The following is a 112,450-nucleotide window of genomic DNA, read 5'->3' as shown; positions in this document are numbered from 1 at the left end:
CACGGAACCCGATTCCTTCGAGATACTCCAGCCCGCGCGGAACATCGGGCGTCACCTGATTGAAGTGGTCGAGCCGAACGAGTGCGCCAGGGGTGTACAACTCGTAGTGCCACGCCAGACGCTCGACATGGTCGACCGCGTAGAAGAACTCGTAGGGGAAGCCGAGCGGATCGATCACTCGCACCGCATCGCCGATTCCGCGAACGAACCCGTCCGGGCGCCGTTCGGTGCGGCACCCCAATGCCTGGTAGTACGCCTCGGCGAGATCGACGTCGCCCGGCGTCCGGACGCGAAAGGCGAGCACGGCAGCGCCGGCGATGGGGCCGCGCCGAAGCACGAGGTTGTGGTGGATGAACTCCTCCAGCGAGCGCAGATAGATCGTGTTCTCATCCTCGTAGCTCACGACCAGACCGAGGATGTCGACGTAGAACTCTCGCGACGCCGCGAGGTCGGTGACGACGAGTTCTGCGTACGCACAACGCACGATATCGGGTGGAGTCAGTCCGGGGGCGGTCAGTGACGGCGGTGTCATGATGTCTTCCTTCGAATCGAGTCGATCAGGCCGCGCCGAAGCGCGGGGTGTGGGCGTGACCGAGCGTGATGTGCACGGCCTGTTGGTCGGTGTAGAAGTCGATCGAGCGATATCCGCCCTCGTGTCCCAGTCCCGAGGCCTTGACGCCACCGAACGGGGTCCGCAGATCGCGCACATTGTGCGAATTCAGCCACACCATCCCCGCCTCGACGCGCTGCGAGAAGGTGTGGGCCCGCTCAAGGTTGTTGGTCCAGATGTAGGCGGCGAGTCCGTAGCGGACTCCGTTGGCCAGTTCGAGCGCCTCGTCGTCGGTGTCGAATGGAGTGATCGCGACCACCGGCCCGAAGATCTCCTCCTGGAAGATCCGCGCATCCGGCTCGACGTCGGCGAACACCGTCGGCGCGACGTAATTGCCGGTCGGGAGTCCTTCCGGGCGCCCGCCGCCCGCAAGAAGCCGCCCCTCCGTCTTGCCGATCTCGACGTAGCTCATGACTTTGTCGAAGTGCTCGGGGTGCACCAGCGCGCCGACCTCGGTCGCGGGGTCATGGGGGTCGCCGACGACGATCTTGGACGCGCGCGCGGAGTACTTCTCCAGGAACTCGTCGTAGATCGGCCGTTCGACGAGGATCCGGCTCCCCGCGGTGCACCGTTCGCCATTCAGCGAGAAGACGCCGAACAGAGTGGAGTCGATCGCCGCATCGAGGTCGGCATCAGCGAAGACGACGGCAGGGCTCTTGCCGCCCAGCTCCATTGAGAGCCCCTTGAGCATCGGTGCGGCGTTGCCGAAGATGAGCTGCCCCGTCCGGCTCTCGCCGGTGAACGAGATCAGCGGGACGTCAGGATGCTTGACGAGCGCGTCCCCTGCCTCCTCGCCCAAGCCGTTGACCAGATTGAACACGCCCTGCGGGAGCCCGGCATCCTCGAAGATGCCGGCCCACAGACTGGCCGACAGCGGCGTGAACTCCGCCGGCTTCAAGACGACCGTGCAGCCGGACGCGAGAGCGGGTGCAAGCTTCCAGCTCTCGAGCATGAATGGTGTGTTCCACGGCGTGATGAGCCCGGCGACACCGATCGGCTTGCGGTTGACGTAGTTGACCTGGCTGCCGGGGACTTTGTAGGTGTCGTCGGACTGCGCAACGATCAGATCGGCGAAGAAGCGGAAGTTCTCCGCCGCCCGCTGCGCCTGTCCAAGCGCCTGCGTGATCGGCAGTCCCGTGTCGAAGGTCTCGAACTCGGCGAGGTGGGCATCCTGCGCCTCCACCGCGTCTGCGATCCGATTGAGGATGCGTGCACGCTCGCGCGGCTTCATGCGCGGCCAGGGGCCGTCGACGAATGCCCGGGTAGCGGCCGCGACCGCCGCGTCGATATCGGCCTTTTGTCCGGCCGCCGCGGTGACGTACGTCGTGTTCGACACGGGATCGAGCACCTCGAAGGTCGCTCCGTCGATGCTGTCGACGAACTGGCCGTCGATGTAGTGCTGGATGCGCTGCGGAAGTCCCGCGGGCACATAGTGCGGCGCGGCCGCAGTGGTTGCGGTGGTCATGCGATTGCTCCTAACTGAAAGCCCTCGGTGGACGTCAGGTACTCGGCGCCCTCGGACAGGTAGTGGCGGATCTTGGTGATCCCGGCCTCGGTGGGAGAGATGAGCGGCGGACGAACATGGCCGGAGCGGATGAGCCCGCGCTGCTCGAGAACCCACTTGCCCGGTGCGGGATTCGTCTCGACGAACAGCAGGTCGACCAGGGGGTGGAGCCCGTAGTGAATCGCTCGAGCACCCTCGAGATCGCCCGCCTCCCACAGTTCGTACATCTGCGCGTGCGCAGCGGGGGCGATGTTGGCGGTCGCGCTGAGGAATCCGGCGCCGCCGAGAGCCAGGAGTGGGAGGCACAGCAGCTCGATGCCCGACCACACGACCAAGTCGCGTCCACAGAGCTGGATAACACGGGAGAAGTGTTCGAAGTCCTTCGTCGTCTCCTTGATGCCGACGAAGTTGTCGACATCCCGATAGAGCCGCGCCACAGTCTCGGGGGCGATATCGACTGCCGTGCGCGAGGGAACGTTGTAGGCGATGATCGGCAGCTCGGGAAACTCGGCCGCGATCGTCTTGTACCAGACGTACAGGGCTTCCTGTGTGGGACGCGCATAGTAGGGAGTGATGATGAGCGAGGCGTCAATGCCGAGCTCAACCGCACGGGCCGTCAGCTCCATCGTCTCGTGCAACTGGGCCGTTCCCGTGCCGACCACGACGGGGACGCGATCGGCGACCGTCTGCGTTACGGTGGCGATGGCGGCGGCGCGTTCCTCGACGCTCTGCGCACCCGGCTCCCCCGTGGAACCACCGATCGAGACTCCGTGAGTACCGTTCGCCAGTTGCCACTCGACAAGGTTCGCGAGGCTCGTGTGATCGATTGCGCCTTCGGCGGTGAAGGGCGTCATGAGGGGCACGATCGAGCCACGCAGAGTCGTGGGATCGCTTCGATAACGCATGATGGTTCCTTTCGGCGGGCCAGGCCCTGTCAGTGTCGGTGTGATGCTTGGTAGGTGAGCATCGCGTCGAGAGTTCGCGTCCGATGCGCCCGGGCCGCGAGCTCGATGTCCAGAGCGTCTGCGCCGGCCTCCAGAAGATGAAGGATGTCGTCGTGCTCGCGCACCGACTCGGCGGCACGGCCAGGCACGAAGCTGAATGACGAGTCCCGGATCACCTGCAGGCGGCTCCATCCTCGGTGGACAGCATCCAGAATCTGCGGATTCGGGCAGCGCTCGAACAGAGCGGCGTGGAACTCCAGGTTGAGTTCGGTGAAGCGGTGCGGGTCGAAGTCGGTCAAGGTCGCTTTCATCGCCTCGTTGACCGACCGCGCCCGTGCGATGTCGAGGGCGCCGATGTGCGGGGCGCTCAGTGCCGTCGCGGCTCCTTCGACGATGCTGAGCGTCTGCATCGTCGAGAAGTATTCGGCCTCGTCGATGAGCGCCACCTGCGCACCGATGTTCCGCTCGAACGTCACGAGGCCCTCGGATTCGAGCAGTCGGATCGCCTCACGCACCGGAACCACACTGACATCAAGCTGCCGCGCGATCGCACCCAGCACGAGACGATAGCCCGAGACGTAGGTGCCATCGGCGATTCGCGCCTTGATCCACTGGTACGCCAGCTGCGACTTGCTGAGCGTCCCGTCTGCAACCGTGGGTGTCAGTTCTGCCATTCGCTGTACCGTGCCTTCCATTCGGCGTTCATCGGATAGAGCCCCTTCACGGATGCGCCGCTGTCGACCTGCTCGGCGATGAACCGCTCCTCGCGCTCCTGCTCGATCGCATCGGCGACCACCTCGCGGACGAGCGCGGGTGGGATGACCAGCACCCCGTCATCGTCACCGACGATGACATCGCCCGGCTGCACCGCGGCCCCGCCACAGGCGATCGTGACGTCCGTCTCCCAGGGAACGTGACGGCGGCCCAGCACAGCGGGGTGAGGTCCCGCCGAGTAAGAGGGGATACCGAGTGCGGCGACGGTGGCGAAGTCGCGTATCCCGCCGTCGCTGACCACGCCCGCCGCTCCAAGCCGCTCGGCACGAAGGGCGAGGATGTCGCCGACCGTGCCGGTCACCGTCTCCCCACGCGCCTCGATCACGAGCACCTCGCCGGGCCGGAGGGAGTCGAACGCTCGCTTCTGTGCGTTGAATCCACCGCCATGCGTGGCGAAGAGGTCGGGGCGGAAGGGCACGAACCGCAGGGTGCGAGCCAGACCGACGAGTCGAACGCCCGGCTGGTTGGTGCGCACGCCGTCGATCGACACCTCGTCGTACCCGCGCTTGCGCAGCTGAGCGCTCAGGGTCGCTGTCGCTACGCTGTTCAGGTCCGCTCGCAGGGCGTCATCGATCGCGAACACCGGCGCCAGGCCGGCCGCGAGTCGGCTCCCCCACGCCTCCTCTCGCTGCACGTCATCCACCTGGGGCGGCGCACTTAATGCAGCAATCGGCTCCGAGCCCTGAACGACGGGCGTGATCAGGCGCCCGGTCGACGGCGCCCCGGGCGCGGTGGGGGCATCGACCTCGACCTCGACCGTGTCGCCGGGGACGACGACGCTCGAGCCCGCCGGCGTACCGGTCAGAATCACGTCGCCCGGCTCGAGCGTGATGAGTTGCGAGAGATCCGCGACGAGGTGGGCGAACGGGAACACCAGGTCTGCGGTCGTGTCTTCCTGCACGAGCCGACCATTCACCCAGGTGCGGATGCGAAGCGCCGCCGGGTCGACCTCGGCCGCCGGGATACTCCTCGGACCGATCGGGCTGAAGCCGTCCGCCCCTTTCGCGCGCAGGTTCGATCCCTTGTCGGCGAGCCGCAGGTCGTACACGCCGAAGTCGTTGGCGGCCGTGATGGACTCGACTGCCTGCCACGCCTGCTCGGGTGTGACGCGACGCGTGGAGCGCCCGATGACGAGTGCGATCTCCCCTTCGAAGGCGAGGAGTTCGGTCCCCGCGGGACGCTCGATCGGCGACCCCGACTCTGCAACGGAGCTGGACGGCTTGAGGAAGTAGGAGGGATAGGCGGGAACGCGGCCGCGCTGCGCGATGCGCGACGGATAGTTGAGATGCACGGCGATGATCTTGCCGGGCCGGCGGCCGTGTGCTGTATCCATGACGTCCTCGTCTTGTTGACTGTATGTGAAAAGATATACGATCTAAGCGGATCAACAAAGTCTCTCTATAATTCGGGACACAGAGTCGATCGCCCATGGCTCGCCAATTCCGTTATTACAAGGTGGTAATACGTGAACCTCACCGTCGCACGAGACCCCAACAGCCGGGTCCGCTCGTCCGTGTCGCACAGCTTTCGCGAGTACCGACAAGCGGTCACCGAGTCCTTCGTCCCGCTCGAGGTCTCTCGAGTCGGAAGCGAGCCCTTCTGGGGACGCTTGCGCACCGTCGACGTCGACACGGCCCACGTCAGCGAGGTCACCGCCTCGCAGCACCTGGTCGAACGAACCTCGACACTGGCAACGGGCGACAAGCCCGCCTACTACAAAGCCAGCCTGCAGGTCTCGGGAACGGGCCTGCTGATCCAGGACGGTCGCGAAGCACTCCTGCAACCTGGCGATCTGGCGATCTACGACACGGGGCGCCCGTACTCGCTCGTGTTCGAGAACGACATGCGAATGCTCGTGCTGATGTTCCCTCGTGAGCAGCTCGGGCTCCCCCCGGAGGCGATCGCGCAGCTCACCGCTCACCGCCTGTCGAGTGAAGACGGGCTCGGGGGGATGATCATCCCCTTCTTGCAGAACGTGGCGCAGAACCTCGACCGGGTCGGTGGAGTCACCGGTCCCCGCCTCGTCCACTCGGCAATCGATCTGATCACGACGATGTTCGCCAACGAGCTCGACCTCGATGCGGACCCCGGTGACAGCCACCAGCTGCTCATGCAGCAGATTCGTCGCTACATCGACGCGAACCTCGGGATGCCGGATCTCGCACCAGCGCAGATCGCCGCCGCGCACTTCATCTCGACGCGCCACCTCCACGGCCTGTTCCGCCAGAAGGGTACGACGGTGTCGACCTGGATCCGGGAGCAGCGGCTCGAAAAGTGTCGGCGCGACCTGATCGATCCCCTCAACGCCCACCTGTCGGTGGGCACGATCGCGGCCCGGTGGGGCTTCGTCGAAGCAGCTCACTTCTCGAGAGTGTTCAAGGCTGCCTACGACTCCGCCCCGACCGAGCTGCGCGCGCGGATGTTCGCCGCGCGACCACCGTCGGAGTGACGCGACCGCCGGATCACACCGGTTCTTGGTGCTCACCGTAGTTCGAATAGCCGAAGGGAATGATGAGCGCTCCACCGGGGCTGTTTGCGATGGTCCCGTCGCCTTCGAGCCCGATGAACTTGCCCGTCGAACGACCGGCGGCGTAGTCGAAAACGAAGACGGTGCCGACGGGGATGATCGCCTCTCGCCAGGTGAACAGGTACACCCCGTCATCCAGCTTGTAGGTGGTCGCGAGTTCGGTGGCGGCGTGCCCACGCTGCTCACCGACGAGATTGTGCCAGGTGAACCGTCGCGAGCTCAGATAGATGTGCTCGTACAGGTGGTGCGGGCTGTAACGGAACAGGGTGCGCCGCCCGATGAGGTCGCGCGTCGGCGCGGGGGCGTCGCTGAGCTCCGCCGATGTCCCCTCGATGATGCCGCCATGGAAGGTCTGCATCACTCGAGTCTCGACGTCGGCACCCTCATCCTCGATGCGGGAGTGCACAACCAGCGCCCACCCTTTCTCCGGGTGGAGCGGCACGGTGATGGTCTCGACTCTCCGCTCCGCGATCGTCAGATCCACCCAATAGCCGCCGCCGTCGAGCGGTACCTCCTCGTATGCATCCCGTCCTGAACCCCGCCAAGCGAACCCGTCCGCGGTCCAGCTGACGACGTCCTCATCGACGAAGTCCAGTGTGAGCGTGCCGCCGTCGGTGGTTCGGATGACGAACACCCGCCCCACAAGATCGTGAGTTCGCGGTCGCCGGTTGGTGTCGATCCCCGCCGCAAAGTCGTCCATGTTGAGCCACTTCTCGGACTCTTCGGTGAGGATTTCGGATTCGCTTGACTGAGACATCGGTGTCCCGTCCTTTCTGTTCAGTTGAGGAAGAATTCGGCGGCCTTCTCGCCGATCATGATGGTGGGTGCGTTCGTGTTTCCCGAGGTCACTCTCGGCATGATCGACGCGTCGGCCACCATGAGGCCCGTGACGCCGTAGACCCGAAGACGGGGGTCGACGACCGCCAGCTCATCGACGCCCATCTTGCAGGTGCCGACCTGGTGGTGATACGTGATCACCGTGCGCCGGACGTAGTCGCGCAGCGACGCGTCGTCATCGACTTCGGGGCCGGGGTAGATCTCTCGCGCGCCCCATCCCTCCGCGAGCGCGGGTGCCGTACCGATCGCGCGAACCTGACGAACACTCGCTTCGAGAGCGAGCAGATCTGCCTCCTCGGCCAAGGCGTTGAGGTCGATGAGTACGCCGGCGCGCGGCTCGGGCCCGGCCAGAGTGAGACGGCCTCGGCTGGCCGGCGTGATGATGCCCCCCATCAGCGTGAAGCCCCAGGCGGGCCCCTCCATCCAGTCCTCATACATCGGAACACTGAAGTGGATCGGTTGGGTGTCGGGCACTTCGAGCTCGGGAGCGCTGCGCCAGAAGAGGTGACTCTGAGTGATTCCCGTCCCCGGGATGGGGGGCTCGATCTCGCGGTCGGTCGAGAAGATCACTGGTGAGAGCAGGTGATCGTGCAGATTCTCGCCCACCCCTGGGAGATCCGCCACAACGTCGATGCCGAGCCGCGCGAGCTCCGTCGCCGGACCGATGCCGCTCCGGAGAAGGACTCTCGGAGAGTCGATCGCTCCGGCCGTCAGCACCACCTGATCGGCTTCGATCTTGATCACCTCGCCGGCCCGCTCGTACTCGACTCCGATGACGCGTGTCCCGTCGAGCAGTAGCCGGTGAACCCACGCTCCGGTCACCACCGTGAACAGCGGCGAGTCGAGAATCGGTGCCGCATAGGCACGCCAGGTGCTCAGCCGCTCACCGTCACGAATCGTCAGCTGCTGGCGGGCGACTCCGTCCAGTTCTTCACCGTTGTAGTCGGGGTTCTCCGGAATGCCGGATTCGACGGCCGCGTCGATGATGGACTGCTGGATCGGGTTGAGTGGGTAGTCGACCGTGACGTCCAGCAGACCTCCTGTCCCCCGCAAGTCCGATGGCGGGCCGTCGTAGTTCTCGATCTTCTTGAAGACCGGGAGGACGTCCTTCCAGCCCCAGCCCGTATTACCCAGGGACTCCCAGTGGTCGTAATCCTGCGGGGCGCACCGCACATAGATCATGGCGTTCAGGGAATGGGAACCGCCGAGTACCCTGCCGCGCGGCAGATGGAGGCGACGATCAGCGGCATGCCGCTGAGGAACGGTGAAATAGTCCCAGTCGTCGGAACTGTGCCAGATCTCGCCGAGTCGGGCGGGGTCCTGGATGACGGGGTTCTCGTCCGAACCTCCCGCCTCGAGCAACAGCACCCGTTTGCCCGCATCCACGAGCCGGCGTGCGATGACCGAACCCGCCGATCCAGCTCCGACGACGATGACCTCTGGACGCTCATCCATGTGCGTCTCCTCTCTGATGACAGCTCCGACGCTCTCACATCGCGCCCGCCGCATACCACGAGCGCGAGCGTTTGTTCGCTCTGCATCAATGGCCGTTCATCGCGCGACAAGGGGTCGCAGCCGACACGCGGGGATGCTGGGTTCAACCGGGGAGTGGCCCGGCGATCCGCTGCCGTGAAGGAGCACCGATGACGACTGATGCACCCGCGCTCGGAGCGCGCCAAGTGGTGTTTCCCACGGCGGGATCGATGGACCTCCGCTCGACCGAGGTGCCGGAGCCCGGAGCATCCGATTTCGTGATGCGGGTGCGACGAGTGGGGATCTGCGCCACCGACCTCCACCTCTTCGACGGTCACATCGGAGATCCGTTCCCCCTGGTCCCCGGCCATGAGTTCGTCGGCGACGTCGCCAGGATCGGTGCCGATGCCGCCGCTGCCCGTGGTCTCGAGGTCGGCGACAGGATCGCCGTCGAGATGCTTCTGCCCTGCGGTCAGTGCTCGCGCTGTCGGGAAGGTCGATACAACATCTGCGAACGAGACGATCCGGCGCTGGGGCCGGCCGCCGCGCGGGAGTACGGCGTGAACATCTCGAGGAGCGTCGAGCCCGGGCTGTGGGGCGGATACGCCGACTATCTCTGGGTGCCCGCGGAGGCGATCGTGCACCGTCTCCCCGCGGACCTCCCCTGGGACGTCGCCGCATTGGTGGAGCCGCTCGCCGTCGCATTTCGCGCGGTGCACCGCGGTCGTGTCGCCCCCGGTGACACGGTCGTCGTGATCGGACCTGGCCCGGTGGGATTGTTGATGGCCGCCGCGGCGAAGCTCTCCGGCGCCGCACGCGTCGTGATGGTCGGGACTCGGCCAAGCCGTCTGGCCCTCTCGACACGCTTCGGTGCCGACACCACCATCGACTCACAGGCGACCACGGATGTGGCCTCCGCGGTGGTCGCCGCCCTCGGCTCCCTCGCGGACGTCGTCATCGAAGCTGCCGGAGTCCCGAGCGCTCAAACGCAGGCGGCCACTCTGGTGAGGCGTGGTGGGCGAGTCGTGCTCGCGGGTGCGTGCGGCTGGACCGCCGACGTCACCTTCGGGTCGGACCGCGACCTGTTGACCAGAGAGATCGACGTACTTCCGTCATTCCTCTCGGCCGGTGGGTACGAGCCATCGATCGAGGCGCTGTCCACGGGCGCGTTCCCGTTCGATGAGCTCATCACCCACCGCTTCGAGCTCGAAGAGGTGCAGTCGGCCTTCGATCTCGTGCGCCACAAAAAGGACGGCGTCGTCAAAGCCGTGCTCGTCCTTTCCGACTGACCTTCCCACATCACACGACAGGAGCAGAACGTGAGCAAGAACCGAGACGCCATTGAGGCGCACTACGCCGCTGGGGACGCGGGGGACCTCGCCGGCATGCTGGCATGCTTCTCCGACGACATCGTCTGGACCGAGGCCGCGGGCTTCCCCCTGGCCGGCACCTACGTCGGGCCCGCGGCGGTGGCCGAGAAGGTGTTCGGCGCGCTGCAACGCGATTGGGACGGTTACGGCGTCGCCATCGATGAGTTGATCGATGCGGGCGACACCGTGGTCGGACTGGGCACCTATTCGGGTACGTACAAGGCGACGGGAAAGCCCTTCCAGGCACGCGTCGCCCACGTCTGGCGGCTCGTGGACGGTAAGGCGGTGCGCTTCGAGCAGATCACCGACACGGCCGAGGTCCTGGCCGCGATGTCCTGACGCAGCACATCAGCCACCTCACCGAGAGGTTGCGATGTACTTCTCTTCGAGGTATTCGAGGATTCCGTCGGTTCCGCCCTCACGGCCGAGGCCGGATTGCTTCACTCCCCCGAACGGTGCCGCCGGATCGCTGATGACTCCGCGGTTGATACCGACCATTCCGGCGTCGATCCGCGCCGCCGATCGCATCGCGTCGCCTTCAGGGCCGAAGACGTAGGCGATCAGCCCGAACTCGGTGTCGTTGGCCATCCGGATCGCCTCGTCGACCTCGTCGTACTCGATCACCGTGGCGACGGGCCCGAAGATCTCCGTGCGGGTGATGGTCGATCCGTGCGTCACGCCGGTGAGAAGTGTGGGCGGATAGAACGCGCCGGCCCCGACCGGCGTCTCACCGCCGAGAGAGATCGTCGCACCCTCCGCGACCGCCGTGTCGACGAGCGCCGCAACCTTGTCCCGCTCCTTCAGGGAGACGAGCGCGCCGATATCGTTGCCGCGATCCAGCCCCGAGCCGATTGCGAAACTGTCCAAAGCGCTCCGGAAGCGCTCGACGAACTCGTCGTGCAGTGAACGATGGACATAGAGACGATTGGCCGACGTGCACGCCGAGCCACCGTTGCGCATCTTCGCGGCGAGCGCTCCGCTGACGGCCTCCTCGAGGTCCGCGCCGGGAAGCACGAGCAGCGGCGCATTCCCCCCGAGTTCCATCGACGAGCTGATGATGGAGCCGGCCGCATTGGCCAGGAGGACCCGTCCGACCTCGGTGGAACCGGTGAAGGACAGCTTGCGAATTGCACCGTGGTCCAGCATGGCCCTCACGGCCGGTCCGGTCGGGACGGGTGTGACCAGGTTGACGACGCCCGCCGGCAGTCCCGAGCGACGCAGCGCCTCCACGATATAGGCCGCGGTGAGCGGTGTCTCCGATGCCGGCTTGAGGATCGCCGTGCATCCAGCGGCCAATGCGGGGGCCAGCTTGCGCGTCGCCATTGCGGCCGGAAAGTTCCAAGGGGTGATCAGGAGCGACACTCCGATTGGCCGCCGCGTGACAATGATGTTCTTGTCGCCACCGGGAGACGTGCGGTAGTCACCGGGAATACGGACCGCCTCTTCGGCGAACCACCGGAAGAACTCCGTGGCGTACCCCGCTTCGGCGATGGCGTCGCCCCAGGACTTGCCATTCTCGCGCACGATGACCTCCGCGAGCTGATCCCTCTCGGTGGTGAGGATCTCGAACGCCGTGCGGAGGATCTCGCCCCGCTCCCGCGGCGCGGTCGCCGCCCAGTCCGACGCGGCGGCATCCGCTGCAGCGACCGCGTCGAGACAGTCCCCCTCGGTGGCGATCGCGAACTGCGCGACGACAGTTCCATCAGCGGGGTCGACGACGTCGAATCTGTCGCCGGATTGACCCGGTCGCCATTCGCCGCCGATGAAGAGGTCGGATTTGATCGTGAGGTGGTGATTCATGACGCCCTTGTCTGCTCAGAGTATCTGAAATAATATACGATTGTAGGCAGCCTGCACCATGGGCAGATACGGCCTCACCGGTTGGAGCGGTCCAAGAGAGACGCTGCAGCACGAACGGCGTTGACCACTTCGCCCTCCTCCGCGGTGATGTAGAGCACCGCGACCGCGGCGCGCACCGCACCACGAACGGGCGCAGCAACGGCCGACACCCCCGGGATCACCTCTCCGTGCGAGAGTGCGAATCCATCGCGACGCGCGATCGCGACCTCGGGCTGTTCGGGCTCAGCGATGCCCATCGACGTTCGTTCACTGCTGGTCAGAAGGGATTGAATGGCGACCCCCGGGGCGCCCACGAAAATCGAGTGACGGGATCCCGGCCGCTGCGCAATGGATGCGATCACGTGACGTGGTTCGACGGTGACCAGGGTCACGCACTCGGTTCGGTCCAACACCACGAGAAAGGCCGTCATCGAGAGCTCGTCGGCAAGCGACTGCAACACAGCAGGTGCGGCCGATTGGAGATCGGGCGCGACGCTGCGGGCGAGGGTCGCCAGATGCGGCCCCGGGAGGTATCGCCCGGACGAGTCGCGGAGTACCAAGGCCGCGGTCTCCAAGGTGCGAACAAGGCGATAGGCGATCGAGCGATGGACCTCCAAGCCCGCCGCGATCTCGGCGATCGTCAGCGGCCGGCCCGCGTCGGCGAGGAGGTCGAGGATCTTGAGACCCCGGGCAAGGGTTTGGGCTTGCGAATCCACGGGCTCCGCCCTATTGTCTGATCGCTATTCGAATAACAAGTTCGATAATAGAACATACTACACGACGGAGTGTGAGTCGATATGCAGTTCCACCACAACGGGTACGTATCGGGCGATCCGACGATCCAGCGGCCCGCCGGCGTCGGGGTCGACCGCCGTGATGAGTTGCCCGATGAGATGGACGTGCTGGTCGTCGGCACTGGTCCGGCCGGGATGATCACCGCGGCCCAGTTGTCGCAATTCTCCGGGGTGTCGACGCGCATCATCGATCGGCGCGACGGCCGCCTCGAGATCGGACAAGCAGACGGCATACAGGCCCGGAGCGTTGAGACCTTCCAGGCCTTCGGGTTCGCCGACCGCATCATCGCGGAGGCCTATCGCATCACCGAAATGGCGTTCTGGAAGCCGGACCCGACCAACCCCTCGCACATCGTGCGCACCGCCCGGGCGGCGGACGATGAGACCGGTGTCAGCGAGTTTCCGCACCTCCTCGTCAACCAGGCCCGGGTTCTCGACTACTTCGCCGAAGTGATGGCCCACTCCCCGACCCGCATGCAACCCGACTACGGATGGGACTTCCTCGATCTCGAGGTCACCGAGCAGGGCGAGTACCCGGTACGCGTAACCCTGCAGCGCACCGCCGGCCCCGACGAGGGCACGACCCGGGTCGTGCGTGCCAAGTACGTCGTCGGTGGCGACGGGGCGCGGAGCAAGGTGCGCGCCGCCATCGGCTGCTCGCTCGATGGCGACCAGGCGAATCACGCCTGGGGGGTGATGGACGTCTTGGCCAATACGGACTTCCCCGACATCCGCACCAAATGCGCGATCCAGTCGACGTCAGGGAGCATTCTGCTCATCCCGCGCGAGGGCGGGCACCTGTTCCGTATGTACGTCGACCTGGGCGAGGTCGAGGCGGGTCACGAAAAGGAGGTGCGCGCGACGTCCATCTCCCAGATCATCGCGAACGCCAACGCGATCCTGAACCCGTTTCGTCTGGACGTGAAAGACGTCGCCTGGCACAGCGTCTACGAGGTGGGCCACCGGCTCACGTCTCGATTCGATGATGTGCTGCCCGAGGATGCAGGCACGCGGAATCCGCGGGTCTTCATCGCGGGCGATGCCTGCCATACACACAGCGCCAAAGCGGGACAGGGCATGAACGTCTCGATGCAGGACGGCTTCAATCTGGGCTGGAAGCTCGGCCACGTGCTCGAGGGCCGCAGCCCCGCAGCCCTTCTGCGCACCTACTCGGCCGAACGCCAGGTGATCGCGAAGAATCTCATCGACTTCGACAGGGAATGGTCATCCCTCATGGCTGCGAAGCCGGAAGACCTGGCCGATCCGACCGAGCTCGAGGACTTCTACGTTCGCACCGCCGAGTTTCCGGCGGGATTCATGACCGAATACGCCCCGTCGATGGTGGTCGCGGAGGCCCACCATCAGGCCCTAGCCGCCGGTTACCCGATAGGCAAGCGCTTCAAGTCAGCCCGGGTTCGCCGGGTGTGTGACGGCAACGATCTGCATCTCGGTCATCTCGCCGCGGCCGATGGGAGGTGGCGCATCTACGCCTTCGCACCCGCGGGCGGCAACGCCGACCCTCGGCTCGCGGCATTCTCGGAGTGGATGCTGACGTCGGCAGGGTCTCCCCTGGCCGACACCCCGGATGGCGCGGACGCGAACTCGTGGTTCGACGTCAAGGTGATCTACCAGCAGCTGCACACTGAGGTCGTAATCGGCGAGGTTCCCGAGGTGTTCCGGCCGCGAGTGGGCATCTTCGGCCTCATCGACCTGGAGAACGCCTTCGGCATCGATCCCGGCAATGACATCTTCGACGCGCGAGCAATCGACCGCGATGGGGTCGTCATCGTCGTGCGCCCTGACCAGTACGTGGCCGCCGTCGTGCCGCTGGCAGCGACCCACGAGCTTGAATCCTTCTTCGCCCCGCTCCGCAGTCCTCAGGGAGCCGCCGCAACGTCGCGCTGACGCCGCCGCAGCGCACACAGAAGGCCGGGCCCGCAGATCGCGAGCCCGGCCTTCTGTGTGGTCAGCCGATCGCGACCTTCGTCGCGGCGAGCGTCGCCGCCACCGCATCGTAGGGAAGGACGTATCCGCCTCTCGCCGCAGCGAACATCGCCTGGGCGACCTGCGTCACGTAATTGCGGGAGGTGCCATATCGCTGTTCGAGCTCCTGCGGGGTATAGAAGTGGTGGTACCCCGACACCAGGCACGGGAAGGCCGTGCCATTGAAGGCGCTCTGGTCAGCGGTGGGAGCGACGAACTGGGACAGGCGGACACCGCCCTCGATCATCCCATTGGCGTCGCGCACGAACTGCCCGTTGGCATCACGCGTGAACAGGATGGTTGGTGGGGCGGGCTTGCCGAACTCGATCCACTTCTTCACCGAGTCCAGCGCCGCGCTCACCACGAGACCATTCGGGACCGTGCTGAAAGGCGGGAGGACGGCACACGACGGTTCAACCCACTGGGTGAAGGATTCCGGTTGACCGTTCGGCCCGATGAGGCTCTTGTCACGGTTGAACATGGCGTCGACGTACTGCGCCGCATACAGAGAACCGTGCGTCGAGCCGGCAACTTCCCAGGCGCGGGTGTAGGTGGAGGTCGGGAAGGTCGGTGCGAGGCCCGAGAGCCCCTCAGAGTTCACACTCACCTCGGGAACCGCCAGGTCGGTCCGCTCCGCGCCGGCGCGATCCCACGCGACGAACCCGTCGAAGACATTGGCCAGAGGCTGGATCGTGTTGTAGTAGGTGCTGATGCGGAAGGCGGACTGCGACTGCCCGGTCGCGATGACATCGCGAACCTTCAGCCCGGGGAGCAGCGGGTTTCTTCCCGGGTTCGCCTTCAGTGCGGCGGCGACCTGCGAGAACACGTCCCACGAGAGCGGGTCTCCCGAGCAGGCGATAGGCCCACAGTTGTCGATGTTGCCGCCGGTCTGCGGATCGACGTTGCTGGCCGCAAGCGACAGGCTCCCGTACCGTGCCGAACTCCAGGTCTTCAGCCGGTTCACTCCGACGTTCTGGGCCGACACGACAGCGTAGGCATACCCCTGCCGGAGGAGGTCATCGTGGGCCTCCGCGAACACGAAGTCTGCATCGACGCCGATCGTCACGTTGGTCCACTCCACGATGAGAGTCCCGTTGAAGTGGCCGGGCTTGGGAGTCCTCACGAGAACACGCGTGCGGTACGGCCAGTTACCATCGATCACCGACGCAGTCTGCAGCGCACCGGCGACAGCACCGCGATAGCGATTCGCCTTCCCGTCGGCGTAATACTCTCGCTCCGTGTACCCGTAGTGGGCGAGATCGACGGCAGCCGCGCCCAGCGCGGTCGTGCCGGGAACGTTCACCGCGGTGAGCGTCGCCGCGGGCGAACTCGCCGTGGACGACGCGCGAGACGTGCGCGGGCTTGCCGCGCTGGCGGACTCGATGGCTACCGAGGACAGCATCGTCCCCACGAGAGCTGCAGCGAGGACGGCCGCCGTGGCCGCGCGGTGACCTCCCGCAACTCTGTTGATTATTCTCTTTTCCATTCCCTTACTCTCCGTGTGTCGTTGACGACCGGAGCCGGCTCGCGAGCGCGAGCGGGCCAGTAACGCGTTCAGGGTAGGAGCACGGAGACCGGGTGTTGTTGACGTTGGCTGACCACTCTTTGTCGATCAGTGCTCGGGCGATTCTCCGTCATGATCACCACGGCGCGACTGGGATGGGTGAGCGTCGCAGGCGAGCGCGCCGGTGCGGTAGAGCGCACGGCGAAGCACGATCTCACCGCGCGTCGCCGCGACTCCGACAACCCGGCCGGTGAACCCCCCGGCGACCTCCGTCGACAGGTAGCGGCCATCGAAGGTGCCGAATCGATGCTCGCCGCCGTCTAAGGCCACACCGAGCTCCACATCATCCGGACCATCCTGTGCGGCAGCGACCGACTTGATGGACACGGTCACCCCGCTCGTGGGAAGCGAAACCGTGGAGCCGACACGCTGGCGCAATGGACCGATCTGCAGTAGCGCGCTCGCTGTCCCGCGCGAAATGTCAACGGAGTACCAATGCTGGTCGTCGAGTCGGACGACGACTCGTGCGTCACCGTCGGCGAGCTCGAGTTCCGCTTCGAATGACCATTCATGGTCCATGGCTCTGACAGCGAGGAGATTGAGCCTGTCGCCGGGCGCCGGCGGTGCGGTCAGGGCGAGTCCGGTCGGCACGGACCGAGCGAAAGTCGCCGGTACGGCGCTCGGTGACACCCAGCGAGGATGCAGGACCGGCTCTTCGAACTCGTCGATGAAGGAGTTCAGTGCGGGCACTCCCCTGAGACTGGTCTCGTCGAAGACGGGCCAGCCATCGATCCAATCGACCGCCGCGAGAAAGGTTTCGCGTCCGTTGACGTGGAACTGTGGTGTGACACCGCGCGGACGGACGCCGAGATACACCGCGAACCACCGCCCGCCGGGACCCTCCACGAGATCGGCATGACCGGTGTTCTGCACGGCATGGCTCGTGCTGCGATGCGAGAAGATCGGGTTGCTCGGGTGCGACATGAACGGACCCTCGGGATTTCGCGACCGAGCGACGGACACCCCGTGCCCGCGCTCGGTTCCCCCCTCTGCGATCAGGAGGTACCACCAGCCGCCGACGTGGTAGAGATGCGGCGCTTCGGGGAAGGCCAGTCCGGTGCCGTTCCAGACTGGGCGGGGCGCCTCCAGCCGCTCGCCGCGCTCCGGATCGATTCGAGCCTGAGCGATGCCCGCCGTTCCGGGCGCGGTCGTGCAGTAGGTCACGAAGCAGTTGCCCGCGTCGTCCCACGCGATGTCGGGATCGATGCCGACCAGCCCGGGGATGTGACGGACATCAGACCAGGGTCCGGCTGGGTCCGTCGCAGAGATCAGCAGATGGCCATCCTGAGGCGACGAGACATTTGTGGTGATGAGCCAGAACCGGCCGTCGTGATGCCGAAGAGTCGGGGCGTACACGCCCTGGCTGCTGCCGACATCCGTCACTGGAAACGACTCGACGGTCGTGAGTGCATTCCCGATGAGCCCCCAGGTCACTAGATCTCTACTGTGCCGCAAGGGAACACCGGGGAAGTACTCAAAGGAGGAATTGGCAAGGTAGTAGTCGTCGCCGACACGGCAGATCGTCGGATCGGGGTGGAAGCCCGCTACGACCGGGGTGGTGGCCAGTGAGGCAGTCGCCCCCGCAATCATCAGCTCGGTCATTTGATCCCGGTCACCGCAATACCTTGGACGAAGTAGCGCTGAAGCGCCACGAACAGCAACAGGATGGGCACGATGATCAGCACCGCTCCCGCCAGCAGAACCCCGTAATTAGTGGAGTTCTGTCCCGTCGAGTACAACGAAAGAGCCACCGGCAAGGTGTACATGTCACTGCTCTGCGCGACGACCAACGGCCACAGGAAGTTGTTCCACGAGCCTAGGAAGGTCAGGATCGCCAGTGTCGCGAGCGCCGGCTTGCACAGTGGCAGCACGATCCGCGCGAAGATGCGCAGATCGCCCGCGCCATCGATACGAGCTGCCTCCAGCAAGGAGTCGGGAATCCCCGCGATGAACTGCCGCATCAAGAACACGCCCAGTGGCGTGGCCACGAACGGGAGGATCAGTGCCGGATAGGTGCTGACCAGACCCAGCTTGCTGACGACGACGAAGAGCGGCACGAAGGTGACCACACCCGGCACCATCAACGTGACGAGAACGAGTCCGAAGACGACGCGCTTGCCCGCGAATTCCAGTTTGGCGAGGGCATACCCGACCATCGAGCAGAAGACCAGATTGCCGAGGACGGTGAAGACAGCCACGACGGTGCTGTTCGTGAAGAACTTGCCGATGTTCAGGGCGCCGAACCATGCGGCGAAGTTGCCCCAGGTGGGATGCTGCGGCAGCCATCCCGCTGGATCGCGCAGCAGCTCCCCCGTCGTCTTGACGGCGCCCAAGGCCATCCATGCGAACGGCAGAAGCGTGACGACGAGTGCTATGGCAAGCACGACGTAGACAAGCCCCCGGAGATCACGTCGTGCTCGCCCCCGCGAGGGACGGCGCGGCAACGGCGGACGAACGGAGTCGACGGTCATGAACTAGTCCTTGCTTCGGAAGAATCGGAACTGCACGATGCTGAGGAGAGCGATGGCGATGAACAGGATGTAGCTCGCGGCCGACGCCGTCCCGTAATTGCCGAATCCGAACTGGTTGTAGGTGAAGTAACTGATCGAGAGGGTCGACCCGAGCGGTCCGCCCTGAGTCATGACGAACGGCTCCTCGAAGAACTGCAGGAACCCTACGGAGAGGACCACGGCCCCGAACAACAGGGTTGGCCGCAATGACGGAAGCGTGATTCGCAGGAAGCGTTGCCACCCGTTCGCGCCGTCGACCTCGGCGGCCTCGAGGATATCGGCCGGGATGGTCTGCAACCCGGCGAGGAAGATCACCATGAGAGTTCCCATGTTTCGCCACACCGCCATGACGATGAGGGCCGGCATCGCCCACACCGTGCTGTTGAGCCAGTCCGGTCCCGCGACCCCGATCAGCTTGAGCGCTCCGTTGAGAAGTCCATCGGGCTGAAGGATGAACCGCCACACGACGGCGATCGCGACGATGCTGGTAACCACCGGGGCGTAGAAGCCCACACGAAACAGAGTCCGAAAGCGCTTGATCCCGCTGTTCAGCGCGACAGCCAACGCCAATGCCACGACCATCGTCAATGGAATGCCGACGGCGACGAAGTAGGCGGTATTGGCGACCGAGCGGAGGAATTCCGGGTCACGGAGAAGCGCGACGTACTGTCCGAAGCCGACGAAGTCCACGTTGATCGGCGACGGGATATTGATCGAGCGAAAGTCGGTGAACGACATCGCCAGCGACGCCATCAGCGGAAACAGCATGAAGACGGCGAAGATCGCGAGGAAGGGAAGGGCAAAGGCGTACGCGATGGCGGTGGTTCGCCGTCGAGCCCCCGCGGGTCCGCCGCGGTGGCCGGGCCGCCGAGGCGTTCCGGCCACCGCGATGGGAGTATCGATCATCCGCTCAGTTCCCCATACCCAGGGACGTCGCCTTGGCCTGGAGAGCAGCGAGGCCGGAAGAGACCGAGGTGCTGCCCTTCACGATCTGCTCCCATGTCGCGTCGGCGGCCGCCGAGACCTGCGGCCACGTGCTGGCGGAGGGGAGCTGCTTGACGCTCTTCAATTGCTCGCCGAACGCGTGCGCGATGGGGTTGTCGGCAACAGCAGGATCATTCCACGCCGACGTCTGGGCCGGGAGATCCCCCGTTGCCGTGAACCAGGCCGTCTGCACGGCGGGGCGGTTCAGGTAGTCGATGAACTTCCAGGCGGCGTCGCTGTTCTTGGACGTCTTGAAGACGACGAGGTCGGATCCGGAGATAAGCGAGGTCGGCTTGGTGCCCGGAATGACTGCGGCCCCGATCTTGTCTTCGAATCCGGCGCCTCCGGCGGCCTTGAGCCCCCCGATCTCCCAGGGACCACTGATGAACATCGGTACGCTGCCATCGACGAAGGCAGCCTGTGTCGCACCAGCGGCGACGCTGGGGGTCCTGTCAGCGAGTCCCTTGCTGAAGAGACTGCTCACATCGGTGACGGCCGACACCATCGCGTCGCTGTTGATGGTCCACGACTTGTCGTCTGCACTCGTGACGTTCGCTCCTTGCGAGAACAGCAGGGGAAGCGCATTGATATAGGCGTTGAATCCGCTCGTCGGAAGGTTGATCGCGTATTTCGCTCCCCCCTTCTTCAGCGCCTCCGAGAGTTTGACGAACCCGTCGAATGTCGTCGGAAAGGTCGCGAACCCGGCCTTCGCCACGAGATCCTTCCGATACCAGATGACCCTCGTCTCCACGTACCAGGGAACCCCGTAATGAGTGCCACCGAGGTCGGTGGTCTGGACTGCCTCCGGGAAGATTCCCGAGGTGTCGATCGAACTCGGAGTTGGCGTGAGTGCGGTTGCGAAGCTGGGCATCCAGTCCGTTCCCAACTGTCCGATGTCGGGGGTGGTACCGCCGGCGACCGCCGTCTGATACTTGCTGAGCGCGGAGCCCCACGGAACCGGGGTCACGTTGACGGTCACGCCAGGGTTCTCCTTCTCGAAGTCCTTCGCAACGACCGCGAGCTGCTCGCCCTCAGTGCCCTGCCCCCACACGGTGACGGTACCTGTCGCCTTGCCGCTCGACAGCACAGCGGCGGGGGTGTCGCTGATCGCCGACTTCTGTTGCCCGCATCCACTGAGCAGCAGAGTACTGCCAGCCACGATCGCGACGAGAACCGGCCACTTCTTTCGGATCATCTTTGTTCCTTTTCACTGTGTGCATCATTGCATCGGATAGGGGCGTGCCGCCCGGGAGTCTCAAATCAAAATCTAAGCGCTTTGATTTTCGAATGAGTTGAATATAGCCGAGGTGCACTGACGACGCAACTAGCTCAGTCGGTGCCGCCGCACCCGCAGCTCTGCCGAATCCGAAGAGCGAGTGGCAGCCGGACGTGCCTGATGTCGGGTCGCCCCGCCAGCGCGTCGACGATCACCCCGACCGCAGCGCGCCCGATCGCGTGCATGGGCTGCTGCACTGTCGTCAACGTCGGACTCACGAGCAGCCCGGCCAGGATTCCGTCGAAAGACGCAACCTTCACGTCGCGCGGAACCGATACCCCGAGCTGCTCGAACAACCGGAGCGCAACGATCGCCTCCTGATCGGAGGCGAAGAGGAACGCGTCGGGCATTCCGAGCGTCAGCTGGCCCGAAATCGCCGCGATCGTGGTGTGTTCACGTGCCGGCCTGCTCTCCAGGGGAGGCTGCGGCGCGAGGCCAGCGTCTCGCATCGCGCCGCTATAGCCCTCATATCGCGCGGCGAACTCGGCGGTCGTCGACGTGCCGACATAACAAATGCGCTTCGCGCCATGCTGGTCGATCAGGTGCTCGGTCATCGCCCGCATGCCCGCCTCGTTCTCGACCGTGACCGTGTGCACGCCCTCGAGACGAACCTCGCCCGAGAGTTCCACGATGGGAAGGCGTCCCGCGAATCCCCGCATCATCTCCAGCGGCACGATTCCCGAAAAGGTGATGAGGCCATCCACTCGTCCCACGATGTCGGTGACTGCGTGCTCTCCTGGCAGGGTGCGCGCGCCCCCGAGCATGAGTGCATACCCCAGGCGGCGGCTCTCCGTCTCGGCCCCGTACTGAACCTCGTCGACGTAGAGCGGGAAGGTGTTGGCGCTCGTCGAGGCGGCGTCCGCGGCCACGCTGTCGGGATCCGGATCGCCCGATCCATCGACCATGTAATCGAAGGAGAAGATCCCGATCGCACCGGTCCGCCCCCGCGCCAACCCGCGGGCGTTTCCGCTCGGCACGTATCCGAGTTCGGCTGCCGCCTCGAGCACGGCGGTTGCGGTCGCCGACTTCACGCGATGAGGCTGGGAGAAGGTGAACGACACCGTGGCGATCGACACGCCCGCGCGGGCCGCCACGTCGTAGACCGTCGCGCGCTTTCGACTATTGGTGATGATTCACCCTCCGAGACCGTCGTGGCCGTAAGGCAGCCCCCGTTGCGCACACGCGGCCAGACGCGACACGTGCACGGCCGGCGGGCTTAGGGGCAGCAGAAGGGACTGCCCGGGGATGCCGAGTTGAATTATACGCACGAAACCGGCCGGGCTCGCTGGCGCCCGCGCTCGGATGGGCAGTCGGAATCCAGCACCGGCGCCGCGCCACTTCACTCGACCAACACGACGTCGCTCGTGAGCCGCGATGTGCCGTCGGGGTAGCGCTGCCGAAGGCGAACATCCAGCCCCACCGCCGGAAGCATCACGTAACCGTGCTGCTCAGTGCCGAGTGACTCCAGCTCGGAGAACTCTGCTGTGTCAAACGCTTCGTCGGTGGTCGAGAACCGCACGAACACGAAGGTGTGGCCGACGCGCGACGGTGTGAGTTCGAGCCAGCTCAGCTTCTCGTAGCTGCGCAGATTGAAATCGTAGCGGGGCAAGGGGAATGCTCGGCCCGTGCCGGAGGTGTCCTGTTGCAGTGGATGCGCAACGAACGCGGTGTAGAGTCCGTCCGCCGCCAGCTCCCAATCGTCATGCATCTCGGCATCTCTCCACGTGATGCCGATCCGCTCCGCCGACGGAGTCAAAGCGACCAATCCCGAACGAAAAGCTTCCAGACTGTCGGCGACGCTCAGGCGATAGTCATCCGGCTCGTTCATCCTGTCTGCCCACCGCTTGTGCACCCACCTGTACTCGCGGGCCCACCACCGAGCACCACGCTGCTGCCGGCGGAACCGCCTGAGGTGCGCATGGCGCGCTGATCTATCGGTTCAGGGAGCGGCCTCACGGCTGGGCGTGAGTACCAAGATAATCGCTTTCCGAATGAACGCTGTGGGCGCGCAGAAGCGCGTCACGAAGGCGCGAGGGCGCACTGCAGCCTGGGCGGATGATGTAACCCGCTCGTGGGTGCGGTCCTACATAGACGATTTACACTTATATGTGCAACACTGTGTCATCATCCCCAAGGAGCAGAGTTGACTACCGCACTTACGCTGTCGCGGCGAGAGCCCATAAGCGAAACATTGATCGTATCCCCACCAGCCCAGATCGAGGCGGACGAGATCGTTGCCCGGGCGTCGGGCTCGAAATTGGATGGCTTTCAGCTGGTCATTGATGGCCAGGAGGTTCAGCTTGGCGACAACCTTTCCCGCCTTGTTGCGCATGTGATCGAAGGGGCGGCGAACCGTGGCTCGATGACGATCCGGACGATGCCGCCCGAGGTTTCGACAACTGTGGCGGCGCACGAGTTGGGAATCTCACGGCCGACGTTGATGAAGATGATCCGTGCCGGGGAGATTCCGTCTCACCCAGTCGGCAGCCACACGCGGTTGAAGTTCGAGGATGTACTCGATGCTGCGGCTCGGTTGAACGCACAGAAAGACGAGGCCTTCTTGCGCTTGCTCCACGTTTCGGAGACATTGGGCGAGAGGTAACTCGGTACGGTAGTCGGGTGAATCCCGAGGTCGTCTTTGTCGATGCGACCGTACTATGCAGCAAAGCGACGCGCGATTGGATTCTTCACATCCGAACAGCCTCCCATCGCGGAATGTTTGTCATTGCGTGCTCGCGGGATGTGATTGTCGAGGCGTTGAACACGCTGCGCAACCAGCACCCGAAATGGCCCGGCTCGGCGACCACCCAGTTGATGGATGTGTTCATGGACGCCTTCGACATTGTCGATGACTTTGACGCCGACATTGCATATTCGGGCGCAGACCCGGATGACCGTCACGTACACGCCGCCGCAGTCGCATCTCGGGCCGGCTTTTTGGTCACCGATGATCGTGGGTTTGCCCGGATGGACAGCGACGAGCTTCCGTATGAGGTATTGACCGCGGACCAGTTCTTTGTGCTGGTTGACGATTCGGCACCGCATTTCGTGGCTGAGGCAACCCGCAACCAGCTCGCCTACTGGACGGGGTTAGGGAAGAAAGCAGAATTGGTCGGGCATCTCCGTGCGGCCGGTTGCCCGCAGTTTGCCGAACGTGTCGCCGCCCACCTCAAGGTACAAGCCGGAACGATGACTCGCCGTCAGCGTCGAAAGAGTCTCGGTAAGGGCGACAAGTAACTGGGCTCTGTTACCAACGCAGAAGTTCTGGGTAAAGTTCGTCAGCGACCGGATGAACAGTACGCTGCGTCTCGGCCAGAACCAGAAAGCGAGGCAACTGTCGGGTCGGGACCATCCAGTAGGCGTGATTGAAGAGAACGAGGCGAGCAGGACACTCTGCACTTTCTCGGATTACAGCGTGGAGCAACGACCGACGTAGGTCGCGGCACGCGCGGCAGCAATGATCATTGCGTCGGTAATTATCTGCCACCAATCAACCGCCCAATTCTCATGGACGATCCGGATGACCACGGACGTCAAGTTTCGCAAACGATGAGTACGGAGAGAATACCCGCGAATCAATGGGCGGGGTTTATGAGGAACTGAAACTGATTCAAAAAGTAGATAGCCTTTAACTAGCAATTTGTAGCGAGGGCGGGACTCGAACCCGCGACACCACGATTATGAGCCGTGTGCTCTAACCACCTGAGCTACCCCGCCGGGCGCATCCGAGTGAGGGACGCGAGAGCCCCCTGTGGGAATCGGACCCACTACCTCTTCCTTACCAAGGAAGTGCTCTACCAATGAGCTAAGGGGGCGCGAAAACCGCAGCCGCGCACAGCGCAGCGCCGTTTTGGCACCGTAAGAGACTAGCATCCGCGGAGGGGTGCTGTTGCGCCCCTTACTGGAGGCAGAACTCGTTGCCCTCGGGATCCTGCATGACCACATGGCGATCCGGGAACGGGCCCCACATCTCGTCGACCTCCCGCACCACCGTCGCGCCGAGGGCGACGATCCGATCGCGCTCGGCGACCAGCTCCTCCTCGCTCGGGCGCCGGCCGGGGGTCGCCATCACGTCGACGTGCACGCGGTTCTTGACCACCTTCGACTCCGGCACGCGCTGAAAGAAGAACCGCGGGCCGATGCCCGCCGGATCCTGAGCGACGCCGCGACTGGCGAGCTGGTCATCCGTCAGCGCGCCGTCGCGGTGGGCCGCCTCGATCGCCGGCGGAAGCTCTGCGCGCGGGTACCCGAAGACGTCGGCCCAGAAGTCGGAGAGCAGCTGCGGGTCGGCGCAGTCGATGGTGATGTTGCCGAGTTTGCCTGCCATGCGACCATGCAACACCCGACCGCCGACGACCGCTAGCCCTCCAGTTCGAGAACGGTGCCCTCGGCCGCGAACTCGGGGATGTCGATGCCGGGCAGCACCCAGGCCGCGAAGGCCGGACCTCGGCCGCGCAGCACGAGCCCGACGGCGGGGTCGAAGAGGGCATCCGCGTCGCCGACGATGAGCGTGGCGACGCCCGAGACGGCGTTGGGGGCGAGCGAGAGCTCGAAGTCGGCGCGGGCGGCCACGACCAGCACGGCCTCCTCCTCCGACTCGCGAACGAAGACGAGCACGTCGTCGCTCACGTGCAGCCAGCGGATTCCGCCGCCGTTCAGCGCCGGGTGCTCGCGCTTGAGGTGGATCAGCCTGCGGTACAGCTCGAGGGTGGGCTCGGCATCCGCCGCGTGCTCCCAGGGGATGGGCGTGCGCGAGTGCTCGCCGTCGTCGCCGACCAGCCCGAACTCGTCGCCCGCGAAGACCACCGGGATGCCCGGCATCGTCATCGAGAGACCGAGCGCGACGGGAACCGTGCCGGGACGCGCGTGGGTGAGGAACCGCGGGGTGTCGTGCGTGTCGAGGGCGTTCATGGTGTGGAGGCGCACGCGCCAGGGGAAGCCCGCGGCGAACTGCTGGTGCGCCTCGAACACCTCGACGCCCGAGTAGCTGGGGATCGTGCCGAACGGCAGACCGAAGTAGCTCGACTCCCGCTCGCGGTCGGAGAGCCAGCCCCACAACGGGCGCGTGAAGTTCGTGTAGGTCATGGCGCCGTGCCAGGCGTCGCCCTGGAAGTCGGAGGAGGCGTCGTTCGTCGACTCCCCCAGCAGGATCGTGTCCGGGTTCACCTCGATCATGGTGCGACGGATGATCTGCCGCACCTCCGCGTTCAGGTCCTCCGCGAGGTACCGCCCGGTCATGTTCGCGACGTCGATGCGCCAGCCGTCCAGGCTGTAGGGCGGCTTCAGCCACTTCGCGACGACGGAGTCGGGCCCCTCGATGAATCTCTCCCGCAGCTCCTGCGAGTTCCAGTTGAACTTGGGGAGGCTGGGCACACCGAGCCACGAGACGTAGGTCTTCTGCTCCTGGTCCATCCAGTAGTAGAAGGCGCTCTCCGGCGTGCCGGGCTTCTCGTGCGAGGCCTGGAACCACTCGTGGGCATCGCCCGAGTGGTTGGAGGTGAGGTCGCCGATGACGCGCAGACCGCGGGCGTGCGCCGCCTCGATGAGCGCGATGTAGGCCTCGTCGCCACCGAGCAGGGGGTCGATCTCGTCGAAGGAGAGCGCGTCGTAGCGGTGGTTGGAGCGGGCCGGGAACACGGGCGTCAGGTAGATCATGGTGACGCCCAGCCCGATCAGGTGATCGAGGTGCTCCTGAATGCCCTGCAGGTCGCCGCCGTAGAGCTGCGTGGCGGTGGAGGGCCCGATGTGGATGACCGGGTCATCCCACTTCGCCGGCTCCGCCCAGGCCGGCAGCTGCCGCGCGTCGGCGGCCGCGGAGCGCGCGAAGCGGTCGGGGAAGATCTGGTACATGATCGTCGAGGTCGCCCACTCCGGCGGTGCCGGGTAGGCGAGCAGCTTGAAGTCTTCGCTGTCGAGGGTCTCGATGGTGTGCATCCCGGTGGCGTTCAGCCACAGGTTGCGGCCGTCGCCCATCTTGATGAGCCAGCGGTAGCCGTGGGTGGGGTTCTCGACCTCGACCTCCGCCTCCCACCAGTCCCAGCCGTCGACGGTCGCGATGAGCGAGGCGACCGCGAAGCGCGGCTCGTGGTTGGGGTTCGATCGGGTACGCACCTGCTGCACCGCGCCGAACTCGTGCGGGATCCGCACCCGCACGCGCACTCGGTCGCCGAGCTGCGGCGACTGGGTGGAGACGTACAACGGTGACCCGTCGTGGTGCGGTTCGAGAAGGGATCCGACGGGGAGGGGCGCGACCATGCGCACCACTTTGGCACAGCCGGGAGGCGAACGGGTTTCACCCGGATTTCACGCACGAAAACTGCGCGACGACGCGCGAGTGCGGCGCCTCCACGCGGGCCCCGGGGCGCAGCGTGCCGCCGCGCGGGCAGCCAGGCGCTGCGTGCCGCCGTGCGGGAGCGGCGCGGCGCAGCGTGTCTCAGTGCGCCGTGTGCGCGATGAGCCAGGGCAGCGGGTTGATCGGCGGTCCCGTGGGCCCGCCCTCGAGGATCCCGAGGTGTAGGTGCGGGCCGCTGGATTCGCCGGTGGAGCCGACGAGCCCCACAAGATCGCCCTCGGCGACCTTCTGGCCCACCTTGAGGCTGCTCGAACCCTCCTGCATGTGGCCGTAGAGGCTCGTGATCTGCTGGCCGCCGATCGTGTGGGTGATGTACACGACGTTGCCCAGGCTCGCGTCGTAGTGGTCGACCTGGCTGACGACACCCGCGGCGATCGCGTAGATGGGCGCACCGTCGCCGGGCTGGAAGTCGATCCCGTGATGGAAGGTGGAGCATCCGGCGCACGGCGCGGCGCGGGGGCCGAACAGATCGCCGAGGGGCACCGCGACCGGGAACGGCCAGCGGATCGGGCCCGAGTTGTTGACCGTGTAGGCGACGCTGCCCGTCGCGAAGGTGTAGTTGAGTTTCTGCACCTCGGCGTACGACATGACGCTGATGCCGTCGTCGGCGAGCGGCACGGCCGCCGCCTCCCCCGTCGCGGAGACGGGAGCGAGCACCTGTCCGCCCGCGGCGGTCGTGCCGCCGGTCGCGGTGACCGCCTTCGCCGCGGTCTCGGTCGCCGCGGCCGCCACGGCACCGGGGCTCAGCAGCGCGCTCGCCGGCAGAGAGGTGGCGAACATGAGGGCCGCCGCGAAACCGAGGGCGCCGACCGGGATGAGCCGCTTGGCGATGCTCTTGCGGGGCACGTCGGCCACGCGCAGGCGGGCCCGTCGCTTCTCGCGTTCGCGCTGCGCCCGGGCAGCCGCCTTGCGGGCCTTGGGCGACGACTGCTCGCGGAGTTCTCGTCGGCTGGGGAGGGCTGGCGGCATGGTCATGGCAGCGCTCCTCTCTCCCGAACAGCGGAGCGGAACTCGTGTGCTGGTTCGATCGTGCGGGTTCAGTTGTGATCGCGAAAAATCACGATCAGGTAACGGACCGGTCAAGCTTATCCATGCGCATGGATTCTGCCAAAGTCCCCGTTCGGGCCACGCCCACACTCACGGCACCCTCACGGCTGACGGCGACTCAGGCTCCGAGCTCCTTCAGCCGAGCCTCGAGCGCCGCCGCGACGGAGGGCTCCGCCGCGAGAATGAAGTCCTTGCTGGGCGGTACGCCGTCGCGACCGGTCACGCGCGCGCCGGCCTCGACGGCGATGAGAGCGCCCGCCGCGTGGTCCCAGGGGTTCAGAGTTCGCTCGTAATACGCGTTCACACGGCCGGCCGCGACGAAGCACAGGTCGAGTGACGCGGTGCCGCCCCGACGGATGTCGCGCACGGTCGGCACGAGCTCGGCGACGACGCGACCCTGGATGGCCCGCATGGCCGACTCGTACGAGAACCCGGTCGCCACGAGGGCCTGCGAGAGCTCCACGGCGGGCGCGACGCGAATGGCCGCGTCGCCCAGGAAGGCGCCGCCGCCGCGGGACGCCGTGAACACCTCGCCGATCGCCGGATTGACCACGCAGCCGGCGAGCGCCGCCCAGCTCAGCGGATCCGGTTCGCCCTCCACCACGGCGACGCTCACGCCATAGTGCGGGATCCCGTACAGGTAGTTGACGGTGCCGTCGATCGGGTCGACGACCCAGGTGAGCCCGCTCGTGCCGGCCTGCGCCGCGCCCTCCTCGCCGAAGAAGCCGTCGCCGGGTCGGGCATCCGCCAGAAGGCCGCGGATCAGCTCCTCCGATTCGCGGTCGGCGAGCGTCACCACGTCGACGGGCGAGGACTTGTGGTCGGCGATCGAGACGCCCTCGCGGCGACGCCGGCTCACCAGTTCGCCCGCGGCGAGCGCGACGGTGCGCGCGATCTCGAGAAGCTCGTCAGACATGGGGTCCCTCCTGCGCGGTGCGGGATGCCCGGCACGCCTCGACCGTACCAGCGCGCTCCCCCGCTCGCGCCCCGCCCGCGCTCCCGCCCGCTCAGCGCAGCGCGCGCCGATGCGCTCAGCGCACCGCGCGCCGACGCGCTCAGCGCACCGCGACGGTCGAGCGCAGAATCAGCTCCGAGCCGAACACGAGCGCGTGCGCCTGCGCGCCCCTGCCGCCGAGCTGCCGCACGAGCTCGAGTGCCGCGGTGCGGGCCAGCAGTTCGACCGACTGGCGCATCGCGGTGACGGGAGGATCGACGGCGGCGAGCATGCGGGAGTCCTCCAGGCAGATGAGCGAGACATCCTGCGGCACCCGGTGCCCGGACCGTCGCAGCGCGCGCAGGGCGCTCGTCGCGATCCACTCGGTCTCGGCGATCACGGCGGTCGCGCCGCGCTGCGCGAGAACCACGGCGAGGCGTTCGACGTCGGCGCCCGCGGTCGCGCTGTGCTCGATCATCCCCGTGACGCGCTCAGGCCCCTCCGCCTGATCGCAGTAGTCACGGAAGGCCTCGACCCGTCGCTCGGTGGCCGCGCGGTCGTCGTCGCCCACCACGAGGGCGATCGAGCGATGGCCGTGCGTGACGAGGCAATCGGCGGCCGCGCGCACGGCGGCGCCGTCATCCCAGCGCACCGAGGCGACGTGCGGGATGCCCTCCCGCCCGCCGATCGTGAGCACGGGTATGCCCCGCTCGCGCAGCTCCGCCCACGGTGACGCCGCCTGCTCCCCGGCGCCGTCGTCGCCGTCGAACACGACGACGCCGGACATCCGTCGCTCGACCAGGAGGTCGAGCGCGCGCCGCTCCGCCTCCGGGGTGCCGTCGACGGTCACGATGACGCTCGAGATGCCGCTCGACGCGAGCGTCGCTGAGAGGATCCGCACCGCCTCTCGAAACACCGAGCTGTCGACGTCGGGAACGACGACGCCCACCACCCGCAGGTGCTCCTGCCCGGTGCGCTGCTGACCCGCGTAGCCGAGGTGATCGATGGCGGCGTTCACCTTCAGCCGGGTGTCCTCCGCGACATTCGGTTTCGCGTTGAACACCCGGCTGGCGGTGGCGATGCTCACCCCCGCGTATCGGGCGACGTCCTCCAGTGTCGATGCCATGCCCTCATCCCCTGTCGGATGGTGGGACGCATCCCTGCGGCCGCTACTTGACCGAGCCTGCGGTGAGTCCGCGGACGAAGTAGCGCTGCATTCCGAAGAACACGATGAGCGGCACGACGATGGTGATGAACGATCCCGCCGCGACCAGGTTCCAGCCCTGTGCGTACTGCCCGAGGAGTCCGTACAGCGCCTGGGTGAGCACGGGGTTCGCGTCGCCCAGGAAGATGTACGCCGTCAGGTAGTCGTTCCAGACCCAGAGGAACTGGAAGATCGCGAACGACGCGAGCGCGGGCATCGACATCGGAACGACGAGCCGCCAGAAGATCTGGAAGTGGCTCGCACCGTCGACGCGGGCGGCCTCGATGAGGGCGACCGGCAGGGTGGACATGTAGTTGCGCAGGATGAAGATCGCCAGCGGCAGCGCGAACGCGGAGTGGTAGACCCACGCCGCGGGGAACTGCCCGACGATCGGGATGCCCGTCGCCTTGGTGAACGCGACGTACGCCTGCAGCACCGGGATGAGCGCCACCTGGGTCGGCACCACGAGGAGCCCGACGATCACCGCGAAGTACACCTCCTTGCCCTTGAAGTCGAGGAAGGTGAACCCGTAGGCGGCGAAGGCGGCGAACATGATCGGCAGCACCGTCGCCGGAACCGTGACCGCGACGCTGTTAAAGAAGTTCGTGCCGAGGTCGAGGTTGGTGAAGGCGGTGACGAAGTTCGTCGTGGTCCAGTGCTGTCCGAAGACGTTGCCGATCGCCGTCCACCAGCCCGTGGTCTGGGCGTCGGTGGTGCTGCGGAAGGCGGTGACGAGCAGGCCGATCACCGGGATCATCCACAGGATGGCGAACAGTCCGAGGATGATGTTGAGCACGATGCGGCGGTTGGGCCGGCGCTTCGTGGCGGTGCGGGCCGTGGCGGCCGACCGTTCGGCGGTGGCGCGGACGGCGAGGGTGGGGGCTGCCTGGGTCATCGGAGGACCTCCTGCTTGCGGTAGTTGCGAACCTGGTAGACGATCACCGGGATCACCGCGACCATCAGGATGACGACGACAGCGGAGGCCTTGCCCGGGTTGCCGAAGTTGAAGAACTGGTTGATGAACTCGACGCCGAGCACGTTCGTGTTGTACGTGCCGCCGGTCATGGCGAAGACGATGTCGAAGATCTTCATGACTCCGATGAGGACGGTCACGAAGACGGCCACGATGGTGCCCTGGATCTGCGGCACGATCACGCGGAAGAAGATCTGCCGGTCTTTCGCGCCATCGATCCGCGCCGCCTCGATGGTCTCCTCGGGCACGCCCTTGACCGCGGCCGAGAGAAGCACCATCGCGTACCCGGCGTTCAGCCAGATGACGACGATCATGAGCAGGAAGTCGTTGAAGCGTCCCGCGTCGATCGTGATCCACGGCACGGGGTCGCCGTGCGTGATGCCGGTCCAGATCGCGTTGAGCAGACCGGTCTGCGGCTGCCCCGGCGGGTCGTAGGTGTAGATGAACCGCCACATCGTCGCGGCCGCCACGAAGCTGATGGCCATCGGCAGGAAGATGATCGACTTGAAGGTCTTCTCGCGCTTGGGGCCGAGGCGGTCGGCGAGGGTCGCGACGCCGAGACCGATCGCCACCGTCACGGCGGGCACCACGAGGATCCACAGCAGGTTGTTCAGCAGGGTGCTCAGGAAGTCGCCGCTCGTGAAGAGGGAGACATAGTTCCCGAAGCCCGCGAACTTGTCGTTCGTCGTGTCGACGAAGCTCAGGATGACCGTCCGGATGGTCGGGTAGACCAGGAAGCCGAGCAGCAGCACGAGGATCGGGCCGATGAAGACGTAGGGCAGGAGCCGGCGGTTCCACTTCGTGTTCGTCTTGCCGACGATGAAGTTCAAGCCGAGATAGATGAGAAACGAGACGGTAAGGCCCCCGACCACGGAGACCAGTGCACTCACAATTTGCATTGGTGACGACCTAACGACGTTGTTAAGAAACTGTGCGGGTGAAGCTGTGGTGAGGGTGGCGCTCGCCCCGCACGGGAACGAGCGCCACCGGTTGCACTACTGGTTGACCGTCACACTACGACTTCGGCCACGAGGAGTCGATGTCCTGCAACACCGCGTCCAGTGTCTTCTGGCCTGTCGTCCACGCGGTCAGGTCGGTCCACTCCGTTCCGGCACCGACGGCACCGGGCATCTGGTCGGAGGCGTCGAAGCCGAAGACCTTGGATGCGGCGACCGCCTTCTGAGCAGCGGCCTGGAACGGGCTCGTGTACAGGCTGCTGTCGAAGGAGGTGTGCGGGGAGAGGAAGATGGCCTGCCCGGCGTAGCCGTTCGTGCCGAACTCCTTGCTCACGAGGTACTGCACGACCTTCTTGGTCGCGGCGTTCGTGTTGAAGGCACCGACGAGGTCACCACCACCGAGGGTTCCGGAGGTGACGGCGTCCGACGGGGTCGGCAGCGGGAACACGTTGATGTTGGTCGTGTCCTTCTTGGCGATCTCGGCCTTGATGTTGTCGGGGAAGAAGTCCGCGATGAACGTTCCCTGGCGCATCATGAAGCACTGGCCCTTGTCCTTGCCGCTGACGAAGAGCTGGTTGCCGGCCTTGCCGAAGTTGGTCGTGGCGATGGCCTTGCCGCCGCCGTTGACCTGGCCCGGGTCGAGGATCTCGCTCTGGACCTTCGCGGCCGCCTTCTTCACCAGGTCGGAGTTGAAGAGCACGTCGTGGGTGATCCACTTGTTGTACTGGTCGAGTCCGCCGTAGCGCAGCACGTACTCCTCCAGCCAGTCGGTCATCGGCCAGCCGGTCGCAGCGCCCGATTCGGCTCCGACACACCAGGGGTACCCGGCGCCGTCGGACTTGATCTTCGCCTCGAGAGCGGTGAGCTCCTCGTCGGTGGTCGGCACGGTGTAGCCGTGCGCGGCGAAGGCGGCGGGGTCGTACCAGACGAGCGACTTCACGTTGATGCTGTACGGGAGGCCGTAGGTCTTGCCGTTCACGTTGCCGATGTCGCCGAGGCCGTTGGGCTCGTCAGAGGTGACGCTCGCGACGTCGACGCCGAGGCTGTCGAGCGGCTTGAGGTCTTTCACCTGCTGCTTGAGCACGCCCGGCTGCGGGTAGATCGCGACGTCCGGCGGGTTGCCGGCGGTCACGCGCGTGACGATCGCCTGCTGGAAGTTGTCGCTTCCCGAGTACTTGACGGTGATGTTGTTCGCCTTGCCCCACTTGGTGAGGTCCGCCTGGAAGGCGGTGGCCTGCGCTGCGGTGAACGCGCCGAGGATCTGAACGGTGGTGTTGCCGCCGCCGCCGCTGGTACCCGAGCATCCACTGAGCACGACCGCTGCGCCCACAAGAGCGGCAACGGATGCGATTGTTTTGTTACGAAGCCTCATTACTTCGACCTTTCTTGGGGGGAGAAAACGATTTACAAAATCGTTTTTGCTGAGATGAAACTAGCCCCGCGTCGAGCACCCCGTACAGAGCCAAGCTGTAACGAATAGGTAACGATGCGCAACATCCCTGCAAGCGCTTACATTACGGCTTCCACGAACGACGCGCTAGAGATGAGGGAGACCCGAAGACAACGGTCGCGTCACGATTCGCCGCAGGGGCCCGCCGGATGCACGGCGCGGGCAGCTCGGTACGGCTGGCTCAGCAGTCAGGCGCGGGTCGCGACGCCCGCCGCCGCGAGCACGCCCGCAAACGGGACCGGGTCGGCGATCCGCCCGATGAACTCGCCGTCGCGCACGTTCTCGAAGGCGAGGAACTGCTGCACGCCCGCGCGATCCGTGATCACCCTGCCGACGTAGTACCGGTTGTCGGTGAGCCGAACGGCGCCGTCGATGTCGAAGGGGCCGAGCGGGGACTCCCCCGCCGCGATCCAGATGCCGCCCGTGCCCGCCACGTCACGACGGCGTGGGGCGATCTCGGTGCGCAGGCAGTTGAACAGCAGGTACGGGCGCTCCTCGACCTCGACCAGCTGCGTGACCTCGAGCTGGCCGAAGCCCTCGTTGCCGGGGGTGACGGGAGGCTGGACATCCCAGTGCAGCAGGTCGCTGGAGGTGGCGTGGCCGACGACGCCCGACTCGGTGACCGAGCCGGTGCGCGCCCGCGCGGTCGTGAACATGTGCCAGAGCCCGCCCTCGCGGAACACCCAGGGGTCGCGGAAGGCCTCGTCGCCGCCATCCGCCCCGGTGGAGTACCACCTCGGGTCGGCGACCGCGACCGGGGTGCGCTGCTTGCGCCAGGTCATCAGATCGCGCGACACGGCGACCATGACCCGCTGCGTGGAGGGCACGGGGTCGTCGTTCGTGCCGGTGTAGAACATGTACCAGAAGCCGTCGTCGCCGCGCACGGTGCAGCCCGTCCAGGTCGCGACGTCGTCGGCGGCGGGCGCATCCGAGCGCACGAGCGCGTCGGCGACGCGGGTCCAGTTCACGAGGTCGGTCGAGACCGCGTGGCCGATGGATGCCCGGCGGTGGCGTGCGGACTCCTCCTGCAGCGCCCGCGACGCGAACAGGAAGAAGAGGTGGTACTCCTCGCCGGTGTCGGCGATCCAGAAGTCCCAGACCCAGGAGTCGGGCAGCTCAAGCACGGCCGGTGTCCTTCCGGGGGCTCGCGACGGAACCCCGTTCGATGAGCGGGCAGGCCAACTCGACCTGGGAACGATTGCTCGACCACTCCGGGTCGCCGATCATCGCGCTGAGCTGCTCGATCGCCCACCGCCCCATCTCGTAGTGCGGCAGCCCGACGGTGGTGAGACCCGGACGCAACTGGGCGGCGATCACCTCGAGGTTGTCGACACCGATGAGGGAGAGGTCGTCGGGCACGCACATCCCCCGCTCGGCGGCGATCTGGTAGACCCCCATCGCCATGGGGTCGTTGAAGCAGAAGACGGCGGTGAGGTCGGGCACGGCCGCGAGCGCCGCCTCGAAGGTCTCGCGCCCCGCGCTCGCGTCGGCGGGCTCGGGCACGGTGAAGACGTGCGGCTCGAGGCCGTGCTCGGCCATCGTCCGGCGATAGCCGAGGATGCGGCCGTCGACACCGGGGCCAGGGGCGTCGACCGAGATATGCACGATCCGGCGGTGGCCGGCGGCGAGCAGGCGCTCGGTCGCCGTGCGGCCGATGCCCACCTCGTCGGGCACCACCCAGGGCGCCCCGCCGTCGGGGTTCTCGGCGTCGACGACGACGGTCGGCAGCCCGGCGAGCTTCGCCGGGAGGGAGACGAGACCGTGCGACATGCGCGCGTAGACGAAGGCGTCGACCTGCTGGTCGAGGAGCGAGTCGATCTGCTGGGCCTCGACGCGGTCATCCCGGTTGGAGTTCACCAGCATGAGGAGCAGGCCGCGCTCGGCCGCCGCATCCTGGGCGCCCAGCACGATGCGGCCGGCGAAGGGGGTCGTCGCGATCTCGTCGCTCACGAAGCCGACGATGCCGCTGCGCTGACGGCGCAGGGCGCTCGCGATGCGGTTGGGGGCGTAGCCGAGCTCCCCCGCGACGCGCTGCACGTGCTCGCGGGTCTTCGCGCTGAGGTTGCCCTGGCCGCTGAGCGCGTGGGAGACGGTCGTCACCGAGACACCTGCCGCGGTGGCGACATCGGAGATCCCGACGCGCTTCGCCATCCTCTTCGAACTCCAACCGGGTACCAGGTGATCGGGAACGAGGCCGCCGCGGGTCGGACTGCTCGCCTGTGCTGTGAAGGCTAGCACAAAATCGATTTTGCGAACGGGCGGAAAGGGCTGGTCGGCGGCGGGTTTTGCGGGGGCGCGGGCCGGGCGACGCGAGCGGGTCGGGCGGCGGCCGAGGGGCGCGGCCGGGGTGCGCGGCCGGGCGGACTGGCACCGCGGGCAGGCGGGGTGGCTCAGGCGCCGCGGAGGGCGGCGCGGATCGCCGCGACGGCGGCCGCGCGCGCCCAGCCCTCGAAGCCGGAGCCGTCGATCGTGATGACGGCCTCCGCGCGCTCGCCGCCCGCCCTCGCCCGCACCTCCCGGGTGATCTCGCCGATCCGGGGGGCGAACAGCTCCGCGCCCTCGCCGGAGAGCAGGAAGGCATCGACCATCGCGATGTCGGCGACGAGCGAGAGCCAGCGCGCGAGCGCACGGGCCGCGTCGGCGAGCACCGCCGTGCACGCCACGTCGCCCGCGACGACGAGTCGCTCGAACTCGCCCTCGGCGAGCGGGCGCCCGAGCAGCTCGCCCGCGCGGGTGCTCATGCCCGGCACCGAGACCCAGACCGAGGCGCATCCCGGGTGCCCCCGCTCGCACGCCGGTCCCGCGGGGTCGAGCGTGACGTGAGCCCCACCGTCCATCCCCGGGCGCCCCGCGCCCACCTGCCGACCGCCCACGACGAGCCCGTAGCCGACGCCCGCGCCGACCGTGATGACCGCGAAGTCGTCGGGATGCCCGGCCGCCCCGAACAGGCGCGCCGCCGAGGTGAGCGCGACCACGTCGTTGTCGACCACGACCGGCGTCTCCAGCTCGGCCGCGAGCTGCGCGGCGAAGTCGACCCCGTGCCAGCCCAGGAACGGGGCATCGACGATGACCCGGCCGTCGTCGACGCGACCGCCGACGGTCACGCCCACCGCGGTGAGGGGCGCGGGGCCGAGCGAGCGGATGAGCGCGGCGACCCGGGCACGGACATCCGCGACCCCGTGCCCCGGCAGCGCGGTGCTCTCACTGCGGATGACCGTGCCCCGCAGATCGGTCAGCACCGCGTACGCGCTCCCGCCCGTGATCTTGCACCCGGCGAATCGATGGTCGTCGACGGCGAGGTCGATGAGGTTGACCGGGCGCCCGATCGCGCTCGCCTCCGGGTCGGGCCGCTCGACCGCGAGGCCGGAGCGCAGCAGCGGTGTCGCGTAGCGGGTGATGCTCGCGAGCGAGAGGCCGAGGCGGGATGCGAGCTCCGGGCGGGAGAGGGCGCCGGCGGCGAGCAACTCGGTGGCGACGTCGCGCACGGCACGCGGCTGGTCGCTGCCGACGATGTCGGGCGCGTCGAGAATGCGCACGGGACTCCCTTGACACGGCTATATTTTCACTCTAAAAATAACACGTGAACAGCAGCGCCGCAGCCCTCCATCTCCGCCACGGCGGCACGAGTGTCGTCATCGACACGACGCCCGAATTCCCGGCGATCGTCTACTGGGGAGAGAGTCTCGGTCAGGCGTCCACGGCCGAGGTCGAGTCGCTCGCGCGCGCCGCCCGCAACCAGCGCGTCTCGGGGTACCTCGACCGCGGTGTCACCCTCTCGCTGCTCCCCCAGGCGTCCACCGGCTGGTTCGGCACCCCCGGTCTCGAGGGCAGCCGCGCCGGTCGCTCCTTCGCTCCCGCCGTCGTCACGAGCGGCATCGACGCGAACGAGACCTCGGCGACGATCCGTGGCACGGATGCGGCGGCCGGCCTCGCGGTGACCGTCACCCTCGATCTCGATGCGGCGGGCATCCTGCGCACCACCGTCGCCCTCACCAACACGGCCAGCGACGACTACGAGCTCGCTGCCCTCCGCGCGACCCTCCCGGTGCCGGTGAGCGCGCGCGAGGTCATGGACACGACGGGCCGCCACCTGCGCGAGCGCCACCCGCAGCGCTACCCCTTCACGATCGGACGGCACGAGCGGGACTCCCGGCGGGGCCGGCCCGGCGCGGATGCCCCGCTCCTCGTGCTCGCCGGCACCCCCGGTTTCGGCTTCGAGTCGGGGCTCGTGCACGGCATCCACCTCGCGTGGAGCGGCAACTTCCAGCTCGCCGCCGAGCGCACCGGCAACGGACTCGCCCTGCTGCAGGCCGGCGAACTCCTGCTCCCCGGCGAGGTGCGGCTCGCGCCCGGCGAAAGCTATCGCACACCGGTCGTGATCGGCGCCTGGGGCGAGGGCCTCAACGCCCTCTCCGCCTCGCTGCACGACAGCGTGCGATCCCGTCCGCAGCACCCGCGCAGCCCGCGACCGGTCACCCTCAACACCTGGGAGGCGATGTACTTCGACCTCGACACCGAACGCCTGCGCACGCTCGCCGACGCGGCCGCCGCCGTGGGGGTCGAGCGGTTCGTGCTCGACGACGGCTGGTTCCTCGGGCGTCGCGACGACACTGCGGGGCTCGGCGACTGGTACGTCGACCCGGCGGTTTTCCCCGAGGGGCTGGGGCCGATCATCCGCCACGTCACCGGGCTGGGCATGGAGTTCGGCCTCTGGGTCGAACCGGAGATGATCAACCCCGACTCGGAGCTCGCGCGGGCGCACCCCGACTGGATCCTGCAGCCGGAGGGGCGCCTGCCGATCGAGGGGCGGGGACAGCACGTGCTCGACCTCTCGCACCCCGACGCCTACGCCTACCTCTCCGAGCGACTGCACGCGCTGCTCGACGAGAACGACATCGCCTACCTGAAGTGGGATCACAACCGCGACCTCGTCGACCCGGGCAGCACCGTGACCGGCGCCGCGGCCGTGCACGCGAACGTCGAGGCGCTCTACCGGCTGCTCGACGGGCTGAAGGAGGCGCACCCCGGGCTGGAGATCGAGAGCTGCGCGTCCGGCGGCGCGCGGGTCGACCTCGGCATCGCCGACCGCACCGACCGGTTCTGGACGAGCGACTGCATCGACCCGATCGAGCGGCTGGGCATCCAGAAGTACACCTCGCTGCTCGTACCCTACGAGATGCTCGGCGCGCACATCAGCGGACCCGAATCGCACTCGACGGGGCGCACCTCGCGGCTGGCGCTGCGCGGCGCGACGGCGCTGTTCGGCCACCTGGGCATCGAGTGGAACGTGACGACGGCGAGCCCGGATGACCTCGCGCAGCTCACCCGCTGGGTCGAGTTTCACAAAGCCCACCGCGAGCTGCTGCACAGCGGCCACGCGGTCTACGCCGACCTGCCCGACGACTCCGTCGACCTGCGCGGGGTGGTCGCCGGTGAGCGGGACCGCGCGCTGTACGTCTTCACGCAGGTGGGGTCGAGCAACGCCTACCCCGGTGACGCCATCACCCTGCCCGGGCTCGACGACGACACCGTGTACGAGGTCAGCCTCTCGGACGTGACCGAGCGCGACGGCTTCAACGGCCAGTCGCCCCTGCCCTGGCTCGACGCCCCGCTGCGGATGAGCGGGCGCGCGCTGCGCCGCGCCGGGCTGCGCCCGCCGGTGCTGTTCCCGGAGAGCGCGGTCGTGCTGCTCGTGACGGCGGTGGGGTAGGGGCGCTGCCTCGCGCTCCCGCGCGAGTTGGCACTGCCCACCCTCCCGCGCGAGTTGGCATTTTTTGTGCAACTTTGCGCGCCCGCAGCGGGAATTCGCCAACAAGTCGGCGTCCCGCCGCCTTGTTGCACCTTTTGGTGCGAGAAAAGGAGGGCGCTGGCGCCGCGGGCGCCAACGCCCGAGCTGGCTGCGCTGGTCGACCGGGGCCTCCGCGCCCGCACCCTCGTTTCGCTGCACAAAAGATGCCAATTCGCCGGGCCGCGCCCGGTGAATTGCCGATTTTCCCCTGCGGGCGCGCAAAGTTGCACAAAAAGTGCCAACTCGGGGAGGGGGAGGGGGAGGGGGCGCGGGCGCAGCGTGACGCCTACCCCGCCCGCCGCAACCCGTAGACCGCGGCGGCTGTGGCGCCGAGGAGCTGCTCCCGCGCGGCGGGCGCGAGGTCTCCCGTGAGGAGCGCGAGCGCCTCCCAGGTGCGGTCGTACCCCCCGGCGAGCACAGAGATGGGCCAGTCGCCGCCGACCATCAGGCGCTCGGGACCGAACAGCTCGAGCGCATCCTGCACGAAGGGCCGCACCGAGGCGACGGTCCACGAATCGAGCGGCCCGACCGAGGCGTACAGCCCCGAGACCTTGGCCGCCATCCGCGGGTTCTCGGCCGCGGTCGCGATCAGGCGACGCCACTCCGCGCGGTCCTCCGCCGTGCCCCCGATGGGCGGCTTGCCGAGGTGGTCGATGACGATGCGGAGCCCGGGGTGTCGCTCCGAGATACCCGGGAGGTGGCCGAGGGCGGCCGGTCCGCCGGTGACGTAGTCGAACGCGGCACCCGCGGCTTCGAGCACCGTGAGCCCGGCATCCACCTCGGGGCGCGTCACCCAGTCCGGATCGGGCTGTGCGTGCAGCAGCGTGCGCACCCCGACCACACGCTCGTCGCGGCGCAGCTCGGCGAGCCGCCGCTCCGCCTCGTGCGGGCGGTCGAGCGGCACCCAGGCGACGATGCCGAGCACCTCGGGGTGCTCGTCCGCCACGCGGATCATGTTGGCCGTGTCCTCCGCGTTGTCGGCGGCCTGCACGAGCACCGTCCCCGTGACGCCCACCCGGCGCATCGCGGGCAGCACCTCGTCGAGCTCCATGGTGCGATCGATGGGCGAGAGCCCGGCGTCGAGCCAGGGGTAGTCGGCGCGGTCGAGGTTCCAGACGTGCTGGTGGGCGTCGATGATCACGGCAGAAGCCCGGTCTCGCGCAGGGCATCCCAGAGTCCGTCGGGGATGACCGTGCCGTACCGTTCCGCGTTGCCATTCACCTGCGCGGCGCTGCGGGCCCCGAGCACGACGGAGACGACGGCGGGGTGCCGCAGCGGGTAGGCGACGGCCGCGTCGGGGAGGGTGACCCCGAACCGCTCGCACACCTCCGCGATCGCCGTCGCGCGGGCGATGAGCTCGGGCGGCGCGGGCCGGTAGTCGAACATCGCGTCGGGCCGGGGCCTCGGCGCACCGAGCAGACCGGAGTTGTAGACCCCGGCGGCGACGATGCCCACTCCGCGCTCCAGAGCGAGCGGCAGCAATTCGGCGAGCGCCCCGTGCTCGAGGAGCGTGAACCGCCCCGCCAGCATCATGAGGTCGACGTCGCACTCGCGGATGAAGCGCGCGATCATCTCCGACTGATTCATGCCCGCGCCGATCGCGCCGATGACGCCCTCATCGCGCAGCTCGACGAGGGTGTCGATGCCGGTGGTCGACGCGGCCGACCAGTGGTCATCCGGGTCGTGCAGGTAGACGATGTCGACGCGGTCGAGGCCCAGTCGCTCGAGGCTCCCCTCGAGCGAGCGCAGGATGCCGTCGCGGCTGAAGTCCCACTCGCGCCGGGTGGTGGCGGGCACGACGAAGCCGCCGTCGTCGAGCCGGTCGGCGGTCTCGGGACTGGGAACGAGCATCCGCCCCACCTTCGTGCTGACGACGTACTCGTCGCGGGGGCGCCCGGCAAGCGCGGCGCCCAGCCGGCGCTCCGACAGACCGAGTCCATAATGCGGCGCGGTGTCGAAGTAGCGGATGCCCCGCTCCCAGGCCGCGTCGACCGCGGCCTGCGATTCCGCGTCGCTCGTCTCCCGGTAGAGGTTGCCGAACTGGGCCGCTCCCAGCCCCAGCTCGGTCAGGGCGGGGCCCCGCTCCGGCGTTCGTCTCCGCATCGAGATCTCCTTGTGTCGCGTGCACCTGCGTTCGTCGATTATTGCACCCCCGCCGAGGTAACGTGTGATGTATGCTGTTTAGTGCGCCGAGGCGCGAAAACCGCTCACCATCAAGGACGATATGAAGATCACGGGCTATCACTGCCTCCGCACCTACCGGGACTGGGGTCGTCCCGTCGGCGACGTGAACGGCTTCATCGACTCCGGTCTGACCGAAGTCCCCATCGTCGTGATCGAGACCGACGAGGGCATCACGGGCGTCGGCCTCGGATCCGACTACGGCGTCGACGACATCTTCCCGGCCATCGAGGGCGCTGACCCGCGCGCCGTCACCGCGCTGTACGACCGGATGCTCGCCCACGTCTTCAAGGCCGGCCACGGTGGCGCCACCTTCGGCGGGATCGGCACCCTCGACGCGGCCCTCTGGGATCTGAAGGCGAAGATCGCCGGGGAACCGCTGTGGCGACTGCTCGGCGCCGGGGACCGCTTCGTGCCGGGCTACGCCTCCGGCCTCGACATCGCGCTGGGCGACGAGGAGCTCGCGGCGCTCTACGGCTCCATGGCGGAGCGCGGCTTCACCGCGGGCAAGCTCAAGGGCGGCCGCGACGTCGACGCCGACATCCGCCGGCTCGGCATCATCGCCGAGCAACTGGCGGCCAACACGGCCCGCCCCGCGCTCATGCTCGACTCGAACGAGTCGTGGAATCTGAAGCAGGCGGTCCGCTACGTCACCGCGATCGAGGCACGCCTCGACCTCACCTGGATCGAGGAGCCGCTGCGGCGGTGGGACGCCGCGGGGCACGCGCGGCTGTCGTCGAGCATCCGGGCCGCCGTCGCCACCGGCGAGAACCTGACCGGTCTGGAGCAGTACACCCCGCTGTTCGACAACCGGGCCGTCGACATCGTGCAGGCGGGTGCCGTGTGGGGCGTCACCCACTTCCTGCGGGTCGCCTACGCCGCGCACTCGCGCACCCTGCCCATCAGCCCCGTCGGGCTGACCGCCAACCCCGCGGTCGGGCACGCCGCGGCCTCGGTGCCGAATCACCTCTCCGCCGAGGTCCAGTCGCTCGACGCGCCCGTCGGGGTCACCATCGACGAGCACTACGCCGACGGCGGGATCGTCCTCGGCGACGAGCCGGGGGCCGGGGTGACCATCGACGAGCGCGCCATCGCCGCCGATCAGCGCTCGGCGCCGTGGATCACCGCGGCGGGGCCGCACGTGCGATCGCAGCGCGCCGGACTCCGCCTGGTGGCGGAGGACCCGGGCGAGGTCATCCGCTGATGCTGATCCGACCCGGCCTGCGGCGCATCGTGGCTCCGCTGGGCGAGAGATTCGTGGCGATGTACCTCCTCGAGGGCTCGGAGCGCGCCCTGCTCTTCGACACCGGCATCACCGCGAGCGTCGAGGAGACGCTGCTGCCGCACCTCGCCGAGATCGGCTTCGACCTCGCGCGCTTGCACTGGGTGATCAGCTCGCACTGCGACTTCGACCACACCGGCGGCAACGCGGCGATCGTCGCGGCGGCACCCCACGTCGAACTGCTCGCGGGCGAACTCGACGTGCCGCTCACCGAAGACCTCGAGGTGCTCATCGAGCAGCGCTACGGCGAGTTCCGGCACAGCGACGGCTTCGACGACCCGCCCGAGACGACCGCGTACATCCGCGAGGCGGCGGCGGTCGCGCCGGTCACGCGGGCGCTGCGGGGCGGCGAGGAGTTCGACCTCGGCGACCGGGTGATCCGGGTGCTCCACACTCCGGGTCACAGCGACGGCCACCTCGCCCTCTGGGACGAGCGCAATGCCGCCCTCATCATCGGCGACGCTACCCTCGGCACCACCGTGCCCACCGCATCCGGCGACCCCGCGTTCCCGCCCACCTACCGCGACACCGACCCCTACCTGGCGACGATCGAGCTGTTCCGCGGCTACGACGCCGAGCTCCTGCTCACCGCTCACTACCCGGTCTACGAGGATGCGGAGGTCGGCCGCTTCCTCGACGCCTCCGCCGAGTACATCGCGACGATCGACGCCGCGATCACCGACGCGCTTGAACCCGAGGGGATGACCACGCTCGAGCTCATCCACCGGGTCGCCGCGCGGCTCGGGCCGTGGGGCCCCGCCGCCGCCGAGTACCTGATCTTCCCGATGACCGGCAACCTCGAACGGATGACCGCCCGCGGCACCGTGTGCGTGGGAACCCGTGACGGCCTCCGCACCTGGGCCCGCGCATGACCGGGGCACGCGCGTGACCCGGGTGCGCGTCGGCGCCGTCGGTGCCGGCTGGTGGGCGACGAGCAACCACTTCCCGCTGCTCGCCGCGCGTGACGACGTCGAGCTCGTCGGCGTCTGCGGGCTGGGACCGGGACTGGGCGCGATCCGTGACCGCTTCGGGTTCGGCTTCGCGACGGAGAGCATCGACGAACTGCTGGATGCCGACCTCGACGCTGTCGTCGTGACGACGCCCCACGACCTCCACCTCGACGTCTCGCTGCGGGCGCTCGAGCGCGGCCTCCACGTGCTCTGCGAGAAGCCGATGACCCTCCGCGCCGAGGATGCCTGGCGGCTCGTCGACGCGGTGGAGCGGGCGGGCACCCACTTCCTCGTTCCCTACGGCTGGAACTACAAGGACTTCACGCGGGAGGCGAAGCGGATCCTCGACGCGGGCCGCATCGGCGAGATCCAGTTCGCCCTCACCCACATGGCCTCCCCCACGCGCGGCCTCTTCGGCGGCGACCCGACCCACATGCTCGAGCGGTGGTCCACCGACACGCGGCCGGAGCCGGGCACCTGGTCGGATCCGCGGCACGGCGGCGGCTACGCGCACGGGCAGGTCTCGCACTCCAGCGCGCTCCTGTTCTGGTTGACCGGCCTGCGGGCCAGCACCGTGGCGGGGCGGGTGGAGAACGCGGGGGCCCCGGTCGATCTGTTCGATGCGGCGGTCATCCGCTTCGACAACGGCGCACTGGGCTCGCTCTCGGGGGCGGCAACGCTCGCCGACGGCGACAAGTACCAGGTCGACCTCCGCCTGTTCGGCACCGAGGGGGTGCTCATGCTCGACGTGGAGCGCGAGCGGGTCTCGCTGCGCCGCTACGACGGCGAGCGCGTCGAGGTGCCGATCGCACCGGGCGACGGTGAGTACGAGTGCCTCGTGCCACCGGCGCGCTTCATCGAGCTCATCACCGGTGCGAGCACCGAGAACAACAGCACGGTCGACGTCGCGGCGCGCTCGGTCGAGCTGATCGAGGGCCTGCTGCGGTCATCCGCCGCGGACGGCGCGGAGGTGCGCATCCATGACTGACAACGAAGGAGCAGCTGTGTCGCAGCCGCGTGGGGTCCTCAGCGGATACCGGGTGATCGACTGCACGATCGCGATGGCGGGACCGTTCGCGGCCCAGCGCCTCGGCGATCTGGGGGCCGACGTCATCAAGGTCGAGCCCACCGCCGGCGAGTGGCAGCGCTTCGCCGCCGCCGGGGGCGCGAACGGCAACCGCATCAACGTCTCCTTCCTCTCCCTCAATCGCAACAAGCGCTCGCTCGCCGTCGACCTCAAGTCGGCCGGAGGCAAGACCGTGCTCGAGGAGCTCGTCGCGACCTCCGACGTCTTCCTGCAGAACTACCGCCCGGGGGTCGCCGCCCGGCTCGGCGTCGACTACGAATCGCTGCACGCGATCAATCCCTCGATCGTGTACGTGTCGATCTCCGGCTACGGCGAGGACGGCCCGTACAAGGACCGCCCGGGCCAGGACCTGCTGCTGCAGGCGATGTCGGGCGCCATGCTCTCGGCGGGTCGGCGCGGCGAACCGCCGACGCCCGCCGGCCAGTACCTCGCCGACGCGGTCACCGGCTCCACGGCGTTCGAGGGAGTCCTCGCCGCTCTCCTGCACCGCGAGCGCACCGGGGAAGGACAGCTCGTCACCGTCAACATGCTCGACGCGCTCACCACCCTGCAGATGCAGGAGCTCTCGGTGTTCACGGTCGGCGGGGTGCCGCAGGAGCGCGGCGACCAGCCCAACGCGCACGTCTACATCCGTGCGCCCTACGGGGTGTTCGCGACGAGCGACGGCTACCTGGCCCTCGGCTTCGCCGACCTCGAGACGCTCGGCACCGTCATCGGCGAGCCGAGCTTCGCGGGCATGGTTCCCGAGGTCGACGGGTGGACCCGGCGCGACGAGCTGTACGAGAAGACGGAGGCGCGCCTGCGCACGGCACCGACGGCGGAGTGGCTGGAGAAGCTGCTCGCCGTGGGCATCTGGGCCGGTCCCGTGTACAGCTACCAGGATCTCGTCGACGACCCGCAGATCGCGCACAACGGCACCTTCGTGGAGTACGACCATCCCACGGAGGGTCACATCAAGACCCCCGGCTTCCCCTACAAGTTCTCGGCGACCCCGCCGCGCATCGACCGCGGCGCACCCCTCGTGGGCCAGCACAGCCGGGAAGTGCTCGCCGAGCTGGGGGTCACCCCCGAGCGGGTCACCGCCCTGTTCGAGTCCGGGGTGGTCGCCGGCGAATGACCGGGTTCGTCGGGCTCACCTGGGATCATCCGCGCGGACGCGAGGCGCTTCGGGCATCCGCGATCGAGGGGCTGCGCTGGGAGGTGCACCCGCTGGAGGGATTCGAGTCGACCCCGGTCGAGAGCCTGGCCGCACGGTACGACCTCATCGTGCTCGATCATCCGCACCTCGGCGACGCGGTGGCGGCCGACTGCGTGCGCCCGCTCGACGAACTCTTCACCGCCGACGAGCTCGCCGGCTGGGCCCGGGATGCCGTGGGCCCGAGCGCGCGCTCCTACTGTCTCGGCGGGCGCACCTGGGCCCTGCCGCTCGACGCCGCCACCCAGGTCTCGGCCCGTCGCCCCGACGCTCTCCCGGCCGCCCCCCGCACCTGGCCGCAGGCCCTCGCGCTCGATGTGCCGGTCGCCCCGAGCCTCGCCGGACCGCACGCCTTCCTCAGCTTCTGCTCGATCGCGGTGTCGCTGGGCGGCGAGCTGCGGGAGGAGTCGGGCGAGTTCTTCGAGCGCGGCATCGCGGTGGACGCCCTGCGGATCCTGGAGGAGCTGGCCCGGCGCGCACCGGCCGGCACCTCGGGACTCAGCCCGATCGGCCTGCTCGAGCGCATGACCGACACCGACGACCTCGCCTACATCCCGCTCGTCTACGGCTACGTCACCTACTCGCCCCGCCTCGCCTTCGGCGCCCCGCCCGCGGGCATCCGGCCGGGGTCGACCATCGGCGGCACCGGCATCGCGGTCACCCGACGCAGCGAGCCGAGCACCGCCTTGCTCGATCATCTGCGCTGGCTCCTGTCGCCCGCCGCGCAGGCGGGTTTCATCCCCGACCACGCGGGCCAGCCGAGCGCCCGGTCGGCCTGGACCGACCCGCGCGTCGATGCGGCAGCCGGCGGCTTCTACTCGGCGACCCTCGACACCATCGAGGCCTCGTGGGTGCGTCCGCGCTTCCCGGGGTACATCCCGTTCCAGTCGAGGGCCGCGGCGATCATCCGCGCCGGGCTCTCGGATCACCGCACGGTGGACGCCCTCGCCACCGCCTACAGGGAGGCGCAGCAATGACCGACTTCGACCCCGGCCTCGAGCAGGTCACCGTGTCACTCGACGGTGCGGTCGCGCTCGTCACGATCAACCGCCCCGAGAAGCTCAACTCGGTGACCCCGGAGATGTCGGCGGCGCTCGAGGCCTTCGCGACCTGGGCGAACGACGCCGATGCCGTGCGGGCGATCGTGCTGACCGGTGCCGGCGAGCGGGCGTTCTGCGCGGGCAGCGACATCCGCACCCTCGACAGCTACGCGACGCCCTGGGACTTCCGCAACCGGCGCGACTACTGCGACGCGCTGCGCGCACTGCGCAAACCCGTGATCGCCGCGATCAACGGCTACGCCTTCGGCGGCGGTCTCGAGACCGCGCTCACCTGCGACATCCGCATCGCGGCGACCACCGCGACCTTCGCCGCACCCGAGATCACGCTCGGCTGGATCGGCGGGGGCGGGATGACGGCGTTGCTCGCCCACTCGATCGGGGCGAGCAACACCGCTCTCATGACGATGACCGGCGACCCGATCGACGCCGCGCGGGCGCTCGCCTGGGGACTCGTGAGCGAGGTCGTGCCCCCGGCGGAACTGCTCCCGCGCGCCCTCGAGCTCGCGCGGACGATCGCCAGCCGCCCGCCGATCGCGGCCGAGACGGCCAAGGTCAATCTGACCGCCGCCTTCAACCTGCCGCTCGCCCAGGCCGTGGCCTACGAGCGCGAGCTGCAGGGCATCACCTTCGCCACGGAGGACGCGCGCGAGGGCCGGGCGGCCTTCGCCGAGAAACGACCCGGCGTCTTCACGCGCCGCTGAGGAGAGACATGACCGACTGGACCGGAGGGGCCGCCGTCGCGCTGCCCGAGGACGCCGACACCGCGACGCTCGTGGGCCGGGTGTGGGATCCCGCGGCCGGCGGTCCGACCGTCGTCGCGATCCGCGGGGGCGCGGCCGTCGACCTCAGCGCGAGTTTCGCAACCATGCGCGACATCGCCGAGTCGCCGTCGCCCGCGGGAGAGGTGACGGCCGCCACCGGGCGGGTCGTCGCGACCGTGGACGAGCTGCTCGCCAACACCGCGGCCGACTCACGGGACTCCGCCCGACCCTGGCTGCTCTCCCCCATCGATCTGCAGGTCGTGAAGGCGGCCGGGGTCACCTTCCCCGTGTCGATGATCGAGCGCATCATCGAGGAGAAGGCCCGGGGCGAGGCGGGTGCGGCGGAGGAGATCCGCGCCACCGTCGTCGCCGCGCTCGGCGGGGAGCTCGACGCGCTCGTGCCCGGATCGCCGGAGGCGATGCGTCTGAAGGAGGTGCTCGTCGCCGAGGGACTGTGGAGTCAGTATCTCGAGGTGGGCATCGGCCCGGACGCCGAGATCTTCACGAAGGCGCCGGTGCTGGCGACGGTCGGCGCGGGGATCGACGTGGGCATCCGCTCCGACTCGGAGTGGAACAACCCCGAACCCGAGGTCGTGCTCGTCATCGACTCCCGCGGTCGCATCGTGGGGGCGACGCTCGGCAACGACGTCAACCTCCGCGACATCGAGGGGCGCTCGGCGCTGCTGCTCGGGCAGGCGAAGGACAACAACGCGTCCGCGGCCGTGGGGCCGTTCATCCGGCTCTTCGACGACGGATTCGATCTCGACGCACTCCGCACGGAGACGGTCACCCTGCACGTCGAGGGCGCCGACGGCTTCGTCATGCACGGTGAATCGCACCTCGCCCGGATCAGCCGCGATCCCGCCGACCTCGCGGCTCAGGCGCTCGGGGCGCGCCACCAGTACCCGGACGGCCTCGTGCTCTACCTCGGCACGATGTTCGCGCCGACGGACGATCGCGGCGAGCCGGGCCACGGCTTCACCCACCACGTCGACGACGTCGTGCGCATCTCGTCGCCGGCGCTCGGCGCGCTCGTCAACCGGGTCCGTCGCTCCGAGACCATCGAGCCGTGGGTCTTCGGGGTCCACGCGCTCATGGCCAACTTGGCCGAGCGCGGACTGCTCACGCGAAAGGCACGCCCATGACGATCACGACGACCGACCCCGCCACCGGTGTCACCAGCGACACCGGAATCGAGGCGACGACCGAGGCGGAGCTCGCCCGCATCACGGAGGCTGCCGCGTCGGCGTTCACCGCTCTGCGCGGTTACTCCCGCGCCTGGCGGGCCGGACTCCTGCGCGCCCTGGCCGACGGGCTCGAGGAGCGGCGCGGCGAACTGGTCGCGATCGCGCACGCCGAGACGGGTCTCGCCGAGACGCCGCGGCTGAACGGCGAGCTCAGCCGCTCCGCCTACCAGCTGCGCCTGTTCGCGGAGGCGGTCGAGGAGGGCGGCTACCTGGAAGCCGTGATCGACCACGCCGGCGACACCCCCCTCGGGCCCGGCCCCGAGATCCGGCGGATGCTCGTGCCCCTCGGCCCCGTCGCCGTGTTCGGTGCCAGCAACTTCCCCTTCGCCTTCTCCGTCGCGGGTGGCGACACCGCCTCGGCGCTCGCCGCGGGCAACCCCGTCGTCGCGAAGGCGCACCCCTCGCACCCGCTCACCTCGCGCGCATCCTTCGACGCGCTGCGCACCGCCGCCGAGGGGTACGGCGCACCCGCCGGGATTCTCGGTCTCGTCTACGGCCAGGAGGCGGGGGCCGCGCTCGTCGCCGATCCGCGCGTCGCCGCCGTCGGCTTCACCGGATCGCTCGCGACCGGGCGCATCCTGCTCGACATCATCGAGACGCGGGAGCGTCCGGTGCCGTTCTACGGGGAGCTCAGCAGCCTCAACCCGCTCATCGTCAGCGCCGGGGCGGTCGCCGCCCGCGCCGGGGCGATCGCCGACGGCCTCTTCGCCTCCTTCACCGGCTCCGCGGGTCAGCTCTGCACGAAGCCCGGACTCGCCTTCCTGCCGCGCAGCGCCACCGCGCTCGTCGACGCGATCGTCGCGAGGGCGGCGGCCGCCGAGCCGCAGCCCCTGCTCAACGCGCGCATCCACGATGCCTTCGGCGCCATCCGTGGGCGCCTGCTCGCCGACGGCGGAGCCGACTCGCTCGTCGAGCCGCACGACGGGCCCGCCGGCATCACCTGCTCCCCCGCCGTGCTGGCGATCGATGCCTCGCGCGTCACCGCCGCCGTCGCGGAGGAGGCGTTCGGTCCGCTGCTCGTGCTCGCGCTCTACGACGACCCGGCCGAGATCGCACCGGCCCTCGCCCAGGTGCCCGACTCGCTCACGGCGACCGTCCACGCCGAGCCCGATGAGTGGGATGACCTCGCCCCCCTCCTGGCGGAGCTCGAGGCGACCGTCGGCCGCCTCGTCTTCAACGGCTACCCCACCGGCGTGCGGGTCTCCTGGGGTCAGCACCACGGCGGTCCCTGGCCGGCGACGAACTCCGTCCACAGCTCCGTGGGCGTCAGCGCGATCCGCCGATTCCTGCGACCGGTGGCCTGGCAGGACGCCCCCGCGACGCTCCTTCCGGAGGAACTGAGAGAGGACTACACGGGCATTCCGCGCCGGGTCGACGGCGTGCTGACCCTCGCTACACTGGGCGAATGAGCGAAGTTCGAACGGACTTGGGGCTGCCAGTGACGACATTCCTGGGCTCGACGCCACCGCGCGCGCCGGCCGCGCGCCTGGGGGTCGCCGTCGTGCACGACCTGGTGTCGGCGATCGTGACGGGCGAGGTGCAGCCGGGGCAGTCGCTGCCGCCGGAGGGTGTGCTGAGCCAGCAGTTCGGGGTGAGTCGGACGGTCATCCGCGAGTCGGTCAAGCGCATCGAGGAGAAGGGCCTGGTCAAGATCGCCCAGGGGCGCGGCACCGAGGTGCTGCCCACGAGCTCGTGGAACGTGCTCGACCCGATCGTGCTCTCGGCGCTGGTCGAGAACGACGACTCGGTGGGCGTGCTCGACGAGCTCGCCGTCGTGCGCGGCTCACTCGAGGGCTCGATGGCGGCCGAGGCGGCGACCGCGCGGTCTGACGACGAACTCGCCACCCTGCGCGAGTCCTTCGCGCACATGGACGAGACGAAGGGCGACAAGCGCTTCGAGCAGGCCGACGTCGACTTCCACCTCATCGTCATGGAGGCGTCGCGCAACCGGCTCGCCCAGAGCATCACCAAGATCCTCTACGAGCGGGCGCGGGAGAGCACCCGCTTCACGGGCGCCGTCACCGACGAGGCGATCCAGCTCACCCTCGACGAGCACGCCCGCATTCTTCGCGCCATCGAGCGCGGCGACGCGATCGCGGCCGAGAACGCCATGCGCGAGCACATCCGCGTCGCCTGGCAGCGTCGCCGGCTGCCCACCCACCGCCGGAGCTGACGCCGCACCGAAGCGCTGCGGCCGGCACGCGCCGCACCGCCCCGCTGCGGCCCGCATCCGCCGGGGTGCGCCGCCGCGCCCGGGTGCACCGCCGGCGAGGCTCAGTCCTGGTGCCAGGCCTCGGTCATGAGCTGCCAGTTCGGCTCGCCGGAATCCGGCTCGAAGGGAAGCTGGCACGGCGCCGTGCGCGACCACCACTCCTGCGTGACCGGGTCGGCGGCCATGCGGCGCTGGTCGGCCTCGAAGTCGTCCCCGACGTACTCGTAGTAGCCCACGATCACGTCACCGAGCGAGTAAATGGTGAAGTTGCGGATCCCGCACTGGGTGATCGTGGCGGCGACCCCCGGCCACACGTTCGCGTGGAGCTCGAAGTACTCCTCCCGCCGCTCGGGTCGCAGGCGGGCGATCATCCCGAACCGCTGCGGCGCTCGCGCGGTCACTCCTTGGTACCGCCGGCGGTCATCCCGCTGACCAGGAACCGCTGCGAGAAGAGGAAGATCACGAGCACGGGCGCGACCGAGACGAGGGTGGCGAGCGCGAGCACCGGCAGCTGGATCGTCACCGATCCGGCCGAGGTCGGGTTGAAGAGCGCGACATTGGAGAGCAGCTCAGCGAGACCCACCTGCACCGGCGACTTGGGGCCGGGCTCCATCACGAAGGGCAAGAAGTAGTTGTTCCAGTTGCTCGTGAAGTTGAAGAAGCCGACGAGCGCGATCACGGGCACGGCGAGCGGCATGGCCACCTGCGCGAACACCCGCAGCTCCCCCGCGCCGTCGATCCGGGCGGCATCGAGCAGATCCCGCGAGACGCTCGTCGAGAAGTAGATGAACGTCAGGTAGACGCCGAAGGGGAAGAACGAGAAGGGCAGGATCACCGCGAGCGGGGTGCCCACGAGGTGCACGGAGCTGACCTCCAGGAACACCGGCAGCACGAGCGCCGTGTTCGGGATGAGCATGACCACGAGGGTGACGATGAGCAGCGGGCGACGCAACCGGAAGTCGGTGAGCGCCAGGGCGTAGCCGGCCGGGATGCTCACCACGAGGGTGATCGCGAGGGCGGCGATGGAATACACCGCCGAGTTGCCCAGCCAGGTCCAGATGACGCCCTGCTGGAACCCGGCGAGCGCGTTCCAGTTGTCGACGATCGTGCCGAGGGAGCCGAAGCTGAAGGGGTTCCCGAGCAGCAGCTGCCGATCCGTCTTGGTGCCCGCCAGCAGCAGCCAGAGGATCGGGATGACGAAGAAGAGCACGAACACGCCCGCGATGAGGAATGCCGTGACCCGGCCGATCCACCGCCCGGGCGCGAACCCGGAGACCGCCGGGGTGCGCAGCTCAGTCGCGCTCAAAGAGACCTCCACGGAAGACGAAGAACGCGGCGAGGCCCAGGGCCACCACGAGCAGGACGAGCGAGATGGCGGCGGAGCCGTTGAAATCGCCCTGGTTGAAGGCGTACAGGTAGGCGAGCTGGTTGAGCGAGTAGTCCGGGGGCACGACGCCCCTGCTCGCCTGCGAGAGCACCCGCGGCTCGACGAAGAGCTGGGTGCCGGCCGCCAGCGACATGATGCCCATGTACGAGATCCACTTGCGCAGCAGCGGGATCTGGATGAACCACGCCGTCTTGATCGGACCGGCGCCGTCGATCCGCGCCGCTTCCATCACCTCGAGGCTGATGTTGTTGAGCGCGCCGTACATGATGACGATCCAGCCGCCGGCGCCCGTCCAGAACGCGATGACGGTGAACACGACCGGCAGGTTCTGCACCGAGACCGTCTGCACGAAGCTCGAGAGACCGAGACCCCGGAGGATTCCCGACACGGGGCTCACCTCGGGGTCGAGCACGAACAGCCAGAGCATGACGCTCGAGGCTCCGGCGAGTGCGCCGGGGATGTAGTACAGGAAGCGGACGGAGGCGGAGAGCCAGCGCCGGCGCAGCCCGTGCACGATGAGCGCGAGGATCACCACCACCACGACCAGCAGGATCAGCCAGATGAAGAGGTAGAGCGCGACGTGCTCGACGGCGGGGAGGAAGCGGTAGTCGGCGAAGACGTGGGTGAAGTTCTCGAGACCGGCGAAGGCGCCGTTCTTGGTGAACGCCAGGTAGATGGCGTAGAGGGTGGGGAGCACCCCGAACAGCACGAGCAGCAGGCCGTAGCCGCTGGAGAACGCGTAGCCCATGACGGCCTGGGTTCGTTGCGGAACCTTGCGGGGGGCGGTCCCCCGCTGCCGACCCCGGGTGGGGCCGGCAGCGGTTCGACCGGTGGTGGTGATGGAGATGGGACTGTCCTTTGTGGGAGGCGGTGCGCTACTTGACCGTGTAGCCCTGGACCTGGGCTTCGTTCTTCATCTCCGCCTGCCACGCGGGGCTGAGGTCGGCGATGGTCTTGCCGGCCGCGAGACCGGGTACCACGACCTTGGCATAGGCGGTCTCCGGGCTGAAGCTGGGGAAGCCCCATCCCTTCCAGACGCTCGAGGCCGCGGTCGAGATCGCACCCTTGAAGTCGCCCGTGAAGTAGCCGCTGGAGGTCTGCGCAGTCAGCCAGGTATCGGCCGTCGAGCTGTAGGCCGGGAGGCCGGACGCCAGCTTCGCCGCGTCGGGCGAGCTGATCACGAAGGTGAGGAACTTCTTCACCGCGGCGTAGTTGGCGGAGTGACTGGAGGCGTACCAGACACCGCCGCCGACGTTGCCCGTGACCTTCGCGTCGCCGTCCCAGTACAGCGGGTTGGCGGCGCCGATCTCACCGGCCGGGTTGTTCAGGCTCTGCGCGTTCTGGAACAGCGCACCCGCATACCAGGCCGGTCCGGGGATCGCGACGAGCTTGCTCGCGTACTTCTTGACGAAGTCCGCGCTGAACAGGCTGTCCTGCACGAGAGTCTTGTTGGCCAGCATGTGGTCGATCAGATCCGTCATCGCGGTGGTGTGCTTGTCGGTGAAGTCCGAGGAGAAGGTGTTGCCCTTCAGCTGGAAGATCGGCGCCTGAGCACCCCAGTAGTAGACGTAGGTGCCGGTGAAGGCGTCGCCGACGGATCCGAGGATGTATCCGGGGTGGTCGGCCGCGAGCTTGTCGCTCAGCGCCTCGTACTCCTGCCACGTGGTGGGCGCGGTGTAGCCGAACTGGTCGAGCAGCTTCTTGTTGTACCAGAGCACGACGGGGGCGAGGTCGTTGCGCAGGCCGTAGACGGTGCCGTTCACGGTCATCGGCGATTCCGCCCCGGCCGTGAAGCCGTTCAGGAAGCTCGCGGGGAACAGGCCCTTGTTGAGTGGAGCCGCGAAGGCCTGGGTGCCGTTCGCCGACTTGGCCGCCCACGAGGTGTCATTCGTCTGGGTGGAGAAGACCACGTCGGGCCAGCCCGATCCGGACTGGTCGAACAGGGCCATCTTCGTCTTGAAGGAGTCGCTGCCACCGGCGTTGCCGTCGTAGGTCTGGATCTTGATCGGGGTGTCGGGGTTGGCGGCGACGAAGGCCTTGGCGAGGGGCTCGCGCGCCGCATCCACCCAGACGGTGATCGCGGACTTGCTGTCCTGCTTCGCGGTGGTGAACCCGTACTTGCTGTCGTTTGCCGCAGATCCCGTGCCGGCGGAGGAGCAGGCGGTGAGAATTGCGAGGGCTGCCACCGCGGCCGTGGCGGCGAGGGTTCTCTTGATGCGGCGATGCTGTGATGCCATATCGCGTCCTTTTCTGGTCGACGTCGTTGACGACTTGTACCGTCCACTCTGGCGGTAGACAAATTAGATCATACATGTGACCTATTTGCAATCGCCTCCCGAGCTGGCCGTTTTTGTGCAACTTCGCGCGCCCAAAGGAAAGTTTCGCCAACAGGGCGGGGTTCCGCCGCCCTGTTGCACCTTTTTGTCCCAGAAAACGAGGGTGCTGACGGCGCGCAGGTCGGCCCAGACGCGGTCGCTCAACCCCAGTGCCAGCACCCTCGTTTTGTGGCACGAAAATGGCCAACTTGGCGGGCAAGGCCCGACAAGTTGTCGATTCTCCACTTTGGGCGCGCGAATTTGCACAAAAATGGCCAAGCCGCGGGGGGCAATGAGCGCCGGGTCACTCCACCGGGCGCAGCCGCAACTCCTGCATTCCGCCGTCCACCGCGAGGCTCGTGCCCGTCGTGGAGCGGTTACGCGGGCTCGCCAGATAGGCGATCGCCTCCGCGATCTCCTCCGGCGCGACCAGGCGGCCGTGCGGCTGGCGCGCGGCCAACGCGGCGCGCTCCGCAGCGGGGTCGGGCGCGGAGTCGAGCAGGCGCCCCACCCACGGGGTGTCGGCGGTGCCCGGATTCACGCAGTTCACCCGGATGCCCTCCCGCAGGTGATCCGCCGCCATCGCGCGCGTCAACGACAGCACCGCGCCCTTCGACGCGCTGTACACCGCCCGCTGCGGCAGACCCGCGGTCGCCGCGATCGAGCAGGTGTTCACGATGGCCGCGGCCGAGGAGGCGCGCAGGTGGGGCAGGGCAGCGCGACTGACGCGCGCGATCCCGACCACGTTGATGCTGAGGACGCGCATCCACTCGTCATCGCTGGCGTCCGCGATGCTGCCCTGGGCGCCGATGCCCGCGTTGTTGACCACGATGTCGATGCCGCCGAAGCGCTCCGCCACCGCCTCCACCGCGGCGCGCACGGAGGCGTCGTCCGACACGTCCGCCTGTACGGCGAAGGCCTCGGGATTCGCCCCGTCGATCCGCAGGTCGAGCACGGCGACCCGCGCCCCGCCCTCCAGCAGTCGGGTCACGACCGCCGCGCCGATGCCGGCCGCGCCGCCCGTGACGATCGCAGTGAGTCCGTCGAATTCCATCAGTTCTCCTTAGGCGTTCCGGTAGGTCTGGCGCTGGCGCCCCAGCCCCTCGATCTCGATCTCGACGACGTCCCCTGCGGTCAGGTAGGGGAATCGTCCCGAGAGGGCGACCCCCTCCGGCGTGCCCGTGAGCACGACGTCTCCGGGCTCGAGCGCGAGGAACTGGCTCAGGTGCCAGATGATGTGGTCGACACCGAAGATGAGGTCGGCGGTCGTGGAGTCCTGTCGCGGCTCACCGTTGACCCAGCTGCGCAGGCGGAGGGAACGGGCATCCACCTCGTCGGGCGTGACGAGCCACGGGCCGAGCGGGCTGAACCCGGGTGACGACTTGCCCTTCGACCACTGGCCGCCCGAGACCTCGAGCTGGAACTCGCGCTCCGAGAGGTCGTTGGCCACGAGGTAGCCGGCGATGTGCTTCGCCGAGTCGGCGGGCGAGTCGAGATACAGGGCGCGCTCGCGGATGACCACCCCCAGCTCGACCTCCCAGTCCGTCTTGACGCTCCGCCGCGGAATCTCGACCTCGTCGTTCGGGCCCGCCACCGTGTTGGGCGTCTTGAGGAACATGATCGGGATCTCGGGCGGCTGCGAGCCGGATTCCGCCGCGTGGGCGGCGTAGTTCATCCCGATGCAGATGACGGCGCTCGGGCGCGCGACGGGTGAGCCGATCCGCAGGGCATCCGCGCCCGGCAGCTCGGGCAGGGTGCCCGCCTCCGCCGCGGCCCGAACGCGCTCGAGGCCACCGGCAGCGAGGGTGTCACCGTCGATATCGCGGATGACTCCGCTCAGGTCGAGGTAGCGGTCGCCGTCGAGGAGGACGGGTGTCTCGTGACCGACGTCACCGAGTCTGGCTAGTTTCATGGGGAGGGTGCTCCGTGCTCGAACGCGATAGACATGGGATGTCTGGGTCGCAGGTCACGGTACACGCGCCGGTCTGGGCGCGCAACCGGCGCTATTGGTGGGATGGCTGACCGTCAACTAGGATCACCCCATGGCCGTGACCGAGCAGGCGATCTCCACCATCAAGGCGATGATCGTGTCGGGAGAACTGCGGGCCGGCGACCGGCTGCCGCCCGAGAAGGAGCTCAGTGAGCGGCTCGGGGTCTCGCGGAACTCGCTGCGTGAGGCGGTCAAGTCGCTGGAATTCATCCGGGTGCTCGACGTGCGGCGGGGTGACGGCACCTTCGTGACGAGCCTCGACCCGGAGCAGCTGCTCGAAGCGATGTCGTTCGTAGTCGACCTCCACGGCGACCGCTCGATCCTCGAGATCTTCGAGGTGCGACGGGTGCTCGAACCGCACGCGGCCGCGCTCGCCGCGACCCGCATCGGCGAGGAGGAGCTCGTCTCCCTCGCCGCCTCCCTCGCCGCCGTCGACGAGTCGACCGACGTCGACCGCATGGTCGCCCACGACCTCGAGTTCCACCGCATCATCTCCGATGCGAGCGGCAACGCCTACCTCGCCCGGCTGCTCGACTCGATGTCGGGCTCCACCGCTCGGGCGCGCATCTGGCGAGGCATCACCCAGGAGGGCTCGGCGGGTCGCACGCTCTCCGAGCACGCGGCGATCCTCCGCGCCCTGCAGAACCACGACGCCGAGATGACGCGCGCGGCGCTCGTCGTGCACATCGGCGGCATCGAGTCCTGGCTGCGGCAGGCGGTCGAGCAATGACGCTGCTGGTCGGCGTGCCCGATTCGGGGATGCTCGCGCGCCTGCATCCTCTCGCCCCCGCCGGTGTCGAGCTCCTGGTATGGCGTCTCGGCGACGACCCCATCGACCGACGCTTCGACCTCCTCGTGCTGCCCTACATGATCCCGGCCGGCGATCTCGATCGACTGCGCGGCCAGCGGGCAACGGTCGTGCAGGCGCAGATGCTCGGCTACGACGGGGTCGCCGCGCACCTCCCGCCGGGCCACCTCTATTGCAACGCGGTCGACGTGCACGAGGCGGCGACCGGCGAGCTCGCTCTCGCGCTCATCCTCGCGAGCCAGCGCGGCATCCCGGAGTTCGTGCGCGCGGCGGGCTCCGGCACGTTTGCGCACGAGCGATACCCGGGCCTCGCGCTGCAGCGGGTCGTCGTTCTCGGCGCGGGCGGTGTTGGCCGCGAGGTCGCCCACAGGCTCGTGCCCTTCGACGTGGAGCTCGTGCGGGTGGCGCGCACGGCGCGCAGCGACGAGCTGGGTGAGGTGCTCGCCTGGAGCGCGCTCCGGGAGGTGCTGCCCACGGCCGACATCGTCGTGGTCACCGTGCCTCTGGATGACTCGACTCGCGGCCTCGTCGACGACGACTTCCTCGCGCTCCTGGCGCCCGGCGCGCTGCTCGTGAACGTGGCCCGCGGACCGGTCGTCGACACCGAGGCACTCACCCGCGCGGTCGTCGCGGGGCGCGTGCGCGCCGCGCTCGACGTCACCGACCCGGAGCCGCTCCCCGCCGACCACCCCCTGTGGAGCGCGCCCGGCGCACTCATCAGCCCGCACGTCGGCGGCGACGTCGGCTCCATGAGCCGACGCATGGACCGCCTCACGCTCGCCCAGATCGAGCGACTCGCGGCCGGTCGCGACCCCCTCAACGTGGTGCTGCGCAGCTAAGCTGCGCGCCCTCCCTCCCCCTCCCCCTCCCCTCCCCGAGTTGGCACTTTTCGTGCAACTTCGCGCGCCCGAAGAGGCAATTTCGCCAACAAGGCGGCCTCTGGCCACCTTGTTGCACCTTTCCGTGCCACGTAACGAGGGTGCTGGCGGCGCCACTGACCCCCGAACGGGGGTGTACATTCCGTTCTGTATTCTGCCATTGTTTCCACATGAGAACTGATCAAGATTCTGCTTCGACTTCAATTCGCACTCCACTCAGTCGACGATCGCTTCTACTCGGGGCCAGCGGAACCGCCTTCGTCGGGGTTCTTGGGGCGACCTTCATCCCGAGCGGATCCGCGTCGGCCGCCACCGCGTATGGCAATTCCGTACCCGCCGGCACCCAACTGAATGCCGGCGACTCCTTGGTTTCCACTTACGGGCAATTCACATTCACCATGCAAACTGACGGGAATGCCGTGTTGTACAGCGCAGGTGGATACGCCCAGTGGCGCTCTGATACCCACGTTGCGGGTTCACGCATGCACATTCAGACCGATGGAAATGTCGTCATATACGATCCATCGAACAACCCGGTATGGTCATCCGGAACCGGTCAGACTGACGCAACTGGCGGACTCTTCCGGCTTCAGGACGACGGCAACTTGGTCTACCAGGCCGCCGACCACAGTGTGATCTGGAATTCGGCCTCGGTCTATGGAGTGCTGTATGCGGGCGAAGTGCTGCGTGATCAATGGATGATGCGCAAATATGGATTCCGGCTCGTCATGCAACACGACGGCAACCTCGTCCTGCTTCGCGAGTCGAATAGCACTGTCGTCTGGAACTCGAATACAGACGTGAACGTTGGCGCGTACACAATCCTGCAGGCGACTGACGGCAATCTCGTGGTTTACTCTTCCGCGAAGACAGCGCTCTGGTACTCGGGTTCGCCCCACCAGACGGGCACATACGCCACAATCGAGTCGTGGGGGGCGGTGGGTGTGCACTCGTCGTCCGGATCGTTGCTCTGGTCATCCACCCCAAAGCCGGCTTCAACCTCGTTAGACGGGATCGTTGCCGCCGCGCTCAGCTACGAAGGCAACGACTTCTATGACATGCAGGCGATCTGGCCCGCTCCGTACCACCAGAGTAGCGTGATCGATTGGTGCGCGATCTTCGCCTCGTTCGTCACTCGTAACGGCGGGGTTGCTTATAACGCGAGCAGCATCGGGCTGTACGACTCTCTGCCCCACAACTCGCCAGCCGGATCCATCAGACGCGGGGACATCATCTACTACAAGAAGGCCGGTGTTACTGATGGGCATACCGGATTCGTGTACGACGTGTCCGGGGGCATTGCTCGGACCATCGAAGGGAATGCGGGCTCAGGTACGACGGCGTCAACTAGTCATGTGAAGCGCTACCCGGACGGCCCTTGGGATCCGAGCGCGGTCGTCGGATACGCCCATCCCACCTATGCCTGAGTACCGGGAATAACGCGCCGGCCCCAGCTCCGTTTGATCGAGGGCGAGTCAAGTCGATGTGCAGAAGGTATCTGGGAGTGAAACCTCTACAGACACCTGTCAAAATCGAGTCCTCGTCCCGACGGCAGTGCATACCCGGCGCGACAACGCATTGAGACCCTCCGCAAATGAGCCGCTATCCCGATAGCGGGGTTCGAACACGGCCACAGTTCCACCGATACCGCGGAAACAGTCGAGTTCAACTCATGCGACAAAGCTTGCGCTACCGCTGGACATCCTGACCGGAACACGGCGCGACGTTGCTGGATCACAGCGGGCGTGATTTAGCGGGGGCACCTGCGTGGTCGCTTCTGCATCGATTGGGGGACGACGGCGATTGCAACCGCACCGTCGTTTTATGGCACAAAATGGTGCAACATTGCGGCCGGAGGCCGCCTTGTTGGCGAAATTGCCCCTCCGGGCGCACAAAGTTGCCCGAAAAGTGCCAACTCGCGGAGCGGGGCGGAGCGGGGCGGAGCTGGGCGGAGCTGGGCGGGCGAGGGGGCCTTGCCCAACGAAAAGAGACCCCGCCGAAAGGCGAGGTCTCTTCACTTTGGTGGCAAGTGAGGGATTCGAACCCCCGAAGTTGAAAACGTCTGATTTACAGTCAGATCCCTTTGGCCGCTTGGGTAACTTGCCGTGACGCTCCGACCACGTGTGATCACCTGTCCGGAGGCGCGCATCAAGGATACAAGTTTCTGCGCCCCCGCGTGACCACCACAACCGCCCCCGCCCGACCCCGACCCCGCCCCCACAACCGCCCCGCCCCGCCCCGCCCACGACCCCGCCCACGGGCGAGCAGATCCCCGACCCCGCCCCAGCCCGAGCAGATCGCCAGCCCGAGCAGAACCCCCACCCCCAACCCCGCCCACCCACACGCATTAAGCTGCTGGCATGGCAGATTCCTCATTCGACATCGTCAGCAAGGTCGACAAGATGGAGGCCGACAACGCGGTCAACCAGGCGCAGAAGGAGATCGCCCAGCGCTACGACTTCAAGAACGTGGGCGCCTCGGTCGACTGGAGCGGCGAGAAGCTCCTCCTGAAGGCGAGCGCCGAGGAGCGCGTGAAAGCGGTCCTCGAGGTGGTCGAGCAGAAGTTCATCAAGCGCGGCATCTCATTGCGCAGCCTCGACGCCGGCGACCCCTACGCGAGCGGCAAGGAGTACCGCATCGAGGTCTCCCTCAAGAACGGGATCTCCTCCGACGACGCGAAGAAGATCTCGAAGATCATCCGCGATGAGGGCCCCAAGAGCGTGAAGTCTCAGATCCAGGGTGACGAGCTGCGGGTGCAGTCGAAGAGCCGCGACGACCTGCAGGCCACGATGGCCCTGCTCAAGGGCAAAGACCTCGACGTGGCGCTGCAGTTCGTCAACTTCCGCTGACCTCGCGGCCCAGCTTCGACGGCCACCAGATGCGGCGGCCGATGTCGTAGGCGAGGGCCGGCACGAGCAGTGAGCGCACCACGATGGTGTCGAGCAGCACGCCGAAGCCGACGATGAATGCGATCTGCGCGAGGAACATCACGGGGATCACGCCGAGCGCGGCGAAGGTCGCGGCGAGCACGATGCCGGCCGAGGTGATGACGCCGCCCGTGATGGCGAGCCCGCGCAGAACGCCGCGTCGCGTGCCGAGCTGCAGCGACTCCTCCCGCACCCGCGTCATGAGGAAGATGTTGTAGTCCACCCCGAGCGCGACCAGGAAGATGAAGCCGTAGAGCGGCACGGCGGGGTCGGCGCCCACGAAGTGGAACACGTGGTTGAACACGAGGGCCGAGATGCCGATGGTCGCCGCGAACGACAGCACCACGCTGCCGATCAGCAGCAGGGGCGCGACGATCGAGCGCAGCAGAAGCATCAAGATCAGCAGGATGACCAGCAGCACCACCGGAATGATGAGCCCCCGATCATGCACCGCCGCCGCGTTCGTGTCGATGGCCGTCGCGGTCACGCCCCCCACGGGCGCGGTGCTGCCGAGTTCTGCGCGCAGTCGCTGCACGGTCGCCGTGGCCGCCGCCGAGTCCGGATCGTCGCTGAGGGTCGCCTGCAGCAGCACGCGTCCGCTCTTGACCGTCGCCTCGGGTGCGGGGGTGCCGGGCGGGCCGGCCGGGGTGATGGTGCCGTCGGCCGTCACCGGGAGCGGCCCTTGGGCGGTCTGCACGGCGAGGGAGTCGACTCCGCGCGTTCCGAGCACGGTGGCGGCGGTGCTCGCGAGCGAGGCGGCGGGGGCCAGGACGACGGCCGGGCTGCCGGAGCCCTTCGGGAAGTGCCTGCCGAGGGCATCCTGACCGTCGCGGGCCTGGGAGGCGCCCAGCACGACCGCGCTCTGGGGGATGCCGTTCGCCTTCAGCTGGAGGAGGCCGAGACAGGAGACGAGCAGCACGACCACGCTCACGACCCACACCCAGCGCGGGTGCCGCGAGATGCCCCGCCCGAGCCGCGGCCAGAGTCCCTTCACGTCGTCGCCGTCGGTGCGGGGGTGCGCCGAGCCGAACCGGGGGCGGAGCGGCCAGAAGGCGGCGCGCCCGGTCGCGAGCAGGAGGGCCGGCAGGAGGGTCATGGCCGCGAGGAAGGCGAAGGCGACCCCGATCGCGGCGACCGGGCCGAGCGCCTTGTTGGAGCTGAGTTCGCTGAGCAGGAGGCAGAGCAGGCCGACGATGACGGTGCCGGCCGAGGCGAGGATGGGCTCCAGGGAGCCGCGCAGGGCGGCGAGCGTCGCGTCCCAGCGGCGCTCGTTGTCACGGAGCGCCTCGCGGTACCGCGACACGTAGAGCAGGGAGTAGTCGGTGGCGGCGCCGATGACGAGGATGAACAGGATCCCCTGCACCTGCCCGTTGATCTGAAGCAGCCCCGCCTTCGCGAGGTTCCACACCACGAGGATGCTCGCGCACAGCGCGAACACCGAGGTCAGCAGCACGAGGATCGGCAGGAGCGGCGAGCGGTAGACGACGATCAGGATCACGAGCACGGCGAGCACGGCGACGAGCAGCAGCACGCCGTCGATGCCCGCGAACGCGCCCCCGAGGTCGGCGATCTGGCCGGCCGGCCCCGTCACGTAGCCGCTGAGGCCCGCGGGGAGCCCGTCGGCGATGACCCCGCGCACGACGCCGACGGTCGCGGAGGTCTGGGTGTCGTCGGCGATGGGCACGATGATCTCGGCTGCCGCGCCGTCCGCCGAGATGAGCGCGGGCGAGGTTCCGGTGTCCACGCCCTTCGTCGCCGCGACGGCGCTGATCCGGCCGTCGATGAAGCTGCGGTCGGCGGTCGTGAGCCCACCGTCGCGGGCGAACACGACCACCGCGGGGATGGCTTTCTTCTCCTGGAAGGCGGCTTGCGCGTTCTGCACCGTCGTCGCATCCGAGCTGGCGGGCAGGAAGCTCGTCGCGTCGTTGCTCGACACCTCGCTGATCTTGCCGAAGTAGGGTCCGCCCACGCCGCCGACGGCGAACCACGCCAGGATCAGCACGGCGGGGATGACCACCCGCAGCACCCGGGGAACCCTCGAGGTGCCCCGGCGCGCGGTGGTACGGTCGGTCGTGTCGGTCATGGCCGCTCCAATCGTCAGCAAGCTGACTAATACGATACACGCCGCCCGATAGTCTCGACAGGTGACCACCCGCTTTCCGCGCCCGCAGTTGCCCGCGCTCACCGGCATCCGGGCCCTCGCGGCACTGTGGGTCGTCACGCGGCACTTCCGCACCGAACTCATCGACGCCTTCCCGCCGCTCCGCGTGCTCGCCCCCGTCTTCAACGCGGGCTACCTCGGCGTCGACCTGTTCTTCATCCTGAGCGGCTTCATCCTCACCTACACCCACTTCGACCGGATGACCGACCGCTTCTCCTGGCGCAGCGCCGTCGGGTTCCTCTGGCTCCGCATCGGCCGCGTGTGGCCGCTGACCGCCGCGGTGCTCGTGCTGTTCGGCGCGGTGTTCGCCCTGCAGTACGCCACGAGCGGCAACCCCGCCTTCGCGGCGCAGGCCGACGTCGGGCGGCTCATGCAGCACCTGCTGCTCGTGCAGGCGTGGACCGCGCACCCCCTCGACTGGAACGGGCTCGACTGGTCGATCAGCGCGGAGTGGCTGGCCTACCTCGTCTTCTCGGTGGGGATCGTCGCGCTGGCCGCGTACGCGCGGGTGGCCGCGCGGCGGATGACGGTCATCCTGATCGCGGCCCTCACGCTGCCGATGATCGTGGTCGGCAGCACGATGCAGGATGACACGATCCTGCTGTTCTCCCCGAACAGCTACACGATCGCCCCGGGCGTCGTCGCGCTGCGCGTGCTCACCGAGTTCTGGATCGGCGCGCTGCTCGCGATTCTGCTGAGCGCTCGTCTCGGCGAGGGCCGCCCCCTGCGCTTCCCGCTCGCGACCGTGGCCTCGATCGCCGCCCTCGTCGTCGTGGTGCTCGCGCCGGTGCTCGACGCGCACCCGTGGATCCGGCACGGCCAGCCGCAGTTCCGCGACGGAGTCGACATGATCGCCCGCACCGGCACGATCGTCGTCCTCCCGCTGTTCGTGCTCGTCATCGCGGGGCTCGCGGTGGCCCCCCGCGATCCGCTCGCGCGCGTGCTCGCGACCCGGCCGCTGCAGCTGGGCGGGCGGGTGTCGTTCGCGCTCTACCTGTCGCACCCGCTCGTCATCGGTGCGGGGGTCACCCTGCTCGCGCGTCTCGGCTCCCCCGCGCTCCGCGACCTGGTCACGGTGGGGGTGCTGGTCGCGGCCTGGGTCTTCGCCTGGGTGCTGTGGCGATTCATCGAGGAGCCGTGCCGCAAGCTGGCGAGGCGGATGCTCCCCCGCACGATCGCGGTCTGACCCGCAGCGTCGCTACGGGCGATTGCTCGCCCGCACCATCTCGTCCCGCGCCACGACCTTGATGCGCGCGCGGCCGTGCGGTGCGCCCAGAGCCTGCTCGTGCTCGTCGAGCTTGTGCCAGCCGCTGAGGTTGGTGAACTCGATGCCGCGCTCGCTCAGTAGGGTGACGACCGACTCCTCGTCGGGCTCGGCCGGGGTCCACCAGCTGGACTGATCGTGGATGACGTGGCGGATGGTCTCCATCGCGTCGCTCTTGGTGTGGCCGATGAGCCCGACCGGTCCGCGCTTGATCCAGCCGGTGGCGTAGACGGCCGGGAGCGGCTGGTCGTCGTCGCCGAGCACCTGGCCCTCGCGGTTGGGGATGACTCCGCGCTTCTCGTCGAAGGGGATGCCGTCGAGGGGCGACCCGAAGTAGCCCACCGCGCGATAGAGCGCCTGGATCGGGATCTCGCGGTACTCGCCCGTGCCGCGCACGCCGCCCTCGCCGTCCGGCTCGGTGCGCTCCCAGCGGAAACCGCTCACCGCACCATCCTCGCCGAGCACCTCGGCCGGGCGCGCGAAGAAGTGCAGGTGCAGTCTGCGGGAGGCCGCGCCCGTCTCCCGTGCGCGCCACTGGGTGAACACGCGGTCGATGACGAGCACCTGCTTGTTGGTGGCGATGGCATTGCGGGAGGCCTCGTCGTAGTCGAAGTCCTCCTCGTGCACGATCATGTCGACGTCGCGCAGCTCGCCGAGCTCGCGCAGCTCGAGGGGAGTGAACTTCACCTGCATGGGGCCCCGGCGGCCGAAGACGTGCACATCCGTCACGGGCGAGGCCTTCAGCCCCTCGTAGACGTTGGCCGGGATCTCGGTCGGCAGCAGGTCGTCGGCGTGCTTCGCGAGCATGCGGGCCACGTCGAGTGCCACGTTGCCGTTGCCGATGACTGCGACCTCCTTCGCGTCGAGAGGCCACTCGCGCGGCACATCCGGGTGGCCGTCGTACCAGCTCACGAAGTCGGCGGCACCGTAGCTGCCGTCGAGGTCGATTCCGGGAATGTCGAGGTCGGCATCCCGGATCGCGCCCGTCGAGAAGATCACGGCGTTGTAGTGCTTCTTGAGGTCGGCGAGCGTGATGTCCCGCCCGTACAGCACGTTGCCGAAGAGGCGGATCCGGCCGGTGTCGAGCACCTCGCGCAGGGCGGTGATGATGCCCTTGATGCGCGGATGATCGGGCGCGACCCCGTAGCGAACGAGTCCGTACGGCGCCGGCAGTTGCTCGAACAGGTCGATCGAGACGTCGAACTCCTTCTCCGCCTTGAGGAGGATGTCAGCGGCATAGATGCCGGCGGGGCCGGCACCCACGATGGCGAGCCTGAGCTTCGTCATTGGGGGTTCCTTCGGAATCAGTTCGAACGGTCGACGATCGACTCGGCGAAACGGGTGAGGGCCTTCTTCACGGGCCCGTCCGGCAGCGGCGCGAGATCGGCGACCGCCGCGCGCGACCACCGATGGGCCTCGTCGAGTGTAGAGCGAGTGACGTCGTGTTCGCGAAGCTCGGTGATAGCGGACGTAAGATCAGCGTCATCTTCGGCGGTGGGGTTGGGATTGGTGACGTCTCGGTCGATGCGCGCGAGCAGCGCGGCCGCCGCCGCATCGGTGGTCGCGAGGCGGCGGAGGTAGAGCAGCGGGAGGGTGGCGACGCCGGCCCGCAGGTCGGTTCCCGCGACCTTGCCGGTCTGTTCGGGCTTCGGGGAGAGGTCGATGATGTCGTCGATGAGCTGGAATGCGACACCGATCTTCTCGCCGAAGGCGACCACTGGTTCGCGATACTCGGCGGGCGCGCCGGAGAGCATGACGCCCATCTTGGCGGCCGAGGCGATGAGCGAACCCGTCTTGTCGGCGAGCACCTGGAGGTAGTGGTCGATCGGATCCTCGTCGGGGCGGGGGCCGATGGTCTCGTGCAGCTGCCCGAGGCAGAGCCGCTCGAAGGTGTCGGCCTGCAGCGTGATCGCCTCGACGCCGAGGGAGGCGACGAGCTTGCTCGCTCGGGCGAACAGCAGGTCCCCGGTGAGGATCGCCACCGAGTTGCCCCACACGGTCTGTGCGCTCGCGACGCCGCGGCGCATCTGCGCCTCGTCCATGACGTCGTCGTGGTACAGCGAGGCGAGGTGGATGATCTCGATGGCCTCCGCGGCGGCGATGACCTCCGCGTTGTTGCCGCCGCCCAGCTGCGCGGTCAGCAGCGTCAGAACGGGTCGCACCCGCTTGCCGCCGGCTTCGAGCAGGTACCGGCTGGTCACATCGGCCAGGTCGTCGGAGAAGGCCATCTCGCGGTGCAGGCCCGCCTCGACCTGCTCGAGCCCGTCTTCGATGGCTTTCGCGAAGCGCCGCTCCTCGCTCGAGGCGAAGAGCTTCTCGCCGAGCCCGAGCGACGAACTCAGGGTGTTGCTTCGGCGCGCGGGAGGGGCGGCGGGGCTCACTGGCTGGTCGATTCTGCTAAGGAAGCGGACGCTTCTACGAGTTGTCGTCTGCTGACGGCGTGACTTTCGTGCGGGCCGCGACGCGCTTGCGCTTCGCCACCGAGGCGAGCACGGCCGCGTCGACCGGCTTGCGCCCGCGGTGCAGGGCCACGACACCGGAGGTCAGGTTGCGGTAGGCGACACGGATGAACCCCGCCCCCCTGATCCACTGGCTGAGCTGCCCCTGGTCGGGCCACTCCCTGATGGACTCCGCGAGGTAGGTGTACGCGTCGGGGTTGGAGCTCGTCGCGCCCGCCACCAGCGGCATGACGTACTTGAGGTACGCCTGATAACCGATTCGGAGCAGTGCCCGCGGCGGTTTGGAGAACTCGCAGATCACGAGACGACCGCCGGGCTTCAGCACCCGGTACATCTCGGCGAGGCCCGCCTTCGGGTCGTTGACGTTGCGGAGTCCGAAGCTGATGGTGACGGCGTCGAACTCCTCGTCGCCGAACGGCAGCTTCTCGATGTCGGCCTGCACGAACTCGATCTCGGGGTGGCGCTTGCGGCCCTCCGCGATCATGCCCTCGGAGAAGTCCACGGCGATGACGTGAGCGCCGGAGTGCGCGAGGGCGACGGAACTCGTGCCCGTGCCGGCGGCGAGGTCGAGGATGCGCTCGCCCGGCTGCGGCGCGACCGCGCGGACGGTCTGGATGCGCCAGAGGTAGGCGTTGCCGGCGGAGAGCACCGCGTTCGTGCGGTCGTAGTGTTTCGCGACGCCGTCGAACATTCCGGCGACTTCGTCGGGTTGCTTCCCCAGATCGGCCTTACTCACCCGCCAAGTCTACTGAGAAAGGCTTGGCGTTCCCGGCGTACTACTGTGGAGGCGTGAGCAACTCCGCGGGTGGTGTGCCCGTGTTGACGGTCACCACCCAGGCCGTCGATGACATCCGGCCGCTGATCCCCCTGGTCGATCCGCGTCACCCCCTCGTGTTCATCCGCCGGGGTCAGGGAATCGCGGGTCTCGGCGAGGCACTGCGCCTCGAGTTCCGCGGCCCGGATCGCATGCGCGAGGCCGCCGATACCTGGCGGCGCGTCGCCGCCGCCGCGCGGGTGACCGATGAGCTGGGCATCCCCGGCACCGGCCTCGTCGCGCTCGGGGCCTTCGCATTCGCCGACGACTCGACCGCGACGAGCGTGCTCATCGTGCCCTCCGTCGTGATCGGGCGTCGCGACGGCGTGAGCTGGATCACGCGCGTCGACTGCGACTCGGCCCTGCCCGCGGCCACCCCGGCGGGCGCGGAGTTCCGGCTGGGACTGCGGCCCGGCTCGCTCGACGCGGCCGGCTACACCTCGGCGGTGGAATCGGCGCTGCAGCACCTGCGCGCTCACGAGCTCAGCAAGGTCGTGCTCGCGCGCGACCTCGTCGGTCATCTGCCGGACGGCGCCGACCTGCGCCTCATCGTGGCGGAGCTCGCGCTGGGCTACCCGGACTGCTGGACCTTCGCCGTCGACGGGCTCATCGGGTCCAGCCCGGAGACGCTCGTGCGCGCCGATCACGGCACCGTGACAGCGCGCGTGCTCGCCGGCAGCGCGGCGCGCGGTGTCGACGCCCTCAGCGACCAGGACGCGGCCGCGCGCCTCGCGACCTCCACGAAAGACCTCGACGAGCACCACTTCGCCCTCGAGAGCCTCATGACCTCGCTCCGACCGCACGCCCGCACCCTCATCGCGAGCGAGCTGCCCTTCACCCTCAAGCTGCCCAACCTGTGGCACCTCGCGAGCGACATCGAGGGCACCCTCACCGACGGATCGTCGTCGCTCGACCTCATCGCGGCGCTGCACCCGACGGCGGCGGTCGCGGGCACCCCGACCTCCTCCGCACTAGCGCTCATCGCCGAGCTCGAGCCCTTCGACCGCGGCCGCTACGCGGGTCCGGTGGGATGGGTAGGCGCCGACGGCGACGGCGAATGGGCGGTCGCGCTGCGCAGCGCGCAGGTCGACGACAGCGGCGATATCACCGCCTGGGCGGGCGCGGGCATCGTCGCCGACTCCGACCCCGAGAAGGAACTCGCCGAGACGCGCATGAAGTTCCGGCCGATCGTCGAAGCCTTCGGCTGAGCCCCGCGTCAGCGCTCCAACGGAACCTCGATGAGCGTCGGCTCGGCGGAGGCGGTAAGCGCCTGATCCAGTTCGCCCCGCGTACTCGCGCGAAGATACTGCCAGCCGTAGGCCCCCGCGAGTGACTCGAAGTCGACCGTCTGCGGGGTGAGCAGCACCCGGTCGAGCGCGTCCTGCGGGGCTGAGCCGGCCACCTCCAGCGTGTCGAAGATCGTGCCCCCGCCGTCGTTGCCGACGATGACCTGGATGCGCGGCCGCACCTCCCCCGCCCCGAACAGCAGTGCGCCCGCATCGTGCAGCGCCGCGAGGTCGCCGAGGAGCACGCGCGTGGTCCCGCCCGACGGCGTCGCCAGCGCGATGCCGAGCGCGGTCGCGATCGTGCCGTCGATGCCGGCGAGACCGCGGTTGGCGTGCACCGGGATGCGTTTGCCGGGCAGCGCGGCGTCGGCGACGCGGATCAGCCGGGAGGCGCCGAGCACGAGACGGTCGTGCGGCCAGGTGGATCGCCAGACGGCCTCGACGAGCATCCGCCGGTCGACGGGTTGGCGGATCGCGGCCAGCTCGCGGCGGGCGAACTCGGCGTTGCCGAGCTGGGCCGCGGTCGGCGCGGGCGGCGGTTCGAGCAGCGCCCGCGAGGCGAACACCCAGCGGCCGAGCCACGCGCGCGCCTCGGCCGAGGAGTCGGGATCGCCGACCACCGTGACCGCCTCGGCGAAGGCGGTGACGCGGTGCCCCGGGTTGTAGTCGTCGGCACCGGGCGAGCGCACCACGATGGTCTCGACGCCCGAGCGCTGAATGAGCGCCGGCACCTGCCTGCTGAGGGTCGGATGCCCGAACACCACGACCCGCTCGACCGCGCCGCCGAACTCCGGGTCGTCGAGCAGCTCGCGATAGGCCACGACGAGCTGGGGGCCGAAGTGCGCGCCGCTCGTCACCTCGGCGAGCAGGGGCGCGCCGAGCGCGCGAGCCGTCTCCTCGGCGACGGCGCCGGCCCCGGTTCCCGCGACCACGACCGTGCGCGGGGCCGGAGCGAGACTGAGGGCGGCGGGGGTGGGTGGCTCGTCGGGTTCGGCGCTCCGCGGGCGGTCATTCTCGCCGGCCCGCTCGGGCAGCCGGGTGGCGGAGGAGAGCGGTTCGCTGAACGCGACGTTGACGTGCACCGGCCCGGGACGACCGCCGAGACCCGCGAGCGCGGCGGTCCAGGCCTCCCGCGCGACGGCCTGGGCCGCGGCCTCCTCGCCCTCGGCACCCGTCGGCGCGGGCACGTCCCACCCGAGCGGCGTGGCGGCGCCGAAGATGCCGGGCTGCTGCGTCGTCTGGTTGGAGCGGATGCCCCGAAGCGATTCGGGCCGGTCGGAGCTGAGCACGATGAGCGGCACCCCTGAGTGGTACGCCTCGAGCACGGCGGGGTGCAGATTGGCGACCGCGGTGCCGGAGGTCATCATGACGACGACGGGGACGCGGGTCTCGACCGCGAGCCCGAGCCCCAGGAAGCCCGCGACCCGCTCGTCGATCCGCACCCGCACTCGCAGGATGCCCGCCCGCTCGTACTCCGCCGCGGCGAGCGCGAGCGCCTGCGACCGGGATCCCGGGCTGAGTACGACGTCGCGCAGCCCCAGGCGGGAGAACTCGTCGAGCAACGCGACCGCGAACCGCGTTGCGGGCGAACTACTCGTCGGACTTCTTTTCGTCGCCCAGCGCCTTCAGCTCGGCCTCGAGCCGGCGGATGCGCTCCTCCTGCTCCTGGAGTCGGGAGGTGTTCTGCAGGAAGACGGGGTCGTCGTCCGGCGCCAGCACGCGCGGCGGCCCGATGCGGTGTGTGCCCGCCTCGCGCTCGGCCTGCTCGGTGCGCTCCCGACCGATCGTGAACCACAGGATGGCGCCGATGAGCGGCAGCACGAGGATGATCACGACCCAGCCGAACTTGTTCAACGACTTGATTCTCCACTCGTGGATGGTGAGGACATCGACGAGCGCATAGATGTCGACCGCCAGCACGAGGATCGTGGGCAGGAAGCGGATCATGAGCGCAATTCTAGGTCGAGTTCGCGTCAGGAGTGAGTGCCTAGACTTGTCGGGTGCGCCCCTGGATCAGCTACACCCTCATTCGGCTCGGAATTTTCGCGGCCGCCTTCGTGATCCTCGTGGCCCTGCAGGTGAACGTCTTCGCGGCGGCGATCGCGGCCGCCGTCATCGGCCTCGCCATCTCCTACATCTTCTTCCGCGGCCTGCGCGACCGGGTCGCCCTCGACCTCGCCGCCCGCGCCCGCCGCGCCCCGAAGAGCCGGGACGACGCCGAGGAAGACGAGCTCGACGCCTAGAAGGCCAGCGCGAATCCGAGCAGCACGGCGAAGGCGAGGGCCGTCGCACTCGTGAGCTGCAGGGCGAGGATGAGCTCCTGGGGAGTCTTCGCGGTCAGCGTGATGAGCGAGGCCGGCAGGGCGATGAGCAGCACGAAGTACGTGAGATAGGCGTTCGGGTAGAAGTAGACGAAGATCGCGAGCAGCACGAAGGGCAGCAGGAGCAGCACGACGTAGCTGATGCGGGCGGCGCGGTCGCCGAGGCGCACGGCCAGCGTCTTCTTGCCGGCCACCGCATCCTGAGCGATGTCACGGATGTTGTTGGCCATGAGCACCGCGCAGGCGATGAGCCCCATGCAGACCCCAGCGACCCACGACTCGAAGTTGACCGTGCCCAGTTGGGTGTAGGTGGTTCCCGCGGTGGCGACGAGTCCGAAGAACACGAACACGAAGAGCTCGCCGAGACCCGCGTAGCCGTAGGGGCGCTTGCCCCCGGTGTAGAAGTAGGCGGCCACGATCGAGGCGGCGCCCACCGCGAGGAGCCACCACAGCTGGGTGGCGATCACGAGCAGCACGCCCGCGATGGCGGCGAGGCCGAAGAACGCGACGGCGACCGCGAGGACCGTGCTCGGCCGCGCGCGCCCCGCCCCTGTCAGCCGCGGGGGTCCGACGCGGAAGCGGTCGGTGCCGCGGATGCCGTCGGAGTAGTCGTTGGCGTAGTTGACGCCGATCTGCAGGCAGACCGCGACCGCGAGCGCGAGCAGGGCGCGCACCCAGTGCCACTCCCCCGCCGTCGCCCCCACGTGGGCGGCGCCGCTGCCGACGACGACCGGGGCGATGGAGAGCGGCAGCGTGCGGAGGCGCGCACCGCCGATCCAGTCGCGGGCCGTCGCCTTCTTCACCTTGGCTGCCGGGGGAACGACTCGTCGCGGGTCGATGCGCTGCTGTTTCGGAGTGGCCACGAGGAGAATCCTACTGAGCGAGCCTTTCGGCGGTTCGCCGGTCGGGCTTGCCGGAGGGGAGCATCGGCAGCGCATCCACCACGATCACGCGCGCGGGTGACGCCGCCGAGCCGAGCACGGCCGCGATCCTCTCGCGCAGTTCGGCGAGCGCCACGGGCACCGTCGTCACGACGACCGGCACCTCGCCCCAGCGGGCGTCCGCGGCCCGCACGACAACCGCGTCCGTCTGCCCCGGCAGGGCGCGGATGACCCGCTCCACATCGGCGAGCGACACCTTCAGCCCGCCCGAGATGATCACGTCGTCGAGCCGTCCGCTCACGGCCACGAGCTGCCCCTCGGGGGTGGCCGTGACACTGCCGGTGTCCCCGGTGCGGTACCACACCACGCCCGCCTGCCGCACGAAGCGCTCGGCCGTGCGCTCCTCGTCGCCGAGGTACCCCTCGGCGAGCACGGCACCCGAGAGCTGCAGCTCGCCCTCCACGACGCGCGCCGTCGTCGCCCCGATCGGCACGCCGTCGTAGACGCAGCCGCCCGCAGTCTCACTGGAGCCGTAGGTGCGCGTGATGGCCACCCCGAGTTCGGCGGCCCGCTCGCGGAGCGGCAACGGCGTCGACTGCCCGCCGACCAGGATCCGCGTGAAGCGCCGCGCGGCGGCCACCCCGCGATCCGACTCCAGCAGTGCGCCCAGCTGCGCGGGCACGAGCGAGGTGAAGCGATGATCGGCGTCGAGCCGCTCGGCGGCCGTCGCGAACGCCTCCACGTCGAAGTGGCCGGGCGCCATCACCACGGGGTCGGTCCTGGCCGCGATCGAGCGCACGAGCACATTGAGGCCCGCGATGTAGTGCACGGGCAGGGCGAGCAGCCACTGCCCCTCGCCGCCGCTCGCCTGGGCGGATGCTGCCGCGGAGGCGAGCAGCGCGTTCGCGGAGAGGGCGACCCGCTTCGGCGTGGCGGTGGAGCCGCTGGTCTCGACCACGAGGGCGACGCGGCGAGGGACCGCCGTCGGCAGGGGCGCGGGCGAGGGTGCACCGGCCGGACGGGGGGACTCGACGAGGAGGGCGGGACCGCTGCCGTCGAGGGCCTCGCGGAGGGCATCCAGAACCGTCGCGGGAGCGGCCGGAACCACGCGGAGGGGACGCGTCATGATCCGCTCGCCCAGCCCAGCACGCGGGTGAGCACGAGCGGGTTCGCCAGCACGCCCAGTACGACCGCGGCGACGCCCCAGCCGCGCCCGCGGGAGAGGGCGAGCGCCGCAAGCCCCGCGATGACGCTCGCGACCGACATGATGCTCGCGGCGTAGGCGAGCAGGGAGGAGACGAGGTACTGCCCGTCGAGGGCGAGGGAGATACCGACGCCGACGACGACCACGGTCGCCACCGCGAGCAGGAACGCGGCGATGCCGAGGGCCGCGCGCGAGGCGACGATCATGGCTGCTCCGTTCCGTGGGGCTGGATCCGCCCGCCCGTCCAGCGTGTCATCGTGCGCGCCGTCCGGCAAACTGAACACATGACGGTTTCCCTCGCGGAACTGCTCGCGACGGCGCGTGTGGTCTCCCTCCCCCTGTCCACCAGGTTCCGGGGCATCGACACCCGCGAGGCGCTGCTGCTGCGCGGCCCCGCCGGCTGGACCGAGTTCTCACCGTTCGTGGAGTACGACGACGGCGAGGCGGCGGCCTGGCTGCGGGCGGCCCTCGACTTCGGCTGGGCGGACCCCGCCGTGCCCGCGGGGGCGCCGACGAGCATCCGCGTGAACGCCACCCTGCCCGCGGTCGAGCCCGAGCGGGTGGAGGCCGTGCTCGCGCGGTTCCCCGGCTGCCGCACGGTCAAGATCAAGGTGGCCGAGCCCGGTCAGACCCTCGCGGATGACCTCGCCCGCGTCTCCCGCACCCGCGAGCTGCTCGGTCCCGACGGCCGCATCCGCATCGACGCGAACGGCGGATGGAACGTCGACGAGGCGGAGCACGCCATCCACGCGCTCGCGCCCTTCGACCTGGAGTACGCGGAACAGCCCTGCGCGACCGTCGACGAGCTCGCCCACCTGCGCACGCGCGTGAAGTACATGGGGATCCCGATCGCGGCGGACGAGAGCGTGCGCAAAGCGGATGACCCGCTCGCCGTCGCTCGCGCCGGCGCCGCCGACCTCCTTATCGTCAAGGCGCAGCCCCTCGGCGGAATCACACGCGCGCTCCGCATCATCGCGGAGGCCGGCCTGCCCGTCACGGTGTCGAGCGCGCTCGACACCTCGGTGGGACTCTCGATGGGCGCGTACCTCGCGGCGTGCGTCCCCGAGCTCGAGTACGACTGCGGCCTCGGAACCGCGGCACTGCTCGCCGCGGACGTGACCGAGGAGCCCCTGCTGCCCCGCGACGGAGCGATCGGGGTGCGCCGCGTCGAGGTGAGCGAGCGTCTGCTCGACGAGCACGCGGCGTCGACCGATCGCACGCAGTGGTGGCTCGACCGGCTCGCCCGCGTGCACGCCATCGTCGCGAACGACTGAGCCGCGCGCGACCGATCCGCAAACGACTGAGTCGCGAACGACTGAGCCGCGCGGGGGCCTACAGCCCGCTGTAGCTGTGCAGGCCCTTGAAGAACAGGTTCACGATCGTGAAGTTGAAGAGCACCGCACCGAATCCGATGAGCGCGAGCGTCGCGCTGCGGGAGCCCCGCCAGCCGCGCGTGGCGCGGGCGTGGATGTACCCGGCGTAGATGGTCCAGATGATGAAGGTCCAGACCTCCTTCGTGTCCCAGCCCCAGTAGCGGCCCCAGGCGTGCTCGGCCCAGATCGCGCCGGCCATGAGCGTGAAGGTCCAGAAGACGAAGCCGACGACGATCAGCCGGTACGCCATCGTCTCCAGCCGGTCGGGGTCGGGAACCGAGGCGATGAACCGCAGGCCCTTCGCCATGCGCCGCTGCTGCACGAGCTGCACGACCGAGAGCGCCGCACCGAGGCCGTAGAACCCGGTGCCGAGGCTCGCGACGAACACGTGGATGACCAGCCACCCCGACTGCAGGGCCGGGGGCAGTGGCACGACATCCACATAGAAGTTCGTGGTCGCGATGCCGAGGAAGATGAGCACGAAGCCGGCGACGTAGGCCCCGAGGAAGCGCAGGTCCTGCCAGAGCTGAACGACGAGGAAGACGCCGACGATGATCGCGGTCGCCGTGAGCGAGAATTCGAACATGTTCGCCCACGGAACGCGACCGGCGGCGACGCCGCGCAGCACCGTTCCGCCCACGTGGAGCACCCACGCGATGATCGTGAACGACATGCCCAGGCGGGCGGCCCGCGAGCGCGCCGGTACCTCGGGCCCGGGGGTGACGGGAGCGGCGGAATCCGGCCGGTCCAGCACGGCGGTGCTGCCCGCCGTCGCGGTCGTCGCCGCCACGGTCACGGGCGCGGCGACCGAGACCTCCACTCGACGGGTCGACGCGCGCCGGGCCAGGTCGAGCGTGAACGCGATGAACGCGAACGCGTAGACCACCATCGCGGAGTAGATGGCGCCCAGGCTGTAGGTCACGAGTTGAGCTGTCACGAGTTCATCGTAAGCCCGAGTTGCTGGGAGTGCTTCCGCGCGATCTCGGCGATCGCGGCGTCCAGCCCCGGGTCCTCGCCGCGCGCCAGACCGGCGTACTCGATGACCACGTCGTCGCCGCGACGCACCGCCTTGACCCAGACCCGGCGTCGCGGAACGAAGAGCCCGGTGATGAGCCCGGCGAAGACGAGCACCGCGAAGCCCAGCGCCCACAGTTGCGTCGGATCGTGGTGGATGTCGAGCGAGGCGTAGCGCGGGATCGCGCTGAAGGTGACCGAGCCGAGACCGTTCGGCAACTGCTTGGTCTGGCCGAGCCTGAGGTCGATTCCCGGCACCTTGTTGGCCGACTCGAAGCCCGCGATCTTGGTGAGGTGGTCGGTGTTGAGGGCGAAGGCGTTGACCGCCTTGCCGTTGTCGAGTCCGAGGTTGCCCTGGTAGACCTGCAGCGCGAGCACCGGGTTCAGGAGGTCGGGGTGCACCGAGGCGAGGTTCGCTCCGCACAGGGAGGGGTCGCACTCGGTCGGGTAGAACAGCCCGATCATTCCGATCTGCTTGGCCAGGCCATCCGGGATCTTCACGAAGCCGACGCTCGTGAGGTTCGCGTCCTGCGGCAGGAACGGCACCGGCTGCGAGAACACGACGGTGCCCTTCGGGTCTTTCACGGTCACGACCGGGGCGTAGCCATTGCCGAGGAGGTAGACCTGGGTGTCGCCGAGGGTGAGCGGGGAGTTCACCTTGATCGTCTGCTTCTTCGGCGCGCCGCCGTTCTCAGAGGTGGTGACGTACGCGGTGTAGTCGGTGGGGCTGCCAATCGCGTGCACGTTTTGGCTCTCGTAGGTGGCCTTGAATCGGGTCAGCGTCAGCGAGTAGCGCGCGAGCGCGTCGGGGTTGAACCAGCGCCCGGGACTGATCGAGTCGTAGTCGGAGAGGGTGTTCGTGAACGACTGGCCGACCACGACGACCTTCTGGCCGGTGTAGATGAAACCGCCGCCGAACCCCACCGAGATGAGGATGCCCACCAGGGCGGCGTGAAAGACGAGGTTGCCCGTCTCGCGCAGATAGCCGCGCTCGGCGCTCACCGAGTCGCCGTCCGCCCCCGACAGCACGCGCACGCGATAGCCCGATCGGCGCAGCAGCTGGCGTGCGGCGGTGATCGCTCCGGCGACCCCCTCCGCGTCGAGCGGGGCTGCGGCCGTCGCGCGGAAGCCCTCGAGGCGGGATAGCCGGGCGGGGGTCTTGGGGGGCTGCGCGCGGAGGGCATCCAGGTGGTGCTTGGTGCGCGGGATCACGCAGCCGACGAGCGAGATGAAGAGCAGGAGGTAGATCGCCGAGAACCACACCGAGGTGTAGGTGTTGAAGACGCCGAGGGCGTCGAGCACCTTGGACAGGCCCGGATTCGCGGCCCTGTACTGGATGACGCCGTTGGGATCGGAGGTGATCTGCGGCACGAGCGAGCCCGGTACCGCCGCGAAGGCGAGCAGCAGCAGGAGGAAGAGCGCGGTGCGCATGCTCGTGAGCTGGCGCCAGAAGAAGCGCAGATACCCGACGACGCCCAGCCGCGGCTGAGCGATCGGCTTCTCGGGCGCGTCGTTGTCGTAGTGATCAGAGGGCCGGTGTGAATCCACTGTTCACCTCCGCGAGCCACTGGGACATGAGCAGGTGCCAGACACCCGAGACCATGAGGATTCCGATCACGACGAGCAGCGCACCCCCGACGAGGTTGACGATGCGGATGTGGCGGCGCAGCCAGCCGATCGACCCGGTCACCCAGCTGAGGCCGAGCGCGACGAGGAGGAAGGGCACGCCCAGGCCGACGCAGTAGGCGAGACCGAGCACGCCGCCCCGCAGGGGACTGCCCCCGTCGATGCCGATGGAGAGCACCGCCGCATAGGTGGGGCCGATGCAGGGCGCCCAACCGAGACCGAAGACGATGCCGAGCAGCGGTGCTCCCGCGAGCCCGGTCGCCGCGGTCCAGCGCGGCCTCACGGTGCGCTGCAGGAAGCGGAACTGCCCCATGAAGACGAGGCCGAGCACGATCACGACCCCGCCGGCGATGCGCGTGATGAGGTCGAGGTGCGACTTGAGAAAGAGGCTCGCGGTGCCGAAGAGGATGCCCGTCAGCACGAACACGAGCGAGAACCCGAGCACGAACAGCCCGACGCCCGCGACCATCCGGCGACGACGCGGACGCTCGGCCTCCGTCGTGAACCCGCCGATGTAGCCGAGGTAGCCCGGAACGAGCGGCAGCACGCAGGGCGAGGCGAAGGAGAGCAGCCCGGCGAGCACGGCGAGACCGAGCGCGAGGAGGAGGTTGCCGTTCTCGACGATCGCCTGGATCGACCCCACGCCTACTTCCCCTCGGCGATGACGGTGTCGATCATCGCTTCGAGGATGGACTTGTCCTCCAGGAGTCCGGTCACCCGTGCCGCGACGCGCCCCTGCCGATCGATCACGAGGGTGGTGGGCACGGCGTTCGCGGGGATCGAGCCCGCGAAGGCGTACTGCACCGCGGTGTCGTTGACGTCCATGACCGAGGGGTAGGTGATGCCGAACTTCTTCTCGAAGGTGATCGCCGTCGCGGCCTGATCGTAGGTGTTGATCCCGAGGAAGGGAACGGTGCCCTTGTACTTCTGGTACACCTTCTCGAGGTCGGGCGCCTCCAGCCGGCACGGCGGGCAGCCCGCGTACCAGAAGTTGAGCACGTGCACCGTGCCGAGGAACTGGGTGCTCGAGACGGCCTTGCCCGCGTCGGTCGTGCTGTGGAAGCTGACGGCGGGCTTGCGGTCGGCCGGGGCGAACTCCTTGTAGACGCCGTCGCCCTGGATGTAGCCGGCGTTCGCGCCGCTCGGCAGGGTCGTGCTCTCGGTGCAGCCCGCGAGCGCGGCGACGGCGACGACCGCGGCGATCACCGCGAGGAGGGGACGAGGTCTCACACCGCCCCCAGGTCGGTCGCGGCGGACTGCAGAGCGGCGGCCGGGTTCTCGTAGTCGACCTCGACGAAGCGGTCGCCCTCACGACGGAGCGTGGTGATGCTCGAGAGACTGCAGCGGCGGCGGCGGGGATCGTGCCACAGCGGCTCGCCGGCGAGGTGGCGATGCACCATCCAGATCGGCAGTTGGTGGCTCACGAGCGCGACCTCGCCCGACTCGGTCGCCGCCCAGGCGTCCTCGATCGCCGCCATCATGCGGGTGACGATCTCGCGGTACGGTTCACCCCAGCTGGGCCGGAACGGGTTGCGCACGAGCATCCACGCACTCGGATGCAGCACGACCGAGGGGCCGAACTCGAAGGTCTTGCCCTCGAAGCTGTTCCAGGGTTCGATGATGCGCTCGTCGGTGTGGATCTCGAGCCCGAAGGTGGTCGACCACGGAGCAGCGGACTCCTGCGCCCGTTGGAGCGGGCTGGCATAGAGCCGGGTGATCGGATGACCGACCTTCGCCGCCGCGGCGGACGCCGCCATCCGCGCCCCCAGCTCGCTCAACCCGAAGCCGGGGATGCGCCCGTACAGCACGTGGTCGGGGTTGAAGACCTCGCCGTGGCGCACGAGATGGATGAGGGAGGCGGACACGGCGACCAGTCTAAAGCGGCCGGTTATGGCCAAGCTGAGCGGTCGGCCCGACGGTAAACTCGGGGACCGTGACGAAACGCACCCTCATCAAGCACCTGGCCGCCCTCGACGACGGGGCCGTCGCGGTCTCCGGGTGGGTCGATACCGTCCGCGACCAGAAGAAGGTGCAGTTCGTCGTGCTGCGCGACGAGTCGGGTGCGGTGCAGCTCGTCCACCCGCGATCGGAGGAGGCCGACGAGGTCGCCACCGCGATCTCCGCCCTCGCCCAGGGCTCCTTCGTCACCGTGACCGGCGAGCTCAAGCACGACGAGCGGGTCAAGCTCGGCGGCATCGAGGTGAAGATCGAGACGCTCGACGTGGTCGGCGCGGCCGATCCCGAGACCCCGATCGCGGCGGACTCCGGCGTCGACAAGCGGATGGACTGGCGATTCCTCGATCTGCGTCGGCCCGAGGCGAACCTCATCTTCCGCATCCAGACGACCCTCGAGCACGCCTGGCGCAGCTACTGGGTCGAGAACGACTTCATCGAGCTGCACACGCCGAAGCTCATGGCGAGCGCGAGCGAGTCGAAGGCCGAGCTCTTCGAGGTGGAGTACTTCGACGGCAAGGCCTACCTCGCGCAGAGCCCGCAGTTCTTCAAGCAGATGGCCCAGCCCGCCGGCTTCGGCAAGATCTTCGAGGTGGGCCCGGCGTTCCGCGCCGACCCGAGCTTCACGAGCCGTCACGCGACCGAGTTCACGAGCGTCGACGCCGAGATCAGCTGGATCGACAGCCACGAAGACGTGATGCGCATGCACGAGGAGCTGCTCGTCGCCGGATTCCGGGCGGTGAAAGACAAGCACGGCGCCGAGATCGAGGCCGCGTTCGGGGTCGAGGTGACGGTGCCGAGCACGCCGTTCCCGCGCATCCCGCTCGCCGAGGCGAAGCGCATCGTGGCCGAGCGCGGGTACGAGGTTCCCCGCCACGACGACGACATGGACCCGGAGGGCGAGCGCCAGATCGCCGCCTACGTGAAGGAGGCGTTCGATCACGAGTTCGTGTTCCTCACCGACTACGCCTCGTCGATCCGGCCGTTCTACCACATGCGTCACGCCGACGACGCGGGGCTGACCAACAGCTACGACCTCATTTTCAACGGCGTGGAGATCTCGACCGGCGCCCAGCGCGAGCACCGCGTCGACGTGCTCATCGAGAACGCGAAGAGCAAGGGTCTCGACCCCGAGGAGCTCGACTTCTACCTCGACTTCTTCCGCTACGGCGCCCCCTCGCACGGTGGCTTCGGCATGGGCCTCTCCCGCGTGCTGATGCTGCTGCTGCACCTCAGCAACATCCGCGAGACCACCTACCTGTTCCGCGGCCCCACGCGACTCCTGCCCTGACGGGCGGGCGCCGCGCCGTCCGCGGATGACACGGGGCGGCAGAGGGCGTACCCTCGGGGACACAGCAGGGTTCTCAGTTCGCGTGGAGGTGACGAGAATGGCCCCACCCGATACCTACGATTTCGACTTCGACGACGAGTCGACCATCGCGGCGGCCGCCAAGCTCTCGACACCCTCCGACGACGGCGCGGTCATCGACATCGCGTCGATCGACGACTGGGAGGAGAGCTACCTCGCCGATCGACCTGGTCTCGAGAGCGACCCGTTCATCGACTCCTTCAGCGACGACGACCTGAGCCTCGACGCCCCGGTGAACCTCGCGCCGAGCGGCGACTGGGACGAGCTCGTCGGCGAGTGATCCGACGCTGCCGACCCTCGTCGATCAGAGTTCGAAGTCGACGGTGGCCCGCTCCACGGTGTGCTGCCTGACGATCGCCGCGGCCTCCACGTGCGCGGGATGCACCTGATAGGCGGCGAGGTCGGCCGTGGACTTGTAGTCGGCGATGAGCACGACATCCCAATTGGGCTCGAGTTCGCCCAGGTCGCTGCCGAGGCTCAGGTGCAGGAGTTCGGGGATCACCGACGGCAGTGGCCCGAGCGCCCCGACGATCGCGTCGAACGCGGCCGCCTTGCCCTCGGGATCCTGCGCCGCCAGCTTCCACATCACGATATGCCTGATCATCGGGTTGCCTCCTCGAGTGCGGCCCGCAGCCGTGCGGGGTCGATACGCCAGATGTTGTGCACGCGGTCGTCGATGAGAACCACGGGGATCTCCTCCGCGTAGCGGTCGGCGAGCTCGGGATCGGAGTCGATCGAGATCTCGACGAGCGTCGCGGCGGGAAAATCAACGATCTCGCGGACCACGACGTCGCGGGCGGCATCGCAGAGATGACAGCCCGGACGGCTGAGGAGCGTTACCGATGCCACGTCGCCAGCCTATTCCGCTCGCGCCCGGCGGAGTGCCATCCGCGCCCCGCGGAGTCTCGCGTCCCGGAGAGACATCGCGCCCCGCGGGGAGTCAACCGCGCCCCCGCTCTTTAGACTTGGGGGATGCCCGACCTCGCCGCAGCCGCACCGAGCGACGCCCCCATCGTGGCGTTCTTCGATGTCGACAACACCCTGCTGCGCGGGGCGAGCGTGTGGCACATCGCGAAGGCGGCACGGCGGCAGCGCATCCTGACGCTGCGCGACATCCTGCGCTTCTGCTGGCACCAGGCGATGTTCCTCTTCGTGGGCGAGAACGACCGCCACCTCGGCAGCGTGAAGGATCGCGCCCTCGAGTTGATCGTCGGCTACAGCGAACAGGAGCTCGCGACCCTCGCCGGCGAGGTCTTCGAGCGGGACATCCGCACGCGCCTCTGGCCGGAGACCGTCGGGCTCACCCGGGAGCACCTCGCGAAGGGTCACCAGGTCTGGCTCATCACCGCGACACCGCAGATCATGGCGGGCGTGATCGCCGAGCGACTCGGGCTGACGGGCGCGCTGGGCACCCAGTTCGAGGCGACGGACGGCATCTTCACCGGTCGCTTCGACGGTCAGGTGGTGCACGGTGAGCACAAGGCCGTCACGGCGGCGGCGCTCACGACCCGCCTGCACGCCGATCTCGCCGACTGCTGGGCCTACTCCGACTCGCGCAACGATATTCCGCTGCTCACCCTCGTCGGCCACCGCGTCGTGGTGAACCCCGACTCCCACCTCAGTCGTCACGCCCGACTGCAGGGCTGGCCGATCATGCAGCTCAAGCGAGCGAGCATCAAGGATGCCCGCCGCCGCGTGCGCCGCGAGGCCCGCGCCTCCCGTGCACAGCAGCCCGGCACGGCTCAGCGCCCGCGCCCCACACAAGAAAAGCGCTAGGTCCGACAGGACCTAGCGCTTGCCCCTCGCCGCTTCGCCGTGGCGAAGGAGCGGGCTACTTCTTGTTGCGACGCTGGTGACGCGTCTTGCGAAGAAGCTTGCGGTGCTTCTTCTTCGCCATGCGCTTGCGGCGCTTCTTGATGACGGAACCCATAAATCACCTCGCTGAATGCTGATAAGGACCCACCGGTCCGATCAGAACCGCGGAAAACACAAAGGCTTACTTTACCCCACGTCGGCGATCGGCGTTTCGATCGCTGCCGCCACGGCCGATTCGGGGATCCGGAACGAGCGCCCGAAGCGCACCGCGGGCAGTTCGCCGGAGTGCACGAGACGGTAGACCGTCATGTTCGACACGCGCATCATCTCGGCGACCTCGGCAACGGTGAGGAAGCGCACGTCCGACAGGTCAGCCATTGCGCATTGCCCTTTCACCACCAGAGGATCACTCCCCCGATGTGTGACTGGAGTGCTAATTCGTAAATATAGGGGCTGGTGTGACTCGGCGTCTACCGGAGCCGGGGCGGCGTCAGCGACGGCTGAGGCGCCGGATGCCGGCGAGGGCGCGTTCCCGGGCATCCTCGACCGCGGTGCGGGCCCGGTAGGAGGTCTCGGCGACCGCGCGCCCGAGCCGCTCGCCCGTCTCGGCACCCGCCCAGGCGCGGTAGACGGCGGAGCCGGCGTCCTGCTCGCCGGCGCCCGAGAATCCCGCTTCGATGAAGGGCAGCAACCAGCCCTCGAGCTCGTCGAGCGGGGCGGTGTCGAGGCGGTAGTAGCGGTGCTGGCCCTCTTCGCGCACGGTGACGAGGCCGTGGTCGCGCAGCACGCGCAGGTGCTTGGAGACGGTCGGCTGGCTGAGCCCCAACTCGGTCACGATGCCGCCGACGCTCACCTCGCCCCCCGCCGTCGTGGCCCGAACGGTGAGCAGGAGCGAGAGCAGCTCGCGTCGCGTGGGATCCGCGACCACGTCGAAAATGTCGGCCATGCGTTCAGGCTAGACCGGATGCGCGGGGCCGTCGATGCCGGATGCCCGGCGCCCGCACTACTGCGCCGCGAGCTCCCTCGCTCGCTCCAGCGCCGCCGCGGTCGCGCGGTCGAAGAGCCCCGCGAGGTCGGCTCCCTCCAGGACCGCGATCGCGCGCTCGGTCGTTCCCTTGGGGCTCGTGACCCGGCGGCGGAGCTCGGCCGGACCGACATCGCTCGCCGCGAGGAGCTCGGCGGCACCGCGGAAGGTTCCGTTCACCATCACGGCGGCCTCCTCGGGGGTGAAGCCGAGGCCCATCGCGGTGCGGGTGAGCTCCTCGATCAGGTAGAAGACGTAGGCGGGACCGGAGCCGCTGATCGTGCTCAGCGCATCGATCTTCGACTCGGGAACGACGAGCACCTCGCCGACGGTCTCGAACAGCGCGCGCACGAGCTCGAGCTCGGCGGCGCCCCCGCGGCTGCCCGCCGCGATCCCGGTGACGGCGCGGCCGACGACGGCGGGGGTGTTCGGCATGGCGCGCAGCACGATCGAGGGCACGAGGGCCTCCATCGTCGCGATCGTGACCCCGGCGGCGACGCTGACCACGATCGCGTCGGGGGCCAGCTGCGGCGCGATCTCGCGGAGGAGGTCGGGCACCATCGCCGGCTTCACGCCGATGAGGACGAGCCGGGCATCCTGCACCGCCCGGAGGTTGGCATCGGGTGTCTCGTCGAGGGCGAAGGAGCGCACGGCATCGGAGGCGAGCGCTCGCGCCTTCGGCACCGTGCGATTGGTCACCCGGATGCCGCCCTCGACGGTGACGCCGGGAGCGACGAGGCCCGCGAGGATGGCGCCGCCCATCGAGCCGGTGCCGAGGATCGCAATCGAGGGGAGGGTCGTCATGAGCCCCATCCTAGGATTGACGCATGAGCACAGAAGGCGGAACCAAGGCGATCCTGTTCGCGGGCGGTGCGAATCTCGGCATCGCGATCATCAAGTTCGTCGCCTTCCTCGCCTCGGGCTCGAGCTCCATGCTCGCGGAAAGCGTGCACTCCCTCGCCGACACCGGCAACCAGGCGCTCCTCCTTCTGGGCGGGCGCAAGGCCAAGAAAGAGGCGGATGCGGCGCACCCCTTCGGCTACGGGCGCGAGCGGTTCGTGTACGCCTTCGTCGTGTCGATCATCCTGTTCTCGATCGGCGGGGTCTTCTCCGTGTACGAGGGCATTCAGAAGATCGGTCACCCGCACGCGCTGGAGAACCCGGTCTGGCCGATCGTCGTGCTGGTCGGCGCGATCGTGCTCGAGGGCATCTCGTTCCGCACGGCGATCGGCGAGTCGAACCACACCCGCGGGCGGCAGTCGTGGGCGGAGTTCATCCGCCACGCCAAGGCGCCGGAGCTGCCCGTCGTGCTGCTCGAGGATTTCGCGGCGCTCGTCGGCCTCGTGCTCGCGTTCCTCGGGGTGGGCCTCACGATCATCACGGGCGACGGAGTGTGGGACGGAATCGCGACCCTCTGCATCGGCGTGCTGCTCGTGCTCGTCGCGATCGTGCTCGGCGTCGAGACCAAGAGCCTGCTCGTGGGCGAGGGCGCGAGCCCCGCGGACACCGAGGCGATCCGGGCGGCGATCAACGCGCACGCCGAGGTGGAGGCGCTCATCCACATGAAGACCCTTTACCTCGGCCCCGATGAGCTGCTCGTCGCCGCCAAGATCGCATTCTCGGCGAAGAAGAAGCTGGCCGACGTGGCCGCCGCGATCGACGCCGTGGAGGCCGCGATCCGCGCCGCCGTGCCGATCGCTCGCGTGATCTATCTGGAGCCCGACGTCTACCTGCCCGGCAAGGGCAAGACGCCCACCGAGGCGATCATCATCCGCGCGGCCGACTGATCGCTCAGCGGCGCTGCTCGAAGAAGTCGAGCAGGAGTGCCGCCGACTCCTCGGCGCGCACTCCGGGAAGCACCTCGACGCGATGGTTGAGCCGACGGTCGCGCAGCAGATCGTGCACGCTGCCCGCCGCGCCCGCCTTGTCGTCCCACGCGCCGAACACGACCCGGGGGATGCGCGCCGACAGGATCGCCCCCGCACACATCGCGCACGGCTCGAGCGTGACCACGAGCGTCACGTCGGTGAGGTGCCAGTCCGCCCGCGCCGCCGCGGCCGCCCGGATCGCGACGATCTCTGCGTGTGCGGTGGGATCCTGCCGCAGCTCCCGCTCGTTGCGACCCGTCGCGACGAGCGCTCCGCCCGCGTCGACGATCACGGCGCCCACCGGAACGTCGCCCGTTCCGAGCGCGGCGCGGGCCTCGGCGAGCGCGAGGTCCATCGATTCCTCGTACCGATTCATGAGCCTCCGTTCGCTAGATTGAGCCTATGCGAGTGCATGTAGCCGACCATCCCCTGATCACCCACAAGCTGACGGTGCTGCGGGATGCGACGACCCCGTCGCCGACGTTCCGCGCCCTCGCCGAGGAGCTCGTCACCCTTCTCGCGTACGAGGCCACGCGCGGCGTGCGGGTGGAAGAGGTCGTCGTCACGACCCCGGTCGCCCAGGCGAAGGGCCTCGCGATCAGCTCGCCGCGGCCGCTCGTCGTGCCGATCCTCCGGGCCGGTCTGGGGATGCTCGAGGGCATGGTGAAGCTCGTCCCGACCGCGGAGGTCGGGTTCCTCGGCATGGTGCGCAATGAGGAGACCCTGCAGCCCGACATCTATGCCGAACGGCTGCCGGATGACCTCTCCAACCGTCAATGCTTCGTGCTCGACCCCATGCTCGCCACCGGCGGCTCGCTCATCGCCGCGATCGACTACCTGTTCGCGCGCGGCGCGGTCGACGTCACCTGCGTCTGCCTCATCGCGGCCCCCGAGGGTCTCGCCGCCGTCGAGGCCGCGACGGCGGGGCGCGAGGTGACGATCGTCGTCGGCGCCCTGGACGAGAAGCTCAACGAGCTGGGGTACATCGTTCCCGGCCTGGGCGACGCGGGCGATCGGCTCTACGGCACCGTCTGAGCCGCGACGCCGATTGCGGAGCGTCGACGCCGATTTCGAGCGAATCGGCTGCGTGCGACTTGACTTTTTCCGCGGCGATGCAAGATAGTTGCAGACATGACTATGAACGCGCACGCCCTGACCTCCCTTGAGGCCCACGGGACTGCCGGCATGATGATGCCGGTCAGCGCTGTCATGTGTTGTCGAATGTGTGCCTGAACCGGCCACCCCTTCGCCGAGTCCGACACCTCACCTGGTAATCCGAGACGAACCATGTCCGACCAGCTGAACCGCGGACTCCCGGGCCCCGACGAAACTTCGGTCACCCGTTCACCGAATCGCGACAACACCACCGAAGGATCACCCCTCCATCGCGAGGCCCTTCACAGCACCCAAGGAATCGACACCATGTCTCTCGCCACCCTCGACCTTCCCGCCCGCCCGCGCACCGCATCCGCGCCGACCCCCTCCGTCACCCCCGCCACCCCGACCGCGGCCGGCTCGACCGGCTCCTCCGCCGCACCGGCAGACGGCGCTCCCCGCCTGCGCGCCGTGCCCGCCGGAACGGAGGCGCGCGGCTTCGTGCTGTACGTCGGACTCGACGAGGCGAAGGCCGCCCAGAGCGGCACCGACCTCGGCGCGATCGTGGAGCAGCTCAAGTCGCTCGTGGCCCAGCTCTCCCCCGCCGCGGAGACCTACGCCGCCGTGGCGCTCGCACCGCGGGGCGCCGGTGGCCGCGACGTCGACGTCGTGCGCCTCGCCCTGCAGGACCCGGCGGCCCTTGCGAAGCACCGTCAGTCCGAGGACGCTCCCGCGGCCAAGGTGCGCGAGGGCATCGTGATCGACATCTCGCGCAAGCGCCTCCTGCTCGACGGCGAAGCCGCCCCGCTCACCTACAAAGAATTCGAACTGCTGCAGTACCTCGTGCTGCGCGAGGGGCGCACGATCGATCGCGCGGAGCTCATCAGCTCGCTGTGGGCCGACGGTGAGGACGAGATCCCCAACGAGCGCACCATCGACGTGCACGTGCGCCGGCTGCGCTCGAAGCTCGGCACCTACGAAGACATCGTTCGCACCGTGCGCGGGGTCGGCTACCGCTTCGACCGTCACGCCGACGTCTCGATCCGGCACGCGTCGACGCCGTCTCCCGACTTCTTCTGAGCCATCGGCGGCGCCGGAATTCCGCCTGTTCACTGGCCCCCGGCCACCCGTCCCAGCGCGCCCTCAGCCTTCTTATCAAACTCGCAGAAAAATAACGTTTGGATAACTAGCGCTCGTTACCTCGCCGTTATATATTCATTTCAGCGGAACTTGTTTGCTGTGGCAGGAACCGCGGAATGTGATTGCAGGACACTCTTGGTGCAAGGGAGAGGGCCGGCTTCTAGCCTCTGAAGCCGGCCCTCAATCATTCCCGCCCGGCCCTCTCAGCACGGCCCTCTCGTCCCGGCCCCTTTGCCGTGCCGCGCTCGTCTCGGCCTCCCGCCCGGCCCTCGCGCCACGGGCACTGCCCCGCTTCCCGCGCCAGCTGATTGTTGCTCAGTCGGTGCAGATGAATAGAGTTGGCGTGTGCCGAAGAGGTCGACGAACGCCATCACTGCATGGGAGTCGCTGTTCCGCGCCCAGGTCACCGTGCTGCGGCAGCTGAACCGTGAGTTCCCGGGGGGCGAGCTGTCGTTCACCGAGTACGACGTGCTGTTCAACCTGTCGCGGCAGAAGGACCACCGGCTGCGCATCCGCGACCTCAACCGCCACCTGCTCCTCACCCAGCCGAGCGTCAGCCGCATGGTCGACCGTCTCGCCGCGCGCGGGGTCGTGCGCAAGGAGAGCGATCCGGGCGACGGGCGCGGCACCTTCGTCGTGCTCACCGAGGAGGGGTACGCGCTGTTCCGCCGGGTGGCGGTGGCCCACGCCGCCTCGATCACCCGCTACGTGGGCGGCGCGCTCAGCGAAGAGGAGCTCGAGCAGCTCACGATTCTCACCGAGAAGCTGCGCGCGGGCGTGGACCCCGCGTCCACCGGCCGTGCCTGAGAGGCAGCAGCGGCTCTCCTAGATCGTGCCCAGAACCTCGTCGTCGTGCCAGCGCCGGTGGGCGGCGCGCACCGTCCGAATCGTTCGGGGAAGCTCGCGCGCGTTGCGCACCACGTCGGCGGGGGTGAGCGGCGGGCTCGAGCTCAGCCGGTAGAGCTGTCGGCGGGTGCCGCGCGGCAGGTCGACGAGGGCGACGAGCCGACGGGCCTGATCGGTGGGCGTCGCGGTCTGCAACCGCCAGCGCACGTACTCGTCGGAAGGAAGCACGAAGGGGCACGGCTCGACGCCGAGGGAAATCAGGAGCGGGCGCATCTCCATGCACGCGCCCGCCCGCTTCACGACCGCACCCAGCCGCGCGCGCTCCTCGGCGCTGAGCACGCGGGAGAACTGCTCGGCGAAGAAGTCGAAGTGGGTCGCGCCGCGCTGCAGCCGACCATCCAGACTGTCGTGCACGGCCAGAATCGCCGAGAAGAGGCGGCTGAGCGCGCGCACCGTCGTTCCCCGCACGCGAACGGCGGAGCGGTCATCCCACATCAGGTCGAAGACGTCCTCGGGGTCGGCGAAGAAGCCGGGCAGCACCGAGAAGAGGCTGAGGGTGGGCGCGAAGTCGGGATGCCCGAGCGCGAGGCGCATCGACGGGAGCAGACGGCGACGCCCCGACGAGACGGTGTGCCAGCCGCGCTCCCGCAGTACGGCCGCGAGGTGCCCGACCGAGCCGGGATCGACGACGAACGAGACGGTGGGCGAGATCCTCGGAGTGATGATCCCGTGGGAGGTGAGGACCGAGCCACCCGCGGCGAGGGAGCGCATGCGCAGTTCGTCGGTGAGCGCGGCGACGCGAAGGATGATCTGGTCCTTCTGATCACGACGAACCGCATCGGGCGCTCGACGGATTGACGCAGACGTCGGGTCCATTGCGTCACCTCCTGCACACAGTATCCCGCGTGTCAGGCGCGCCTCATAGTCTTGTCTGATGGCCTCCCAACCCACCATCGTCTGGCTCCGCGACGACCTTCGGCTCGCTGACAATCCCGCGCTGCAGGCCGCGATCGAGACAGGCGCGCCCCTCGTCGTCGTCTATGTGCTCGATGAGGAGAGCGACGGCATCCGCCCGCTCGGGGGTGCGACACGGTGGTGGCTGCACCACAGCCTCGCGGCGCTCGGGGCGGAGATCGCGCGGGTGGGGGGCGAGCTGGTGCTTCGGAGCGGCCCGGCCGGGGTGGTCATCCCGGCGCTCGTCGACGAGGTGGACGCCGGTGCCGTGCACTGGAACCGCCGCTACGGCGCGGCGCGGCAGCTGGACGCCGACCTCAAGTCGTCGCTGCGGGCGCGCGGCATCGATGTGCACAGCCACCAAGGGAACCTGCTCTCCGAGCCGTGGACGGTCACGACCGGCGAGGGCAACCCGTACCGGGTGTTCACCCCGTTCTGGAAGGCGTGCCTCGATCGGGGAGAGCCCCGCGAACCCCTCGCCGAACCCACCGCGCTCGACGGTCTGCGCGGGGTGCCCAGCGAGACGCTCGACTCGTGGCGCCTCCTCCCGGTGGCCCCCGACTGGTCGGGAGGGATCGCGGAGCGGTGGACGCCCGGAGAGCGATCCGCGCGCGGCGCACTGGAGGAGTTCGCGACGGGGGCGCTCGCCCAGTACGACCGGCGCGACGAGCCCGCGCTCGACCCCACCTCGCACCTGAGCCCGCACCTCCGCTTCGGGGAGATCAGCCCCTTCCAGGTCTGGCACCGCATCCGCGGCGCACTCGGCGCCCCGGCGGCGCGCAACGCCGACAAATTCCTCCGGCAGCTCGTGTGGCGCGAGTTCAACTGGAACATCCTGTTCCACTGGCCCGACCTCGCGGAGACGAACTTCCGGCCCGAGTTCGACGCCTTCCCGTGGCGCACACCCGCGCCGGGTGAGCTGGAGGCCTGGCAGGAGGGGCGCACGGGAATCCCCCTCGTCGACGCCGGAATGCGCGAGCTGTGGGCGACGGGCTACATGCACAACCGTGTGCGTCTCGTCGCCGGCAGCTTCCTCGTGAAGAACCTGCTGCTCGACTGGCGGCTCGGCGAGCGCTGGTTCTGGGACACGCTGGTCGACGCCGACGAGGCGAACAACCCCGGCAACTGGCAATGGGTCGCGGGCAGTGGCGCGGATGCGGCACCCTACTTCCGCGTCTTCAACCCGGCCTTACAGCAAAGCCGCTTCGACCCGGAGGGCGCCTACGTCTCGCGCTGGGTTCCCGACGACGAACTGCGGTCGGCGCCGATCGTGGATCTCGCCGAGACCCGCGCCGCCGCACTCGCCGCCTACGACGAGCTGAAGCGGCGGAACGCGGAGAAGGCCGAGGCCGCTACGACGGACGACCGCCCAGCACGCTGACGGCGCGCGCGGCGAGCGCGGCACCCGCGAGCGCGGCGTCGCGGGGAGCCGCACCGCCGAGGGTCGCGGCGAGGAATCCCGCGCAGAACGCGTCGCCCGCACCCGTCGGATCCACCGTGGCGGTGGGGGCGATCGGGATGAGCTCGGGTTCCGCTCCGCGCAGCGCGAGCACGACCCCCTCGGTGCCCAGCGTGAGCGCGACGACCGGGAAGAGGGCGGAGAGGGCGCGGGCGATGGTGAGGGGGTCATCCTCGCCGGTCAGGACGGCGCCCTCGTCGCGGTTCGGGAAGAGGTAGTGCGCTCCGCGCACGGCCGCGAGGAACGGCCCCACCCCGAAGTCGGCGAGGTAGCCGGCGGAACCGGGGTCGACGGAGACGAGCACGCCCGCGGCGGTGGCGCGATTCAGGAGGTGCGCGAGCCGGTCATCCGCGGGCCGGCCGAACAGGCTGTAGCCGGTGAGATGCAGGATGCCCGTGCCCGCCAGAAGCTCGTCACCGATCTCGTCGGGCGTCAGCGCGTCATTCGCGCCGCGCTCGGTGAGGAAGGTGCGGCGCTCGCCCGCGACCACCACCACGATCGTTCCCGTGGGACGGCTCGGATCGGCGTGGAGATGCGGGGTGACCCCGTGGCGCGCGAGCAGGGCGCTGTGTCGCTCCACGTCGTCGGCGGCCACGCGCCCCACGAAGTCGACCGGCACGCCCGCGGCGGCCAGCCAGCTCGCCGCATTCGCCGCCGAGCCGCCCGCGCGTCGCACGATGGAGCTGGGGGTGTCGGTGTCGACGCGGATCTCGCCGCGCGGCACCACCACGATGTCGTCGATCACGTCGCCGAAGACGACGACGCGAGCGGGGGTGTCAGCCACGGAGGGCGGACCACGCGGTCGCGATCTCGCCCGCCACCCGCACGTTGTTGCGCGCGAGATCGAGGTTGACCTCCAGGCTGCGCCCGCCGGAGGCCTCGACGATGTAGAGGAGCAGGAACGGGGTGACGGCCTTGCCGGTGACCCCCGCCTCGTCGGCCGCGGCGAGCGCCTGGGCGAGCACGCGGTCGTGCTCCGCCGGGTCCCACTGCTGCTCGAGAGGGATCGGGTTGGCGACGACGATGCCCTGGCCGTGGCCCACCTCGTCCTGTGCCTTCATCACGCGGGCCACGTCGGCGGCGCTGTCGACCGACCAGTCGAGCGTGAACGCGGATTCGCGCAGCCAGAAGCTGGGGAAGATGGTGGTCTGGTAGCCGAGCACGGGGATGCTCAGCGTCTCCAGGCGCTCGAGCGTCGCCGCGATGTCGAGCACCGACTTCACGCCCGCGGAGACGACGGTGACGGGCGTGACCGCGATCGTGGAGAGATCGGCCGACTCGTCGAAGCTGTCGCTGGCCCCGCGGTGCACCCCGCCGAGCCCGCCCGTCGCGAAGACCCGAACTCCGGCGAGGCCCGCCAGGTGGGCGGTCGCCGCGACCGTGGTGGCGCCGCTCGCGCCGCGGGCCGCGAGGATGGGCAGGTCTCTCACGCTCGCCTTGGTGAGGTCATCCTCGGCGATGCGACGCACGCCCTCGGCATCGAGACCGATCTGCGGAACCCCGTCGAGCACGGCGATCGTGGCGGGCGTGACCCCCGCGGAGAGCAGGATCTCCTCGAACTCGAGGGCCGCCTCGTGGTTGCGCGGCCGCGGCAGCCCGTGGCTGATGATGGTGGATTCGAGGGCGACGACGGGCCGGTTCTCGGCGAGTGCGCGGGCGACGGGTTCGGAGACGTGGAATGCGGAAGACATGATGGCCCCAAGCTACCCGGTGAACATTTCGGGACGAAAACACGGGTCGCGGGCTATGACGATCGTCATACTCGTGTATATGATGATCGTCATAATCACTCACGAAGGAGTCGGCCCATGCCCATGATCGACGTCTACCTCCCCGCCCACCTCCTGCCGGAATCCGCGGATGCCCAGCTCGGCACCGAGCTGACCCACGCCGTTCTCCGCGCGGAGGGCGTCACGACGCCGGGCCCGTTCCATCTCGAGAACACGGCGGCGTTCATCCACCGCCTCCCCAGCGGAAGCGTCGCCACCGCGGCCAGCGCCCCGGCGAACGTGGTGCGCGTGCAGATCATCACCCCACCCGGCTCCCTGAACCGTGCCGGGCAGCGGCAGATCACCCGGGAGGCCACCGACATCGTCGCGCGCATCGCGGGTGACGAGACGCTCGTCGCCCGCACCTGGGTCATCCTTCAGGAGGCGGCAGAGGGCGGGTGGGGGCTCTCCGGAACCGCGTTCGGGCGGGAGGAGTTCACCGCCCTCGCGGCCCGCGCTGCCGCCGCGCCGACGACCGCGGAATGACGGAGACGCCGCCCGGCGCGCGCGACCGCATGATCGCCGGCGCCGTCCGACTCCTGGCGACGCGCGGCCTCCAGGCCACGTCGTTCTCCGAGGTGATCGCGGCGACGGGTGCGCCCCGGGGGTCGATCTACCACCACTTCCCCGACGGCAAGGACCAGCTCGTGGCCTCCGCCGTCGCGCTCGCAGGTCAGCGCGCGCTGGATGCGCTGGAGTCGGTACGAGGATCCTCCGCGGTCGAGGTAGCGGAGCTCTTCCTCCGTCTGTGGCGTGCGCTCGTTGTCGGCTCGGAGTTCACCGCGGGATGCTCGGTTCTGGCCGTCACCGTCGCGACCGACGACGCACCGCTCCTCGAGGCGACCGCGGGGGTGTTCCGCGCGTGGCGCGGACGTCTCGCGGAATTGTTGGAGGCCGGGGGCGTCTCGCCCGACGACGCTCCCCGTCTCGCCGCACTGCTCGTCGCGGGGAGCGAGGGCGCCGTCGTCATGGCGAGGGCGGAACAGGACGTCGCGCCGTTCGACCTCGTCGCCGATCAGCTTCGCGACGAGGTGCGGCGAGCCGCCGTCTAGTCGAAGAGCTCGGCCACCAGCCGCGGGGCGAGGGTCTCGTCGAGGGAATCCGGGATGAAGATGACGCGGTAGACGATCGGCGCCACGATGTGGTCGATGACGCGCTCGACGGTGATTCCCGGAACGGGGGCCGCCTGCTGCACGAGCATGCCCGCCTCCGCGCGACGATTACGGAGGCAGTCGCTCTGCGATTGGCCCGCGGACGCCGCGCCGCCGCGAAGGATCGCCGCGTGCACCGGGTCGCTGTAGTGACGGATGATCTCGTCGGCCCACTCGGTGAGGAGGGTGCGGAGGTCATCCCCCTTCGGGAGCGGTCGGCCCGGGTCGAGACGGTAGGTGGCGATGTCGTTGATCATCGTCGACGCATCGCCCCAGCGCCGGTAGACGCTCGTCGGGTTGACGCCGGCGCGCTCGGCGACCATCGGGATCGTCACCCGCTCGCTTCCGCGTTCGGCGACCAGCTCCTCCACCGCGGTCTTGATCGCGCTGAGAACCACGGCACTCCGGCCGCCTGTGCGGCGTGCCGGCTCGGTGTTCGTGCTCATGCCCCCAGTCTAACGCAACAATGTTTGCATTAACCCGCGCTATGGCGTACTGTCACTCAAACGCAACATTCTTTGCTTTTAGGAGTGCACATGTCGACCGTCAGCGCCTGCCCCACCCCGACGGTTCCCGTCACCGTCGTCAGCGGCCGCGGCAGCCGGAGAACCCTGCCGCCCATGGTCGCCTTCGTCGGCGGGGCGGTGGCCTTCGCGGCGCTCTATCTCGCCGCGGGCGCGCCCACTCCGCTGCTGGTGCTGCTCGAGCAGCGCTGGGGATTCTCGCCGTCGCTGCTCACCATCGCGTTCTCCGCCTACGCGATCGGCCTGCTCGCCGCACTGCTCGTCGTCGGCTCGCTCTCCGACCACATCGGGCGTCGCCCGGTGGTCGTGGTGGCGCTCGGCGTCGAGACCGTCGCGATGGTGCTCTTCCTCGTCGCCCCCGACATCGGCTGGGTGATCGCGGCGCGCGTGCTGCAGGGCGTCGCGACCGGTGCGGCGTCGAGTGCCTTCACCGCCTGGATCGTCGAGCTCGCGCCCGAGCGATACAAGCGCCTCGGCGGCGTTCTCGGGGCGACCGGCACGGCCGGCGGCCTCGCCCTCGGCGCGCTGCTGAGCGGCGTCGCCGTGCAGTTCGCGAGTGATCCGACGGCCCTCGTGTACGCGACGCTCGCCATCGTCATGGCGGTCGGACTCCTCGTGGCCGCGCTCGCGAACGAGACCGTGACCCGCCGCGCGGGGGCCCTGCGCTCGCTGATCCCCCGCGTCGCGGTACCCCGCAGCGCACGCCGTGGCTTCGTCGCCGCCATCCCCGTGCAGACCGCGGCCTGGATGCAGGCGGGCCTGTTCCTCGGACTCATGCCCACGATCATCCGATCCATCTTCCACGTCGATAGCGGACTCCTGAACGGCGCGAGCGCGTTTCTCGCCCCCGGTTCGGCGGCGGTCGCTGCCCTCGTGCTCTCGCGCGTGGCCCCGCAGACGATCCTGCGCTGGGGCACGCCCGCGATCCTCGCCGGCGCGGTGCTGTTCATCGCGGGCGTGCTCCTCGGAGCCCTCCCGCTGGTGTGGCTCGGCGGGATCGTCGGCGGAGCCGGATTCGGCTCCACCTTCTCCGCGACCCTCCGCAGCCTCACGCCGCTCGTCGAGGTGCACCAGCGCGCCGGTCTGATCGCGGGAGTGTTCGTCGTCGCCTACCTCGCGCTCGGGGTGCCCGCCGTGGTGGCGGGGCAGCTCGTCGCCCGGCTCGGGCTGCTGCCGGTCATCCTCGGGTACGGCGGCGCGATCGTGCTGTCCGCGCTTCTCGGACTGATCCTTCAGGCCCGGCTGCGCCGGACGGCCTCAGGCGACCTGAGCTGAGCCCTCCGCGCCCGCGCGCAGCATCGACCGCAGCACCTCGAGCTGCGCGTGCAGCTCGGCGGGCACCCGGTCTCCGAACTCGGCGAAGTAGCTCTCGATGCCGTCGGCCTCGCGCAACCACGCCTCGTCGTCGAGCGCGAACAGCTCGTCCATGGTGCCGTCGGCGAGGTCGAGGTCGCTCGTGTCGATCCCGTCGCGCAGCGGCAGGTAGCCGATGGGCGTCTCGACGGCGCCCACTTCCCCGTCGACGCGGTCCATGATCCACTCGAGCACGCGCACGTTCTCGCCGAATCCGGGCCACAGGAAGCGGCCATCCTCACCCTTGCGGAACCAGTTGACCTGGAACACGCGCGGCACGCGACCGCGACCGCGGAGGGCGCGACCGAAGCTCAGCCAGTGCGCCCAGTAGTCGGCCATGTTGTACCCGCAGAAGGGGAGCATCGCGAAGGGGTCGCGCCGTAGCGACCCCACGGTGCCCTCGGCGGCCGCCGTCTGCTCCGATGAGATCGTGGCGCCGATGAAGACGCTGTGATCCCAGTCGCGCGCCTCTACCACCAAGGGCACGTTGGAGGTTCGGCGGCCGCCGAAGATGATCGCGTCGATGACGACGCCGTCCGGGTTCTGCCAGTCGTCGGAGATCGACGGGCACTGCGCCGCCGCGACGGTGAACCGGGAATTCGGATGCGCGGCGGGGGTTCCCGAGGCGGGGGTCCAGTCGTTGCCCTGCCAGTCGGTGAGGTGTGCGGGCGGAGTGGGGGTGAGCCCCTCCCACCACGCGTCGCCGTCGTCGGTCAGCGCGACGTTCGTGAAGATCGAGTTGCCCCAGAGCATGTCGACCGCGTTGCGGTTGGTGCTGGGACCGGTGCCGGGGGCGACACCGAAGAAGCCGGCCTCCGGGTTGATCGCGCGCAGTCGGCCGTCCTCCCCCTGCCGCAGCCAGGCGATGTCGTCGCCGATCGTCTCGATCGTCCAGCCGGGGATGGTCGGCGCGAGCATCGCGAAGTTCGTCTTGCCGCACGCGCTCGGGAAGGCCGCCGCGATGTGCATCGAGCGCCCCTTCGGGTTCGTCGCCTTGAGGATGAGCATGTGCTCGGCGAGCCAGCCCTCGTCGCGCGCCATGACGGACGCGATGCGGAGCGCCATGGACTTCTTGGCGAGCAGGGCGTTGCCGCCGTAGGCGGAGCCGAACGACCAGATCTCGCGAGTCTCCGGGAAGTGGCTGATGTACTTGACCGGGTTGCTCGGCCACGCGACATCCTGCTCGCCGGGAGCGAGCGGCGCGCCGACGCTGTGCACGGCGCGGACCCACTCGGTGGTCGGCGTGATGCGGGCGAGCACGTCGGATCCCATCCGGGTCATGATGCGCATGCTGGCGACGACATACGGCGAGTCGGTGAGTTCGACGCCGATCCGGGTGAACGGCGATCCCAGCGGGCCCATCGCGAAGGGGACGACGTAGAGCGTGCGACCGCGCATGGAGCCCGCGAACAGGCCGCCGAGAGTGGCACGCATCTCGTCGGGGGCGGCCCAGTTGTTGGTGGGACCGGCGTCCTCCTCCCGCTCGGAGCAGATGAAGGTGCGCTGCTCGACGCGAGCGACATCGCTCGGGTCGCTGCGCGCCAGGAAGCTGTAGGGGCGGAACTCGGCGTTGAGCCGCGTCAGGGTGCCCTGGGCCACCATCTCGCGGGTCAGCGTGTCGAATTCGGCAGTGGAGCCGGTGCACCACACGATGCGGTCGGGGGTGGTCAGTTCGGCGATCTCGGCGACCCACGCGGCGAGGGTCTCGTCGACGGGGACGGGGGAGGTGGATGCGCTGCTCGGGGTAACGATCGTCATTGGGTTCACCTTTCGGTCGGTTTTTAAAGAATGCGTCGGTTTGAAAGCTCCATATCGAGATTGTTGGTAGAAAGAATTGCGAAACTTTAGATAATCTGCAGCTATGAGCAATCTGACGACGCTGGGCCAGCGCATCCGGCACTACCGCACCGGTGCCGGCCTCACCCTGGACGAGCTGGGGGCCGCGGTGGGCATCGCCGGCAGCCAGCTCTCCCTCATGGAGAACGGCAAGCGTGAGCCGCGGCTCACCCTGCTCGCCGCCCTCGCCCAGCGACTGGGCGTGGAGGTCGCCGACCTGCTCTCCACCGAGCCGCCCAGCCCGCGCGCCGCCCTCGAGATCGAGCTGGAGCGCATCCAGCAGGGGGCGCTGTACAGCTCGCTGGGATTGCCGACGCTGCGGGCATCCAAGTCGATGACCGACGACACGCTCCGCGCCATCATCGGTCTGCACGCCGAGATCGCGCGGCGGGAGCGCGAGGCCATCGCGACGCCGGAGGAGGCCCGTCGCGCCAACACCGAGCTGCGCCAGCTCATGCGCACCAAGGACAACTATCTGCCCGATATCGAGGAGATCGCGCAGCGGATGGTGGGCGAGGTCGGACACGTCTCCGGTGCGCTCACCCATCGCTCCGTCTCCCGGATGGCCGCCGGCCTCGGTTTCGAACTGGTGCACGTGCACGACCTCCCGCACTCCGCGCGCTCCGTTACCGACCTCGAGAACGGCCGGATCTACCTGCCGCCCGCGTCCATCCCCGGCGGCCACGGCCTGCGCTCGATGGCGCTCCAGGCGATCGCCCACCGCGTGCTCGGCCACCACGAGCCGCAGAGCTACGCCGAGTTCCTGCAGCAGCGCCTGGAGATCAACTACTTCGCGGCCGCGTGCCTCATGCCGCTCCGCCAGTCCGTGGAGTTCCTCGCGGCCGCCAAGACGGAGCGCAACATCGCCGTCGAGGATTTCCGCGACGCGTTCGGAGTCACCCACGAGGCCGCCGCACTGCGCTTCACCAACCTCGCGACCTCGCACCTCGACATCACCTGCCACTTCTTGCGCGTGGGCGACGACGGGGCGGTCTACAAGGCGTACGAGAACGACGGCCTGAGGTTGCCCGTCGACGTCACGGGCTCGACCGAGGGGCAGCTGGTCTGCCGCCACTGGAGCGCGCGACGGGCCTTCGACCGTGTGAACCGCACGACCGAGTTCTACCAGTACACCGACACGCCGGAGGGGACTTTCTGGGACTCCACCCAGACGGGCACCGGCAGCGCGGAGGAGTTCTCGATCACCATTGGCGTGCCCTTCGCGCACGCCAAGTGGTTCCGCGGGCGCGAGACCGAACTACGGGAGAAGTCGACCTGTCCCGACCAGGCCTGCTGCTCGACGCCGGCGCGCGAGCTGTCATCGCGGTGGGCGGGCAAGGCGTGGTCGAGCGCCAAGCTGCACGCGCACATCCTGTCTCCGTTGCCGAGCGGCACCTTTCCCGGGGTGGATGACCAGGAGCTCTACGCCTTCCTCGAGGCGCACTCGGGGTAGGTACCGCACTCGGGGTGACCGCCGCACCCGGGGTGGCGGTCGGGCGGGTCAGCCGACGACGGCGGGCAGCGGCGTGGGCCCGGCTCCCGTGCCGGCGACCGGTCCGTCGGTGGGCAGCATGTCGAGCAGGTGCTCGGTGACGCCGCCCGTCGCGTCGCGCGCGGGGACCGCGACCCCGAGCACCCAGTTGGGGATGCGGTCGCCCGCGAGCGGGATCTTCACGAGCCCCTGCGCCTGCGGCTTGGAGGCGATCGGCCTCGGTACGACGGCGATGCCGAGCTGACGGTGCACGAGGTCGAGCAGGGTGTGCACCTCGTTCACGGTGAAGCGCACGGTGCGCAGGAGCGACGCCGCCCCGAACGCCTCGTCGTTGATCGCGCGGATCGCCCACGACTCGTGGAAGTCGACGAAGGCCTCGCCCTCGATCTCGGCGAGCGTCACGCGCGACTTGCGGGCGACCGGCGACTGGGGCGAGCAGAGGAGGACGAGCGGCTCCGTCGCGAGAGTGCGGCGCTCGATGGCTCGCGCGCCAGACTCCTTCGCGCGCGGCGGTGCATCGCTGCCGGCGATGAAGGCGATGTCGAGTTCGCCCGCCCGCATCGCGGAGAGCAAAGCGAGAGTGCCCGCCTGCTCGTAGCTCACGCGCACCTTGGGGTAGCGGCTGTTGAACCGGGCGAGCAACTCGGGCACATCGATGCCGAGGCACTGCTCGCCGCCGATGTTCACTTGACCCGTGAGCTCCGCGCGGGTGGCGACCACCGCATCCTTGCCCGCGGTCGCCTGGGCGAGCATCGCCCGGGCGTGGGGCAGCAGCGCGAGGCCCGCCTCCGTGAGCTCGACCCGCCGGGTGGTGCGTACGAACAGGGGCGTCTGCAACTCGTCTTCGAGTGTGCGGATGCTCGCGCTCAGGCCCGACTGCGAGACCCGGGTCAGCTCGGCCGCCCGGGTGAACTGCTGCTCCTCGGCGAGCGCGACGAAGTACTCCATCTGGCGAAGGTCCATCACCCCAATTTATCACCACGGGGCATGAATGAGTGAAGTTTCATGTGTTGGACTGCGTGGCCCGCCGCGCCTAGCGTGGAAGCATGACCAACACCCCCACTCTGACCCTCACCTCCGGCACGACGATCCCGCAGCTCGGCTTCGGCGTCTTCCTCGTCGACCCCGACGACACGCAACGCGTCGTCGAGGATGCCCTCGCCGTGGGGTACCGCCACATCGACACCGCGACCGGCTACAACAACGAGACGCAGGTCGGCGCCGCCCTGCGCGCCTCGGGGATTCCGCGCGAGGAACTTTTCATCACCACGAAGCTTCGCAACGATCACCACAAGGCCCGCGACGTGGAGGGGGCCTTCGCGCGCAGTCTCGACATGCTGGGGCTCGACTACCTCGACCTTTACCTCATCCACTGGCCGATGCCCGCGAACGACCTGTACGTCGAGACCTGGCGCACCTTCGAGACCTTCGCGGCGGATGGCCGAGCCAAGTCGATCGGCGTCAGCAACTTCCTCATCCCGCACCTCGAGCGACTGCTGGCCGAGACCGACGTCGTGCCCGCGGTGAACCAGGTGGAGTTGCACCCGATCTTCCAGCAGCGCGAACTGCGCGCCTTCCAGGCGCAGCACGGCATCGCGACGGAGGCGTGGGGACCGCTCGGGCAGGGCAAGTACCCGCTGTTCGACCTGGCGCCGGTGCAGGCGGCGGCCGCCAGCCACGGCGTCTCGCCGGCGCAGGTCGTGCTCCGCTGGCACCTGCAGACCGGCAACATCGTGATCCCGAAGTCGAACTCGCGCGAGCGGATGGCCGAGAACTTCGACGTGTTCGGCTTCGAGCTGAGCGCCGAGGAGTTCGCGGCGATCGACGCGCTCGACGAGAACCGACGCGTGGGTGGCAACCCGAGCGAGATCAACTAGTTCGCCGGGCGCCGTCACTGATCGGGGCGGCGCCCACGGGCTGGGGTCGCACGCGGCCTCGTTGCACGGGTCCTGGTCGCACGGGCCCGAGTTGCACGGGCCCAGTTTGCACGGGCCCGGGTCGCACGCTGCAGCGGCGGCCCGGGCTCTCGCAAACGCCCGAGAAGGGGCGCGGAGCGGGCCCCGTGGCGAAAACCCGAATCTCGTCTCGGAGCCCTATTCTCCAGCCGGCTGGACGCCTGAGACGCCCTCGCCCAACCCAAAGGGCGACCGGCAGGATGCATTAACGCTACGCCGGTTGCCACCGACTCACCCGATATTCAGCGGATTCACTGCTGATGGGGGACGCGCGGCCGCGCGTCGCTGAGCCGCCGCTAGTACCGGCTGGAGAGCACCCGCTGCGCCTCGCGCTCGATGTCGCCCGTGTTCTTCTGCAGCTCCCGCGAGCCGCGGAGCTTGGCCTGAATGTGCTCACTCACGGTGATCGGCGCGTACAGCTCGCGCTCCCCCGGCTCGACGCAGCCGGGCAGGGTCGTGATGAGGGCATCCACATTGCCGTCGAAGAAGAACGCGGCCGAGCGCCGACGCTTGATCGTGCCGCCCACGACCGGGGGCTTGACGCGGTGGAGCGTCGACTTCCACTTCTCGTTGGTCCAGCGCGCGGTCAGGTCGCCGAGATTGACCAGCAGGGCGCCGGGCAGGGGCGAGACGTCGTTCCACGACCCGTCCTCACCGAGCACCTGCAGCCCCTTCACGTCGTCGGCCCAGAGCAGGGTGACGATGCCGAAGTCGGTGTGCTCACCCATGCCGATGAGGTCGCCGTCGAGCGTGACCCGCTCCCCCTCGGGCAGTGCGTAGTTGTTCATGCGCAGCACGTTGAGCGAGTGGTCGGTGTAGGCGGCGAAGTAGTCGCTCGGCAGGCCGAGCGCGTCGGCGAAGATCGCCATCATCACGTGCGCGACCGCGGTGGCGTTCGTCATCCAGAGCTCGACGTCGTCGCGGAAGGTCTCGGTCTCCTCCGGCCAGATGTTGTCGGCGTAGTCGGCCTCGCTCACGCCCGCGTGCGCGTAGTCGGCGGCCGTCGCCCCCACATTGAACGCCTCGAAGAAGTCGTTCATGCGCTCCGCCTTCTCGACGCCGAGGCTCAGGCTGAGCCGCTCCGACTTGGGCGGGCTGTACCCGCGGTTCACCCCCTTCGGTGCACGGTAGCGCTTCTTCTGCTCGAGGCTCAGTTCGAAGAACCGGTCGCTCGCCCGGCCCAGGCGCGCCCAGGATTCGAGAGGGATGCCGTGGCCGGTGATCTGCATGAAGCCCACCGTGCGCGCGGCCTCGTCGAAGGCCCGGGCGACCGCCTGCTTCTCCTCCGCGCTGCCCCCTGCGATGTAGGGCGAGATGTCGATGGCGGGAACGTGGAACGCGGCGGTCTCGGGCACGGGGCCTCCTCGGAACGATCGGGGAACGGTTGGGCGGTGCGGGTGGGGCGGCGGAGCGGAGGTTCGGCAGTCGACACCAGTATCTCGCGATCGTGGTGCGGTCCCCAAAACCGAATAGCCATTCGGTATTGACAGTCGCCCCGGCGAGGAGAATGGTGGCATCATGAGCCCACTCCACCGGGCCGAGGGCGACGACGCCCCGGCGAGCGGCACCGCCGCACCCATCGTGTCCGCTCCCGCGGGAACCATCCGCGGACTCGTGGAGGGCGGCACCGCGGTCTTCCGCGGCATCCCCTACGCTGATCCGCCGGTCGGCGAATTGCGCTGGCTCGCGCCGAGACGACGTGCGCCCTTCGACGGGGTGTTCGACGCGACGCGGTGGGGGGCGACCCCGCAGCGTCGGCCCTTCGCCGACGTGACGACCATCCCGGAGCCGACGATCCCCGGCGACGACGTGCTCACGCTCAACGTGTTCACGGCACCCGACCGCCTCCTCGCCGGAGCCGAGCCGCTGCCCGTCATGGTCTGGATCCACGGCGGCGGCTACACCGCCGGCTCCGCCGCGAGCCCGTGGTACGACGGCAGCGCCTTCGTGCGCGACGGTGTGGTGGTCGTCACCATCGCCTACCGGGTCGCCTTCGACGGCTTCGGCTGGCTTCCCGGGGTCGTCGCCGACCGCGGCCTGCTCGACTGGATCTGCGCGCTCGAGTGGGTGCGCGACAACATCCGCGCCTTCGGGGGCGACCCGGAGCGGGTCACCATCGCCGGCCAGTCGGCGGGCGGCGGCGCCGTGCTCTGCCTCCTCGCCACCGAGGCCGCCCAGCCGCTGTTCGCGCGCGCGATGAGCCTCTCCGGCATCGACGAGATCATCACGCCCGAGCACGCCGAGCAGCTCACGAGGTCTTTCGCCGCCCACCTCGGCATCGAGGCGACGCCGGACGCGTTCGGGGCGCTCAGCGACGCCGCCCTGCAGGCGGCGAGCGCCGAGTGGCGCGCCGCGTCGGGCGAGCTCCTGCTCGCCTACGCGCCGACCACGCCGCGACTGCCCGAGGGACTCGCCGTCACCGGTCTCGACACACCGCTCGTCCTGGGGAGCACGACCGACGAGTTCGGCGCGTTCCAGGTGGCCGAGGGGGTGAGCGCGACGGACGCGATGTTCCGCTCGACCTGCGTGCGGGTCGCCCGCGCTCGCGCGGGCGCATCCGCGGGCACCTGGCTTTACTCCTTCGAGTGGGTGAGCCCCGTCACGGGCGGCGCGACGCACTGCATCGATCTGCCCTTCGTCTTCGACGTGCTCGCGGAATCGCACGTAGCGGGCACGCTCGGCGCGACACCCGAGGGACTGGCCGCCGTGCGGCACGCGGATGCCGTGGCCTTCGTGCGCGGCGAGTCGCCGTCATGGGCTCCCGCGGTCGGCACCCTCGCCGACGAGGTTCGCGTCTACGACACCGTCTCCACGGTGGGGCACGGGCAGTACGCGACGGCGATCGCGCTCGTCGACGCGCGGTAGCGGGGAGCGACCGCAGCGAGAAACCCCGGAATCCTTACGGAACACGAACGGATCCGGCGGAGCGGCGACCACCGCAATACGCTGACGTGATGCGGAGTTCCCCTGCGCCCCTCGCCTCGGACGACGTCCTCGCCGACCGCCGGGTGCTGCTCGTGGAGGACGACGCGACGGTCGCCGAGGTGGCGGCGAGCTACCTTCGGGCCGCCGGGCTGCTGGTCACCCAGGCCACCGACGGGTTCGCGGCGCTGCGGCTGCTGGAGCAGACGCCGCCCGACCTCATCGTTCTCGATCGGATGCTGCCGGGGATCGACGGGGTGGAGGTGTGCCGGCGGGTGCGGGCGCAGGGTGCGACGCCGGTCATCCTGCTCACCGCCCTGGGGTCGGAGGACGACCGCATCGCCGGGCTCGAGGCCGGCGCCGACGATTACCTCGTGAAGCCCTTCTCTCCGCGCGAACTCGTGCTTCGCGTGCAGTCCGTGCTTCGTCGCTCCATCACGGCGTTCACGCCCGAGGCCGCTGTCACGCTCGGGCCGTTCCGGCTCGATCCCTCCGCGCGGACCGCGTCGAAAAACGGCGCGCCGCTGGCCCTCACGGGTCGAGAGTTCGAACTCCTGGAGTTCTTCCTCAAGCATCCCGACCAGACTTTCGGCCGCCCCGAACTTCTTGCCGCCGTGTGGGGGTGGACGGTCGGCGATCTCTCGACGGTCACCGTCCATGTCCGTCGGCTGCGGGAGAAGATCGAGGCCGATCTCGCGACCCCGCGCCACATCGCGACGGTGTGGGGTGTCGGCTACCGCTTCGACTCGGGGACGCCACGTGTCGTGGGCTGACCTCGCCACGGTGGGCGCGATCACCGGTGCGAGTTCGCTGGGGGTCACCGGAATCGGCGTCGTGCTGCTGCTCGCCCTCCGCCGCGCCTCGCTTCTCGCGCAACTCGTCGTCGTGGTGGCGGTTGCCGCGACGGCGATCGTCGTCAGCATGGTGGCGGTGGCGCGCTGGATGTTCCTGTCGCAGCACGATCTGACCGTCGCGATCACGGTCGCGGCGGTCGCGGCGACGATCGCGCTCCTGTTCAGCATCAGCATGGGTGCGATCGTGACGCGCAACCTCCGCTCGCTGACGGCTGCGGCGCGCGGCATCGGCGAGGGCAGACTCGTCTCGCCCGGCGACGTCGGCGCGGGGATCGAGCTCCGCCGGCTCGCGACCGAGCTCGCGGAGACGAGCCGGACTCTGGACGAGTCGCGGCTGCGCGAACAGCGCCTGGAGACGGCGCGACGAGACCTCATCGCGGGGATCTCGCATGACCTCAGAACGCCGCTCGCGGGGATCCGGGCGATGGCAGAGGCGCTCGAAGACGGCATGGTGGATGACCAGGGCAGGTACCTGCGCGAGATGCGCGTGCGGGTCGATCACCTGTCAGGACTCGTCGACGACCTCTTCGAGCTCTCGAAGATCGACGCGGGTCTGCTCACGCTCACCGTCAGCGAGGTCGCGCTCTACGACCTGGTCAGCGACGCGGTCGCCGAGCTGGGACCACTCGCGGCGGACCGGCGGATCACCGTGGTCGCGGAGCACAGCGCCGACCTCACCGTGCGGGCCGATCCTCGCGAGCTGGCGCGCGCCATCTCGAACCTTCTCGTGAACGCCGTCCAGCACACCGCGCCGGGCACGCCGATCACCGTGCAGGCGGGTCGTGCACCGGATGGGCGGCCCACGATCTCCGTCATCGACGAGGGCGGCGGCATCCCCGAGGCGGATCTCGCCCGGGTCTTCGACGCGGGCTGGCGCGGAACGGCGGCGCGGGCTCCGCTCGCCGGGATGCGGACCGGCGGCGCGGGGCTGGGGCTCACCATCGTGCGTGGGATCATCGAGGCGCATCGCGGCGAGATCAGCGTGCGCAACCTTGGCCGCGGCTGCCGCTTCGACCTCATTCTGCCCTCCTGACGGCGCACTTCCGCGGACGGACTGTCCGCGTTCTGTAAGACATTCCGGCGGTGGGCGGCCGTCCCGCCCTCGTAGCCTGACGACGACGCATCACACCCTGAACACCGTCGGAAGGACCGCATCGTGACTGAGGAATCTCGCCGGGTCGACGAGCTGGTCGCCCGTGTCGCCGCCGGGGACCACGCGGCCTTCGAGGCGCTGTACGAGACGGTGGCGACCCGCGTACTCGCCACCGTGCGCCGTCAGCTCGTCGACCTCTCCCAGTCGGAAGAAGTGGCCCAGGAGGTGTTCCTCGAGATCTGGCAGAGCGCGGCACGGTTCCAGCCCGCTCGCGGAGCGGCGCTCTCGTGGATCCTGACCATGGCGGCACGGCGCGCGATCGACCGCATCCGCGCCTCGCAGGCCAGCCGCGACCGCGACCGTGTCACCGGTCTCCGCGAGCAATCGCCGCCCCACGATGAGGTGTGGGAGCACGTCGCCGCGCGCGCCGACCGGGACACCCTGACCACGGCGCTGGCCCTGATCTCGCCCCTGCAGCGCGAGGCTCTCACCATCACCTACCTGGATGGACGAACCGCCGCCGAGGCGGCCGCCCTGGTCGGCGCGTCGACGTCCGCCGTGAAGACGCGGCAGCGCGACGGGCTGCTGCGACTGCGCCAGCTGCTGGGGGCGGACCAGGCGCTGAGCGCCTGAGCGGACGGAGTGCCGGCGCCGGTCATCCCCAGGCGCTGGCGGGGGCCTTCACGATCGGTACCGGGAAGTAGGCCCAGTGGGTGCCGTTCGCGTAGTGGCTCGCCGCCCACGGCGAGGCCCAGATCGCGTGCTCGATGTCGCTCGTCGATGACGAGGCCACGAGGGCGGCCACGATGGGATGGAAGGCGCCCAGGCGCTTGAGGTTCTCGGCGACCTTCTGGGCGGCGACCATGAGGTTGGGGTAGGAGCCGGTGCCGGCGTTGCCGCCGGAGCCGTAGCCGTTGTTGAGCGGATTGTTGCGGTTCCACCAGTTGGGCGGACCGTTCTCCTGGCGCATCCATCGCAGCAGCACGGTGACGTTGACGTCGCTGCGCGGCCATCCGCCGTAGAGCAGGATCAGGTTGGCCCAGTCGTAGTTGGTGCCGCCCTCCTTGAGCGTCTCGTAGCCCGGCGACGCCGTGTACCCGTCGCGCCTGACCACGGTGCCCGTCGCGGAATCGGCGACCGCCACCTCCTGAGCGTGGGCGAGCGAGTACGCGCGCAGGATCGCGTCCTCGGTCGGGGGCGCGGGCGGGGCGAGTCCGCCGACCGCCGCGATGGCGAAAGCGCTGGCCGCCGCGAGCATCGCGAGGATGCGGCGGGCGCGTTGAAGCCGGGAGAGGACGGTCATGAGCGCTTTCGACGCTATCAGCCCGGTCTGTGCGGCGACAGGCCGGGCGGGCGGGGTCAGGCGCGCGGCGCCGCCCGGAATCGCCGGAGCCGCAGGCTGTTGGTCACCACGAAGACCGAGGAGAAGGCCATCGCGGCGCCCGCCAGCAGCGGGTTCAGCAGCCCGAGCATTGCGACGGGAATGGCCGCGAGGTTGTACGCGAACGCCCAGAACAGATTGCCCTTGATCGTGGCGAGGGTGCGGCGCGAGAGCCGAACGGCGTCGGCCACGACGAGGAGGTCGCCGCTCACCACGGTGATGTCGCTCGCCGCGATCGCCGCATCGGTGCCCGTGCCCATCGCGATGCCGAGATCGGCCGCCGCGAGCGCCGCCGAGTCGTTGATGCCGTCGCCGACCATCGCGACCACCCGGCCCGAGGCCTGCAGCGCGCGAATGACGTCGAGCTTGCCCTGCGGAGTGACGGCGGAGTGGATATCCTCGATGCCGACCTCGGCCGCGACCGCCGCGGCGACCCCCGCGTTGTCGCCGGTGAGCAGCACCGGTCGAAGCCCGAGCTCCCGGAGACGACGGATCGCCGCCGCGCTGCGGGGCTTCACCGTGTCGCGCACGGTGATGACCCCGCGCAGCTCTCCGTCCCAGGCGACGCCGAGCACGGTGCTGCCGGTCGCCTCCGCGCCGACCGAGCGGGCGAGCGCGTCATCCGGTGCCGTGATCGACCAGTCCGAGTCGAGCCAGCCGAGTCGACCGACGAGCACGAGCCGGCCATCCACCACCGCTTGCACGCCGTGTCCGGCGTGAGCGAGGAACTGCTCGGCGGGGTCCACCGCGTGCCCCTGCTCGCGGGCGAACCGCACGACCGCGCGAGCGACCGGATGCTCAGAGCCGAGTTCCGCCGCGGCGGCCAGGCCGACCAGCTCGCGCTCGGTCGCGGCGCCGACGGTCGAGACCGAGGCGACGGTCATGACCCCGCTCGTGACCGTTCCCGTCTTGTCGAGCACGATCGTGTCGACCGTGCGGGTCTGCTCCAGCGCCTGCGGGCCGCGGATGATGATGCCGAGCTGCGACCCGCGACCGGTGCCCACCAGCAGGGCGGTCGGCGTGGCGAGGCCGAGCGCGCAGGGGCAGGCGATGATGAGGGTCGCGACGGCGGCCGTGAAGGCCTGCACGAGGGAGCCTGAGGCGAGCATCCAGCCGAGGAAGGTCGCGACGGCCAGGCCGATGACGACCGGGACGAACACCGCGGAGACGCGGTCGGCGAGGCGCTGGGCCTCCGCCTTGCCGGTCTGCGCGTCTTCGACCATGCGGGCGATGCGGGCGACCTCGCTGTCGGCGCCGACGCGGGTGACCTCGACGAGCAGGCGCCCCCCCACGTTGATCGTGGCGCCGACGACGCGGTCGTCGGGACCCACCTCGACGGGCACCGACTCGCCCGACAGCATGCTCTGGTCGACCGCGGAGGCGCCCTCGCGGATGAGCCCGTCGGCCGGGATCTTCTCGCCGGGGCGTACCACCACGAGGTCGCCGGGCACCAGGGATGCGACGGGCACGCGCGACTCGACGCCCGCGCGCAGCACCGCCGCATCTTTGGCGCCCAGCTGCAGGAGCGCGCGCAGGGCGGCCCCGGACTGCTTCTTGGCCCGCGCCTCGAGGTAGCGGCCCGCGAGGATGAACACGGTGACGGCGGAGGCGACCTCCAGATAGATCTCACGCGCGCCCGAGCCGCCCCCGCTGCTGAACAGGCTGAAGGTCATGTGCATGCCGGGCTCGCCGGCCATGCCGAAGAAGAGCGCGTAGAGAGACCAGCCGAACGCCGCGATCACGCCGACGCTGATGAGCGTGTCCATAGTGGCGCCGCCGTGGCGGGCGTTGATCGCCGCCGCGCGGTGGAACGGCCAGGCGCCCCAGACGGCGACCGGCGCCGCGAGCGCGAGCGCGAGCCACTGCCAGTTGGGGAACTGCAGTGCCGGGATCATCGAGAGGAGAGCGACCGGCAGCGCGAGGGCGGCCGAGATGAGGAGGCGCTGACGCAGGGCAGCCACCTCGCGGTCGACGGGGAGTTGCTCCTCGGCCGCATCCTCTCCCGGCGCGGGCGCGGGCGGTGCCGGGAGCGTCGCGGTATACCCCGCGGCCTCGACGGCCGCGATCAGCGCCGCCGTGTCGACGCCCTCCGCCTCCACCTGCGCCTTCTCGGTTGCGTAGTTGACCGACGCGGTCACCCCTTCGAGCCGGTTGAGCTTTCGCTCCACCCGCGTCGCACAGGAGGCGCACGTCATGCCCCCGATGTCGAGGGAGACCGTCGTCATGGAGTCCTCCTAGGCGGAGGCCAGCGTGTAGCCGGCCTCGGTGACAGCGGCACGGATCGCGTCCGTGTCGATCGGCTGGGAGCTCACGACGGTCACGGCCGAGGAGGCGCCCGCCTTCAGATCGATGGCGACGCTCTCGACTCCCGCGAGGGCGGAGACCTCCTCGGTGACGCTCGCGACGCAGTGGCTGCAGGTCATTCCGTCGACGAGGTACGTGGTGCTGGTCATGGTGGGGATCCTTTCGGTGGGTGGTGTCGGTGGTGGGGCGGGATCAGCGAACGAGCCGCGCGATCGCGGCCGACGCCTCCCGAAGCTTCTCCTCGGCCACGGGCCCGCCCTCCGCGGTCGCCTGGGCGACGCAGTGGCTGAGGTGGTCGTCGAGCAGGGCGAGCGCCACCGTCTCGAGAGCCTTGGTCGCGGCCGAGACCTGGGTGAGGATGTCGATGCAATACGTGTCGTCCTCGACCATGCGCTGGATGCCGCGCACCTGGCCCTCGGCACGGCGGAGGCGCTTGAGCAGGTCATCCTTGTGCTCGACGTAACCGACCATGCCGTCCTCCTATACCCCGTGGGGGTATCAGTGTAGCGCGTTCCCGGCGCGGGCGCAGGGGTGTGCACGGGCACGGGTGCGCGTGCGCGCGTCGCACCCCGGCGCTAGCGTCAGAGCATGAGCAGGAGCGACCTCACCATCCGCCCCGCCAACGAGGCGAGCTGGGATGACCTCCGCCGGATCTTCGGCACCCGCGGTGATCCGGCCCGCTGCCAGTGCCAGTGGTTCCAGTTCCCGGGGCACGAGTGGCGGACCGTGCCACCCGAGGAGCGCTCGGCGCGGCTGCGCGAGCAGGCGGCGTGCGGGCATCCGGAGTCGCCGACGACCTCGGGCATCGTCGCCTACCTCGACGGCGAGCCCGTGGGATGGTGCGCGATTGCGCCGCGAACCGTCTCGGTACGGCTGCGCGGCATGCGGGTGCCCTGGCAGGGGCGCACGGAGAACAAGGATGACGCGGGCGTGTGGGCGCTCACCTGCTTCGTGGTGCGCACCGGCTATCGACGGCAGGGCATCAGCGGCGCACTGGCCCGCGCCGCCGTGGACTTCGCCCGCGACCGGGGTGCGCGAGCGCTGGAGGGGTACCCGATGGCGACCGAGCCGGGAGTCGAGATCACCTGGGGCGAGCTGTTCGTCGGGAGCCGGAGCGTCTTCGAGGAGGCGGGGTTCGAGCAGGTCAGCCACCCGACGCCGCGCCGGTACGTCATGCGGGTGGAGTTCTGACCGCGGCCGCCCTATCCGCCCGCGCCCCCGAGCGGTAGTGTTCGGCGCATGACCGAGTACTCGACCATTCAGAAGTCGACCACGATCGCCGCCGCACCGACCGCGATCCTCCCCCGCCTCACCGACTTCCATCGCTGGGTCGAGTGGTCGCCGTGGGAGGGGCTGGACCCGGCGCTCGAGCGCAGCTACACCGGCGCCGACAACGCCGTCGGTGCGGAGTACGCCTGGAACGGCAACCGCAAGGCGGGCGCGGGCACGATGCGCCTGGAGGAGGTGCGCGACGACTCGGTCAACATCGCCCTCACCTTCACACGACCCTTCTCCTCGGCCAGCCGCGTGCGATTCAACCTCACGCCCTCAGCGGCCGGCACGGAGGTGGTGTGGACCATGGAGAGCCCCAAGACGATCGGGTCGCGCATCTTCGGGCTCATCATGAACATGGAGAAGATGATCGGCTCCGACCTCGACAAGGGGCTCGCCTCGCTCAAGCGCGTCGTCGAGGGGGCGGCGTAGCGGCCGACGGGTGAGCGGCCCCGCCTCAGGCGTCCTGACGCGCGTGGCCCAGGAGCACCGCCACGAGGATGCCCGTGCCCGCGACCACCGCGGCCAGCGCGCCGAGCCCCCCACCGATCCCGACCGCCGTCGCCACCGCCCCGACGAGCAGCGGCCCACCCGCGTCGCCGAGTTCGCGGCCGAGCTCCGCGGCACCCATCGTGCGCCCCATC

At 69.1% G+C, this 112,450-nt stretch carries 111 protein-coding genes and 3 tRNA genes (2 of these 114 running past the window's edge); 43 read left to right on the top strand and 71 right to left on the bottom strand.

Translation table 11 applies throughout. The annotated features are described in order from the left end of the window. The 5 genes in view from hpaD to G3T37_RS06855 are tightly spaced (at most 29 nt apart) and all read right to left on the bottom strand, a layout consistent with a single transcriptional unit that may run on beyond the window. Positions 1-532, bottom strand: partial view of a 3,4-dihydroxyphenylacetate 2,3-dioxygenase gene (hpaD, locus tag G3T37_RS06875; protein ID WP_163472765.1) — the beginning only. The gene continues 545 nt to the left of window position 1, outside the view; only the first 532 of its 1,077 coding nucleotides appear in the window; its start codon is at positions 530-532; its stop codon lies off the left edge, out of view. A gap of 25 nt (positions 533-557) precedes the next feature. After that, positions 558-2,075, bottom strand: a complete 1,518-nt coding sequence (hpaE, locus tag G3T37_RS06870; protein ID WP_163472764.1) for a 5-carboxymethyl-2-hydroxymuconate semialdehyde dehydrogenase — start codon at positions 2,073-2,075, stop codon at positions 558-560. Further along, on the bottom strand, positions 2,072-3,019 hold the full coding sequence (dapA, locus tag G3T37_RS06865; RefSeq protein WP_163472763.1) for a 4-hydroxy-tetrahydrodipicolinate synthase: 948 nt from the start codon (positions 3,017-3,019) through the stop codon (positions 2,072-2,074). The genes hpaE and dapA overlap by 4 nt, the downstream gene beginning before the upstream one ends. A 29-nt stretch (positions 3,020-3,048) precedes the next feature. Continuing rightward, a complete protein-coding gene (locus tag G3T37_RS06860) occupies positions 3,049-3,732 on the bottom strand; it encodes a GntR family transcriptional regulator (RefSeq protein WP_206673801.1) in 684 nt (227 codons plus the stop codon). Beyond that, entirely contained in the window at positions 3,720-5,165 is a 1,446-nt protein-coding gene (locus G3T37_RS06855) for a fumarylacetoacetate hydrolase family protein (RefSeq protein ID WP_163472761.1), read from the bottom strand. The genes G3T37_RS06860 and G3T37_RS06855 overlap by 13 nt, the downstream gene beginning before the upstream one ends. 132 nt (positions 5,166-5,297) lie before the next feature. Between G3T37_RS06855 and G3T37_RS06850 the strand changes: the two genes are divergently transcribed. Then, positions 5,298-6,281 carry an AraC-like ligand-binding domain-containing protein gene (locus G3T37_RS06850; protein WP_163472760.1) on the top strand — a complete coding sequence of 328 codons (984 nt, stop codon included), beginning with the start codon at positions 5,298-5,300 and terminating at the stop codon, positions 6,279-6,281. 13 nt (positions 6,282-6,294) lie between these two features. Here G3T37_RS06850 and G3T37_RS06845 read toward each other — a convergent pair whose 3' ends face one another. After that, entirely contained in the window at positions 6,295-7,116 is an 822-nt protein-coding gene (locus G3T37_RS06845) for a MoaF C-terminal domain-containing protein (protein ID WP_163472759.1), read from the bottom strand. Between the two features lie 20 nt (positions 7,117-7,136). Beyond that, complete coding sequence (locus G3T37_RS06840; protein WP_163472758.1) at positions 7,137-8,651, bottom strand: GMC family oxidoreductase; 1,515 nt, start codon at positions 8,649-8,651, stop codon at positions 7,137-7,139. Positions 8,652-8,839: 188 nt separating this feature from the next. Between G3T37_RS06840 and G3T37_RS06835 the strand changes: the two genes are divergently transcribed. Both G3T37_RS06835 and G3T37_RS06830 read left to right on the top strand, forming a co-directional pair. Further along, on the top strand, positions 8,840-9,958 hold the full coding sequence (locus G3T37_RS06835; RefSeq protein WP_163472757.1) for a zinc-dependent alcohol dehydrogenase: 1,119 nt from the start codon (positions 8,840-8,842) through the stop codon (positions 9,956-9,958). 30 nt (positions 9,959-9,988) lie between these two features. Further along, positions 9,989-10,378 (top strand): nuclear transport factor 2 family protein, encoded by a 390-nt coding sequence (locus G3T37_RS06830; protein ID WP_163472756.1) that lies wholly within the window; start codon positions 9,989-9,991, stop codon positions 10,376-10,378. A gap of 18 nt (positions 10,379-10,396) precedes the next feature. Here G3T37_RS06830 and G3T37_RS06825 read toward each other — a convergent pair whose 3' ends face one another. Then, complete coding sequence (locus G3T37_RS06825) at positions 10,397-11,839, bottom strand: NAD-dependent succinate-semialdehyde dehydrogenase (RefSeq protein ID WP_163472755.1); 1,443 nt, start codon at positions 11,837-11,839, stop codon at positions 10,397-10,399. 74 nt (positions 11,840-11,913) lie between these two features. Then, entirely contained in the window at positions 11,914-12,594 is a 681-nt protein-coding gene (locus G3T37_RS06820; RefSeq protein ID WP_163472754.1) for a helix-turn-helix domain-containing protein, read from the bottom strand. Between the two features lie 81 nt (positions 12,595-12,675). Between G3T37_RS06820 and G3T37_RS06815 the strand changes: the two genes are divergently transcribed. After that, the gene (locus G3T37_RS06815; RefSeq protein ID WP_163472753.1) at positions 12,676-14,577 is read left to right on the top strand and encodes an FAD-binding monooxygenase; all 1,902 of its coding nucleotides are present in this window, start codon (positions 12,676-12,678) and stop codon (positions 14,575-14,577) included. 61 nt (positions 14,578-14,638) lie between these two features. Here the strand turns inward: G3T37_RS06815 and G3T37_RS06810 are convergent, their stop codons facing one another. From G3T37_RS06810 to G3T37_RS06780, 7 genes are all read right to left on the bottom strand, one after another. Further along, the gene (locus G3T37_RS06810; RefSeq protein ID WP_163472752.1) at positions 14,639-16,141 is read right to left on the bottom strand and encodes an alpha/beta hydrolase domain-containing protein; all 1,503 of its coding nucleotides are present in this window, start codon (positions 16,139-16,141) and stop codon (positions 14,639-14,641) included. A 126-nt stretch (positions 16,142-16,267) separates the two neighbouring features. Further along, complete coding sequence (locus G3T37_RS06805) at positions 16,268-17,821, bottom strand: glycoside hydrolase family 43 protein (protein WP_241732270.1); 1,554 nt, start codon at positions 17,819-17,821, stop codon at positions 16,268-16,270. Beyond that, entirely contained in the window at positions 17,818-18,690 is an 873-nt protein-coding gene (locus tag G3T37_RS06800) for a carbohydrate ABC transporter permease (RefSeq protein WP_163472751.1), read from the bottom strand. Before G3T37_RS06800 ends, G3T37_RS06805 begins: the two co-directional genes overlap by 4 nt. Before the next feature lie 3 nt (positions 18,691-18,693). Beyond that, positions 18,694-19,635 (bottom strand): carbohydrate ABC transporter permease, encoded by a 942-nt coding sequence (locus tag G3T37_RS06795; RefSeq protein ID WP_163472750.1) that lies wholly within the window; start codon positions 19,633-19,635, stop codon positions 18,694-18,696. A gap of 4 nt (positions 19,636-19,639) precedes the next feature. Further along, on the bottom strand, positions 19,640-20,908 hold the full coding sequence (locus G3T37_RS06790) for an extracellular solute-binding protein (protein ID WP_163472749.1): 1,269 nt from the start codon (positions 20,906-20,908) through the stop codon (positions 19,640-19,642). A gap of 134 nt (positions 20,909-21,042) precedes the next feature. Next, positions 21,043-22,083 (bottom strand): substrate-binding domain-containing protein, encoded by a 1,041-nt coding sequence (locus tag G3T37_RS15270; RefSeq protein WP_163472748.1) that lies wholly within the window; start codon positions 22,081-22,083, stop codon positions 21,043-21,045. A 245-nt stretch (positions 22,084-22,328) separates the two neighbouring features. Then, positions 22,329-22,817, bottom strand: coding sequence for a hypothetical protein (locus G3T37_RS06780; protein WP_163472747.1), 489 nt, complete (start codon positions 22,815-22,817; stop codon positions 22,329-22,331). 315 nt (positions 22,818-23,132) lie between these two features. Between G3T37_RS06780 and G3T37_RS06775 the strand changes: the two genes are divergently transcribed. Beyond that, positions 23,133-23,591, top strand: a complete 459-nt coding sequence (locus tag G3T37_RS06775) for an excisionase family DNA-binding protein (protein ID WP_163472746.1) — start codon at positions 23,133-23,135, stop codon at positions 23,589-23,591. Positions 23,592-23,608: 17 nt separating this feature from the next. Further along, a complete protein-coding gene (locus G3T37_RS06770) occupies positions 23,609-24,226 on the top strand; it encodes a PIN domain-containing protein (protein WP_163472745.1) in 618 nt (205 codons plus the stop codon). A 406-nt stretch (positions 24,227-24,632) separates the two neighbouring features. On the opposite strand, the gene G3T37_RS06765 is transcribed toward G3T37_RS06770, so the two are convergent. The 13 genes from G3T37_RS06765 to G3T37_RS06705 form a co-directional block, all read right to left on the bottom strand. Continuing rightward, positions 24,633-24,706, bottom strand: a tRNA-Met gene (locus tag G3T37_RS06765). A gap of 26 nt (positions 24,707-24,732) precedes the next feature. Continuing rightward, positions 24,733-24,804 (bottom strand) — tRNA-Thr (locus G3T37_RS06760). 83 nt (positions 24,805-24,887) lie between these two features. Further along, complete coding sequence (locus tag G3T37_RS06755; RefSeq protein WP_163472744.1) at positions 24,888-25,316, bottom strand: VOC family protein; 429 nt, start codon at positions 25,314-25,316, stop codon at positions 24,888-24,890. 32 nt (positions 25,317-25,348) lie between these two features. Then, positions 25,349-27,244, bottom strand: coding sequence for a glycoside hydrolase family 13 protein (locus tag G3T37_RS06750; protein WP_163472743.1), 1,896 nt, complete (start codon positions 27,242-27,244; stop codon positions 25,349-25,351). Positions 27,245-27,422: 178 nt separating this feature from the next. Continuing rightward, entirely contained in the window at positions 27,423-28,316 is an 894-nt protein-coding gene (locus G3T37_RS06745; protein WP_163472742.1) for a M23 family metallopeptidase, read from the bottom strand. 190 nt (positions 28,317-28,506) lie between these two features. Continuing rightward, positions 28,507-29,304, bottom strand: coding sequence for an inositol monophosphatase family protein (locus G3T37_RS06740; RefSeq protein WP_163472741.1), 798 nt, complete (start codon positions 29,302-29,304; stop codon positions 28,507-28,509). Between the two features lie 139 nt (positions 29,305-29,443). Next, positions 29,444-30,448: a LacI family DNA-binding transcriptional regulator gene (locus G3T37_RS06735; protein ID WP_163472740.1), complete on the bottom strand. Its 1,005-nt coding sequence runs from the start codon at positions 30,446-30,448 to the stop codon at positions 29,444-29,446. A 43-nt stretch (positions 30,449-30,491) separates the two neighbouring features. Beyond that, positions 30,492-31,421: a carbohydrate ABC transporter permease gene (locus G3T37_RS06730; protein WP_163472739.1), complete on the bottom strand. Its 930-nt coding sequence runs from the start codon at positions 31,419-31,421 to the stop codon at positions 30,492-30,494. After that, positions 31,418-32,398, bottom strand: coding sequence for a carbohydrate ABC transporter permease (locus G3T37_RS06725; protein ID WP_163472738.1), 981 nt, complete (start codon positions 32,396-32,398; stop codon positions 31,418-31,420). Before G3T37_RS06725 ends, G3T37_RS06730 begins: the two co-directional genes overlap by 4 nt. Positions 32,399-32,513: 115 nt before the next feature. Next, the gene (locus G3T37_RS06720) at positions 32,514-33,827 is read right to left on the bottom strand and encodes an ABC transporter substrate-binding protein (protein ID WP_163472737.1); all 1,314 of its coding nucleotides are present in this window, start codon (positions 33,825-33,827) and stop codon (positions 32,514-32,516) included. A 266-nt stretch (positions 33,828-34,093) separates the two neighbouring features. After that, on the bottom strand, positions 34,094-35,029 hold the full coding sequence (locus G3T37_RS06715) for a glycoside hydrolase family protein (protein ID WP_163472736.1): 936 nt from the start codon (positions 35,027-35,029) through the stop codon (positions 34,094-34,096). Continuing rightward, positions 35,022-36,056, bottom strand: coding sequence for a LacI family DNA-binding transcriptional regulator (locus G3T37_RS06710; RefSeq protein ID WP_163472735.1), 1,035 nt, complete (start codon positions 36,054-36,056; stop codon positions 35,022-35,024). Before G3T37_RS06710 ends, G3T37_RS06715 begins: the two co-directional genes overlap by 8 nt. Before the next feature lie 239 nt (positions 36,057-36,295). Next, a complete protein-coding gene (locus G3T37_RS06705; RefSeq protein WP_163472734.1) occupies positions 36,296-37,441 on the bottom strand; it encodes an ROK family protein in 1,146 nt (381 codons plus the stop codon). A 44-nt stretch (positions 37,442-37,485) separates the two neighbouring features. Between G3T37_RS06705 and G3T37_RS06700 the strand changes: the two genes are divergently transcribed. Beyond that, positions 37,486-39,615: an alpha-galactosidase gene (locus G3T37_RS06700; RefSeq protein ID WP_163472733.1), complete on the top strand. Its 2,130-nt coding sequence runs from the start codon at positions 37,486-37,488 to the stop codon at positions 39,613-39,615. Positions 39,616-39,979: 364 nt separating this feature from the next. On the opposite strand, the gene G3T37_RS06695 is transcribed toward G3T37_RS06700, so the two are convergent. Together G3T37_RS06695 and G3T37_RS06690 are read right to left on the bottom strand one after the other, a co-directional pair. Further along, the gene (locus tag G3T37_RS06695) at positions 39,980-40,834 is read right to left on the bottom strand and encodes an amidohydrolase family protein (protein ID WP_163472732.1); all 855 of its coding nucleotides are present in this window, start codon (positions 40,832-40,834) and stop codon (positions 39,980-39,982) included. Further along, positions 40,831-41,796, bottom strand: a complete 966-nt coding sequence (locus G3T37_RS06690) for an aldo/keto reductase (protein WP_163472731.1) — start codon at positions 41,794-41,796, stop codon at positions 40,831-40,833. Before G3T37_RS06690 ends, G3T37_RS06695 begins: the two co-directional genes overlap by 4 nt. Positions 41,797-41,917: 121 nt before the next feature. Here G3T37_RS06690 and G3T37_RS06685 point away from each other — a divergent pair, with 121 nt between their 5' ends. Genes G3T37_RS06685 through G3T37_RS06645 form a run of 9 tightly spaced genes read left to right on the top strand, consistent with a single transcriptional unit; the run spans position 41,918 to position 51,630 of the window. Further along, positions 41,918-43,078: a mandelate racemase/muconate lactonizing enzyme family protein gene (locus G3T37_RS06685; protein ID WP_163472730.1), complete on the top strand. Its 1,161-nt coding sequence runs from the start codon at positions 41,918-41,920 to the stop codon at positions 43,076-43,078. Continuing rightward, complete coding sequence (locus tag G3T37_RS06680) at positions 43,078-44,028, top strand: MBL fold metallo-hydrolase (protein WP_163472729.1); 951 nt, start codon at positions 43,078-43,080, stop codon at positions 44,026-44,028. Before G3T37_RS06685 ends, G3T37_RS06680 begins: the two co-directional genes overlap by 1 nt. Continuing rightward, a complete protein-coding gene (locus G3T37_RS06675; RefSeq protein WP_163472728.1) occupies positions 43,997-45,094 on the top strand; it encodes a Gfo/Idh/MocA family oxidoreductase in 1,098 nt (365 codons plus the stop codon). The genes G3T37_RS06680 and G3T37_RS06675 overlap by 32 nt, the downstream gene beginning before the upstream one ends. Beyond that, the gene (locus G3T37_RS06670; protein WP_163472727.1) at positions 45,087-46,310 is read left to right on the top strand and encodes a CaiB/BaiF CoA transferase family protein; all 1,224 of its coding nucleotides are present in this window, start codon (positions 45,087-45,089) and stop codon (positions 46,308-46,310) included. The genes G3T37_RS06675 and G3T37_RS06670 overlap by 8 nt, the downstream gene beginning before the upstream one ends. Then, entirely contained in the window at positions 46,307-47,365 is a 1,059-nt protein-coding gene (locus tag G3T37_RS06665) for an extracellular solute-binding protein (protein WP_163472726.1), read from the top strand. Before G3T37_RS06670 ends, G3T37_RS06665 begins: the two co-directional genes overlap by 4 nt. Beyond that, entirely contained in the window at positions 47,362-48,150 is a 789-nt protein-coding gene (locus tag G3T37_RS06660) for an enoyl-CoA hydratase/isomerase family protein (protein WP_163472725.1), read from the top strand. Before G3T37_RS06665 ends, G3T37_RS06660 begins: the two co-directional genes overlap by 4 nt. An 8-nt stretch (positions 48,151-48,158) precedes the next feature. Then, a complete protein-coding gene (locus G3T37_RS06655) occupies positions 48,159-49,355 on the top strand; it encodes a fumarylacetoacetate hydrolase family protein (protein WP_163472724.1) in 1,197 nt (398 codons plus the stop codon). Continuing rightward, positions 49,352-50,866, top strand: coding sequence for an aldehyde dehydrogenase (NADP(+)) (locus tag G3T37_RS06650; protein WP_163472723.1), 1,515 nt, complete (start codon positions 49,352-49,354; stop codon positions 50,864-50,866). Before G3T37_RS06655 ends, G3T37_RS06650 begins: the two co-directional genes overlap by 4 nt. Then, positions 50,863-51,630, top strand: a complete 768-nt coding sequence (locus G3T37_RS06645) for a FadR/GntR family transcriptional regulator (protein ID WP_163472722.1) — start codon at positions 50,863-50,865, stop codon at positions 51,628-51,630. Before G3T37_RS06650 ends, G3T37_RS06645 begins: the two co-directional genes overlap by 4 nt. Positions 51,631-51,731: 101 nt before the next feature. On the opposite strand, the gene G3T37_RS06640 is transcribed toward G3T37_RS06645, so the two are convergent. The 6 genes from G3T37_RS06640 to G3T37_RS06615 all read right to left on the bottom strand — a co-directional run bounded on the left by G3T37_RS06640 (position 51,732) and on the right by G3T37_RS06615 (position 57,283). Continuing rightward, the gene (locus tag G3T37_RS06640) at positions 51,732-52,070 is read right to left on the bottom strand and encodes an L-rhamnose mutarotase (RefSeq protein ID WP_338401209.1); all 339 of its coding nucleotides are present in this window, start codon (positions 52,068-52,070) and stop codon (positions 51,732-51,734) included. Further along, the gene (locus G3T37_RS06635) at positions 52,067-52,975 is read right to left on the bottom strand and encodes a carbohydrate ABC transporter permease (protein ID WP_241732269.1); all 909 of its coding nucleotides are present in this window, start codon (positions 52,973-52,975) and stop codon (positions 52,067-52,069) included. The genes G3T37_RS06640 and G3T37_RS06635 overlap by 4 nt, the downstream gene beginning before the upstream one ends. Further along, positions 52,962-53,804, bottom strand: a complete 843-nt coding sequence (locus G3T37_RS06630; RefSeq protein ID WP_194241506.1) for a carbohydrate ABC transporter permease — start codon at positions 53,802-53,804, stop codon at positions 52,962-52,964. Before G3T37_RS06630 ends, G3T37_RS06635 begins: the two co-directional genes overlap by 14 nt. 127 nt (positions 53,805-53,931) lie before the next feature. After that, on the bottom strand, positions 53,932-55,293 hold the full coding sequence (locus G3T37_RS06625; protein WP_163472721.1) for an ABC transporter substrate-binding protein: 1,362 nt from the start codon (positions 55,291-55,293) through the stop codon (positions 53,932-53,934). 382 nt (positions 55,294-55,675) lie between these two features. Continuing rightward, complete coding sequence (locus G3T37_RS06620; protein WP_163472720.1) at positions 55,676-56,425, bottom strand: SDR family NAD(P)-dependent oxidoreductase; 750 nt, start codon at positions 56,423-56,425, stop codon at positions 55,676-55,678. Between the two features lie 9 nt (positions 56,426-56,434). Further along, complete coding sequence (locus G3T37_RS06615) at positions 56,435-57,283, bottom strand: fumarylacetoacetate hydrolase family protein (protein ID WP_163472719.1); 849 nt, start codon at positions 57,281-57,283, stop codon at positions 56,435-56,437. 130 nt (positions 57,284-57,413) lie between these two features. Between G3T37_RS06615 and G3T37_RS06610 the strand changes: the two genes are divergently transcribed. From G3T37_RS06610 to G3T37_RS06600, 3 genes are all read left to right on the top strand, one after another. Beyond that, positions 57,414-58,091, top strand: coding sequence for a FadR/GntR family transcriptional regulator (locus G3T37_RS06610; protein WP_163472718.1), 678 nt, complete (start codon positions 57,414-57,416; stop codon positions 58,089-58,091). After that, positions 58,088-59,008, top strand: coding sequence for an NAD(P)-dependent oxidoreductase (locus G3T37_RS06605; RefSeq protein WP_163472717.1), 921 nt, complete (start codon positions 58,088-58,090; stop codon positions 59,006-59,008). Before G3T37_RS06610 ends, G3T37_RS06605 begins: the two co-directional genes overlap by 4 nt. A 521-nt stretch (positions 59,009-59,529) precedes the next feature. Then, entirely contained in the window at positions 59,530-60,474 is a 945-nt protein-coding gene (locus G3T37_RS06600) for a hypothetical protein (protein ID WP_163472716.1), read from the top strand. Positions 60,475-61,067: 593 nt separating this feature from the next. Here the strand turns inward: G3T37_RS06600 and G3T37_RS06595 are convergent. Next, positions 61,068-61,152 (bottom strand) — tRNA-Tyr (locus G3T37_RS06595). A gap of 255 nt (positions 61,153-61,407) precedes the next feature. Here G3T37_RS06595 and G3T37_RS06590 point away from each other — a divergent pair. After that, a complete protein-coding gene (locus G3T37_RS06590) occupies positions 61,408-61,896 on the top strand; it encodes a YajQ family cyclic di-GMP-binding protein (RefSeq protein WP_163472715.1) in 489 nt (162 codons plus the stop codon). Here the strand turns inward: G3T37_RS06590 and G3T37_RS06585 are convergent. Continuing rightward, positions 61,883-64,057 carry an MMPL family transporter gene (locus tag G3T37_RS06585; RefSeq protein WP_163472714.1) on the bottom strand — a complete coding sequence of 725 codons (2,175 nt, stop codon included), beginning with the start codon at positions 64,055-64,057 and terminating at the stop codon, positions 61,883-61,885. The genes G3T37_RS06590 and G3T37_RS06585 overlap by 14 nt on opposite strands. Positions 64,058-64,118: 61 nt before the next feature. On the opposite strand from G3T37_RS06585, the gene G3T37_RS06580 reads away from it, so the two are divergent. Continuing rightward, the gene (locus G3T37_RS06580; protein ID WP_163472713.1) at positions 64,119-65,321 is read left to right on the top strand and encodes an acyltransferase family protein; all 1,203 of its coding nucleotides are present in this window, start codon (positions 64,119-64,121) and stop codon (positions 65,319-65,321) included. Positions 65,322-65,333: 12 nt separating this feature from the next. Here G3T37_RS06580 and G3T37_RS06575 read toward each other — a convergent pair whose 3' ends face one another. Genes G3T37_RS06575 through ubiE form a run of 3 tightly spaced genes read right to left on the bottom strand, consistent with a single transcriptional unit; the run spans position 65,334 to position 68,594 of the window. Further along, positions 65,334-66,686, bottom strand: coding sequence for an FAD-dependent oxidoreductase (locus tag G3T37_RS06575; RefSeq protein ID WP_163472712.1), 1,353 nt, complete (start codon positions 66,684-66,686; stop codon positions 65,334-65,336). A gap of 17 nt (positions 66,687-66,703) precedes the next feature. Continuing rightward, positions 66,704-67,780: a polyprenyl synthetase family protein gene (locus G3T37_RS06570; protein WP_163472711.1), complete on the bottom strand. Its 1,077-nt coding sequence runs from the start codon at positions 67,778-67,780 to the stop codon at positions 66,704-66,706. A 34-nt stretch (positions 67,781-67,814) separates the two neighbouring features. Further along, a complete protein-coding gene (gene ubiE / locus G3T37_RS06565; RefSeq protein WP_163472710.1) occupies positions 67,815-68,594 on the bottom strand; it encodes a bifunctional demethylmenaquinone methyltransferase/2-methoxy-6-polyprenyl-1,4-benzoquinol methylase UbiE in 780 nt (259 codons plus the stop codon). Between the two features lie 53 nt (positions 68,595-68,647). Between ubiE and G3T37_RS06560 the strand changes: the two genes are divergently transcribed. Then, positions 68,648-69,880 carry an isochorismate synthase gene (locus tag G3T37_RS06560; RefSeq protein ID WP_338401208.1) on the top strand — a complete coding sequence of 411 codons (1,233 nt, stop codon included), beginning with the start codon at positions 68,648-68,650 and terminating at the stop codon, positions 69,878-69,880. Positions 69,881-69,888: 8 nt separating this feature from the next. On the opposite strand, the gene menD is transcribed toward G3T37_RS06560, so the two are convergent. Then, complete coding sequence (menD, locus tag G3T37_RS06555) at positions 69,889-71,520, bottom strand: 2-succinyl-5-enolpyruvyl-6-hydroxy-3-cyclohexene-1-carboxylic-acid synthase (protein ID WP_163472709.1); 1,632 nt, start codon at positions 71,518-71,520, stop codon at positions 69,889-69,891. A 28-nt stretch (positions 71,521-71,548) separates the two neighbouring features. Then, positions 71,549-71,905 carry a PLD nuclease N-terminal domain-containing protein gene (locus tag G3T37_RS06550; RefSeq protein ID WP_163472708.1) on the bottom strand — a complete coding sequence of 119 codons (357 nt, stop codon included), beginning with the start codon at positions 71,903-71,905 and terminating at the stop codon, positions 71,549-71,551. Positions 71,906-71,958: 53 nt separating this feature from the next. On the opposite strand from G3T37_RS06550, the gene G3T37_RS06545 reads away from it, so the two are divergent. After that, positions 71,959-72,201, top strand: coding sequence for a DUF4229 domain-containing protein (locus G3T37_RS06545; protein ID WP_163472707.1), 243 nt, complete (start codon positions 71,959-71,961; stop codon positions 72,199-72,201). Here the strand turns inward: G3T37_RS06545 and G3T37_RS06540 are convergent. From G3T37_RS06540 to G3T37_RS06530, 3 genes are read right to left on the bottom strand one after another with little or no spacing between them, the layout of a single operon-like run. Beyond that, positions 72,198-73,142 (bottom strand): 1,4-dihydroxy-2-naphthoate polyprenyltransferase, encoded by a 945-nt coding sequence (locus G3T37_RS06540; RefSeq protein ID WP_338401207.1) that lies wholly within the window; start codon positions 73,140-73,142, stop codon positions 72,198-72,200. The genes G3T37_RS06545 and G3T37_RS06540 overlap by 4 nt on opposite strands. A gap of 10 nt (positions 73,143-73,152) precedes the next feature. Further along, positions 73,153-74,286 (bottom strand): AMP-binding protein, encoded by a 1,134-nt coding sequence (locus tag G3T37_RS06535; protein WP_163472705.1) that lies wholly within the window; start codon positions 74,284-74,286, stop codon positions 73,153-73,155. Continuing rightward, positions 74,283-74,570, bottom strand: coding sequence for a hypothetical protein (locus G3T37_RS06530; protein WP_163472704.1), 288 nt, complete (start codon positions 74,568-74,570; stop codon positions 74,283-74,285). Before G3T37_RS06530 ends, G3T37_RS06535 begins: the two co-directional genes overlap by 4 nt. Before the next feature lie 78 nt (positions 74,571-74,648). Here G3T37_RS06530 and G3T37_RS06525 point away from each other — a divergent pair, with 78 nt between their 5' ends. Further along, the gene (locus G3T37_RS06525; protein WP_163472703.1) at positions 74,649-75,638 is read left to right on the top strand and encodes an o-succinylbenzoate synthase; all 990 of its coding nucleotides are present in this window, start codon (positions 74,649-74,651) and stop codon (positions 75,636-75,638) included. A 58-nt stretch (positions 75,639-75,696) separates the two neighbouring features. Here G3T37_RS06525 and ccsB read toward each other — a convergent pair whose 3' ends face one another. From ccsB to G3T37_RS06500, 5 genes are read right to left on the bottom strand one after another with little or no spacing between them, the layout of a single operon-like run. Continuing rightward, positions 75,697-76,674, bottom strand: a complete 978-nt coding sequence (gene ccsB, locus G3T37_RS06520; protein WP_338401206.1) for a c-type cytochrome biogenesis protein CcsB — start codon at positions 76,672-76,674, stop codon at positions 75,697-75,699. Beyond that, entirely contained in the window at positions 76,671-78,299 is a 1,629-nt protein-coding gene (resB, locus tag G3T37_RS06515; protein WP_163472702.1) for a cytochrome c biogenesis ResB family protein, read from the bottom strand. Before resB ends, ccsB begins: the two co-directional genes overlap by 4 nt. Then, positions 78,277-79,020 carry a cytochrome c biogenesis protein CcdA gene (locus tag G3T37_RS06510; protein ID WP_163472701.1) on the bottom strand — a complete coding sequence of 248 codons (744 nt, stop codon included), beginning with the start codon at positions 79,018-79,020 and terminating at the stop codon, positions 78,277-78,279. The genes resB and G3T37_RS06510 overlap by 23 nt, the downstream gene beginning before the upstream one ends. 2 nt (positions 79,021-79,022) lie before the next feature. Continuing rightward, positions 79,023-79,607, bottom strand: coding sequence for a redoxin family protein (locus G3T37_RS06505; protein WP_163472700.1), 585 nt, complete (start codon positions 79,605-79,607; stop codon positions 79,023-79,025). After that, the gene (locus tag G3T37_RS06500; RefSeq protein WP_163472699.1) at positions 79,604-80,242 is read right to left on the bottom strand and encodes a histidine phosphatase family protein; all 639 of its coding nucleotides are present in this window, start codon (positions 80,240-80,242) and stop codon (positions 79,604-79,606) included. The genes G3T37_RS06505 and G3T37_RS06500 overlap by 4 nt, the downstream gene beginning before the upstream one ends. Before the next feature lie 68 nt (positions 80,243-80,310). Here G3T37_RS06500 and aspS point away from each other — a divergent pair, with 68 nt between their 5' ends. Next, on the top strand, positions 80,311-81,621 hold the full coding sequence (aspS, locus tag G3T37_RS06495; RefSeq protein WP_163472698.1) for an aspartate--tRNA(Asn) ligase: 1,311 nt from the start codon (positions 80,311-80,313) through the stop codon (positions 81,619-81,621). 97 nt (positions 81,622-81,718) lie between these two features. Next, positions 81,719-81,979, top strand: coding sequence for a hypothetical protein (locus G3T37_RS06490; protein ID WP_163472697.1), 261 nt, complete (start codon positions 81,719-81,721; stop codon positions 81,977-81,979). Positions 81,980-82,003: 24 nt separating this feature from the next. Here G3T37_RS06490 and G3T37_RS06485 read toward each other — a convergent pair whose 3' ends face one another. Further along, positions 82,004-82,303 carry a Dabb family protein gene (locus G3T37_RS06485; RefSeq protein WP_163472696.1) on the bottom strand — a complete coding sequence of 100 codons (300 nt, stop codon included), beginning with the start codon at positions 82,301-82,303 and terminating at the stop codon, positions 82,004-82,006. Further along, positions 82,300-82,548 (bottom strand): glutaredoxin family protein, encoded by a 249-nt coding sequence (locus tag G3T37_RS06480; protein ID WP_163472695.1) that lies wholly within the window; start codon positions 82,546-82,548, stop codon positions 82,300-82,302. The genes G3T37_RS06485 and G3T37_RS06480 overlap by 4 nt, the downstream gene beginning before the upstream one ends. A 123-nt stretch (positions 82,549-82,671) precedes the next feature. Here G3T37_RS06480 and G3T37_RS06475 point away from each other — a divergent pair, with 123 nt between their 5' ends. Further along, entirely contained in the window at positions 82,672-83,475 is an 804-nt protein-coding gene (locus G3T37_RS06475; RefSeq protein WP_163472694.1) for an HAD family hydrolase, read from the top strand. A gap of 55 nt (positions 83,476-83,530) precedes the next feature. On the opposite strand, the gene G3T37_RS06470 is transcribed toward G3T37_RS06475, so the two are convergent. From G3T37_RS06470 to proC, 4 genes are all read right to left on the bottom strand, one after another. Further along, positions 83,531-83,629 (bottom strand): 30S ribosomal protein bS22, encoded by a 99-nt coding sequence (locus G3T37_RS06470; RefSeq protein WP_003792170.1) that lies wholly within the window; start codon positions 83,627-83,629, stop codon positions 83,531-83,533. Positions 83,630-83,700: 71 nt separating this feature from the next. Continuing rightward, complete coding sequence (locus G3T37_RS06465) at positions 83,701-83,892, bottom strand: helix-turn-helix domain-containing protein (RefSeq protein ID WP_163472693.1); 192 nt, start codon at positions 83,890-83,892, stop codon at positions 83,701-83,703. 112 nt (positions 83,893-84,004) lie between these two features. Next, positions 84,005-84,460: an ArsR/SmtB family transcription factor gene (locus tag G3T37_RS06460; RefSeq protein WP_163472692.1), complete on the bottom strand. Its 456-nt coding sequence runs from the start codon at positions 84,458-84,460 to the stop codon at positions 84,005-84,007. 57 nt (positions 84,461-84,517) lie between these two features. Continuing rightward, entirely contained in the window at positions 84,518-85,342 is an 825-nt protein-coding gene (gene proC, locus G3T37_RS06455) for a pyrroline-5-carboxylate reductase (protein ID WP_241732268.1), read from the bottom strand. A gap of 23 nt (positions 85,343-85,365) precedes the next feature. Between proC and G3T37_RS06450 the strand changes: the two genes are divergently transcribed. Continuing rightward, positions 85,366-86,325, top strand: coding sequence for a cation diffusion facilitator family transporter (locus G3T37_RS06450; RefSeq protein ID WP_163472690.1), 960 nt, complete (start codon positions 85,366-85,368; stop codon positions 86,323-86,325). Positions 86,326-86,329: 4 nt separating this feature from the next. Here G3T37_RS06450 and tadA read toward each other — a convergent pair whose 3' ends face one another. Further along, positions 86,330-86,782, bottom strand: coding sequence for a tRNA adenosine(34) deaminase TadA (tadA, locus tag G3T37_RS06445; protein ID WP_163472689.1), 453 nt, complete (start codon positions 86,780-86,782; stop codon positions 86,330-86,332). A 26-nt stretch (positions 86,783-86,808) separates the two neighbouring features. Between tadA and upp the strand changes: the two genes are divergently transcribed. From upp to G3T37_RS06430, 3 genes are all read left to right on the top strand, one after another. Next, positions 86,809-87,441, top strand: a complete 633-nt coding sequence (upp, locus tag G3T37_RS06440) for a uracil phosphoribosyltransferase (RefSeq protein ID WP_163472688.1) — start codon at positions 86,809-86,811, stop codon at positions 87,439-87,441. A gap of 387 nt (positions 87,442-87,828) precedes the next feature. Next, the gene (locus G3T37_RS06435; RefSeq protein WP_163472687.1) at positions 87,829-88,581 is read left to right on the top strand and encodes a winged helix-turn-helix domain-containing protein; all 753 of its coding nucleotides are present in this window, start codon (positions 87,829-87,831) and stop codon (positions 88,579-88,581) included. A gap of 405 nt (positions 88,582-88,986) precedes the next feature. Continuing rightward, on the top strand, positions 88,987-89,448 hold the full coding sequence (locus tag G3T37_RS06430) for a MarR family transcriptional regulator (protein WP_163472686.1): 462 nt from the start codon (positions 88,987-88,989) through the stop codon (positions 89,446-89,448). A gap of 18 nt (positions 89,449-89,466) precedes the next feature. Here the strand turns inward: G3T37_RS06430 and G3T37_RS06425 are convergent, their stop codons facing one another. Next, complete coding sequence (locus G3T37_RS06425) at positions 89,467-90,363, bottom strand: hypothetical protein (RefSeq protein WP_163472685.1); 897 nt, start codon at positions 90,361-90,363, stop codon at positions 89,467-89,469. 58 nt (positions 90,364-90,421) lie between these two features. On the opposite strand from G3T37_RS06425, the gene G3T37_RS06420 reads away from it, so the two are divergent. Further along, positions 90,422-91,822: a cryptochrome/photolyase family protein gene (locus G3T37_RS06420; RefSeq protein ID WP_163472684.1), complete on the top strand. Its 1,401-nt coding sequence runs from the start codon at positions 90,422-90,424 to the stop codon at positions 91,820-91,822. On the opposite strand, the gene G3T37_RS06415 is transcribed toward G3T37_RS06420, so the two are convergent. Further along, the gene (locus G3T37_RS06415) at positions 91,794-92,684 is read right to left on the bottom strand and encodes a PfkB family carbohydrate kinase (RefSeq protein ID WP_163472683.1); all 891 of its coding nucleotides are present in this window, start codon (positions 92,682-92,684) and stop codon (positions 91,794-91,796) included. The genes G3T37_RS06420 and G3T37_RS06415 overlap by 29 nt on opposite strands. Beyond that, positions 92,677-93,591 (bottom strand): pseudouridine-5'-phosphate glycosidase, encoded by a 915-nt coding sequence (locus G3T37_RS06410; RefSeq protein ID WP_163472682.1) that lies wholly within the window; start codon positions 93,589-93,591, stop codon positions 92,677-92,679. The genes G3T37_RS06415 and G3T37_RS06410 overlap by 8 nt, the downstream gene beginning before the upstream one ends. Before the next feature lie 117 nt (positions 93,592-93,708). Between G3T37_RS06410 and G3T37_RS06405 the strand changes: the two genes are divergently transcribed. After that, the gene (locus G3T37_RS06405; RefSeq protein WP_163472681.1) at positions 93,709-94,155 is read left to right on the top strand and encodes a tautomerase family protein; all 447 of its coding nucleotides are present in this window, start codon (positions 93,709-93,711) and stop codon (positions 94,153-94,155) included. Further along, positions 94,152-94,721, top strand: a complete 570-nt coding sequence (locus tag G3T37_RS06400) for a TetR/AcrR family transcriptional regulator (protein WP_163472680.1) — start codon at positions 94,152-94,154, stop codon at positions 94,719-94,721. Before G3T37_RS06405 ends, G3T37_RS06400 begins: the two co-directional genes overlap by 4 nt. Here G3T37_RS06400 and G3T37_RS06395 read toward each other — a convergent pair. Beyond that, complete coding sequence (locus G3T37_RS06395) at positions 94,718-95,266, bottom strand: TetR/AcrR family transcriptional regulator (protein WP_163472679.1); 549 nt, start codon at positions 95,264-95,266, stop codon at positions 94,718-94,720. The genes G3T37_RS06400 and G3T37_RS06395 overlap by 4 nt on opposite strands. Positions 95,267-95,356: 90 nt before the next feature. On the opposite strand from G3T37_RS06395, the gene G3T37_RS06390 reads away from it, so the two are divergent. Next, positions 95,357-96,619 (top strand): MFS transporter, encoded by a 1,263-nt coding sequence (locus G3T37_RS06390; protein WP_163472678.1) that lies wholly within the window; start codon positions 95,357-95,359, stop codon positions 96,617-96,619. On the opposite strand, the gene G3T37_RS06385 is transcribed toward G3T37_RS06390, so the two are convergent. After that, positions 96,602-98,455: a phosphoenolpyruvate carboxykinase (GTP) gene (locus G3T37_RS06385; protein WP_163472677.1), complete on the bottom strand. Its 1,854-nt coding sequence runs from the start codon at positions 98,453-98,455 to the stop codon at positions 96,602-96,604. The genes G3T37_RS06390 and G3T37_RS06385 overlap by 18 nt on opposite strands. A 103-nt stretch (positions 98,456-98,558) precedes the next feature. On the opposite strand from G3T37_RS06385, the gene G3T37_RS06380 reads away from it, so the two are divergent. Then, a complete protein-coding gene (locus G3T37_RS06380; RefSeq protein WP_163472676.1) occupies positions 98,559-99,986 on the top strand; it encodes a helix-turn-helix domain-containing protein in 1,428 nt (475 codons plus the stop codon). A 48-nt stretch (positions 99,987-100,034) separates the two neighbouring features. Here G3T37_RS06380 and G3T37_RS06375 read toward each other — a convergent pair whose 3' ends face one another. Continuing rightward, positions 100,035-100,988: a LysR family transcriptional regulator gene (locus G3T37_RS06375; RefSeq protein WP_163472675.1), complete on the bottom strand. Its 954-nt coding sequence runs from the start codon at positions 100,986-100,988 to the stop codon at positions 100,035-100,037. An 83-nt stretch (positions 100,989-101,071) separates the two neighbouring features. On the opposite strand from G3T37_RS06375, the gene G3T37_RS06370 reads away from it, so the two are divergent. Next, positions 101,072-101,902, top strand: a complete 831-nt coding sequence (locus tag G3T37_RS06370) for an aldo/keto reductase (protein WP_163472674.1) — start codon at positions 101,072-101,074, stop codon at positions 101,900-101,902. A gap of 374 nt (positions 101,903-102,276) precedes the next feature. Here the strand turns inward: G3T37_RS06370 and G3T37_RS06365 are convergent, their stop codons facing one another. Further along, on the bottom strand, positions 102,277-103,335 hold the full coding sequence (locus G3T37_RS06365) for an isopenicillin N synthase family dioxygenase (RefSeq protein WP_338401205.1): 1,059 nt from the start codon (positions 103,333-103,335) through the stop codon (positions 102,277-102,279). A gap of 163 nt (positions 103,336-103,498) precedes the next feature. Here G3T37_RS06365 and G3T37_RS06360 point away from each other — a divergent pair, with 163 nt between their 5' ends. The 4 genes from G3T37_RS06360 (at position 103,499) to G3T37_RS06345 (ending at position 107,482) form a co-directional block, all read left to right on the top strand. Beyond that, positions 103,499-104,845 carry a carboxylesterase/lipase family protein gene (locus G3T37_RS06360; protein WP_163472673.1) on the top strand — a complete coding sequence of 449 codons (1,347 nt, stop codon included), beginning with the start codon at positions 103,499-103,501 and terminating at the stop codon, positions 104,843-104,845. An 89-nt stretch (positions 104,846-104,934) separates the two neighbouring features. Further along, positions 104,935-105,675, top strand: coding sequence for a response regulator transcription factor (locus G3T37_RS06355; RefSeq protein ID WP_163472672.1), 741 nt, complete (start codon positions 104,935-104,937; stop codon positions 105,673-105,675). Beyond that, a complete protein-coding gene (locus G3T37_RS06350; protein ID WP_338401204.1) occupies positions 105,662-106,789 on the top strand; it encodes a sensor histidine kinase in 1,128 nt (375 codons plus the stop codon). Before G3T37_RS06355 ends, G3T37_RS06350 begins: the two co-directional genes overlap by 14 nt. 123 nt (positions 106,790-106,912) lie before the next feature. Further along, positions 106,913-107,482, top strand: a complete 570-nt coding sequence (locus tag G3T37_RS06345; RefSeq protein ID WP_163472670.1) for a sigma-70 family RNA polymerase sigma factor — start codon at positions 106,913-106,915, stop codon at positions 107,480-107,482. 22 nt (positions 107,483-107,504) lie between these two features. Here the strand turns inward: G3T37_RS06345 and G3T37_RS06340 are convergent, their stop codons facing one another. The 4 genes from G3T37_RS06340 to G3T37_RS06325 are packed head-to-tail and all read right to left on the bottom strand — an operon-like array spanning position 107,505 to position 111,005. Beyond that, on the bottom strand, positions 107,505-108,152 hold the full coding sequence (locus G3T37_RS06340) for a hypothetical protein (RefSeq protein ID WP_163472669.1): 648 nt from the start codon (positions 108,150-108,152) through the stop codon (positions 107,505-107,507). Positions 108,153-108,208: 56 nt separating this feature from the next. Then, positions 108,209-110,455 carry a heavy metal translocating P-type ATPase gene (locus G3T37_RS06335; RefSeq protein WP_163472668.1) on the bottom strand — a complete coding sequence of 749 codons (2,247 nt, stop codon included), beginning with the start codon at positions 110,453-110,455 and terminating at the stop codon, positions 108,209-108,211. 9 nt (positions 110,456-110,464) lie between these two features. Further along, entirely contained in the window at positions 110,465-110,683 is a 219-nt protein-coding gene (locus tag G3T37_RS06330) for a heavy-metal-associated domain-containing protein (RefSeq protein ID WP_163472667.1), read from the bottom strand. A 43-nt stretch (positions 110,684-110,726) separates the two neighbouring features. Then, entirely contained in the window at positions 110,727-111,005 is a 279-nt protein-coding gene (locus G3T37_RS06325) for a metal-sensitive transcriptional regulator (RefSeq protein ID WP_163472666.1), read from the bottom strand. Between the two features lie 117 nt (positions 111,006-111,122). On the opposite strand from G3T37_RS06325, the gene G3T37_RS06320 reads away from it, so the two are divergent. Continuing rightward, positions 111,123-111,725 (top strand): GNAT family N-acetyltransferase, encoded by a 603-nt coding sequence (locus tag G3T37_RS06320; RefSeq protein ID WP_163472665.1) that lies wholly within the window; start codon positions 111,123-111,125, stop codon positions 111,723-111,725. A 48-nt stretch (positions 111,726-111,773) separates the two neighbouring features. After that, a complete protein-coding gene (locus G3T37_RS06315) occupies positions 111,774-112,238 on the top strand; it encodes an SRPBCC family protein (RefSeq protein WP_163472664.1) in 465 nt (154 codons plus the stop codon). Between the two features lie 25 nt (positions 112,239-112,263). On the opposite strand, the gene G3T37_RS06310 is transcribed toward G3T37_RS06315, so the two are convergent. Next, on the bottom strand, positions 112,264-112,450 hold the end of the coding sequence (locus tag G3T37_RS06310; RefSeq protein ID WP_163472663.1) for an MFS transporter. Its footprint extends 992 nt past the window's final position; 187 of the gene's 1,179 nt are visible here — the last part of the coding sequence; its start codon lies beyond the right edge, outside the window — the gene reads right to left on this strand; the stop codon is at positions 112,264-112,266.

It is taken from the genome of Galbitalea soli, assembly GCF_010686725.1.
Taxonomy (GTDB): domain Bacteria; phylum Actinomycetota; class Actinomycetes; order Actinomycetales; family Microbacteriaceae; genus Galbitalea; species Galbitalea soli.
The sequence above is the reverse complement of the archived record's forward strand: the minus strand, read 5'-3'. Positions and strand labels throughout refer to the sequence as shown.

Excerpts from the sequence above, each read along its gene's own strand:
- hpaE (WP_163472764.1), bottom strand. The coding sequence starts at position 2,075 with ATGACCACCGCAACCACTGCGGCCGCGCCGCACTATGTGCCCGCGGGA.
- dapA (WP_163472763.1), bottom strand. The coding sequence starts at position 3,019 with ATGCGTTATCGAAGCGATCCCACGACTCTGCGTGGCTCGATCGTGCCC.
- G3T37_RS06860 (WP_206673801.1), bottom strand. The coding sequence starts at position 3,732 with ATGGCAGAACTGACACCCACGGTTGCAGACGGGACGCTCAGCAAGTCG.
- G3T37_RS06855 (WP_163472761.1), bottom strand. The coding sequence starts at position 5,165 with ATGGATACAGCACACGGCCGCCGGCCCGGCAAGATCATCGCCGTGCAT.
- G3T37_RS06845 (WP_163472759.1), bottom strand. The coding sequence starts at position 7,116 with ATGTCTCAGTCAAGCGAATCCGAAATCCTCACCGAAGAGTCCGAGAAG.
- G3T37_RS06840 (WP_163472758.1), bottom strand. The coding sequence starts at position 8,651 with ATGGATGAGCGTCCAGAGGTCATCGTCGTCGGAGCTGGATCGGCGGGT.
- G3T37_RS06835 (WP_163472757.1), top strand. The coding sequence starts at position 8,840 with ATGACGACTGATGCACCCGCGCTCGGAGCGCGCCAAGTGGTGTTTCCC.
- G3T37_RS06825 (WP_163472755.1), bottom strand. The coding sequence starts at position 11,839 with ATGAATCACCACCTCACGATCAAATCCGACCTCTTCATCGGCGGCGAA.
- G3T37_RS06815 (WP_163472753.1), top strand. The coding sequence starts at position 12,676 with ATGCAGTTCCACCACAACGGGTACGTATCGGGCGATCCGACGATCCAG.
- G3T37_RS06810 (WP_163472752.1), bottom strand. The coding sequence starts at position 16,141 with ATGGAAAAGAGAATAATCAACAGAGTTGCGGGAGGTCACCGCGCGGCC.
- G3T37_RS06805 (WP_241732270.1), bottom strand. The coding sequence starts at position 17,821 with ATGACCGAGCTGATGATTGCGGGGGCGACTGCCTCACTGGCCACCACC.
- G3T37_RS06800 (WP_163472751.1), bottom strand. The coding sequence starts at position 18,690 with ATGACCGTCGACTCCGTTCGTCCGCCGTTGCCGCGCCGTCCCTCGCGG.
- G3T37_RS06795 (WP_163472750.1), bottom strand. The coding sequence starts at position 19,635 with ATGATCGATACTCCCATCGCGGTGGCCGGAACGCCTCGGCGGCCCGGC.
- G3T37_RS06790 (WP_163472749.1), bottom strand. The coding sequence starts at position 20,908 with ATGATCCGAAAGAAGTGGCCGGTTCTCGTCGCGATCGTGGCTGGCAGT.
- G3T37_RS06780 (WP_163472747.1), bottom strand. The coding sequence starts at position 22,817 with ATGAACGAGCCGGATGACTATCGCCTGAGCGTCGCCGACAGTCTGGAA.
- G3T37_RS06755 (WP_163472744.1), bottom strand. The coding sequence starts at position 25,316 with ATGGCAGGCAAACTCGGCAACATCACCATCGACTGCGCCGACCCGCAG.
- G3T37_RS06750 (WP_163472743.1), bottom strand. The coding sequence starts at position 27,244 with ATGGTCGCGCCCCTCCCCGTCGGATCCCTTCTCGAACCGCACCACGAC.
- G3T37_RS06745 (WP_163472742.1), bottom strand. The coding sequence starts at position 28,316 with ATGACCATGCCGCCAGCCCTCCCCAGCCGACGAGAACTCCGCGAGCAG.
- G3T37_RS06740 (WP_163472741.1), bottom strand. The coding sequence starts at position 29,304 with ATGTCTGACGAGCTTCTCGAGATCGCGCGCACCGTCGCGCTCGCCGCG.
- G3T37_RS06735 (WP_163472740.1), bottom strand. The coding sequence starts at position 30,448 with ATGGCATCGACACTGGAGGACGTCGCCCGATACGCGGGGGTGAGCATC.
- G3T37_RS06730 (WP_163472739.1), bottom strand. The coding sequence starts at position 31,421 with ATGACCCAGGCAGCCCCCACCCTCGCCGTCCGCGCCACCGCCGAACGG.
- G3T37_RS06725 (WP_163472738.1), bottom strand. The coding sequence starts at position 32,398 with ATGCAAATTGTGAGTGCACTGGTCTCCGTGGTCGGGGGCCTTACCGTC.
- G3T37_RS06720 (WP_163472737.1), bottom strand. The coding sequence starts at position 33,827 with ATGAGGCTTCGTAACAAAACAATCGCATCCGTTGCCGCTCTTGTGGGC.
- G3T37_RS06710 (WP_163472735.1), bottom strand. The coding sequence starts at position 36,056 with ATGGCGAAGCGCGTCGGGATCTCCGATGTCGCCACCGCGGCAGGTGTC.
- G3T37_RS06690 (WP_163472731.1), bottom strand. The coding sequence starts at position 41,796 with ATGCGGAGACGAACGCCGGAGCGGGGCCCCGCCCTGACCGAGCTGGGG.
- G3T37_RS06685 (WP_163472730.1), top strand. The coding sequence starts at position 41,918 with ATGAAGATCACGGGCTATCACTGCCTCCGCACCTACCGGGACTGGGGT.
- G3T37_RS06680 (WP_163472729.1), top strand. The coding sequence starts at position 43,078 with ATGCTGATCCGACCCGGCCTGCGGCGCATCGTGGCTCCGCTGGGCGAG.
- G3T37_RS06670 (WP_163472727.1), top strand. The coding sequence starts at position 45,087 with ATGACTGACAACGAAGGAGCAGCTGTGTCGCAGCCGCGTGGGGTCCTC.
- G3T37_RS06665 (WP_163472726.1), top strand. The coding sequence starts at position 46,307 with ATGACCGGGTTCGTCGGGCTCACCTGGGATCATCCGCGCGGACGCGAG.
- G3T37_RS06660 (WP_163472725.1), top strand. The coding sequence starts at position 47,362 with ATGACCGACTTCGACCCCGGCCTCGAGCAGGTCACCGTGTCACTCGAC.
- G3T37_RS06655 (WP_163472724.1), top strand. The coding sequence starts at position 48,159 with ATGACCGACTGGACCGGAGGGGCCGCCGTCGCGCTGCCCGAGGACGCC.
- G3T37_RS06650 (WP_163472723.1), top strand. The coding sequence starts at position 49,352 with ATGACGATCACGACGACCGACCCCGCCACCGGTGTCACCAGCGACACC.
- G3T37_RS06645 (WP_163472722.1), top strand. The coding sequence starts at position 50,863 with ATGAGCGAAGTTCGAACGGACTTGGGGCTGCCAGTGACGACATTCCTG.
- G3T37_RS06630 (WP_194241506.1), bottom strand. The coding sequence starts at position 53,804 with ATGGGCTACGCGTTCTCCAGCGGCTACGGCCTGCTGCTCGTGCTGTTC.
- G3T37_RS06625 (WP_163472721.1), bottom strand. The coding sequence starts at position 55,293 with ATGGCATCACAGCATCGCCGCATCAAGAGAACCCTCGCCGCCACGGCC.
- G3T37_RS06620 (WP_163472720.1), bottom strand. The coding sequence starts at position 56,425 with ATGGAATTCGACGGACTCACTGCGATCGTCACGGGCGGCGCGGCCGGC.
- G3T37_RS06615 (WP_163472719.1), bottom strand. The coding sequence starts at position 57,283 with ATGAAACTAGCCAGACTCGGTGACGTCGGTCACGAGACACCCGTCCTC.
- G3T37_RS06610 (WP_163472718.1), top strand. The coding sequence starts at position 57,414 with ATGGCCGTGACCGAGCAGGCGATCTCCACCATCAAGGCGATGATCGTG.
- G3T37_RS06605 (WP_163472717.1), top strand. The coding sequence starts at position 58,088 with ATGACGCTGCTGGTCGGCGTGCCCGATTCGGGGATGCTCGCGCGCCTG.
- G3T37_RS06600 (WP_163472716.1), top strand. The coding sequence starts at position 59,530 with ATGCACATTCAGACCGATGGAAATGTCGTCATATACGATCCATCGAAC.
- G3T37_RS06590 (WP_163472715.1), top strand. The coding sequence starts at position 61,408 with ATGGCAGATTCCTCATTCGACATCGTCAGCAAGGTCGACAAGATGGAG.
- G3T37_RS06585 (WP_163472714.1), bottom strand. The coding sequence starts at position 64,057 with ATGACCGACACGACCGACCGTACCACCGCGCGCCGGGGCACCTCGAGG.
- G3T37_RS06575 (WP_163472712.1), bottom strand. The coding sequence starts at position 66,686 with ATGACGAAGCTCAGGCTCGCCATCGTGGGTGCCGGCCCCGCCGGCATC.
- G3T37_RS06550 (WP_163472708.1), bottom strand. The coding sequence starts at position 71,905 with ATGATCCGCTTCCTGCCCACGATCCTCGTGCTGGCGGTCGACATCTAT.
- G3T37_RS06535 (WP_163472705.1), bottom strand. The coding sequence starts at position 74,286 with ATGACGCGTCCCCTCCGCGTGGTTCCGGCCGCTCCCGCGACGGTTCTG.
- G3T37_RS06530 (WP_163472704.1), bottom strand. The coding sequence starts at position 74,570 with ATGATCGTCGCCTCGCGCGCGGCCCTCGGCATCGCCGCGTTCCTGCTC.
- G3T37_RS06525 (WP_163472703.1), top strand. The coding sequence starts at position 74,649 with ATGACGGTTTCCCTCGCGGAACTGCTCGCGACGGCGCGTGTGGTCTCC.
- G3T37_RS06490 (WP_163472697.1), top strand. The coding sequence starts at position 81,719 with ATGGCCCCACCCGATACCTACGATTTCGACTTCGACGACGAGTCGACC.
- G3T37_RS06485 (WP_163472696.1), bottom strand. The coding sequence starts at position 82,303 with ATGATCAGGCATATCGTGATGTGGAAGCTGGCGGCGCAGGATCCCGAG.
- G3T37_RS06475 (WP_163472694.1), top strand. The coding sequence starts at position 82,672 with ATGCCCGACCTCGCCGCAGCCGCACCGAGCGACGCCCCCATCGTGGCG.
- G3T37_RS06470 (WP_003792170.1), bottom strand. The coding sequence starts at position 83,629 with ATGGGTTCCGTCATCAAGAAGCGCCGCAAGCGCATGGCGAAGAAGAAG.
- G3T37_RS06465 (WP_163472693.1), bottom strand. The coding sequence starts at position 83,892 with ATGGCTGACCTGTCGGACGTGCGCTTCCTCACCGTTGCCGAGGTCGCC.
- G3T37_RS06460 (WP_163472692.1), bottom strand. The coding sequence starts at position 84,460 with ATGGCCGACATTTTCGACGTGGTCGCGGATCCCACGCGACGCGAGCTG.
- proC (WP_241732268.1), bottom strand. The coding sequence starts at position 85,342 with ATGACGACCCTCCCCTCGATTGCGATCCTCGGCACCGGCTCGATGGGC.
- G3T37_RS06450 (WP_163472690.1), top strand. The coding sequence starts at position 85,366 with ATGAGCACAGAAGGCGGAACCAAGGCGATCCTGTTCGCGGGCGGTGCG.
- tadA (WP_163472689.1), bottom strand. The coding sequence starts at position 86,782 with ATGAATCGGTACGAGGAATCGATGGACCTCGCGCTCGCCGAGGCCCGC.
- upp (WP_163472688.1), top strand. The coding sequence starts at position 86,809 with ATGCGAGTGCATGTAGCCGACCATCCCCTGATCACCCACAAGCTGACG.
- G3T37_RS06435 (WP_163472687.1), top strand. The coding sequence starts at position 87,829 with ATGTCTCTCGCCACCCTCGACCTTCCCGCCCGCCCGCGCACCGCATCC.
- G3T37_RS06425 (WP_163472685.1), bottom strand. The coding sequence starts at position 90,363 with ATGGACCCGACGTCTGCGTCAATCCGTCGAGCGCCCGATGCGGTTCGT.
- G3T37_RS06420 (WP_163472684.1), top strand. The coding sequence starts at position 90,422 with ATGGCCTCCCAACCCACCATCGTCTGGCTCCGCGACGACCTTCGGCTC.
- G3T37_RS06410 (WP_163472682.1), bottom strand. The coding sequence starts at position 93,591 with ATGTCTTCCGCATTCCACGTCTCCGAACCCGTCGCCCGCGCACTCGCC.
- G3T37_RS06405 (WP_163472681.1), top strand. The coding sequence starts at position 93,709 with ATGCCCATGATCGACGTCTACCTCCCCGCCCACCTCCTGCCGGAATCC.
- G3T37_RS06400 (WP_163472680.1), top strand. The coding sequence starts at position 94,152 with ATGACGGAGACGCCGCCCGGCGCGCGCGACCGCATGATCGCCGGCGCC.
- G3T37_RS06395 (WP_163472679.1), bottom strand. The coding sequence starts at position 95,266 with ATGAGCACGAACACCGAGCCGGCACGCCGCACAGGCGGCCGGAGTGCC.
- G3T37_RS06390 (WP_163472678.1), top strand. The coding sequence starts at position 95,357 with ATGTCGACCGTCAGCGCCTGCCCCACCCCGACGGTTCCCGTCACCGTC.
- G3T37_RS06385 (WP_163472677.1), bottom strand. The coding sequence starts at position 98,455 with ATGACGATCGTTACCCCGAGCAGCGCATCCACCTCCCCCGTCCCCGTC.
- G3T37_RS06380 (WP_163472676.1), top strand. The coding sequence starts at position 98,559 with ATGAGCAATCTGACGACGCTGGGCCAGCGCATCCGGCACTACCGCACC.
- G3T37_RS06375 (WP_163472675.1), bottom strand. The coding sequence starts at position 100,988 with ATGGACCTTCGCCAGATGGAGTACTTCGTCGCGCTCGCCGAGGAGCAG.
- G3T37_RS06370 (WP_163472674.1), top strand. The coding sequence starts at position 101,072 with ATGACCAACACCCCCACTCTGACCCTCACCTCCGGCACGACGATCCCG.
- G3T37_RS06360 (WP_163472673.1), top strand. The coding sequence starts at position 103,499 with ATGAGCCCACTCCACCGGGCCGAGGGCGACGACGCCCCGGCGAGCGGC.
- G3T37_RS06355 (WP_163472672.1), top strand. The coding sequence starts at position 104,935 with ATGCGGAGTTCCCCTGCGCCCCTCGCCTCGGACGACGTCCTCGCCGAC.
- G3T37_RS06340 (WP_163472669.1), bottom strand. The coding sequence starts at position 108,152 with ATGACCGTCCTCTCCCGGCTTCAACGCGCCCGCCGCATCCTCGCGATG.
- G3T37_RS06335 (WP_163472668.1), bottom strand. The coding sequence starts at position 110,455 with ATGACGACGGTCTCCCTCGACATCGGGGGCATGACGTGCGCCTCCTGT.
- G3T37_RS06330 (WP_163472667.1), bottom strand. The coding sequence starts at position 110,683 with ATGACCAGCACCACGTACCTCGTCGACGGAATGACCTGCAGCCACTGC.
- G3T37_RS06325 (WP_163472666.1), bottom strand. The coding sequence starts at position 111,005 with ATGGTCGGTTACGTCGAGCACAAGGATGACCTGCTCAAGCGCCTCCGC.
- G3T37_RS06320 (WP_163472665.1), top strand. The coding sequence starts at position 111,123 with ATGAGCAGGAGCGACCTCACCATCCGCCCCGCCAACGAGGCGAGCTGG.
- G3T37_RS06315 (WP_163472664.1), top strand. The coding sequence starts at position 111,774 with ATGACCGAGTACTCGACCATTCAGAAGTCGACCACGATCGCCGCCGCA.